Annotated in this window: 109 protein-coding genes (1 of these 109 only partly in view); 55 read left to right on the top strand and 54 right to left on the bottom strand. The window is 75.3% G+C overall.

What is annotated here, in order from left to right:
* Window positions 1-594, bottom strand: partial view of an ATP-binding protein gene (locus tag ACI797_RS07380; protein ID WP_456857953.1) — the beginning only. It extends 2,169 nt beyond the left edge of the window; only the first 594 of its 2,763 coding nucleotides appear in the window; its start codon is at window positions 592-594; its stop codon lies off the left edge, out of view.
* Window positions 595-890: 296 nt separating this feature from the next.
* On the opposite strand from ACI797_RS07380, the gene ACI797_RS07375 reads away from it, so the two are divergent.
* From ACI797_RS07375 to ACI797_RS07360, 4 genes are read left to right on the top strand one after another with little or no spacing between them, the layout of a single operon-like run.
* Window positions 891-1,361, top strand: a complete 471-nt coding sequence (locus ACI797_RS07375) for a DUF5709 domain-containing protein (RefSeq protein ID WP_456857952.1) — start codon at window positions 891-893, stop codon at window positions 1,359-1,361.
* Between the two features lie 19 nt (window positions 1,362-1,380).
* Complete coding sequence (locus tag ACI797_RS07370; protein WP_456857951.1) at window positions 1,381-1,986, top strand: molybdopterin-dependent oxidoreductase; 606 nt, start codon at window positions 1,381-1,383, stop codon at window positions 1,984-1,986.
* Entirely contained in the window at window positions 1,956-2,711 is a 756-nt protein-coding gene (locus ACI797_RS07365) for an FAD-binding oxidoreductase (protein ID WP_456857950.1), read from the top strand. The genes ACI797_RS07370 and ACI797_RS07365 overlap by 31 nt, the downstream gene beginning before the upstream one ends.
* A complete protein-coding gene (locus tag ACI797_RS07360; protein WP_456542422.1) occupies window positions 2,711-3,010 on the top strand; it encodes a DUF6510 family protein in 300 nt (99 codons plus the stop codon). Before ACI797_RS07365 ends, ACI797_RS07360 begins: the two co-directional genes overlap by 1 nt.
* On the opposite strand, the gene ACI797_RS07355 is transcribed toward ACI797_RS07360, so the two are convergent.
* Complete coding sequence (locus ACI797_RS07355) at window positions 2,979-5,804, bottom strand: AAA family ATPase (RefSeq protein WP_456857949.1); 2,826 nt, start codon at window positions 5,802-5,804, stop codon at window positions 2,979-2,981. The genes ACI797_RS07360 and ACI797_RS07355 overlap by 32 nt on opposite strands.
* Before the next feature lie 181 nt (window positions 5,805-5,985).
* On the opposite strand from ACI797_RS07355, the gene ACI797_RS07350 reads away from it, so the two are divergent.
* The 7 genes from ACI797_RS07350 to ACI797_RS07320 all read left to right on the top strand — a co-directional run bounded on the left by ACI797_RS07350 (window position 5,986) and on the right by ACI797_RS07320 (window position 11,142).
* Complete coding sequence (locus tag ACI797_RS07350) at window positions 5,986-6,930, top strand: alpha/beta fold hydrolase (protein WP_456857948.1); 945 nt, start codon at window positions 5,986-5,988, stop codon at window positions 6,928-6,930.
* Window positions 6,931-7,014: 84 nt separating this feature from the next.
* Complete coding sequence (locus ACI797_RS07345) at window positions 7,015-7,758, top strand: alpha/beta fold hydrolase (protein WP_456857947.1); 744 nt, start codon at window positions 7,015-7,017, stop codon at window positions 7,756-7,758.
* Window positions 7,759-7,861: 103 nt separating this feature from the next.
* The gene (locus ACI797_RS07340) at window positions 7,862-8,449 is read left to right on the top strand and encodes a TetR/AcrR family transcriptional regulator (RefSeq protein WP_456857946.1); all 588 of its coding nucleotides are present in this window, start codon (window positions 7,862-7,864) and stop codon (window positions 8,447-8,449) included.
* Window positions 8,450-8,516: 67 nt separating this feature from the next.
* Entirely contained in the window at window positions 8,517-8,996 is a 480-nt protein-coding gene (locus ACI797_RS07335; RefSeq protein WP_456857945.1) for a DUF2975 domain-containing protein, read from the top strand.
* Entirely contained in the window at window positions 8,996-9,250 is a 255-nt protein-coding gene (locus tag ACI797_RS07330) for a helix-turn-helix domain-containing protein (protein WP_456857944.1), read from the top strand. Before ACI797_RS07335 ends, ACI797_RS07330 begins: the two co-directional genes overlap by 1 nt.
* Entirely contained in the window at window positions 9,247-10,485 is a 1,239-nt protein-coding gene (locus ACI797_RS07325; RefSeq protein WP_456857943.1) for an FAD-dependent oxidoreductase, read from the top strand. Before ACI797_RS07330 ends, ACI797_RS07325 begins: the two co-directional genes overlap by 4 nt.
* Window positions 10,486-10,965: 480 nt before the next feature.
* On the top strand, window positions 10,966-11,142 hold the full coding sequence (locus tag ACI797_RS07320) for a hypothetical protein (protein WP_456857942.1): 177 nt from the start codon (window positions 10,966-10,968) through the stop codon (window positions 11,140-11,142).
* Between the two features lie 464 nt (window positions 11,143-11,606).
* Here the strand turns inward: ACI797_RS07320 and ACI797_RS07315 are convergent, their stop codons facing one another.
* Entirely contained in the window at window positions 11,607-12,926 is a 1,320-nt protein-coding gene (locus ACI797_RS07315; protein WP_456857941.1) for a hypothetical protein, read from the bottom strand.
* 152 nt (window positions 12,927-13,078) lie between these two features.
* Between ACI797_RS07315 and ACI797_RS07310 the strand changes: the two genes are divergently transcribed.
* Window positions 13,079-13,615, top strand: a complete 537-nt coding sequence (locus ACI797_RS07310; RefSeq protein WP_456857940.1) for an amphi-Trp domain-containing protein — start codon at window positions 13,079-13,081, stop codon at window positions 13,613-13,615.
* A 15-nt stretch (window positions 13,616-13,630) separates the two neighbouring features.
* Here ACI797_RS07310 and ACI797_RS07305 read toward each other — a convergent pair whose 3' ends face one another.
* Window positions 13,631-14,053, bottom strand: a complete 423-nt coding sequence (locus ACI797_RS07305) for a hypothetical protein (RefSeq protein WP_456857939.1) — start codon at window positions 14,051-14,053, stop codon at window positions 13,631-13,633.
* Window positions 14,025-14,813, bottom strand: a complete 789-nt coding sequence (locus tag ACI797_RS07300; protein WP_456857938.1) for a hypothetical protein — start codon at window positions 14,811-14,813, stop codon at window positions 14,025-14,027. The genes ACI797_RS07305 and ACI797_RS07300 overlap by 29 nt, the downstream gene beginning before the upstream one ends.
* 27 nt (window positions 14,814-14,840) lie before the next feature.
* On the opposite strand from ACI797_RS07300, the gene ACI797_RS07295 reads away from it, so the two are divergent.
* The 3 genes from ACI797_RS07295 (at window position 14,841) to ACI797_RS07285 (ending at window position 17,403) form a co-directional block, all read left to right on the top strand.
* The gene (locus tag ACI797_RS07295; protein WP_456857937.1) at window positions 14,841-15,464 is read left to right on the top strand and encodes a DedA family protein; all 624 of its coding nucleotides are present in this window, start codon (window positions 14,841-14,843) and stop codon (window positions 15,462-15,464) included.
* A 92-nt stretch (window positions 15,465-15,556) separates the two neighbouring features.
* Window positions 15,557-16,723 carry a sensor histidine kinase gene (locus tag ACI797_RS07290; RefSeq protein ID WP_456857936.1) on the top strand — a complete coding sequence of 389 codons (1,167 nt, stop codon included), beginning with the start codon at window positions 15,557-15,559 and terminating at the stop codon, window positions 16,721-16,723.
* Window positions 16,720-17,403: a response regulator gene (locus ACI797_RS07285; RefSeq protein WP_456857935.1), complete on the top strand. Its 684-nt coding sequence runs from the start codon at window positions 16,720-16,722 to the stop codon at window positions 17,401-17,403. The genes ACI797_RS07290 and ACI797_RS07285 overlap by 4 nt, the downstream gene beginning before the upstream one ends.
* A 694-nt stretch (window positions 17,404-18,097) precedes the next feature.
* Here ACI797_RS07285 and ACI797_RS07280 read toward each other — a convergent pair.
* The 4 genes from ACI797_RS07280 to ACI797_RS07265 form a co-directional block, all read right to left on the bottom strand.
* Window positions 18,098-18,451: a phage holin family protein gene (locus tag ACI797_RS07280; protein ID WP_456857934.1), complete on the bottom strand. Its 354-nt coding sequence runs from the start codon at window positions 18,449-18,451 to the stop codon at window positions 18,098-18,100.
* A gap of 87 nt (window positions 18,452-18,538) precedes the next feature.
* Window positions 18,539-19,558, bottom strand: coding sequence for a LacI family DNA-binding transcriptional regulator (locus ACI797_RS07275; RefSeq protein ID WP_456857933.1), 1,020 nt, complete (start codon window positions 19,556-19,558; stop codon window positions 18,539-18,541).
* A 68-nt stretch (window positions 19,559-19,626) separates the two neighbouring features.
* Window positions 19,627-20,751 (bottom strand): MFS transporter, encoded by a 1,125-nt coding sequence (locus ACI797_RS07270; protein WP_456858024.1) that lies wholly within the window; start codon window positions 20,749-20,751, stop codon window positions 19,627-19,629.
* Between the two features lie 29 nt (window positions 20,752-20,780).
* Complete coding sequence (locus ACI797_RS07265; RefSeq protein WP_456857932.1) at window positions 20,781-22,337, bottom strand: phytoene desaturase family protein; 1,557 nt, start codon at window positions 22,335-22,337, stop codon at window positions 20,781-20,783.
* A gap of 261 nt (window positions 22,338-22,598) precedes the next feature.
* Between ACI797_RS07265 and ACI797_RS07260 the strand changes: the two genes are divergently transcribed.
* From ACI797_RS07260 to gcvP, 17 genes are all read left to right on the top strand, one after another.
* Window positions 22,599-23,837, top strand: coding sequence for an amino acid ABC transporter substrate-binding protein (locus ACI797_RS07260; protein WP_456857931.1), 1,239 nt, complete (start codon window positions 22,599-22,601; stop codon window positions 23,835-23,837).
* A gap of 67 nt (window positions 23,838-23,904) precedes the next feature.
* Window positions 23,905-24,789: a branched-chain amino acid ABC transporter permease gene (locus ACI797_RS07255; RefSeq protein ID WP_456857930.1), complete on the top strand. Its 885-nt coding sequence runs from the start codon at window positions 23,905-23,907 to the stop codon at window positions 24,787-24,789.
* On the top strand, window positions 24,786-26,621 hold the full coding sequence (locus ACI797_RS07250; RefSeq protein ID WP_456857929.1) for a branched-chain amino acid ABC transporter ATP-binding protein/permease: 1,836 nt from the start codon (window positions 24,786-24,788) through the stop codon (window positions 26,619-26,621). Before ACI797_RS07255 ends, ACI797_RS07250 begins: the two co-directional genes overlap by 4 nt.
* Window positions 26,621-27,472, top strand: a complete 852-nt coding sequence (locus tag ACI797_RS07245) for an ABC transporter ATP-binding protein (protein WP_456857928.1) — start codon at window positions 26,621-26,623, stop codon at window positions 27,470-27,472. The genes ACI797_RS07250 and ACI797_RS07245 overlap by 1 nt, the downstream gene beginning before the upstream one ends.
* Window positions 27,473-27,568: 96 nt before the next feature.
* Entirely contained in the window at window positions 27,569-28,066 is a 498-nt protein-coding gene (locus tag ACI797_RS07240; protein WP_456857927.1) for a DUF2243 domain-containing protein, read from the top strand.
* A 65-nt stretch (window positions 28,067-28,131) separates the two neighbouring features.
* Complete coding sequence (locus ACI797_RS07235; RefSeq protein ID WP_456542598.1) at window positions 28,132-28,329, top strand: DUF1918 domain-containing protein; 198 nt, start codon at window positions 28,132-28,134, stop codon at window positions 28,327-28,329.
* A 15-nt stretch (window positions 28,330-28,344) separates the two neighbouring features.
* Window positions 28,345-30,420, top strand: a complete 2,076-nt coding sequence (locus ACI797_RS07230) for an elongation factor G-like protein EF-G2 (RefSeq protein WP_456857925.1) — start codon at window positions 28,345-28,347, stop codon at window positions 30,418-30,420.
* Window positions 30,421-30,548: 128 nt separating this feature from the next.
* Complete coding sequence (locus ACI797_RS07225) at window positions 30,549-31,205, top strand: CDP-alcohol phosphatidyltransferase family protein (protein ID WP_456857924.1); 657 nt, start codon at window positions 30,549-30,551, stop codon at window positions 31,203-31,205.
* Window positions 31,202-32,119 carry a DUF881 domain-containing protein gene (locus tag ACI797_RS07220; protein ID WP_456857923.1) on the top strand — a complete coding sequence of 306 codons (918 nt, stop codon included), beginning with the start codon at window positions 31,202-31,204 and terminating at the stop codon, window positions 32,117-32,119. Before ACI797_RS07225 ends, ACI797_RS07220 begins: the two co-directional genes overlap by 4 nt.
* Window positions 32,120-32,122: 3 nt before the next feature.
* Window positions 32,123-32,455: a small basic family protein gene (locus tag ACI797_RS07215; RefSeq protein WP_456542594.1), complete on the top strand. Its 333-nt coding sequence runs from the start codon at window positions 32,123-32,125 to the stop codon at window positions 32,453-32,455.
* Entirely contained in the window at window positions 32,452-33,378 is a 927-nt protein-coding gene (locus ACI797_RS07210) for a DUF881 domain-containing protein (protein WP_456857921.1), read from the top strand. Before ACI797_RS07215 ends, ACI797_RS07210 begins: the two co-directional genes overlap by 4 nt.
* A 41-nt stretch (window positions 33,379-33,419) precedes the next feature.
* Window positions 33,420-33,821, top strand: a complete 402-nt coding sequence (gene gcvH / locus ACI797_RS07205) for a glycine cleavage system protein GcvH (protein ID WP_456857920.1) — start codon at window positions 33,420-33,422, stop codon at window positions 33,819-33,821.
* Between the two features lie 266 nt (window positions 33,822-34,087).
* Window positions 34,088-34,606 carry an oxoglutarate dehydrogenase inhibitor Odhl gene (gene odhI, locus ACI797_RS07200; RefSeq protein ID WP_456542591.1) on the top strand — a complete coding sequence of 173 codons (519 nt, stop codon included), beginning with the start codon at window positions 34,088-34,090 and terminating at the stop codon, window positions 34,604-34,606.
* A 3-nt stretch (window positions 34,607-34,609) separates the two neighbouring features.
* A complete protein-coding gene (ftsR, locus tag ACI797_RS07195) occupies window positions 34,610-35,353 on the top strand; it encodes a transcriptional regulator FtsR (RefSeq protein WP_456857917.1) in 744 nt (247 codons plus the stop codon).
* Window positions 35,354-35,456: 103 nt separating this feature from the next.
* The gene (locus ACI797_RS07190; protein ID WP_448623444.1) at window positions 35,457-35,939 is read left to right on the top strand and encodes a bifunctional nuclease family protein; all 483 of its coding nucleotides are present in this window, start codon (window positions 35,457-35,459) and stop codon (window positions 35,937-35,939) included.
* 294 nt (window positions 35,940-36,233) lie between these two features.
* On the top strand, window positions 36,234-36,806 hold the full coding sequence (locus ACI797_RS07185) for a MerR family transcriptional regulator (RefSeq protein WP_456857916.1): 573 nt from the start codon (window positions 36,234-36,236) through the stop codon (window positions 36,804-36,806).
* 116 nt (window positions 36,807-36,922) lie between these two features.
* The gene (gene gcvP, locus ACI797_RS07180) at window positions 36,923-39,910 is read left to right on the top strand and encodes an aminomethyl-transferring glycine dehydrogenase (protein ID WP_456857915.1); all 2,988 of its coding nucleotides are present in this window, start codon (window positions 36,923-36,925) and stop codon (window positions 39,908-39,910) included.
* A 12-nt stretch (window positions 39,911-39,922) separates the two neighbouring features.
* On the opposite strand, the gene ACI797_RS07175 is transcribed toward gcvP, so the two are convergent.
* Complete coding sequence (locus ACI797_RS07175) at window positions 39,923-40,120, bottom strand: DUF5999 family protein (protein WP_456542587.1); 198 nt, start codon at window positions 40,118-40,120, stop codon at window positions 39,923-39,925.
* A gap of 280 nt (window positions 40,121-40,400) precedes the next feature.
* On the opposite strand from ACI797_RS07175, the gene ACI797_RS07170 reads away from it, so the two are divergent.
* Window positions 40,401-40,910 (top strand): pyridoxamine 5'-phosphate oxidase family protein, encoded by a 510-nt coding sequence (locus ACI797_RS07170; protein ID WP_456857913.1) that lies wholly within the window; start codon window positions 40,401-40,403, stop codon window positions 40,908-40,910.
* A 4-nt stretch (window positions 40,911-40,914) separates the two neighbouring features.
* On the opposite strand, the gene coaA is transcribed toward ACI797_RS07170, so the two are convergent.
* Window positions 40,915-41,877: a type I pantothenate kinase gene (gene coaA / locus ACI797_RS07165; protein ID WP_456857912.1), complete on the bottom strand. Its 963-nt coding sequence runs from the start codon at window positions 41,875-41,877 to the stop codon at window positions 40,915-40,917.
* A 100-nt stretch (window positions 41,878-41,977) separates the two neighbouring features.
* Between coaA and ACI797_RS07160 the strand changes: the two genes are divergently transcribed.
* Window positions 41,978-42,793, top strand: coding sequence for a GNAT family N-acetyltransferase (locus tag ACI797_RS07160; RefSeq protein ID WP_456857911.1), 816 nt, complete (start codon window positions 41,978-41,980; stop codon window positions 42,791-42,793).
* Between the two features lie 55 nt (window positions 42,794-42,848).
* Here ACI797_RS07160 and ACI797_RS07155 read toward each other — a convergent pair whose 3' ends face one another.
* The 3 genes from ACI797_RS07155 to ACI797_RS07145 are packed head-to-tail and all read right to left on the bottom strand — an operon-like array spanning window position 42,849 to window position 45,081.
* Complete coding sequence (locus tag ACI797_RS07155; RefSeq protein ID WP_456857910.1) at window positions 42,849-43,394, bottom strand: YbhB/YbcL family Raf kinase inhibitor-like protein; 546 nt, start codon at window positions 43,392-43,394, stop codon at window positions 42,849-42,851.
* Window positions 43,395-43,447: 53 nt separating this feature from the next.
* Window positions 43,448-44,722 carry an RNA polymerase sigma factor gene (locus ACI797_RS07150; protein ID WP_456857909.1) on the bottom strand — a complete coding sequence of 425 codons (1,275 nt, stop codon included), beginning with the start codon at window positions 44,720-44,722 and terminating at the stop codon, window positions 43,448-43,450.
* On the bottom strand, window positions 44,719-45,081 hold the full coding sequence (locus ACI797_RS07145) for a YciI family protein (RefSeq protein WP_456857908.1): 363 nt from the start codon (window positions 45,079-45,081) through the stop codon (window positions 44,719-44,721). Before ACI797_RS07145 ends, ACI797_RS07150 begins: the two co-directional genes overlap by 4 nt.
* Window positions 45,082-45,196: 115 nt before the next feature.
* On the opposite strand from ACI797_RS07145, the gene ACI797_RS07140 reads away from it, so the two are divergent.
* Both ACI797_RS07140 and ACI797_RS07135 read left to right on the top strand, forming a co-directional pair.
* Window positions 45,197-45,928 (top strand): HAD family hydrolase, encoded by a 732-nt coding sequence (locus ACI797_RS07140; protein WP_456857907.1) that lies wholly within the window; start codon window positions 45,197-45,199, stop codon window positions 45,926-45,928.
* Window positions 45,925-48,294: a glycoside hydrolase family 65 protein gene (locus ACI797_RS07135; protein ID WP_456857905.1), complete on the top strand. Its 2,370-nt coding sequence runs from the start codon at window positions 45,925-45,927 to the stop codon at window positions 48,292-48,294. The genes ACI797_RS07140 and ACI797_RS07135 overlap by 4 nt, the downstream gene beginning before the upstream one ends.
* A gap of 104 nt (window positions 48,295-48,398) precedes the next feature.
* On the opposite strand, the gene ACI797_RS07130 is transcribed toward ACI797_RS07135, so the two are convergent.
* Window positions 48,399-49,142 (bottom strand): M50 family metallopeptidase, encoded by a 744-nt coding sequence (locus tag ACI797_RS07130; RefSeq protein ID WP_456857904.1) that lies wholly within the window; start codon window positions 49,140-49,142, stop codon window positions 48,399-48,401.
* A gap of 64 nt (window positions 49,143-49,206) precedes the next feature.
* Complete coding sequence (locus tag ACI797_RS07125; RefSeq protein WP_456857903.1) at window positions 49,207-54,324, bottom strand: SpoIIE family protein phosphatase; 5,118 nt, start codon at window positions 54,322-54,324, stop codon at window positions 49,207-49,209.
* A gap of 149 nt (window positions 54,325-54,473) precedes the next feature.
* On the opposite strand from ACI797_RS07125, the gene ACI797_RS07120 reads away from it, so the two are divergent.
* Entirely contained in the window at window positions 54,474-55,121 is a 648-nt protein-coding gene (locus ACI797_RS07120; RefSeq protein ID WP_456857902.1) for a LysE family translocator, read from the top strand.
* Here the strand turns inward: ACI797_RS07120 and ACI797_RS07115 are convergent, their stop codons facing one another.
* Window positions 55,122-55,538, bottom strand: a complete 417-nt coding sequence (locus tag ACI797_RS07115) for a VOC family protein (RefSeq protein ID WP_456857901.1) — start codon at window positions 55,536-55,538, stop codon at window positions 55,122-55,124.
* 450 nt (window positions 55,539-55,988) lie between these two features.
* Between ACI797_RS07115 and ACI797_RS07110 the strand changes: the two genes are divergently transcribed.
* From ACI797_RS07110 to ACI797_RS07095, 4 genes are all read left to right on the top strand, one after another.
* On the top strand, window positions 55,989-56,450 hold the full coding sequence (locus tag ACI797_RS07110; RefSeq protein ID WP_456857900.1) for an SRPBCC family protein: 462 nt from the start codon (window positions 55,989-55,991) through the stop codon (window positions 56,448-56,450).
* Complete coding sequence (locus ACI797_RS07105; protein ID WP_456857899.1) at window positions 56,447-56,797, top strand: ArsR/SmtB family transcription factor; 351 nt, start codon at window positions 56,447-56,449, stop codon at window positions 56,795-56,797. Before ACI797_RS07110 ends, ACI797_RS07105 begins: the two co-directional genes overlap by 4 nt.
* Before the next feature lie 21 nt (window positions 56,798-56,818).
* A complete protein-coding gene (locus tag ACI797_RS07100; protein WP_456857898.1) occupies window positions 56,819-57,268 on the top strand; it encodes an SRPBCC family protein in 450 nt (149 codons plus the stop codon).
* An 841-nt stretch (window positions 57,269-58,109) separates the two neighbouring features.
* On the top strand, window positions 58,110-58,364 hold the full coding sequence (locus ACI797_RS07095) for a hypothetical protein (protein ID WP_456542846.1): 255 nt from the start codon (window positions 58,110-58,112) through the stop codon (window positions 58,362-58,364).
* 8 nt (window positions 58,365-58,372) lie between these two features.
* On the opposite strand, the gene ACI797_RS07090 is transcribed toward ACI797_RS07095, so the two are convergent.
* Window positions 58,373-58,780 (bottom strand): hypothetical protein, encoded by a 408-nt coding sequence (locus ACI797_RS07090; RefSeq protein ID WP_456857897.1) that lies wholly within the window; start codon window positions 58,778-58,780, stop codon window positions 58,373-58,375.
* 90 nt (window positions 58,781-58,870) lie between these two features.
* On the opposite strand from ACI797_RS07090, the gene ACI797_RS07085 reads away from it, so the two are divergent.
* Genes ACI797_RS07085 through ACI797_RS07075 form a run of 3 tightly spaced genes read left to right on the top strand, consistent with a single transcriptional unit; the run spans window position 58,871 to window position 61,755 of the window.
* A complete protein-coding gene (locus tag ACI797_RS07085) occupies window positions 58,871-60,043 on the top strand; it encodes a MalY/PatB family protein (RefSeq protein WP_456857896.1) in 1,173 nt (390 codons plus the stop codon).
* Between the two features lie 48 nt (window positions 60,044-60,091).
* Entirely contained in the window at window positions 60,092-60,865 is a 774-nt protein-coding gene (locus ACI797_RS07080; RefSeq protein ID WP_456857895.1) for a glycerophosphodiester phosphodiesterase, read from the top strand.
* Window positions 60,862-61,755 (top strand): lysophospholipid acyltransferase family protein, encoded by an 894-nt coding sequence (locus ACI797_RS07075; RefSeq protein ID WP_456857894.1) that lies wholly within the window; start codon window positions 60,862-60,864, stop codon window positions 61,753-61,755. Before ACI797_RS07080 ends, ACI797_RS07075 begins: the two co-directional genes overlap by 4 nt.
* Window positions 61,756-61,763: 8 nt before the next feature.
* On the opposite strand, the gene ACI797_RS07070 is transcribed toward ACI797_RS07075, so the two are convergent.
* Window positions 61,764-61,973, bottom strand: coding sequence for a DUF4177 domain-containing protein (locus tag ACI797_RS07070; RefSeq protein ID WP_456542818.1), 210 nt, complete (start codon window positions 61,971-61,973; stop codon window positions 61,764-61,766).
* Window positions 61,974-62,086: 113 nt separating this feature from the next.
* Between ACI797_RS07070 and ACI797_RS07065 the strand changes: the two genes are divergently transcribed.
* The 3 genes from ACI797_RS07065 (at window position 62,087) to ACI797_RS07055 (ending at window position 64,710) form a co-directional block, all read left to right on the top strand.
* Window positions 62,087-63,445 carry an MFS transporter gene (locus ACI797_RS07065; RefSeq protein WP_456857893.1) on the top strand — a complete coding sequence of 453 codons (1,359 nt, stop codon included), beginning with the start codon at window positions 62,087-62,089 and terminating at the stop codon, window positions 63,443-63,445.
* Window positions 63,442-64,167, top strand: coding sequence for a thymidine kinase (locus ACI797_RS07060; RefSeq protein WP_456857892.1), 726 nt, complete (start codon window positions 63,442-63,444; stop codon window positions 64,165-64,167). Before ACI797_RS07065 ends, ACI797_RS07060 begins: the two co-directional genes overlap by 4 nt.
* Before the next feature lie 198 nt (window positions 64,168-64,365).
* Entirely contained in the window at window positions 64,366-64,710 is a 345-nt protein-coding gene (locus ACI797_RS07055; RefSeq protein ID WP_456542821.1) for an RNA polymerase-binding protein RbpA, read from the top strand.
* Window positions 64,711-64,790: 80 nt separating this feature from the next.
* Here ACI797_RS07055 and ACI797_RS07050 read toward each other — a convergent pair whose 3' ends face one another.
* The 8 genes from ACI797_RS07050 to kdd form a co-directional block, all read right to left on the bottom strand.
* Window positions 64,791-65,303: an FxsA family protein gene (locus tag ACI797_RS07050; RefSeq protein ID WP_456857891.1), complete on the bottom strand. Its 513-nt coding sequence runs from the start codon at window positions 65,301-65,303 to the stop codon at window positions 64,791-64,793.
* 49 nt (window positions 65,304-65,352) lie between these two features.
* Window positions 65,353-66,141: a polyprenol monophosphomannose synthase gene (locus tag ACI797_RS07045; RefSeq protein ID WP_456542823.1), complete on the bottom strand. Its 789-nt coding sequence runs from the start codon at window positions 66,139-66,141 to the stop codon at window positions 65,353-65,355.
* Entirely contained in the window at window positions 66,138-67,775 is a 1,638-nt protein-coding gene (gene lnt / locus ACI797_RS07040) for an apolipoprotein N-acyltransferase (RefSeq protein WP_456857890.1), read from the bottom strand. Before lnt ends, ACI797_RS07045 begins: the two co-directional genes overlap by 4 nt.
* Before the next feature lie 492 nt (window positions 67,776-68,267).
* Window positions 68,268-68,657, bottom strand: a complete 390-nt coding sequence (gene kal, locus ACI797_RS07035; RefSeq protein ID WP_456857889.1) for a 3-aminobutyryl-CoA ammonia lyase — start codon at window positions 68,655-68,657, stop codon at window positions 68,268-68,270.
* A complete protein-coding gene (gene kamE, locus ACI797_RS07030) occupies window positions 68,654-69,397 on the bottom strand; it encodes a lysine 5,6-aminomutase subunit beta (protein ID WP_456857888.1) in 744 nt (247 codons plus the stop codon). The genes kal and kamE overlap by 4 nt, the downstream gene beginning before the upstream one ends.
* Window positions 69,390-70,967, bottom strand: coding sequence for a lysine 5,6-aminomutase subunit alpha (kamD, locus tag ACI797_RS07025; RefSeq protein ID WP_456857887.1), 1,578 nt, complete (start codon window positions 70,965-70,967; stop codon window positions 69,390-69,392). Before kamD ends, kamE begins: the two co-directional genes overlap by 8 nt.
* Window positions 70,964-72,466 carry an amidohydrolase gene (locus ACI797_RS07020; RefSeq protein ID WP_456857886.1) on the bottom strand — a complete coding sequence of 501 codons (1,503 nt, stop codon included), beginning with the start codon at window positions 72,464-72,466 and terminating at the stop codon, window positions 70,964-70,966. Before ACI797_RS07020 ends, kamD begins: the two co-directional genes overlap by 4 nt.
* Window positions 72,463-73,491 (bottom strand): L-erythro-3,5-diaminohexanoate dehydrogenase, encoded by a 1,029-nt coding sequence (kdd, locus tag ACI797_RS07015; protein ID WP_456857885.1) that lies wholly within the window; start codon window positions 73,489-73,491, stop codon window positions 72,463-72,465. The genes ACI797_RS07020 and kdd overlap by 4 nt, the downstream gene beginning before the upstream one ends.
* A gap of 123 nt (window positions 73,492-73,614) precedes the next feature.
* On the opposite strand from kdd, the gene ACI797_RS07010 reads away from it, so the two are divergent.
* The 3 genes from ACI797_RS07010 (at window position 73,615) to ACI797_RS07000 (ending at window position 75,925) form a co-directional block, all read left to right on the top strand.
* Window positions 73,615-75,024: a KamA family radical SAM protein gene (locus ACI797_RS07010; RefSeq protein ID WP_456857884.1), complete on the top strand. Its 1,410-nt coding sequence runs from the start codon at window positions 73,615-73,617 to the stop codon at window positions 75,022-75,024.
* A 41-nt stretch (window positions 75,025-75,065) separates the two neighbouring features.
* Window positions 75,066-75,596, top strand: coding sequence for a GNAT family N-acetyltransferase (locus ACI797_RS07005; RefSeq protein ID WP_456857883.1), 531 nt, complete (start codon window positions 75,066-75,068; stop codon window positions 75,594-75,596).
* A 107-nt stretch (window positions 75,597-75,703) separates the two neighbouring features.
* Window positions 75,704-75,925, top strand: coding sequence for a hypothetical protein (locus tag ACI797_RS07000; protein ID WP_456857881.1), 222 nt, complete (start codon window positions 75,704-75,706; stop codon window positions 75,923-75,925).
* A 110-nt stretch (window positions 75,926-76,035) separates the two neighbouring features.
* Here ACI797_RS07000 and ACI797_RS06995 read toward each other — a convergent pair whose 3' ends face one another.
* Together ACI797_RS06995 and ACI797_RS06990 are read right to left on the bottom strand one after the other, a co-directional pair.
* Window positions 76,036-76,896 carry a lysophospholipid acyltransferase family protein gene (locus ACI797_RS06995; RefSeq protein ID WP_456857879.1) on the bottom strand — a complete coding sequence of 287 codons (861 nt, stop codon included), beginning with the start codon at window positions 76,894-76,896 and terminating at the stop codon, window positions 76,036-76,038.
* Between the two features lie 9 nt (window positions 76,897-76,905).
* Entirely contained in the window at window positions 76,906-78,081 is a 1,176-nt protein-coding gene (locus ACI797_RS06990; RefSeq protein ID WP_456857878.1) for a carboxylate-amine ligase, read from the bottom strand.
* 260 nt (window positions 78,082-78,341) lie between these two features.
* Here ACI797_RS06990 and ACI797_RS06985 point away from each other — a divergent pair, with 260 nt between their 5' ends.
* A complete protein-coding gene (locus tag ACI797_RS06985; RefSeq protein ID WP_456857877.1) occupies window positions 78,342-79,184 on the top strand; it encodes a hypothetical protein in 843 nt (280 codons plus the stop codon).
* Between the two features lie 7 nt (window positions 79,185-79,191).
* Here ACI797_RS06985 and ACI797_RS06980 read toward each other — a convergent pair whose 3' ends face one another.
* The 4 genes from ACI797_RS06980 to ACI797_RS06965 are packed head-to-tail and all read right to left on the bottom strand — an operon-like array spanning window position 79,192 to window position 83,411.
* Window positions 79,192-81,321, bottom strand: coding sequence for an intein-containing Rv2578c family radical SAM protein (locus ACI797_RS06980; protein WP_456857876.1), 2,130 nt, complete (start codon window positions 81,319-81,321; stop codon window positions 79,192-79,194).
* A gap of 36 nt (window positions 81,322-81,357) precedes the next feature.
* On the bottom strand, window positions 81,358-81,813 hold the full coding sequence (locus tag ACI797_RS06975) for a nitroreductase/quinone reductase family protein (RefSeq protein ID WP_456857875.1): 456 nt from the start codon (window positions 81,811-81,813) through the stop codon (window positions 81,358-81,360).
* A 1-nt stretch (window position 81,814) separates the two neighbouring features.
* The gene (locus ACI797_RS06970; RefSeq protein WP_456857874.1) at window positions 81,815-82,291 is read right to left on the bottom strand and encodes an Lrp/AsnC family transcriptional regulator; all 477 of its coding nucleotides are present in this window, start codon (window positions 82,289-82,291) and stop codon (window positions 81,815-81,817) included.
* Window positions 82,266-83,411, bottom strand: coding sequence for a M24 family metallopeptidase (locus ACI797_RS06965; protein WP_456857873.1), 1,146 nt, complete (start codon window positions 83,409-83,411; stop codon window positions 82,266-82,268). Before ACI797_RS06965 ends, ACI797_RS06970 begins: the two co-directional genes overlap by 26 nt.
* A 77-nt stretch (window positions 83,412-83,488) precedes the next feature.
* Between ACI797_RS06965 and ACI797_RS06960 the strand changes: the two genes are divergently transcribed.
* Complete coding sequence (locus tag ACI797_RS06960) at window positions 83,489-84,409, top strand: 5'-3' exonuclease (protein ID WP_456858023.1); 921 nt, start codon at window positions 83,489-83,491, stop codon at window positions 84,407-84,409.
* Between the two features lie 21 nt (window positions 84,410-84,430).
* Here the strand turns inward: ACI797_RS06960 and ACI797_RS06955 are convergent, their stop codons facing one another.
* The 8 genes from ACI797_RS06955 to ACI797_RS06920 all read right to left on the bottom strand — a co-directional run bounded on the left by ACI797_RS06955 (window position 84,431) and on the right by ACI797_RS06920 (window position 92,558).
* A complete protein-coding gene (locus ACI797_RS06955; RefSeq protein ID WP_456857872.1) occupies window positions 84,431-85,057 on the bottom strand; it encodes a DUF4333 domain-containing protein in 627 nt (208 codons plus the stop codon).
* A 97-nt stretch (window positions 85,058-85,154) separates the two neighbouring features.
* A complete protein-coding gene (locus ACI797_RS06950; protein WP_456857871.1) occupies window positions 85,155-88,001 on the bottom strand; it encodes a DEAD/DEAH box helicase in 2,847 nt (948 codons plus the stop codon).
* Window positions 88,002-88,091: 90 nt separating this feature from the next.
* The gene (locus ACI797_RS06945) at window positions 88,092-88,994 is read right to left on the bottom strand and encodes a diacylglycerol/lipid kinase family protein (RefSeq protein ID WP_456857870.1); all 903 of its coding nucleotides are present in this window, start codon (window positions 88,992-88,994) and stop codon (window positions 88,092-88,094) included.
* Between the two features lie 17 nt (window positions 88,995-89,011).
* Window positions 89,012-89,947 carry a twin-arginine translocase subunit TatC gene (gene tatC, locus ACI797_RS06940; protein WP_456857868.1) on the bottom strand — a complete coding sequence of 312 codons (936 nt, stop codon included), beginning with the start codon at window positions 89,945-89,947 and terminating at the stop codon, window positions 89,012-89,014.
* A gap of 25 nt (window positions 89,948-89,972) precedes the next feature.
* Window positions 89,973-90,299: a Sec-independent protein translocase subunit TatA gene (gene tatA, locus ACI797_RS06935; RefSeq protein WP_456857866.1), complete on the bottom strand. Its 327-nt coding sequence runs from the start codon at window positions 90,297-90,299 to the stop codon at window positions 89,973-89,975.
* A gap of 75 nt (window positions 90,300-90,374) precedes the next feature.
* On the bottom strand, window positions 90,375-90,575 hold the full coding sequence (locus tag ACI797_RS06930; RefSeq protein WP_456542304.1) for a hypothetical protein: 201 nt from the start codon (window positions 90,573-90,575) through the stop codon (window positions 90,375-90,377).
* 10 nt (window positions 90,576-90,585) lie between these two features.
* Complete coding sequence (locus tag ACI797_RS06925; RefSeq protein WP_456857865.1) at window positions 90,586-91,581, bottom strand: helix-turn-helix transcriptional regulator; 996 nt, start codon at window positions 91,579-91,581, stop codon at window positions 90,586-90,588.
* The gene (locus tag ACI797_RS06920; protein ID WP_456542306.1) at window positions 91,578-92,558 is read right to left on the bottom strand and encodes a helix-turn-helix transcriptional regulator; all 981 of its coding nucleotides are present in this window, start codon (window positions 92,556-92,558) and stop codon (window positions 91,578-91,580) included. The genes ACI797_RS06925 and ACI797_RS06920 overlap by 4 nt, the downstream gene beginning before the upstream one ends.
* Before the next feature lie 55 nt (window positions 92,559-92,613).
* On the opposite strand from ACI797_RS06920, the gene ACI797_RS06915 reads away from it, so the two are divergent.
* Window positions 92,614-93,723, top strand: coding sequence for a DUF3866 family protein (locus tag ACI797_RS06915; protein ID WP_456857863.1), 1,110 nt, complete (start codon window positions 92,614-92,616; stop codon window positions 93,721-93,723).
* Here the strand turns inward: ACI797_RS06915 and ACI797_RS06910 are convergent.
* The 10 genes from ACI797_RS06910 to ACI797_RS06865 all read right to left on the bottom strand — a co-directional run bounded on the left by ACI797_RS06910 (window position 93,678) and on the right by ACI797_RS06865 (window position 104,513).
* Complete coding sequence (locus ACI797_RS06910) at window positions 93,678-94,775, bottom strand: NAD(P)-binding domain-containing protein (RefSeq protein WP_456857862.1); 1,098 nt, start codon at window positions 94,773-94,775, stop codon at window positions 93,678-93,680. The genes ACI797_RS06915 and ACI797_RS06910 overlap by 46 nt on opposite strands.
* Window positions 94,776-94,812: 37 nt before the next feature.
* Window positions 94,813-96,171, bottom strand: a complete 1,359-nt coding sequence (pafA, locus tag ACI797_RS06905) for a Pup--protein ligase (protein ID WP_456542309.1) — start codon at window positions 96,169-96,171, stop codon at window positions 94,813-94,815.
* Window positions 96,172-96,232: 61 nt separating this feature from the next.
* Window positions 96,233-97,159 carry a proteasome subunit alpha gene (gene prcA / locus ACI797_RS06900; protein WP_456857860.1) on the bottom strand — a complete coding sequence of 309 codons (927 nt, stop codon included), beginning with the start codon at window positions 97,157-97,159 and terminating at the stop codon, window positions 96,233-96,235.
* 4 nt (window positions 97,160-97,163) lie between these two features.
* Window positions 97,164-98,006: a proteasome subunit beta gene (gene prcB / locus ACI797_RS06895; protein ID WP_456857859.1), complete on the bottom strand. Its 843-nt coding sequence runs from the start codon at window positions 98,004-98,006 to the stop codon at window positions 97,164-97,166.
* 114 nt (window positions 98,007-98,120) lie between these two features.
* Window positions 98,121-98,576 carry an endonuclease domain-containing protein gene (locus ACI797_RS06890; RefSeq protein ID WP_456857857.1) on the bottom strand — a complete coding sequence of 152 codons (456 nt, stop codon included), beginning with the start codon at window positions 98,574-98,576 and terminating at the stop codon, window positions 98,121-98,123.
* Window positions 98,577-98,820: 244 nt separating this feature from the next.
* Window positions 98,821-99,030, bottom strand: a complete 210-nt coding sequence (locus ACI797_RS06885) for a ubiquitin-like protein Pup (protein WP_456857856.1) — start codon at window positions 99,028-99,030, stop codon at window positions 98,821-98,823.
* Between the two features lie 98 nt (window positions 99,031-99,128).
* Complete coding sequence (dop, locus tag ACI797_RS06880; RefSeq protein WP_456857855.1) at window positions 99,129-100,634, bottom strand: depupylase/deamidase Dop; 1,506 nt, start codon at window positions 100,632-100,634, stop codon at window positions 99,129-99,131.
* 38 nt (window positions 100,635-100,672) lie between these two features.
* Window positions 100,673-101,554, bottom strand: coding sequence for a septum formation family protein (locus ACI797_RS06875; protein ID WP_456857854.1), 882 nt, complete (start codon window positions 101,552-101,554; stop codon window positions 100,673-100,675).
* A 206-nt stretch (window positions 101,555-101,760) separates the two neighbouring features.
* Window positions 101,761-103,539: a proteasome ATPase gene (arc, locus tag ACI797_RS06870; protein ID WP_456857853.1), complete on the bottom strand. Its 1,779-nt coding sequence runs from the start codon at window positions 103,537-103,539 to the stop codon at window positions 101,761-101,763.
* Between the two features lie 128 nt (window positions 103,540-103,667).
* Complete coding sequence (locus ACI797_RS06865) at window positions 103,668-104,513, bottom strand: tRNA (adenine-N1)-methyltransferase (RefSeq protein WP_456857852.1); 846 nt, start codon at window positions 104,511-104,513, stop codon at window positions 103,668-103,670.
* 96 nt (window positions 104,514-104,609) lie between these two features.
* On the opposite strand from ACI797_RS06865, the gene ACI797_RS06860 reads away from it, so the two are divergent.
* Window positions 104,610-105,557: a RecB family exonuclease gene (locus ACI797_RS06860; RefSeq protein WP_456857851.1), complete on the top strand. Its 948-nt coding sequence runs from the start codon at window positions 104,610-104,612 to the stop codon at window positions 105,555-105,557.
* A 1-nt stretch (window position 105,558) separates the two neighbouring features.
* On the opposite strand, the gene ACI797_RS06855 is transcribed toward ACI797_RS06860, so the two are convergent.
* The 3 genes from ACI797_RS06855 to metH form a co-directional block, all read right to left on the bottom strand.
* Window positions 105,559-106,791, bottom strand: a complete 1,233-nt coding sequence (locus ACI797_RS06855; RefSeq protein ID WP_456857850.1) for a glycoside hydrolase family 32 protein — start codon at window positions 106,789-106,791, stop codon at window positions 105,559-105,561.
* Window positions 106,791-107,486, bottom strand: coding sequence for an HAD family hydrolase (locus tag ACI797_RS06850; protein WP_456857849.1), 696 nt, complete (start codon window positions 107,484-107,486; stop codon window positions 106,791-106,793). The genes ACI797_RS06855 and ACI797_RS06850 overlap by 1 nt, the downstream gene beginning before the upstream one ends.
* A gap of 158 nt (window positions 107,487-107,644) precedes the next feature.
* On the bottom strand, window positions 107,645-111,448 hold the full coding sequence (metH, locus tag ACI797_RS06845; RefSeq protein WP_456857848.1) for a methionine synthase: 3,804 nt from the start codon (window positions 111,446-111,448) through the stop codon (window positions 107,645-107,647).
* Between the two features lie 213 nt (window positions 111,449-111,661).
* On the opposite strand from metH, the gene ACI797_RS06840 reads away from it, so the two are divergent.
* Window positions 111,662-112,522 (top strand): PAC2 family protein, encoded by an 861-nt coding sequence (locus ACI797_RS06840; protein WP_456542326.1) that lies wholly within the window; start codon window positions 111,662-111,664, stop codon window positions 112,520-112,522.
* Window positions 112,523-112,638 lie beyond the last annotated feature (116 nt).

Here is a 112,638-nt window from a genome sequence, read left to right as displayed (position 1 = left end):
CAGCGCCGCGGCGTCGCTGCTGCCCAGGCCGCGCACCACGAGCTCGGGCAGCCCGGCCAGTCGGGGGTCGTCGTCGGTCCCCCGGACGGCGAACACCACGGCCACGGGTTCCGCGTGCAGCCGCCGGGCGACGAACTCCAGGGTCTGTGCCGACGCCTGGTCCAGCCACTGGGCGTCGTCGACGACGCAGACCAGCGGTCGTTCCTCGGCCACCTCGGAGAGCAGGGTGAGCACCGCCAGCCCGACGAGGAAGCGGTCCGGGGGCGCACCCGGCTGCAGTCCGAACGCCGTGCACAGCGCCGCTCGCTGCGGAACGGGCAGCGCCTCCAGCCGGTGCAGGTACGGGCTGCACAGCTGGTGGAGGCCGGCGAAGGCCAGTTCCATCTCCGACTCGACGCCGGAAGCGCGCGCGACGCGGCACCCGGCGGCGCGTTCCAGCAGGAAGTCGAGCAGGGCGGTCTTGCCGATCCCGGCCTCGCCCCGGAGCACGAGGACCTGGCTGCGCCCCGCCTTCGCCGCGGCCACCAGGCCGCTGAGCAGGTCGCACTCGGTGCGCCGCCCCAGCAGCCGGGGCCGCGTGCCGGGAGCGGACATGTCCTCCACCGCCTCAGGTCGTCGGGGGAAGTGCTCGGCGGTCCTGGTCGAGCGCTGCAGGGGCCGGCAACGCGGCGTCCCCATCCGACCCCGGGAGCCGGCCGGGCGACAGGGCCCGACGGCAATGGTGCGTCGAGGGGGAGGACGCTAGGGGACGCCGGGCCGCCGCCGCCAGGCCTCCCGGGGCGCCGGGGATGGGTCATCCGACTCGTCTCCGCCGTCGGGGCCCGGACCAGGGCGGTGCCAGGGAGTTCCCCTGGTGCGAGGCGGCGGGCCCGGTCGTGAGGTTCGTCGGCATGACGATCCCGGGCTCGGGTGGAGCCGATCCCGAACAGGCCTCCGGCCTGCTGCAGCCGACGGAGACCCTGGACGCGGTCGCGGGCGTGGCCGACGTCCTCGACACCGGCTGGTCGCCGCCGGAGCGCCCGTGGGCGGCGCTGGACTGGGGGACGACCTGGCGGGAGGAGACCGCCGGGGAGGGCCTCGCCGGCCGGCTGGCCCGCGAGCTGCCCGACCTGCGGGACGGCGATCCCGCCGGCGACGGCCTCGGCGACACGGCCGACACCGACGGCGAGCTCCTCGACGACGAGGTGGGCAGTTCACGGACCGGTCGGCTGTGCTGGGCCTGGGCGCTCGCGGGCGCGGCCGAGGGGCAGCTCCACGGCCGCGACGTGGGCATCGACGGCGCGGGGGCGAGCGCGGAGGAGGCCGCCGTCCACCTGGTCCTCGACCCGGAACCGGACGACCCCCGCTGGGGACCCCGCTGACGACCCGAGAGGAGCCCGCATGCCCGTCCTGTCCCGTGGTTTCGGCCGGGGGAGGACCCGGTCGGACGACGACCGCCTCCCCCCTGGTCAGTACGACGTCGGCACCGCGTTCCCCGTGCTGTCGGCCGGGCCCACCCCGCGCACGCACCTGTCGCGGTGGGACCTGAGCGTCGACGACGAGTCCGGCACCGTGCGCCGCTGGAACTGGGAGGAGTTCCGGGCACTGCCCCGGGAGGCGCTCACCGTCGACATCCACTGCGTGACGAAGTGGTCGAAGTTCGACACCCGCTGGGAGGGCGTCGCCGTCGACACCCTGCTGCGCGACCTGCCCACGACGGCCACCCACGTGCTCGCGGAGAGCGACAACGGCTACACCACGAACCTGCCGCTGGAGGACCTCACCGGCGGCCGGGCCTGGGTCGTCGACACCTTCGACGGCCAGCCGCTGGCCCCCGACCACGGCGGTCCGGCCCGGCTGCTCGTGCCGCACCTCTACTTCTGGAAGAGCGCCAAGTGGGTGCGGCGGCTGACCCTGCGCCACCACGACGGCCCCGGTTTCTGGGAGACCTTCGGCTACCACCTCTACGGCGACCCATGGCGCGAGCAGCGGTACAGCGGCGACTGACCTGGCTGGAGGCCAGGGTCCTGGAGAACCGGGCGGAATCGGCCCGGGTGCACCGGCTGGTGTTCGACGTGCCCGGCTGGTCCGGCCACCTGCCGGGGCAGCACGTCGACGTCCGGCTCACCGCCGAGGACGGCTACTCCGCCCAGCGCAGCTACTCCATCGCCTCGCCGCCCGACGTCGACGAGCTGCACCTGCTGGTCGAGCGGCTGCCGGAGGGAGAGGTCTCCGGGTACCTGACGGCGGAGCTGCGGCCCGACGACGTGATCGAGCTGCGCGGGCCCATCGGGGGCTACTTCGTGTGGTCGGCCGCCGCCGACCGGGCCGACCCCGGCGAGGGGCGGCGTCCGGTGCAGCTGGTCGCCGGCGGCACCGGCATCTCCCCGTTCACGGCGATGCTCGACCACCGCCGCCGGCAGGGGAGCTCCACGGCGATGCAGCTGCTCCTGTCCGCCCGCACCGCCGCCGACGTCCTGGCCCGCGAGGTGCTCGGACCGGAGACGACGGTGACCCTGACGCGGGAGTCGCCTCCCGGCTGGACGGGGGAGACCGGGCGGATCGACGCCGCGATGCTGCGCCGCCGCGCCCTGGCGCCGGCCGACCGCCCGCGGGTCTTCGTCTGCGGGCCGACGACGTTCGCCGAGGCCGTGGCCACGACGCTGGTCGACCTCGGGCACGAACCCCGCTCGATCCGGATCGAACGCTTCGGAAACGCTGGAGACGCGTGATGACCGACATGGCTGCCGACACCACCAGCGCCCGCCGTCTCGACGGCAACGCCGCCGGCGGCGCGCTGGCCGAGCTCTTCGCGGTCGACATGACCACCGCCCGGTCCCGCTGCGCCGGCTGCGGGACGACGTCGGTGCTCGGCTCGCACCTCCTCTACGCCGACGCCCCCGGCATGGTGCTGCGCTGCCCCGGCTGCTCCGGGGTCGTGATGCGGTTCGCGTCCCGGGACGGGCAGCTGCTGGTGGACCTGCGCGGTGCCGAGCTGCTCACCGTCCCGGCGCCGGTGTCGTCGGCCTGACCGGCTCGGTCGGAGGCCGCGGTGCACCGGCGAGTGCGTCGCGGAGGGCCGCGCGGGTCGAGACCCCGAGCTTGGGGAACACCCGGTAGAGGTGCCCGGAGACCGTCCGCGGGGACAGGTAGAGACGGCTGCCGATCTCCTTGTTCGACAGGCCGGAGGCGGCGAGCGAGGCGATCTCGTGCTCCTGGGGCGTCAGCGTCGCGGGACCGCCCCGCTCGTGCGGCGGCCGCGGCGCCGCCCGGCCGCCGGCGCGGAGCTCGTGCGCGGCGTGACCGGCCCAGGGCCGGGCGCCGAGCCGCTGGAAGACCTCCAGGGCCGACGCCAGTTCCCGCCGGGCGGCCGAGGTCGCGCGGGTGCGGCGGAGGTGCTCGCCGTAGGCCAGCTGCACCCGGGCGCGCTCGAAGGGGTACCGCTCCGCTCCCGGGACGGCGAGGGCCTCCCGGTAGCGGGCGGCGGCGTCGTCGCCCGTGGCGACCAGCGCGGCGGCGCCGGCCGCCAGCAGGGCGAGCCGGGGCCGCAGCCGGAAGATCTCCGCGCGCTGCATCGCGGCGGCGTGCGCCGCGGCCTCGGCGTGCCGGCCGGTGCGGACCGCGGCCTCGACCAGGTCCTTGGCCACCCACATGGCGGCCGGGACGTGCGGCGCCAGCCGCCCCGGCGGGCTGATGGCCGTGGTGTGGCGGTAGGCCTCCTCGTGGTCGCCCCGGCCGAGCGCGGCGAGGGCGCGCGCCCGGTGCGCGAAGTGCTCGATCATCACCGCACCGCGCGGCGCGGCCCAGCTGAGCAGGTCGTCGGTCGACGACCGGGTGGCCGCCTCCTCGCCACGGGCCGCGGCGAGCATGGCCTGGCAGTAGACCCCCGGCATGGAGATGAGCCGGTAGCCGAGCCGCTCGCCCCACTCGATCCCCTCCTGGGCCGCCCGGGCGGCCTCCTCCCAGCGTCCGGCGCGGAAGTCGTCGTGGCACAGCATCATCAGCGCCTGGACGGCGGAGGTGGCCGCCCCGCCGGCGCGCCCGTCGTGGACGACGCGCCAGAGCGCCGGACGGCAGGCGTGCAGCCGGTCGACGTAGAAGGCGGCGATGGCCACGCGGACGATGCGGGTCGGGTCCACCTCGCCGTCCAGCGTGGCGATGAGCCGGTCCAGGGCCTCGAGCTCCACCGCGGACACCCGTCCCGCCGGGTCGGCGTAGACGCTGTCCGAGACGGTCAGCAGGGGAGGGACGGCGGGCAGCCGGCGCATCGCCGCCTCGAGGGGACGCCACGCCTCTTCCCGGGCGCTGAAGTGGCAGACCAGCATCAGCCCGTGCAGGGCCTCCTCCACGGCCGGCCCGGCCTGTCCCTGCCGGAGGGCGTCCTCGATCGCCCGCACGAGCACCAGGTGCGCGGTGTCGACGTCCCCCTCGCCGTTGAGCAGGTGGTAGGCGGCGGCCACGGTGACCGGGAGCGATCCGGCCGTGCCGGGATCGGCGCGACGGGCCTGCGCCAGCAGCTCGGGGACGCTCCGGAGCTGTCCGGCGGCGTCGGCGCCGATGTAGGCGGCCGCCGCGAGCCTCCGGGCCCGGTCGACGCCGTTCGGGCTCAGCTCCGCGGCCCGGAGCAGGGAGTGGACGGCCTGGACGGGGTCCCCCTTGTGCAGGGCCCGGTCCGCCGCCACCTCCAGCTCCGCCGCCGCGGTCTCGTCGCGGCCGGTGACGGCGTGGGCCAGGTGCCAGGCGCGCCGCTCCGGGTCGTCGGCCAGCACGTCGGCCAGGACGGCGTGCGCCCTCCGGAGCTCGGCGCTCGTGGCGAGGTCGACGACCGCGGCGCCGATCAGCGGGTGACGGAAGGCCAGCCGGCCGGTGCGCACGTCGACGGTGAGCAGCCGCTCCTGCTCGGCGGGCGCGAGGGCGTCCAGCCAGCTGTCGTCGGGCACCCCCGCGCGCAGCGGCCGCAGATCTCCCGTGCCGTCGAGCGACGCGAGGAGGAGCACCCGACGGGTGGCGGCGGGAAGTGCGCGCAGGCGGGCGGAGAAGAGCGAGTGCAGCTGGTCGCTGAACGGCAGCACCGCCGGGAGGGGCACGACGCCCCGGCGCTGGTCCTCGGTCATCGACCGCGGGAGCTCCAGGAGGGCCAGCGGGTTGCCCCGTGCCACGTCGACGACCCGCCGGCGCACGGCGGCCACCAGGGCCGGGAACCGGAGGCCGAGCAACCGGTCGGCCGCCTGCTCGTCGAGCGGCGCCACCGGCAGCTGGGGCAGCCCGGCGTGCACGAGGAAGCTGTCGGTCCCGTCCCGCACCGCGGCGAGCACCCCGGTGCGGCTGCCGTCGACCCGCCGGGCGACGAAGCCCAGGACCCGGGCGCTCGCGCTGTCGAGCCACTGCGCGTCGTCGACCACGACGAGCACCGGTGTGCCGCCGGCGGTGTGCCGGAGCAGGGCGAGCGCCGCGGCGGCCACCGACAGGCGCCCGTCGGCCGCCTCGCGCTCCAGCCCCAGTGCGCTCGCCAGCGCCTCCTCGTGCGCCCGCGGCAGGTCGGCCAGCCGGTCCTGGAGCGGGAGCAGGAGCTGGTGGAGACCGGCGAAGCTCACCTCGGCCTCGAACTGCACACCCGCGGCGCGCAGGACGCGCACGCCGCCGGCGGCGGCCAGCCGGCACGCGGCGTCGAGCAGCGCGCTCTTGCCCACCCCCGGCCCGCCCGTCGCGAGGAGCGCGGCCCCCTGGTGGCGCGCCCGCCCGACGAAGTCCTCGAGGACCGCCAGCTCGTCCGCCCGGCCGACGAGGTCCGGTCGGCCGGGCCCCGGCGACAGGCTTCGATCCACGCGACGTCCCCCTCGGCTGGGCGTGCTCCGCTGACCGGACCGTCGGTGGTGAGAGTGTCTCTCGCCGACGGGGACGGCGACCAGTCCTCGGACGTCATCGAGTCGGGTCGGCCGACTCACGCCGCGGGTGCGCTCCGGCGCGGACACTCCGCCCCTGGCCGACACGGAGGGGTGAGCAGCGGTGTCCGATCCCACCGGAGGGGGCAGCCGTCCCCTGCCGCCGGAGTTCGCCGACCTGCGGCTGACGCACGAGACGGTGGGGGAGGTGACGCTGCGCGTGCGGACCGGGGGTTCCGGCCCGCCGCTGCTCCTGCTGCACGGCTATCCCGAGACCCATCTCGCCTGGGCACTGGTGGCCGGTGCGCTGGCCCGGGAGTTCACCGTCGTGGCCCCCGACCTGCGCGGGTACGGGGGTAGCTCGCGACCGGCTCCCGTCCGCGGCCACGAGAGCTACGGCAAGCGCGCCATGGCCGGGGACTGCGTCGGCCTCATGCGCCTGCTGGGCTTCGACCGCTTCGACGTCGTGGGGCACGACCGCGGCGGGCGGGTGGCCTACCGGATGGCCCTCGACGCGCCCGGGGTGGTCCGGCGGATGACGGTGCTGGACATCATCCCGACCGGGGAGGTGTGGGACCGCGCCGACGACCGCTTCGCCCTCGGGTACTGGCACTGGGGGTTCCTCGCCCAGCCGCACCCGGTCCCGGAGCGGCTCATCGGGCGCGACCCGGAGTTCTTCTTCTTCGACGCCGAGTTCGGCGGGGCGATCCGGCGGTTCCCGGCCGAGGCGGTGGCGGACTACGCCCGCTGGGCGCGCGAGCCGGCCGTGATCCGGGCCATGTGCGAGGACTACCGCGCCGGTGCGACGTGCGACCGGGTGCGGGACGACCTCGACCACGCCGCGGGGCGGCGGATCACCTGCCCCACCCAGGTGCTGTGGGCCGGCCGCGGCCCGCTCGCGACCTGGTACGACACGCTGGCCGTCTGGCGCGACTGGGCCGACGACGTGACCGGCCACGCGCTCGACTGCGGCCACTTCCTGGCCGAGGAGCGCCCGCTCGAGGTGCTGGTCGCGGTCCGCGACTTCCACGGACGGCAGGACGGCGGCGGGCAGCGGACGGTCAGTTGACCGATGCCCGGGCCGCGGTCGTGCGGGCAGCCTGCTCGGCACGCGGCCCCCGGCCGGGGCCGGGAGACCGAGCAGGAGGACCCCATGACCCAGGCACCGTCCGCCGGCGGCTCGCGCCCCACCGTCGCCCTCGTCCACGGCGCGTTCGCCGACAGCGCCGGCTGGAACGACGTCGTCGCCCAGCTGCTGGACGACGGCATCCCGGTGACGTCGGTGTCGAACCCGCTGCGCGGCATCTCCCACGACGCGGCGTACGTCGCGAGCGCCCTGTCCCAGGTGCCCGGCCCCGTGCTCGCGGTCGGCCACTCCTACGGTGGCGCGGTCATCACCAACGCCGCGCTGCCCGCCGGCAACGTCGTCGGCCTGGTCTACGTGGCCGCCTTCGCGCCCGACGAGGGCGAAGCGCTGCAGGACATCGAGGCCGGCTCCAAGGACAGCGTCCTGACCTCCGCGCTCCTGCAGTGGCGGTACCCGACGGGTGGGGACGGCGGCACCGGGATCGAGTTCTCCATCGACCCCGAGAAGTTCCACGACGCCTTCGCGGCGGACGTCTCCGAGCGGCAGGCGCGCATCATGGCGGCGACCCAGCGGCCGATCTCCGCCCTCGGGTTCAGCGAGCCGACCGGGACGCCGGCGTGGCGGAGCCTGCCCTCCTGGGCGGTGGTGGCGACGGGGGACAGGGCCGCCGGCAGCGACGTGGTGCGCCGGATGGCGGAGCGCGCAGGGGCGACGACCACGGAGGCCGACGGCTCGCACGTGATCATGGTCTCCCAGCCCAAGGTGGTCGCCGACGTGATCCGGCAGGCGGTGACCGCGGTGTCGGCGTAGGAGCCCGGGCCGCCGCGACCGCCCCCGTCGCGGCGGCCCGCCCGCGTGCCCGGGCGGCGGTGGCACGCTGTCGCCCGACCGGCTTCCCGGGCGGGGAGGGGCGATGACCGCGACGACGGCGAGGGCCCGGGCGCGCGAGCGGCGGCGGGCCCGCATCGAGCAGACGGCGCTCGAGCTCTTCCGCAGCCGGGGCTTCGACCGGGTCACCGTGGAGGAGGTGTGCGCCGCGGCCGCCGTCGGGCCGGCCACGTTCTACCGCCACTTCGGCTCCAAGGAGGGTGTCGTCCTCGCCTACCGGGAGGAGTTCGCCGAGGCGCTGCTGGACGCGGTCGACGCGGTGGGCGCCCTCCCGGAGCCGGCCCGGTTGCCGGCCGTGCTCGTGCGGTTCGCGGAATTCCTCGAGTCGCAGGACTCGTCGCTGGCCCTGCGGGACCAGATCGTGGTCGGCCACCCCGGGCTCATGCGCTCGACGCTGGCCGTCCAGCGCGACATGGAGGGCCTGCTCGCCGCGGGGCTGGCCCGCCTGCGGGGGCTCGCCGCGCCGGACACCGGGGCACTGCTCGAGGCCGGGGTGGGGATCCTCGTCCTCCGGACCGCCGTCCGGTGCTGGCGGACCGGCGGTGGGTCCCTGATCGGCGCGACGACCCGCTCGCTCGAGGAGCTCCGGGGTCTCCTCTGCCGGCCGTCCTGACGTCCACGACGACGACTCGGCGCCTCGATCGATTGACTTTCGATAGGTGTCCATCGAGACTCGATGGATGGGTACGACGCGCCGGGTGGTCGGCATGCTCCGGGTCCTGCTCGCGCTGGCGTTCGCCGCCCTGGGGGCGGCGCAGGTCGTCGTCCTGCCGTCGCTGTGGGGTGAGCTCGCCGCGGACTCGCCGGAGCTGGCGGACGTGCGCTGGCCGTCGCTCGGCGTCGCGGTGCTGGGACTGCTCTGCGTCCAGGTGGTGATCGTCTGCACCTGGCGGCTGCTCGCCCTGGTCGAGGCCGACCGCATCTTCTCCGAGGCCTCCGTGGCGTGGGTGGACGCGATCGTGTGGGCCATCGTCGCCGAGTGCGCCCTGCTGGCCGGGGCGCTGCTGTACTGCGTCGCCGTCTGGGGTGTCGCCGGGCCGTCGACCGCCCTGCTGCTCACTCTGGTCGCCGCGGCGGTGCTCGGCCTGCTCGTCGTGGTGCTGCGGGCACTGCTGCTGCAGGCGACGACGCTGCGGACCGACATGGAGGCGGTCATCTGATGCCGATCGTCGTGCGCATCGACGTGGAGCTGGCCCGGCGCAAGATGAGCGTCGGCGAGTTCGCCGAGCGGGTCGGCCTCACGCCGGCGAACGTGGCGGTGCTGAAGAACGGCCGGGCCAAGGCGGTCCGCTTCAGCACCCTCGAGGCGATGTGCCGGGTGCTGCAGTGCCAGCCGGGCGACCTGCTCGAGTGGGTCGACGACGAGGGCGCCGTGCCGACCGCCGAGCCGGTCGCGCACGAGGGCCGCCGGTGACCGCCGAGGTCGACGTGCTCGTCGTCGGCGCCGGGCTGGCCGGCCTGCGCACCGCGGAGCAGCTGGCCCGGCGCGGGCACGAGGTGCTGCTGGTGGACCGGCGCACCGGCCTGACCGGCGCCATCCGGACCACCGGCATCTTCGTCCGCAAGACCCTCGACGACTTCGCCCTGCCCCCGGAGTGCCTCGGCCCGCCCATCCGGCGGGTCGTGCTGCACCCGCCCGGGCTGCGCCGGCCGGTCGCGCTGGAGTCCGGTCGCGACGAGTTCCGGGTCGGCGACATGGGCGCGCTGTACGAGGCGGCGGCCCGCGACGCGGCCCCCGCCGGCGTGCGGATCGCCCTGGGCACCCGCTACGCGGGCCGGCGCGACGGGACGTACCTCCTGGCCGGGGCCGGTCCGGACCGGGTGCGGGCCCGCTTCGTCGTCGGTGCCGACGGCGCCCGCTCGGCGGTCGCCCGCGACCTCGGCCTGGACCGCAACCGGCACCTGCTGGTGGGCGCGGAGGAGGTCTTCCCGGTCCCGCCCGGCGAGCGGCCGCCGACGTTCCACTGCGTGCTCGACCCCACGCTCGCGCCGGGCTACCTGGCGTGGGTGGTGGACGACGGCGAGCACGCCCACGTCGGGGTGGCCGGCTACGCCGACCGCTTCCCCGACGGGCTGCGCCGGACGCTCGACCGGTTCGCCGCCTCGGCGCCGGGACTGGCCGGCATCGCGCGGCCGGACGACGTGGAGCGGCGCGGCGGCCCCATCCCGGTGGGCGGCCTGCTGCGCCGGATCGGCTGCGCCGAGGGGCTGCTCGTGGGGGACGCCGCCGGGGCGGTGTCGCCGCTGACCGCCGGCGGGCTCGACCCGTGCCTGCGGCTGTCCGACCACGCCGTCGACGTGCTCGACGACGCGCTGCGGACCGGGCGGCCGGACCGGCTGGCCGCCTACGACGGCGCCGCGCTGCGGGCGAGCTTCCGCGGGCGGCTCGCGCTGCGCCGGGGGCTGGCCCAGGTGCGCACGCCGGCCGTGGCCGCCGCGGCCTTCGCGCTGCTGCGCACGCCGCCGGGGCGGGCGGCGGCCCGCCTGATCCTGTTCGGCGACCGGTCGTTCCCCGACGTGGTCCCCGCTCAGCCGGCGTCGAACCAGGTGATCCGCTCGGGTGCGGCCGTGAACGGGTTGGCCCACTCCGACGCCGCACCGGTGATCGGCGCGGCGTCGGTGACCACGACGAACGGGCTGCCGGGGTAGATCGCCAGCACCCGAGAGGGCGACGACAGGTGCTCGGTGCGCTCGACGAGCTCGCCGCGGCGCAGCTGCGACGTCGTCCGCCGTCCGCGGAGCTCCTCGCCGACCCGCGCCTCCCACTCGGCCCCCTCGGCGGTGAAGGCGATCGCGTGCACCCGCCGGCCGACCGGGGCCGGCTCGCAGCCGGCGAACTCGGCGAGCGCGTCGTAGAGCCGCTCGGCCTGCTCGTCGTCGCTCGCCCGCGGGAGGAAGAAGGCCGCCATGCCGTGATCCTCGCCGCCGGCACCGACAGGACGCCGGTCCTGGGGCGGGTGGGGCTGCAGGGGCAGGAGGGGCGGCAGGGGTGCCGAGGGCACCCCTGCCCGGCCGCCCGGCGATGACAGGGGTGAGGGGCCGCGCCGCCGTCCTGCCCTCGTCTTCCCCCGTGGGCGAGGGAACCGGCGGCGCGGTCCCTCCCTCGGACCACTGGTGGAGGGACCCGCGGTGACCGGAGCGACCGCCGACGACGAGGTGACGACGGCCCTCGAGATCGACGTCCAGCAGATCTACGACCGGGCCCTGCTGCGGCTCGAGGTCCTCGCCGAGCGCTGGCGCCGGGCCCTGGCGGACCTCGCCGCGCCGCCGGCGGCGGAACCGCGGGGCCGCGACGCGGCGGCCTGACGACGCCGCGCCGGGAGCCCTTGCCCGCAGGCCCCGGGCGCGGGATCGTTCGGGTGCCGCCGGGACGCTCCGGAGCCGGAACGCCTCCGGCCGCTCCGAGAGGTGGAGCGCCATGCTCTGGGCGATCGTCGACGTCCTCGCGTTCTTCCTGGTCATCGCCGGGGTCGTGGTCCTGGCGAGACGGGACACGGCACGCTGGGAGCGCGGGGGACGGGTGGTCCCCGGTCGGGCCGGACCGCCGGGCGGGCCGGACCGGCGGCTGCGGGGCGCCGAGCGGCTGCGGGCGCGGCTGCGCGGGACGGCCGCCGGCGCCGGACGCGCGGCGAGGCGGGTCCGCTCCCTGCCCGGCGCCGGACGCGCGGCGAGGCGGGTCCGCTCCCTGCCCGGCGCCGCGCGGGTGCGGCTGACCGCCGTCCGCGACCGGCCCCGCCGGCGCCGTCTCGTGCGGCGCGGGCGCGAGCGGGTCAGCCGGTGGCTGCGGCGTCCCCGAGGGCCCAGAACAGCCGGTGGTCCACCCACGAGCGCAGGTAGCTGACGCCGGAGGTGCCGCCGCTGCCGCCGGCGTCGCCGAGCATGCGAGCGGCCACGCCGAGGTGGGTGCCCTTCCACCGGCGGTGCGCGGCCTCCAGCGCGGCCATGCTCGCCGTCACCCCTGCGAGGTCGGCGGGCGACCGGTCGCGGGCCGCCAGCCAGGCGCCGGCCAGCGAGGAGGTGTCCCGCGCCAGCTCGGCGGCGACCGCCGGGACGCTCTCGAACGCGGGGCAGCCCAGCCGGTGGGCCGGCGGGGTGCCGCAGCGCGCCTCGAACCGCTTGTACTGCTCGGACTGGATCGCGCTGGCGCCGTCGGTGAACTCGCGGAAGGTGTGGAACGCCTCGTACCGCAGCGTGGCGACCATCCGGAACAGCGACTGCCCGCGCTCGACCAGCGCGGTGGCCCGGTCCACCAGCGCGGCGGCGTCGGCCGGCCGGTCGTCGTCCAGGGCCGCCGCCGCGGCCGCGACCCGCCGGGCGGCGACGCCGTAGACGGTCTCGTGCGCCTGCAGCGCGCGGATGAAGAAGTACTCGTCGTGCACCGTCGACACGGGCAGCACGGTGAGCTCCAGCCAGTCCGCCGCCCAGCACTCCGGGGCCACGGGCAGCCGGGCCAGGATCTCCGGCAGCCCGGCCTCCGGGTCGTGCGCGATGCCGGCCAGCAGCTCGGCCGCCGTCGGCGCACCGAGGTTGGCGGTGAGGAACCGCACGGCCTGGCGCACGCGGGTGCGCAGGGTGCGCTCGTCGGGTCGGTCGAGCGGGCCGACCGCCTTGTCCCGCCGGGACGCGCACAGCTCGTGCCGGACGACGTCGGCGGCCAGCAGCGCCGCCAGCGCCACCGGGTCCAGCGGCTCGCCGGGGCCGTCCACGAGCCGCTCCAGGACCGGCAGGCACAGGTAGGTGCGGTTCCAGTAGCGGTCGTCGTGCTTGGCCAGGGCGCAGTCGAGGAAGGCGTCGAGAGCGGCGTCGCGGCCGCGGTGCCGGGCGCGGACGTCGGCCAGGTCGGCCAGCAGCGAGGGGTCCAGCGCGTGGGTGCCGGTCCAGCGCACCTCCCGGGTCACGGCGCGGGCCAGGGCGAGGCCGTCGAGCTCCTCCTCGCGCACCCCGGGTGTGCGCCAGCGGGCGATCTCCGCGCGCACCTGGGCACCGGCGTCCCGGCGGTCGAGCTCCGCGGGGCAGCGCGCCCCGGCGCCGGCGACCGGCAGCGCGCCGCCGGTGACGTCCACCCCGACGACCGACCCGTCCGCGCGCATCGGGTCCTCCCGGTACGAGGCCCCCGTCGCGTGCGACATCGTCCGCCGCCGGTCCCCGCACGGCAACGCCCCGCGCCGCCCGGTTGTGCGGACCGGCGGGGACGGGTAGACGGGCACGAGCAGCGGTCGTCGTCGGAGGAAGGAGCCGAGCCATGGCGGAACTGAAGGTCGAGCAGGAGCTGGAGCTGGACCGCCAGGAGGTGGCGGCCCTGCTCTCCGAGCTCGCGCGGGGGCTGGGGGGTGCGGGGGAGGTCTCCGTCCGGTTCGGTGCGAGCACGCTGGAGCTGTCGGTGGCGGATCGGGTCCGCTGCGAGCTCGAGGTGGAGGTCGACGGCGACGAGATCGAGCTGGAGCTCGAGCTGAAGTGGTCGAGGTCGAGCGGGTCCGCCGGCGCGCCCGAGGCGCCGGGCGAGGCCGGGGACGACGGCCCCGCCGGGGAGGGGACGCCGTCCGAGGACGAGCCCCCGTCCGAGGAGGAGGGGCCGGCGGAGGAAGGGTCGTCGGAGGCGGAGGCGCCGTCCGAGGACGGCTCCGCCGGCGAGGGCTCCGCCGCGGAGGCGTCCGACGACGAGGACGAGGGAGCCGGGCAGCCCCGGGCGGAGGAGGGCGGCACGACGTCCGGCTCCGGGAGGCGCCGGGCGCCGACGAGCCGCGGCCGGCCGGCGGGCCGCCGGCCGGCGCAGGGCTGATCGCCCCGGCCGGGGTCAGGCGGCGGGGAGCACGAGGAAGCGCCGCAGGTCCAAGTGCCAGTCGACCTGCACCCGCCGGCCGACGGAGCCGGAGGGCCGCACGAGGTCGAAGCGGGTGAGGTCGCCGCCGGCGTCGGCCCACAGCAGCGCGAGGTGGTCCACCCGCGTGCGCGGCGCCGGCGGGCCGGCCACGTCGAGCTGCAGCTGGCGGTCGGGCTCCTGCCGGTAGAAGGCGCGCAGGCCGTCGGTGGCGGCCGCGGGCAGCTCGCCGTCCTCCGACCGCCAGACCCGGACGACATCGGTCGGGGTGCGCAGGATCAGCCCGCTCATCGCCAGGCCGAGGTTGTCGGTGCTGGTGTCGAGGAGCGCCAGCTGCCGGGCGAGCAGCGGATCGGACAGGTCGTCGGCGTCAGCGCCCCACGGCCGCAGCTGCTCCATCGCCTCGCGCCGGACGAGCTGGTGGTCGAGGTGCCGGTCGGCGGCCGGGTTCCAGCCGTGCTCGGCGTGGATCGCCGCGCTCACCGCGACGCCGCGGGACAGCGCCTCGTGGACGGCGAGGAGCAGGGGCCGCAACCGGGCGACGACTGCGCCGGGGGAGTGGTCCACGGCCGTCCAGTCTGCCGGTCCGGCGCGCGGGGAGGCGGCCGCGACGCACCGGTCGGACCGCCCGGCCGCCCAGGGCCCAGCGCAGCGCGGCGAAGTTGGCCAGCCCGACCAGGCCGTTGACCCCGTACACGACGGCCAGCGTCGCCGGCTCGCCCGCGTCGGGCGCCAGCACGGCCCACCCGGCCAGCGCCACGCTGCTGGCCGCCAGACCGACCAGCGCCATGCCGCTGCCCACCCCCTGCCCGCGCGCCGCCGAGGCCCCGCCCGCCGCGAAGGTGACCCGGCGGTGCAGCTCGTTGCCGAGCACGGTGGACGCGCCCGTGGCCACCAGGTTGCGCAGCAGGTCGGGTCCGCCGGTGGCCGCGCCGAGCAGGAGGAAGAGCAGCCCGTAGGCGGCGCTCGACGTCGCGCCCATGGCGACGAAGCGGAGGAACGGGGCGACGAGCACGACGACCAGCGTCGCCGTCCGCGCGCCGGGGCGCGTCGTCCCGGCGCAGGCTCCTCGCCTACTGCAGCCGCGGTACGCCCGCCCGCCCGGTGCCTGCGCGCGGACGACGACGCCGGCCCGCGGGCGCGCCAGGCTCGTCGCCATGACCCCGCAGCGCCCGGGCAGGACCCGGTGAGCATCGTCGACGGGCTGGTCTCGGCCACCGAGCAGGTCGTGGACGCCCTCGGGTACGTCGGCCTCGCCGCGGTCATGCTGGTGGAGAACGTGCTGCCGATCCCGTCGGAGGTCGTCCTGCCGCTGGTCGGCGTGCGGACCGCCGACGGATCGCTGCTGTTCTGGGCGGCGGCGCTGGCCGCCACCGTGGGCTCGGTGCTCGGCTCCTGGGGCCTGTACCTGCTGGGCCGGGCCGGCGGCCGGCCGCTCGTCCTGCGGCTGCCGCGTGTCCTCGGCATCACCGGGCCGCGGCTGGCGCGCGCGGAGGCGTGGTTCGCCCGCCGGGGCGACCTCGTCGTGCTGTTCGGTCGCCTGGTCCCGGGCGTGCGCGTCCTCGTGTCGGTACCGGCGGGCACGCTGCGCATGCCGGTCGGCCGCTTCCTCCTGCTCACCACCCTCGGCGCGGCGGCGTGGAACACCGCCTTCCTGTGGCTCGGGGTGGCCCTGGCCGACCGCTGGGAGTCGGTGGTGGGCGTCCTCGAGACGGCGACCCCCGCCGCGCTGGCCGCGGCCGCCGGCGCCGTCGTCCTCGTCCTCGTCCTCGTGGTCCGCCGGCTGCGCGCCCTGCGGGTCCGGCCCTGATGCCGGCCCGCCGGCCGCTGCCCACCGACGAGGGGCGCCCCTCCGGCGCGCCGGGCGGATCGGCCGCTCCCCATGGGGTAGGCCGGGTCCCCGTGACCCTCGAAGGCGCCGGGCGCTGGGCCGCCGCGCACCCGCGGCTGGTCGACGCGGGCCTGGCCGTGCTCGTCGTCCTGCTCGCCCTCCCGGGGCTGAACGGGCACGGGCCCGACGCCCGGCCGCCCGGGCTGCCGGCGGTGGGGCTGTTCCTCCTGGGCGCGGCCACCCTCGTCGTGCGCCGCGAGCACCCGCTGCCGGTGTGGGCGGCCACCACGACGGCCGGGGTGCTGGCCGTGCTCGTCGGCGGCCTCAGCACGGTCGCCGGGGCGGCGGCCTGCCTGGCCCTCTACAGCGTCGGCCGGCAGCTGTCCCTGCGGACCACCGCGCTGGCGGTCCTCGTCTCCGCCGCGGCGTTCGTCCTGGCGTCGGTGGTCGTCGAGGGCGCCTGGCTCGACGACCGCATGGACGTACCCGGCCTGGAGGCCCTGGCGTGGGGCGGCGGCGCGGCCGCGGTGGGCGTCGCCGTCCGCAGCCAGCGGGCCGCGCTGGAGGCGGCCGAGGCCCGGGCCCGGCAGGCCGAGCTGACCCGCGAGGAGGAGGCCGAGCGCCGGGTGACCGACGAGCGGCTGCGCATCGCCCGCGAGCTGCACGACGTCGTCGCCCACTCCATCTCGGTGATCAACGTGCAGGCCGGGGTGGCCCGGCACCTGATGGGGACGCGACCCGAGCAGGCCTCGGCCGCGCTCGGCCTCGTGCGGGAGGCGAGCCGCACGGTGCTCTCGGAGCTGTCGGCGATCGTCGGCCTGCTGCGCACCCCGGAGGAGGACGCGCCCACCGAGCCCGCCCCGGGCCTGGCGCGGGTCGACGGCCTCGTCGACTCCGCCCGCCGGGCCGGGCTGCAGCTGCGCTGTACGGTCACCGGCGAGCCGGGCGGGCTGCCGCCGATCCACGACCTGACCGCCTACCGGGTCGTCCAGGAGGCGCTCACCAACGCGGCCAAGCACGGCGACGGCACCGCCGAGCTGGCGATCCACCACGGGCCGGAGGGGGTCTCGATCGAGGTGCGCAACCCCGTGGGCGCCGCGGACCGGGCCGCGCCGGGCGGCGGGCACGGCCTGATCGGCATGCGCGAGCGGGTCGAGGCGGTGCGCGGCCGGCTGGTCACCGGGGCGGCCGACGGCGTCTTCACCGTCTCGGCCCTCGTCCCGCGGGCGTCGGCATGACGGTGCGCGTGCTCCTCGCCGACGACCAGGTGCTCATCCGGTCCGGCTTCGCCGCCCTCATCGGCAGCGCCGAGGACCTCGAGGTGGTCGGCGAGGCCGGCGACGGCGCCGCGGCGGTCCGGCAGGCGCGGGCGCTGCGCCCCGACGTCGTCCTCATGGACATCCGCATGCCCGGCACCGACGGGCTGACCGCGACCCGGGAGATCACCGGGTCGCCGGACCTGCCCGGCGTCCGGGTGGTCGTGCTGACCACCTTCGAGGCCGACGAGTACGTGCTGGAGGCGCTGCGGTCAGGGGCGAGCGGGTTCCTCGGCAAGAGCGTGGAGCCCGACGAGCTGCTCGACGCCGTGCGCGTGGTCGCCCGCGGCGACGCGCTGCTGTCCCCGCGGGCCACCCGCAGCCTCATCGCCCGCTTCCTCGCCGAGCCGCACGGTGCCGCCCACGGTCCGGCCGACCCGGCGCTCGACGTGCTCACCGACCGCGAGCGCGAGGTGGTGGCCCTCGTCGCGCACGGGCTGAGCAACGACGACATCGCCGCCCGTCTGTTCCTCTCGCCGCTGACCGTGAAGACGCACGTCAACCGGGCGATGAGCAAGCTGCACGTGCGCGACCGCGCGCAGCTGGTGGTGCTGGCCTACCAGACCGGCCTGGTCCGGGCGGGCGATCCCGAGCCGCGCTGAGGCGCCCGGATCGCCCACCGTCCCCGGCGCGGGGCGGGTGGGGCAGGAGCGGTTCCCGGGGCCGGTGGGGTGCACGGGGCGGCGGCGCGCCCCTGGGGAGGGCGTCGGCGATGACGCAGACGAGGGGCCGCGCCGTCGTGGTCCCCACCCGCCTCCCCCCGTGGGCGGGTGGTCCCGGCGGCGCGGTCACCTCGCCACCCCGCGCGGGTACGCCGAGCCGCTGGTGCGGACGCTGCGGGACCCGCGGCGCGGCGACCGCACGCGCATCGCCGGGTTCGTCGACCGCGAACCGGCCGGCCAGGTCGAGGAGCGCGCCGTGCCGCTTCTCGACCCGGCGGTGACGCGGGTCGGAGGAGCGGGACGTAGCTGCCGGCCACGCTGTGCGGTCGCCCCGCCGGACGGCATCCCCGCGGCGCCGTCCGGCGGGAGCGCACCGGTCCCGACGTGCGACGCTGCTCGCCTCTTCCCCCGGGCACGGAACGGATGGTGGCCGTCATGCCACGCTCGGCCCGCTCTGCACAGCCTGCGCGTCGCTCCGGCGTACGCGGTCGCCAGCCCCCTCCGCGCCGTCGACCGCGACGGCGGCAGGAGGTGCAGCCCGCGCCGGTGACGGTGCGCAGCGTCGGCAAGGACCTCCTCCGCGCGTTCCTCGAGGGGATGCGCAGCGGACGCCGGACCTCCACCTGAGGCGTCGTCAGGCGCTGCCGGCCGGCCCGGACGGCGCCGGGGACCACGCCGCGCGCAGCCGCCGGCGGCCGGCTGCCGCCAGCGCCGTGGCGGCGGCGCCGAGCGCTGCCGCCACGACCCCCGGTGCGGCCGCCGGGCGCCGCTCCAGGAGCCGGATCAGCAGCGCCGTCGCGCTCCCGGCCGACATCGAGCCGAGGACGGCGGCGCCGGCGAGCATGCGTGTGCCCGTGCGGCCCTCCCGCGCCTTGCCCAGGTAGCCGTCCAGCGCACGCCCGACCTCCTCGCGCACGAGGTCACCGAGCTCGGCGCGCAGGGGCCGCAGCAGGTCGTCGGTCGGGATGCCGGGGATGCGGGAGGTCATGGCGCGTCCTCCTCGGAGACGTCGGCCCCCCGCGTGCGCCATGGTCCGCGCGGGGGCAGCGCCTGGCAACGGGCGGTCAGCCCGCCGTCAGCGGGCGGGCGCGGCGGTGGAGGCGCGCTCGACCAGGGAGACCGGCAGCAGCACCGAGCGCGCCGGGCGGTCGGGCTCGTCGAGCGACTCGAGCAGCATCCGCGCGGCCTCGACGCCGATCGCGTGGTGCGGGACGGCGATGGTGGTCAGCGGCGGCTGCAGCTTGTCGAGGAACGGCATGTCGTTGAAGCCGACGACGCTGACGTCGCCGGGGCAGGAGAGGCCCCGCTCGCGGAACACGTCGTAGCAGCCGAGGGCGATGAGGTCGTTGCCGGCGACGACGGCGGTGAAGTCGGTGCCGGCGTCGAGGACCTCACGCAGCCCGCGGGCGCCCTCGGCCTCCGACCAGTAGCCGCCGGCGACGGTCAGCGCCGGGTCGTCGTCCAGGCCGTGGTCGCGGACCGCGGCCCGGAAGGCCTTGGCCCGCACCACGCCGGTCGACGTCGTCTGCGGGCCGGCCAGGTGCAGGATGCGGCGGTGCCCCAGCCGGGCCAGGTGCTCGACGGCGAGGGAGACGCCGGCCGCGTCGTCCGGGGTGACGCACGGGATGTCGAGGTGCTCGGCGCGCCGGTTCACCAGCACCACCCGCACGCCCTGCGCGTGCAGCTGCTCCAGCAGCGGGTGGTCCAGCCGCGCGGTGGCGATGATCATGCCCTCGACCTGGCGCGAGCGCAGCGAGTCGACCAGCGCCTGCTCCCGGGCGGCGTCGTTGTCGGTGTTGACGATCAGCGCGCTGTAGCCCGCCGGGCCGAGGACGTCCTCGATGCCGCGGACGATCGGCGGGAAGAGCGGGTTGGTCAGGTCGGGCAGGACCAGGCCGATCGTCCGCGACTTCGCCGTCTTCAGGCTGCGGGCGATCGGGTTGGGGGAGTAGCTCAGCGACTGGGCGGCCTTGAGCACCCGGCGCGCGGTCTCGGCGTTCACCAGCGCCCGGGTCTCCGGGTTCAGCGCCCGGGAGGCGGTGGCGGGGTGGACGCCCGCCGCGGCCGCGACATCCCGCAGGGTCGGCGCTGGCACGGCGCCGATCCTAGGGCCGGGGGAGGCCCCGGGCCGGGAGGACCGCCCCCGCGGGGCACCCGTCAGGGTCATGCCGGCCTCCTCCACCGGGCGCGCCCCCAGACCGCCAGCACCCCCAGCGGCACGGCCGCGGCGGCGGCCAGGGCGAAGATCGCCCGGTACCGGCCGGCGTCGGCCAGGCCCGCGACGGCCACCGCCGCCAGCGCGCTGCCGACGAAGAGGCTGCCCGCGAACAGCGACACCACCGCGGCCCGCGCCGCGGGCAGCACCTCGGTCGCCCAGGTCTGCAGCGACGAGTGCATCGCCGCCCAGGCCAGCCCGAGCAGCAGCGTCACCAGGACGGCGACCACCGCCGCCCGCGACAGCGCCAGCACGACGCAGGCGGCCAAGGCCGACGCCGCGCCGAGCGCGATCAGCCGCGCCGGCTGCTGGCGGCGGGACAGCCGGGCCACCGCCGACGCCCCGGCGAACACCGCCACCCCGTAGACCGCCGTCACCCCGCCGGCCAGCGCCGCCGACGCCCCGCCCGCCTCCACCGCGGCCGGCAGGAGCGTCAGCACGCCGAGCAGCACCGCGCCCTCGAGGAACGCCAGGCCGAGCACGAACACCGCCGGGCGGGAGCGGAGCACCTGGCCCAGCGGCGCCAGCGGCCCCGCCGCCGGGCGCTCGCGCGCCGGCTCGGCCAGCACCCGCAGGCCCGCGGCGAGCGCCACCGCGGAGACGCCCGTGACGACGAACGCCGCGCGCCACGAGGCGAGCGAGGCCAGCAGCCCCGCGCCCACCGACGCCAGCCCGGTGCCGAGCGCCACCCCGACCATCAGCCGGGCGATGTCGCGCTGCCGCAGGTGCGGCGGCACCGTGTCGCCCAGGTAGATCAGGCTGGCCGGGTAGGCCGCGCCGAAGAACGCCCCGCCCAGCCCGCGGGCCAGCCCCAGCACCAGCGGCGTCCAGGCGAAGGCGGCGGCGACCGACGCCACCCCGGCGCAGAGCAGGGTCAGCCGCATGGTGCGCACCCGGCCGAGCGAGTCCGACGCCAGCCCCCAGACCGGCTGGGAGAGGCCGTAGGCGAGGAAGTAGGCGCCCGCGGCCTGCACCACCGAGGACAGCGGCGCGTCCAGGTCGGCGGCGATCGCCAGCAGCACCGGCGGCATGGCGAACCGGTCCAGCGTGCTGACGAAGGCGGTGAGCTGCAGCAGGCGGATGGGGGAGGGGCGGCCCGCTCTCAGCTGGGCCCCATCACGTGCGCCGGGTCCAGACCCAGGTCGGTGAGGACGGCGCGCGCGGCGTTGCGGCCCGGTCGCCCCGACACCGACCCGCCGGGGTGCGTGGTCGCCCCGGTCAGGTAGAGCCCCGGCAGCCCGGTGCGGTAGGTCGGCCAGCCGGGGACGACGCCGCCGTCGGGCAGCTCGAACTCCCCGCCGTGGCACGAGCCGCCCAGGTTGTGCACGTTGTGCGCGGCGACGTCGACCGGCGACTCGGCGCGCAGCGCCAGCACGTCGTCGGGGCCCAGACCGTCGGCGCGCTCGGCCACCAGCGCCACCAGCGCGGCCGCGTGGGCGTCCTTAGTGTCGGCCCAGCTCCGCCCGTCGCGCCGCGCGTACGGCGCGACCGTGAGGATCTTGAACGTGCCGCCGTCGCCGGCGACGCGGCTGCGGTCGACGACGCTCTGGTTGACCACCAGCAGCCACGGGTCGCTCGCGTCGGCCTCGCCGCGGGCGAAGGCGTCCAGCTGGCGCACCACGCCGTCGGCGGAGCCGAGGCCGGCGGCGACGCCGGGCACCGGGCCGGCGGGGGAGCGGAAGGCGAGGTCGCCGCGCAGCGCGGCGTGGACGGCGAACACCGACAGCCCCGGCCGCCAGGTCTTGCGGGCCTCCAGCAGGTCGTCGGGCACCTGCGCGCCGACGAGCATGTCGGCCAGCCGGGCCAGGTGCGCGCTGGACACCACGGCCCGGCGGGCGGCCACCCGCGTGCCGTCGGCCAGCCGCACCCCGGTCACCCGGTCGCCGGCGGCCTCGACCTGCGCCACCGGCGCCGAGCACACCACCCGCCCCCCGTGCGCCTCGATCTGGCGGACCAGCGCACCCGGCAGCGCGCCGGAGCCGCCGACCGGCGTCGACCAGCCGAAGGCCAGCCGCCCGGCGGTCAGCGACGACGGCAGGAAACCGGTGCCCGGCCGCCGCGGGTCCTGGATGGTCGCCATGGCCAGCCACAGCACGAACGAGCGGACGACGGGGTGCGCGAACCGCTCGTGGACGACGTCCCACGCGCTGCGCCGGCGCAGCGCCCGGTAGGCGTCGGCGGCGGGACCGTCGCCGAGGTCGAGGCCGGAGCTCCACCGGCCGTGGACGGCGGCCAGCCCGCCGGTCCACTCGCCGATCAGCTGCCGGAAGGCGCGCGCGTCGGCGGCCGACCACCGGGCCAGCTCCTCGGCCGTCGCCTCGAGGTCGCGGTGCATGACCAGCAGGTCGCCGTCGGGCTGGGGGAGGACCACCGCGGGGTCGGTGGCCAGGTACCGCAGGCCGTGACGGGCCTGCAGGCCGAGCTCGTCGTCGCGGATCAGCGGGTTGGACTGGATGAGCACGTGCGCGCTGGAGCACGAGTCGTGGGCGAAGCCGGGGAGGGTGAGCTCCTCGGTGATCGTGTCCCCGCCGGGCGCGGGCCCGGCCTCGAGCACCACGACCTCGAGCCCGGCCGCGGCCAGGTAGCCGGCCGCCACCAGCCCGTTGTGGCCCGCGCCCACCACGACGACGTCCGCACCCTCCGGCACCCCAGCCGCCATCCCGCCTCCCTCGTCCGGTCGGAACGGTGGCACTCCATGCACTCGATTGCAAGACTCGACCGGTCGTCGCCGGCATCCCGCGCGGCCTCCGCGGCCCGTGTCCGGGAGCCGGGGAGCGATGGCCGGCGGCTCCTGACGCGGGGGGATGAGCGTGTCGGCAACGTTCCCGCCACCGATTCCGCCAGAGTCCTTGACAGGCTGTGGTTGCCGTCACACCATTCGGCGAACCCGCAATCGATTGCGGCTCGGTCAGGAGGAAGCATGTCGCACGTTCGGCTCGGCCGGCGCCTCAGCACGCTGGCGGTCACGGGTCTGCTGGTGGCGGGCGTCGCCGCCTGCGGGGGCGACGACGGCGGTGGCGGCTCGGACGGCGACACGATCACCATCGGCACGTCGCTGCCCCTCACCGGCGAGTTCTCGCAGCCCGGCACCGCCGCCCAGGAGGGCTACCAGGTGTGGGAGCGGCTGGTGAACGAGAACGGCGGCCTGCTCGGCCGTGACGTCGAGCTGATCATCAAGGACGACGCCTCGAACCAGAACACGATCGTCGCCGACTACAACGCGCTGATCAGCCAGGACGAGGTGGACCTGCTGCTCGGCACGTTCTCCTCCCTGCTCAACCTGCCGGCGTCGGCGGTCGCCGAGCGCAACCAGATGCTCTTCGTCGAGCCGGCCGGTGGCTCGCCGGACATGTTCAACCGCGGCTTCGAGTACCTGTTCTTCGCCCAGCAGGCCACCGCCGACAAGCAGGGCCTGGTCTTCGCCGAGTGGATCGCGGGCCTGCCGGAGGACCAGCGGCCGCGGACGGCGGCGTACCCGACCATCGACGACCCGTTCGCGGCGCCGAACGTCGAGGGCATCCGCGAGGTCCTCGAGGCGGCCGGGATCGAGACGGTCTACCAGGAGACCTACGCGATCGACACCCGCAACTTCGACACGATCGTCAACGCGATGAAGAGCGCCAACCCCGACCTCGTCGTCAGCGGCGCGGTGTTCGAGGACGGCGTCGGCCTCATCCGCTCGATGCGCAAGCTCGGCTTCCAGCCCCGGTACCTGTACCAGACCAGCGCCCCCTCGCAGGCCGACCAGTTCGCCGAGGCGGTGGGCGTGGAGAACACCGAGGGGATCATGTACGCGGTCAGCCACACGCCGGAGGCCTCGACCCCCGGCAACGAGGACTTCGTGGCGACCTACGAGGAGATGTTCGGCGGGGCGCCGCCGGAGGACGCCGCCGACGCGTACGCCGCCGGCCAGGTGCTCCAGGCCGCCGTCGAGGCGGTCGGCAGCATCGACGACCAGAAGGCGCTGGCCGACTGGCTGCGCGAGAACCCGGTCGAGACCATCCTCGGCGAGCTGAGCTGGAACGAGGACGGCAGCCCGATCGGCGAGTTCCTCATCGGCCAGTGGCAGAACGGCACCTCGGAGATCATCCTGCCGACCGACGCCGCCACGACCGACGCGATCGTCCAGGGCTGGCTGCCCACGGGCGACGGCGCGTGACCGGTCCGACGAGCCCGCCGGGCGCGCACCCGCGCCCGGCGGGCCCGGGCTCGAGGAGGGGGACGGCATGACCGAGTTCGCGCAGAACCTGCTGCTCGGGCTGCTGCTGGGCGGGGTCTACGCGCTCGTCGCGGGTGGGCTGACCCTGATCTTCGGCGTCATGCGGGTGATCAACCTCGCCCACGGCGCCTTCCTGATCCTGGCGGCCTTCCTCACCTACAGCCTCTGGGACGCCGCCGGCATCGACCCGCTGCTGGCGATCGTGATCACCACGCCGGTGGTGTTCGCCCTGGGCTGGGTCACCTACAAGCTGTTCGTCGCCCGGATCCGCACCGCGCCCATGGTCTCGACCGTGCTGCTGACCTTCGGCCTGGCGCTGGTGCTCGAGGCGGCGATGGGCTCGATCTGGGGCAACAACTCCACGGCGATCCGCCCGAGCTACGCCGACGAGTCCTTCCACGTCTTCGGCCTGTTCCTGCCCAAGACGCAGGTGTTCGGCGGGCTGGTCGCCATCGCCGTCCTCGTGGTGCTCGGCCTGGTGCTGTCGCGCACCTGGCTGGGCCGGGCCATCCGGGCGGCCGCGGTCAACCCGGCCGGCGCCGAGCTGGTCGGCATCCGGGTGGCCTCGGTCGCCGCCCTGGTGTTCGGGCTCGGCATCGCCGCCGCCGGCGCCGGCGGCGCGATCGTCGGCGTCATGTACCCGTTCGTCCCCGGCGCCCACTACCAGTGGATCGCCCGCCTGCTGGCCATCGTCGTCCTGGGCGGGATGGGCAGCCTCAACGGGGCGATCCTCGGCGCGATGCTCTTCGGAGTCGCCGAGACCATGACCGCGGCCTACGTCTCGCCGGCCTGGGCCACCGCGGTGCCCTACCTGATCGTCTTCGCCGTGCTGCTGTTCCGGCCGCAGGGCCTGCTCGGTTCCCGTCTGCGAGAGGATGCGGTGGCGGCATGAGCCCCTCGGCCCGCGACCTGACCAGCCCGCTGTGGATCGGGCGGCTGCTGGTCGCCGTGGCGGCGGTCTTCCTCGTCGTCTTCCCGGTGGCGGTGGACGACGCCTACTACCAGAACATGATCATCCTCTCCCTGGTGTTCGCCATCGGCGCCAGCGGGCTGAACATCATCACCGGGTTCGCCGGCTACGTCTCGCTCGGCCAGGGCGCGTTCGTCGGGCTGGGCGGCTACACGATCGGCGTGCTGGCGACCCGCTTCGAGGGCGTGAACCCGTGGCTGTGGGTGCCGGTCGCCGGGCTGGTCGCCGCGGTCGTCGCCGTCGGCCTGGGCCTGGTGTCGCTGCGCTCCCGCGGCCCGGCGTTCGTGATCATCACCGTGGCGTTCCTGTTCCTCGTGCAGGTGCTCGCCGTCAACTGGGTGAGCGTCACCAACGGGACGGCGGGGCTGACCCTGCCGCTGCCCTCGTGGGACCGCGACGTCCTCAACTGGCCCTTCTACTACGCGCTGCTGGCGATCCTGGCCCTGCAGGTGCTCATGACCTGGTGGATCCGCCGGACCAAGCTGGGCATGGGCCTGATCGCCATCCGCGAGGACGAGACCAAGGCCGCGACCATCGGCATCAACCTGCCGATCGAGAAGATCATCGGGTTCGTCGCCAGCACCGTGTTCGTCGGCATGGCCGGTGCGGTCTACGGCTACTACCTGACCTTCATCGACCCGCGCGGCATGTTCAGCATCCTGATCAGCGTCCAGATCATCCTGTCGCTGCTGATCGGCGGCCGCGGCACGCTGTGGGGCCCGGTGCTCGGCGCGTTCCTCATCGAGCCGCTCAACGAGGTCGCGAACAACGACTTCGGCGGCGGCAACGCCCGGCTGTTCCTCTTCGGCGGGCTGCTCGTCGCCGTCGTCATCCTGCTGCCCAAGGGGGTGCTGCCGGCGGTCGAGTCGCTGCTCGACCGGCGGCGGACGAAGGGCAAGGCCGGCCTGGTCGGCGCGCGGATCGGCACCGGCGGCAGCCTCGAGTCGCTTAAGGAGCGGCTGCAGCCCGACACCACCACCCCGGCCGGCCGGCCGCTGCTGGAGGTCTCCGGCCTGCGCAAGAGCTTCGGCGGCCTGCGCGCGGTCGACGGCTGCTCGTTCACCGTGCCGGCCGGGTCGATCACCGGGCTGATCGGCCCGAACGGCTCGGGCAAGACGACGGTGTTCAACCTGATCGACAACACCATCGCCGCCGACGCCGGGGAGATCACCTTCGCGGGGAAGCGGATCGAGCGGCTGCCCTCGTGGGACCGGGCGCACCTCGGCCTCGGGCGCACGTTCCAGATCACCCGCCTGTTCGGCGAGATGACCGTGCTGGAGAACGTCGTCGCCGCGCAGCGCTCCTTCTCCCTCGGCCACCTCGGGAAGATCGCCGTCAGCGGCCCGGAGGCCCGGGCCGCGGAGGAGCTGCTGGAGTTCGTCGGCATGCGCGCCTTCCGCGACCAGAAGGCGCGGGCGCTGTCCTACGGCCAGCAGAAGCTGGTGGAGCTCGCCCAGATCCTCATGCTCGACCCGAAGCTGATCCTGCTCGACGAGCCCGCCGGCGGCATCAACCCGGTGCTGATCGAGCGGATGGCCGAGATGATCCGCGAGCTCAACTCCTACGGGAAGACGTTCCTCATCGTCGAGCACAACATGCCCTTCGTGCTGGGGCTGTGCGACCCGGTCCACGTCCTGTCCCGCGGGGCGACGATGGCGTCGGGCTCGCCGCAGCAGATCCAGGCCGACCCCGCCGTCATCGACGCCTACCTCGGCGACGACTTCCAGCTCGAGCCGGAAAGGGTGAGCTCCTGATGCTCAAGCTCCGCGGGGTGGTCGCCGGCTACGGCGGCGGCGACGTGCTGCAGGGCGTCGACATCGACGTCGAGCGCGGCGCGGTCGCCTGCATCGTCGGGCCCAACGGGGCGGGCAAGTCCACCGTGCTGCGCACGGTCAGCGGCCTGCTCAACCCCCGGCTCGGCGAGATCACGCTCGACGGGACGCCGATCCACCGGTCCACCCCGGCCGACATCCTCAAGGCCGGCGTCTCGCAGGTGCCGCAGGCCAACGCGCTCTTCCCGAACCTGACCGTGCGGGAGAACGTGCTGCTCGGCGGCTACATGATCCGCCGCGACCGGGGGCTGGTCCGCCGTCGGTACGACTCGGTGGCCGAGCTGTTCCCGATCGTCGCCGAGCGGGCGGCGGACAAGGCGGGCAACCTCTCCGGCGGCCAGCGCCGCATGGTCGAGTTCGCCCGCTCGCTGATGCTCGACCCGGTCCTGCTGCTGCTCGACGAGCCCTCGCTCGGCCTGGACCCCAAGGCCCTGCAGACGGTCTACCGGTCGGTGATGCTCATGCGGGAGAGCGGCAAGACGATCCTGGTGGTCGAGCAGAACGTGCGCTTCGGCATGCGCATGGCCACCGACGGCATCGTCATGGAGAGCGGCCGCGTGGTGACCCAGCGGACCGCGGAGGCGGTGCTCGCCGACCCCGACCTCGCGCAGATGTACTTCGGCGGCAGCACCGGCCACGCCCCGCCGCCGCCCGCGGCGGAGGCGGTGCCGGCCGACTCGGCCACGCCCGGGGCCGAGCCGCCCCCGCCGGGCCCGCAGCCGCCGGCCGCCGGCGGGGGGACGACGCCGCTGGCGGCCACCAGCACCCGCTGAGCCGGTCGCGCCGAGATGCGCACGGGGGGAGGTGTTCCGGGGTCGGGTCACCTCCCCCGTGCGCATCTCGGCGCGCCGGGCGGGTAGGCCCTCCCGGTGGCGAGCGCACCGGACCGCCGGTTCCCCTCCCGCGCGGCCGGGCTGCTCTACGGGCTCGGTCTCGGCGGGTTCGTCGACGGGATCGTGCTGCACCAGGTGCTGCAGTGGCACCACATGGTCAGCGACGTGCCCGGCCGGTCGCCGACGACGCTGGCCGGGCTGGAGCACAACACGGTGGCCGACGGCTTCTTCCACCTGGCCACCTGGGTGCTCGTGCTCGCCGCGTCCCTGGTCACGCTGCACGCCTGGCGGCAGGGCCGGCTCGCGCCGAGCTGGAGCTTCCACGTCGGCCTGGTGCTCGCCGGGTGGGGCGTCTTCAACCTCGTCGAGGGGCTGATCGACCACCAGCTGCTGGGCGTGCACCACGTCCGCGACGACCTCGGCGGCCCGCTGTCGTGGGACCTCGGCTTCCTCGCCTCCGGCGTCCTGCTGGTCGTCGGGGGCTGGGCGCTGCACCGCCGCGGCGTGCGGGCGATGGTGGTCGCAGGGGCTTGATCCGGCCCGGCGCCGAGGGGAGGCTGTGACCCACAACACAGCCCGTCGCGCCAATGGAGGCCGCCGTGGAAGCCAGGGTCGGTGACCGGATCGTCGTCCATTCCACCCACCAGGGGGAGCCGGAGCGCACCGGAGAGGTGCTCGAGGTGCGGGGTGAGTCGGGCGGGCCCCCGTACCTGGTGAAGTGGTCGCCCGACGGGCACACGGGGCTGTTCTACCCGTCCGGCACCGCGGCCGTGGTCCGCGAGACCGCAGCCGGCTGAGCGGGACGGGCAGCCATGGCGAAGGACACCGGGACGGCGCCGGCGCCGCGTCCCGCACAGCAGGTGCGCAACGTGGCGCTGGTGGGCCACGCCGGCGCGGGGAAGACGACGCTCGCCGAGGCGCTGCTGGTCGCCACGGGCGCGCTGCCCCGGGCCGGCCGGGTCGAGGAGGGCACGACCTGCCTCGACAACGAGGAGGTCGAGGTCCGCCAGCAGCGCTCGGTGTCCCTCGGCGTGGCGGCCGTGGAGCACGCCGGGCACAAGCTGAACCTCCTGGACACCCCCGGCTCGCCCGACTTCGTCGGCGAGCTGCGGGCGGGGCTGCGCGCCGCCGACGCGGCCCTGTTCGTGGTGTCCGCCGTCAACGGTGTCGACGCCGCGACCGTCCAGCTGTGGGAGGAGTGCGCCGCCGTCGGCATGCCGCGCGCGGTGGTCATCACCCAGCTGGACCGGCCGCGGGCCGACGTCGACGAGGCCGTCCGCATGTGCCAGCTGATGCTGGGGGAGGGCGTCTTCCCCCTGCACCTGGTCGAGCGCGGCGCCGACGGCTCGCCCACCGGGCTGGTCTCGCTGCTGGAGCCGCACGTCGAGGTCAGCGACGCCGACCGGCTCCGCGGCGAGCTCATCGAGGGGATCATCGGCGAGTCCGAGGACGAGTCCCTCATGGACCGCTACCTCGGCGGCGAGGAACTGGCCGTCGCCGACCTGATCGCCGACCTGGAGACCGCGGTCGCGCGCGGGCACTTCCACCCGATCCTGGCCGTCGCCCCGCTGACCGGCGTCGGCGTGGCGGAGCTGCTGGACCTGCTCGTCTCGGCGTTCCCCTGCCCCATGGAGCACGGCTGCCCGCCGGTCACCCGGCCCGACGGCGGCCCGGCCCCGTCGCTGTCGTGCGACCCCGACGGCCCGCTGGTGGCCGAGGTCGTCAAGACGACGACCGACCCCTACGTCGGCCGGGTGTCGCTGGTCCGCGTCTTCTCGGGCACCCTGCGGCCGGACACGCCGGTGCACGTCTCCGGCCACGGCATGGCCGACCGCGGGCACCCCGACCACGACGTCGACGAGCGGATCGGCGCGCTCTCCTCACCGCTGGGCGCGACCCTGCGCACGGTCTCCTCCTGCCCGGCCGGCGACGTCTGCGCCGTCGCGCGCCTGACCTCGGCCGAGACCGGCGACACCCTCTCCTCCCCGGAGGACCCCCGGCTGGTGCCGCCGTGGGACCTGCCCGTCCCGCAGGTGCCGGTCGCGGTCGAGGCCGCCTCGCGCGCCGACGAGGACCGGCTGGCCACCGCCCTCGCCCGGCTGGTGGCGGAGGACCCCACCGTGCGGCTCGAGCGCCGCGCCGACACCAACCAGCTGCTGCTGTGGTGCGTCGGGGAGGCGCACGCCGAGGTGCTGCTCGACCGGCTGCGCACGCGGCACGGGGTCGCCGTCAACACGGTGCCGGTCCGGGTGCCCATGGTGGAGACCCTCGCCGGGCCGGCGCGGGTGACCGGCCGGCACGTCAAGCAGTCCGGCGGCCACGGGCAGTACGCGATCGTGGTGCTCGAGGTCGAGCCCGGTCCCCCCGGTTCGGGCATCGTCTTCGAGCAGCGGATCGTCGGCGGCACCGTGCCCAGCCAGTTCCACGGCAGCGTGGAGAAGGGCGTCCGCGCGCAGGCCGAGCGGGGTGTCTCCGGTGACCGGCCGATCGTCGACGTCCACCTGACCCTGGTCGACGGCAAGGCGCACTCGGTCGACTCCTCCGACGCCGCGTTCCAGGCGGCCGGCGCCCTGGCGCTGCGCGAGGCGGTGGCCGCGTCGGGCACGAAGGTGCTCGAGCCGTGGTGCGAGGTGGAGGTGTCGGTGCCCGCGGAGTACGTGGGCGCGGTGATGAGCGACCTCTCCTCGCGGCGGGCCCGGGTCACCGGCAGCGACGCCGACCCCGATCCCGACCGCGACCGGACCGTCGTCCGGGCCGAGGTGCCGGAGGTCGAGCTGCTCACCTACGGCAGCGCGCTGCGCTCGGTCTCCCACGGCACCGGCAGCTTCAGCCGGCGGCCGCTGGGCTACGAGCCGGCCCCGGCGTCGGTGGTGGCCGTCCCGGTGTGAGGGTGGCGCGGTAGCAGGGGCGCTGGAGCGGCCCTCGTGCATTGACCCGCCGCGGGCTCGCGAGTGGTGGGGGGCGCGAGGGTCCTTCGACTAGCCTCGGGCACGGTGTGCACGAGGCTGGAGGAGCAGTGACGACGTCGAACGGGCCGTCGGCCGCTGCCCACGTCCCCCCGGGCACCTCCGCCGTCCCCCTGCCCGACCGCAACCTGCTGGCCGACCGCGTGTGGACGGTGCCCAACGCGCTGTCGGTGCTGCGGCTGCTCGGCGTCCCGCTGTTCCTCTGGCTGCTGCTGGGCCCCGAGGCCGACGGCTGGGCGATCGTCGTGCTGGCCCTGTCCGGCCTCAGCGACTGGGCCGACGGCAAGCTCGCCCGGCTGCTCGACCAGGGCAGCCGGCTGGGCGCGCTGCTCGACCCGGCGGCCGACCGCCTCTACATCGTCGCCGCGCTGGTCGCGCTGACGCTGCGCGGGGTCGTGCCCCTGTGGCTGGTGCTCGTGCTGCTCGGCCGCGAGGTGGTGCTGGCGGTGACGCTGCTGGTGCTGCGCCGCTACGGCTACATGCCGCTGCAGGTGCACTACCTGGGCAAGGCCGCGACGTTCCTCATGCTCTACGCCTTCCCGATCCTGCTGCTGGCCCAGGGCGACGGGCCCGTGGCGCGGGTGGCCGAGCCGGTGGCGTGGGCCTTCACCATCTGGGGCACCGCCTTCTACCTGCTCGCCGGCCTGCTCTACGTGGTGCAGGCGGCCGGCCTGGTGCGCGCGGCGCGTACCGGGGCGGGGCCGTGAGCTCCACCGTGCAACGCGGCGGCGGGCTGCGCTCGATGGGCGCCTCGCTGCTCGACCAGGTGATGGCCGAGACCCTCGACCCCGCCTACGCGCAGGCCGCGGCCCGCAAGGCCGCGGCGGCGGGGGAGGAGCCGCCGGGCACCGGTCCGCGGCGGCGCCGGGGGCAGCTCGTGGTGGCGCTGGTCATGGTGGTCGCCGGGCTGCTCGCCGCGGTCACCTACGACCAGGCCGCCGCCGGGGCGGGTGGCCGCGAGGAGGTCCGCTCGGCGCTGCTGGGCGACATCCGCGACGAGACCGCCACCGCCGACGGGCTCGCCGACCAGCTGGCCGCGCTGCGCACCGAGGTGAACCGGACCCGTGAGCAGGCGCTGCGGACCACCGCCGTGGGCCAGCGCGCGCTCGAGCAGCTCGCCGCCGCCGAGGCAGGCGCGGCGGCGGTGGCGGTGACCGGTCCGGGCCTGCTGGTGACGCTGGCCGACGCCGAGCCCGACGCCGACTCCGACCCGGTCGGCGGGGAGGCCGAGACCGACCCCAACGGCCTCGTGCGCGACGGCGACCTGCAGCTGGTGGTCAACGCGCTGTGGGCCGCCGGGGCGGAGGCGGTCAGCATCAACGGGCAGCGGCTCGGGCCGACGAGCGCGATCCGCTTCGCCGGCGAGGCGGTGCTGGTGGACTTCAACCCGGTGACCAACCCGTACGAGGTGAGCGCGATCGGCGACCCGGACGCGCTGCGCGACGAGTTCCTCGCCAGCCCCGAGGTCGGCGCCCTGGCCGTGATCTCCGAGTCCTACGGGCTGCGTTTCGACTTCGCCAAGGAGAACGAGCTGTCCCTGCCCGCCGCCGCCCCGCCCGAGCTGCGCTCGGCCGTGCCCCTCCCGGACGAGCCGGCACCGGACCAGGCCCCGGGGGGCTGACCCGTGATCCCGATCCTCGGCCTGGCCCTCGGCGTCGTCCTCGGGCTGGTCTTCGACCCCACCGTGCCGCTGTGGCTGCAGCCCTACCTGCCGATCGCGGTGGTCGCCGCGCTGGACGCCGTCTTCGGCGGGTTCCGCGCCCGCCTCGACGGCATCTTCGACGCGAAGGTGTTCGTCATCTCGTTCGTGTCCAACGTGGTCGTGGCGGCGCTGATCGTCTTCCTCGGCGACCAGCTGGGGGTCGGCGCGCAGCTGTCCACCGCCGTCGTCGTCGTGCTGGGCATCCGCATCTTCGGCAACGCGGCGGCGATCCGCCGGCACGTCTTCCGGGCATGAGCGGCGAGCCGCGGCCCGGCGCCGCGCCGGAGGAGGACCCGCCCGGCGGGCCGGGAGCCGAGGTCCCGGCCGAGGCGTGCGTCGACCCCGCCGAGCCGGGGCCGGACGAGGGGGCGCAGCCGGACGACGAAGCGCAGCCGGACGACGCGAGCGAAGGTGCCGAGCCCGACGACGGGGCGGAGCCGGCGGTCGCCGAGCAGGCCGACGAGGGAGCCACCCCGGCGCCCCGCCGCCGCCGGCGCGATCCGCTGGCCGCGGTGCTGATCGGCGTCCTCACGCTGCTGCTCGGCTTCGCCTTCGCGGTGCAGGTGCGCAGCAACGACGCAGAAGGGCTGCTGGCCGGTGCGCGCGAGGAGGACCTGGTCCGCATCCTCGACGAGCTCAACGCGCAGGAGGACCGGCTGCGCCAGCAGATCGCCGAGCAGCGCGCGGCGCTCGAGCAGCTGAACAACTCCGACAGCCAGTCCGCGGCCGCGCTGGAGGAGGCCCGCCAGCGGGCCGAGGCCATCGGCATCCTCAACGGCACGATCCCCGCCCAGGGCCCGGGCCTGCGCATGGTGATCCGCGACCCCGACGGCGAGGTGCGGGTCGCCGACCTGCTCGACGCCATCCAGGAGCTGCGCGGCGCCGGGGCCGAGACCATGCAGATCGACGGCGTGCGCATCGGGGTCTCCAGCGCGGTCACCGGCGAGCCCGGGGAGCTGCTCGTCGACGGCCAGGAGATCACCGCGCCCTACGAGGTGCTGGCCATCGGCTCGCCACCCGACCTGGAGACGGCGATGAACATCCCCGGCGGCGTGGTCCAGCGGATCGGCGGCCGCGGCGGGTCGGTCGAGATCGCCCAGGCCGACCTGGTCGTGGTGGACGCGTTGCGACCCCTCGACACGCCTGAATACGCTTCGCCGGAGTCCGACGGCGACTGACGCCGTCGCCACCCCACCCCCTGCACGAGGAGCCGCACCGCATGGCCACACCCGGCGACCGCCGTTACACCGACCAGCACGAGTGGGCCCTGGTCCAGGGCTCCGAGGACGGTGCGACGGTCGTGCGGGTCGGGATCACCGACCACGCGCAGGACGCGCTGGGCGACATCGTGTACGTCCAGCTGCCCGAGGTGGGGGAGGAGGTGGCCCCCGGCGCCGCCATCGGCGAGGTCGAGTCGACCAAGTCGGTGTCCGACGTGTACGCGCCGCTCGCCGGCGTCGTCAGCGCCGTCAACGACCGCCTCGCCGACGCACCGGAGACGGTCAACGCCGATCCGTACGGCGAGGGCTGGCTGGTGGAGATCCGCGTCGAGGGCGGCGACGACCCGACCGCCGGCCTGCTCGACGCCGACGCCTACCAGGCGCTGGTCGACGCGTCCTAGAGTGCGCCGACCACGGGCGTTACGGGCGCGTTGCGCTCACTATGCTCTCGGTCGGACCGGGTCTTCCGACGGCCAGTCGGCGAGGCCCGACCCTCGCTCTGTTCGTCCGGTTGACCCTCGGGCCGACCGGCTGGTTCCATGACCCACGGCGCGCCGTGACCCCACGGTGGCCGACCCGCGACGGGCTGTCCGGCCCGTCGTACGCCGGCCGCCGCCGGCCAGCCACCTGGCCCGCGGCGGTGCCACCTGCACCGGAGGAGACAGACGTGCACTGCACTCGTTGTGGCCACAACAACCCCGAGGGCAGTCGCTTCTGCGCGCAGTGCGGTGCCGCCCTGTCGCAGGAGCGGGTGGGGGAGTCGACCAGCGTCATCCCCAAGGTCGGCGGCGAGGACTCCGGCGAGCAGGTCGAGGTCACCCCGGACACCGCCGACGCGCACGCCGGCGCCGTCGACTCGCTGCCGCCCGGCTCGGCCCTGCTGGTGGTCAAGCGCGGCCCGAACGCCGGCAGCCGGTTCCTCCTCGACCAGGACGTGACCACCGCCGGCCGGCACCCCGACAGCGACATCTTCCTCGACGACGTGACCGTCAGCCGCCGGCACGTCGAGTTCCACCGCGAGGGCGGTGGCTTCTCGGTGCACGACGTCGGCAGCCTCAACGGCACCTACGTCAACCGCGAGCCGGTCGACGTCGCCACCCTCGCCGGGGGCGACGAGGTGCAGATCGGCAAGTTCCGGCTGGTCTACCTCACCGGTCCGCGCACCGGCGAGCCCGCCGCCCGCTGACCGGTGCCCGACCCGCGCGAGAGCGCGATCGGGACCGCCGCCGACCAGCACACCCCCCGCCTGACCATCGGCGAGGTGCTGGCTGTTCTTCGCGACGACTTCCCCGACGTGACGATCAGCAAGATCCGGTACCTGGAGTCCGAGGACCTCGTCCACCCGCAGCGCACGCCGTCGGGCTACCGGAAGTTCTCCTCGGCGGACGTGGCGCGGCTGCGCTACGTCCTGGCCGCGCAGCGCGACCACTACCTGCCGCTGCGCGTCATCAAGGAGCACCTCGAGGCGCTCGACCGGGGTGAGCCGCTGCCCGCGTCGGCCACCGGCCCGGTGGCCGTGCCGCCGCCGGTGGCCGGCGGGCCGGGCGGGGACGACGACCGCGGCGGGCCGATGCCGGCCGACCAGTTCGCCCGGGCCGCCGGCCTGGAGCCCGAGCAGCTGGCCGACTGCGTGCAGTTCGGGCTGCTCGTGCCCGACGGGAAGGGCCGCCACCCCGCCGCCGACCTGCCGGTCGCCCGGGCCGCCGCGGGGCTGGCCCGGCACGGCATCGAGCCGCGGCACCTGCGCGGCTACAGCAACGGCGCCGACCGCGAGGCGGGGCTGATCGAGCAGCTGGTGGCGCCGCTGCTGCGGGCCCGCTCGGAGGAGGCGCGGGCCCGCGCGACGGAGAAGCTGCGGGAGCTCGCGGCGCTCTCCGCGCAGCTGCACACCGCCCTGCTGGAGGCGCGACTCCGGGATCTCCTCCGCCCCTAGGTCGGGCGTACCGTGAGGGCGTCGGGTGCCGGGCCGCGCACCGGGTGCCCGACGTGACCGCCCGCGCCCGCTACCCCCGGGCCGCTGTTGAGGGAGCCGCACCGTGCAGGAGCTTCGAGTCGTCGGCGTGCGTGTGGAGCTGCCGGGCAACCAGCCGATCCTGCTGCTCAAGGAGACGCAGGGCGAGCGGTACCTCCCGATCTGGATCGGCGCGGTCGAGGCCGCCGCGATCGCGTTCGAGCAGCAGGGCGTGCGCCCGGCCCGGCCGATGACCCACGACCTGCTCAAGGACGTCGTCCGTGCGCTCGGCGCCACCCTGGAGGCGGTCAACATCACCGAGATGCGCGACGGCATCTACATCGCCGAGCTGGTCTTCGGCGACGACCGGGTGGTCAGCGCCCGGCCCTCCGACGCCGTCGCCCTCGCCGTGCGCACCGGCGCGCCGATCTTCGGCGCCGAGGACCTGCTCGACGAGGTGGGGATCGAGATCCCCGACGAGCAGGAGGACGAGGTCGAGAAGTTCCGGGAGTTCCTCGACCAGATCTCGCCGGAGGACTTCGGCGCGGGCTCGGGGTCCGGCGGCTGAACTCCGGCGGCCGTGCTCCGGTGACCGGACCCCCGGGGCCGGGACGGACGGTTCCGGATCGCGGTCCGGTCACGAGTCGTACCGCGACCGGAGCGAGGGCCGGTCGCGGCGGTAGGGTCGCTGCACCCACCTCGTTCGGGTAGAGCACAGCGACACGCCGCCTTCCTCAGTTGACCCACCCCAGGGCCCGGCTTACGGTCGGCGAACAACACCGGTGTGACGCCTGAGGTTGGTGGGTGCAGCGCCGGGTCCACCGCCGCAGCTGCGGGCCGGGACACGAGGAGGACGCTGGACGTGAGCGACCAGAGCAACGGCTCCCAGGGTCAGCTCTTCAGCGACGCCGCGGTCGGCGCGCCCTCCTACGACGACGTGGACACCGATCTCGTCGGTTACCGGGGCCCCACCGCCTGCGCCGCCGCGGGCATCACCTACCGGCAGCTGGACTACTGGGCGCGCACCGGCCTCGTCGCCCCGTCGGTGCGCACCGCCACCGGCTCGGGCACGCAGCGGCTGTACTCCTTCCGCGACATTCTGGTGCTCAAGGTCGTCAAGCGGCTGCTCGACACCGGCGTCTCGCTGCAGAACATCCGCAAGGCCGTCGACCACCTGCGCAACCGCGGCATCAAGGACCTCGCCAACGTCACGCTGTTCTCCGACGGCGCCACGGTCTACGAGTGCACCTCCGCCGAGGAGGTCGTCGACCTGCTCGCCGGCGGTCAGGGGGTCTTCGGCATCGCGGTCTCCGGTGCACTGCGCGAGCTGTCCGGCGAGCTGGCCGAGCTGCCGGCCGAGCGCATCGACGGCAGCACCGTGCACCTCTCCGACGACGAGCTGTCCCAGCGCCGCCGCCGCCGCGCCGCCGTCTGAGCCGCCTCACCCGCTCTCCTCCGGCTCCGCCCGCGCCGCAGCGCGGGTTCCGCACGTGATCGGCGGGCGGTGCGGGGCGCCGTGGGCCGGTCCTTTCCGCTGGTAACCTCCAGCCAGTGACAGACCGCGCGCTGCCGTCGCTCGCCGACCTCGATCCGTCCGGTTCCTTCCCCGCCCGCCACATCGGCCCACGGCCGGACGAGACGGCCCAGATGCTCGCCGCCGTCGGCTACGACTCCCTCGACGCGCTGGTCGACGCCACCGTGCCCGAGGCCGTCCGCGACCGCGCGCCGCTGGCCCTGGCGCCCGCCGCCGACGAGGCCGCCGTCCTGGCCCAGCTGCGCGAACGCGCGGCCGACAACGACGTCTACACCTCGATGATCGGGTTGGGGTACCACGGCACGGTCACGCCCGCGGTGATCCAGCGGAACATCCTCGAGAACCCCGCCTGGTACACCGCGTACACGCCCTACCAGCCCGAGATCAGCCAGGGCCGGCTCGAGGCGCTGCTGAACTTCCAGACGGTGGTCGCCGACCTGACCGGCCTGCCCGTCGCCGGCGCCTCCATGCTCGACGAGGCCACCGCCGCCGCCGAGGCGATGACGCTGGTCCGCCGCGCGGGGCGCGCCAAGCCCGACGCCGTCTTCGTGGTCGACGCCGACACGCTGCCGCAGACCCTCGCCGTGCTGGCGACCCGCGCCGAGCCGCTGGGCATCCGGTTGCACGTCACCGACCTGTCCGGCGGCTGGCCGGCCGACCTGCCCGAGGCCGGGGCGTTCGGCGTCCTGCTGTCCTACCCGGGTGCCAGCGGCGCCGTGCGCGACCACCGCGCGCTGGCCGCCGCCGCCCACGAGGCCGGCGCTTCCGTCGTCGTCGCCGCCGACCTGCTCGCCCTCACCCTGCTGGAGGCGCCGGGGGAGTGGGGCGCCGACGTCGCCTGCGGGACGACGCAGCGCTTCGGCGTCCCGCTGGGCTACGGCGGCCCGCACGCCGGCTACCTCTCGGTGCAGGAGAACCTCGCCCGGCAGCTGCCCGGCCGGCTGGTCGGCGTCTCGGTCGACGCCGACGGCGCCCCGGCCTACCGGCTGGCGCTGCAGACCCGCGAGCAGCACATCCGCCGCGAGAAGGCGACCAGCAACATCTGCACCGCGCAGGTGCTGCTCGCCGTCATGGCCGGCGCCTACGCCACCTACCACGGCGCCGAGGGCCTGGCGGCCATCGCCGCCCGGGTGCACCGCAGCGCCCAGGCGCTGGCCGGCTGGCTCACCGCCGGCGGGCTGGAGCTGGCCCACGACAGCTACTTCGACACCCTCGCCGTCCGGGTGCCCGGCCGGGCCGACGAGGTGCTCGCGGCGGCGGCGCAGCGGCGGATCAACCTGTGGCGGGTCGACGCCGACACCGTCCAGGTCGCGTGCGACGAGACCACCACGCCCGAGATCCTGCGCGCGGTGGCCGAGTCCTTCGCGGTGGCCGCGGGCGAGCTGCCCGAGGGGGGTCCGGACGCGCTCCCGGCCGGGCTGCGCCGGCGCACGCCGTACCTGACCCACCCGGTCTTCTCCGCGCACCGGTCGGAGACGGCGATGCTGCGCTACCTGCGGTCGCTGTCGGACAAGGACCTCGCGCTCGACCGCACGATGATCCCGCTGGGCTCGTGCACCATGAAGCTCAACTCCGCGGTCGAGATGGCCGCGGTCACCTGGCCGGAGTTCGCGGCCCTGCACCCGTTCGCCCCGGCCGAGCAGGCCCGCGGCTACCGGCGGCTGATCGACGAGCTGTGCGCCGACCTGGCCGAGATCACCGGCTACGCGGCGGTCAGCGTCCAGCCCAACGCCGGCTCGCAGGGGGAGTTCGCCGGCCTGATGGCCATCCGCGGCTACCACCGCTCCCGCGGTGACGAGCACCGCGACGTCTGCCTCATCCCGAGCTCCGCGCACGGCACCAACGCCGCCAGCGCGGTGATGGCCGGCATGCGCGTCGTCGTGGTGGCCTGCGACGACGCCGGCAACGTCGACCTCGGCGACCTGCGGGCCAAGGTCGGGCAGCACGCCGCGCGGCTGGCCGCGATCATGCTCACCTACCCCTCGACCCACGGGGTGTTCGAGACCGAGGTGCAGGAGATCTGCGCGGCGGTGCACGACGCCGGCGGCCAGGTCTACGTCGACGGGGCGAACCTCAACGCGATGGTGGGGCTGGCCCGGCCGGGCCGGTTCGGCTCCGACGTCAGCCACCTCAACCTGCACAAGACGTTCTGCATCCCGCACGGCGGCGGCGGTCCGGGTGTCGGGCCGATCGGGGTCGCCGAGCACCTGGTGCCGTTCCTCCCCGGTCACCCGCTGGCCGACACCGGCGGCGCGGGGCCGACGATCTCGGCCGCGCCGTGGGGCTCGGCCGGCATCCTGCCGATCTCGTGGGCCTACCTGCGGCTGATGGGCCCCGACGGGCTCCGGCGGGCCACCGAGCACGCCATCCTCGGCGCCAACTACCTCGCCGCCCGGCTGCGCGAGCACTTCCCGGTGCTCTACACCGGCGCCACCGGCCTCGTGGCGCACGAGTGCATCCTCGACATCCGGCCGCTGACCAAGGCGACCGGGGTGACCAACGACGACATCGCCAAGCGGCTCATCGACTTCGGCTTCCACGCGCCGACGATGAGCTTCCCGGTCGCCGGGACGCTGATGGTCGAGCCCACCGAGAGCGAGGACAAGGGCGAGCTCGACCGGTTCGTCGAGGCGATGGCGACGATCCGCGCGGAGATCGGCAAGGTCGCCGCCGGCGAGTACGACCGGACGGACAACCCGCTGCGCAACGCGCCGCACACGCTCGCCATGGTGGCGGGGGAGTGGGGCCGGCCCTATCCGCGGGAGACGGCGGTCTTCCCGGTGCGCGGGCTGGTGGGCCGGCAGTACCTCAGCCCGGTGCGGCGCATCGACCAGGCCTACGGCGACCGGAACCTGGTCTGCTCGTGCCCGTCGCCGGAGGCGTTCGCCGAGCCCGACCCGGCCGAGATCGCCACCGACCTGGACGGGGGGCGCACCCCGGCGCGGGCCGAGAGCGCACCCGACGACCTGGGGACGACGGAGGACGTGGTGGGCGCCCGGGCCTGAGGGCGCCCGGCGCTACACCAGCTGGGGCAGCTGCCAGGTGTGGTGGTCGGGGACCGCCCGGCCGTCGGGCAGCAGCTCGCCGTCGTCGTCGAACAGCACGACGCCGTTGCACAGCAGCCGCCAGCCCTGCTCGGGGTGGCTGGAGACGACGACGGCCAGGTCGCGGGCGTCGCTGTCGGCGTCGGGGCACGGGGTGGTGTGGGAGCACATGGTCTCTCCTGGGGAAGCTCCGGCCGGGCAGCCGGTGTCACTAGGCGTGTTCGTCCTGTTACGGGCGTGCCGGAAGTGTGCCCCCGCTCACACCTCCTTGTCAGCGGGTGCACGCGCCACCGTCACCCGCCGGGGTGGGCAGTTCCCGCCATGGCGCACCGCCCGGACCGCGGCGCAGCATGCCCACCGGCCACGCCCGCCACACGGCCGGGATCCGGACGGTCCGTGCCGGAACGGCACCGCCCCGATGAGTCGCCGTCCCGCCCGGGGTCCGACCAGCATGACCACCGGAGAGATCGACCCCAGGTACGGCGACGCGTCGGCCACCCCGCCGCCGTGGGCCGACATCGAGCGCCTGCTGAGCGAGGCGCAGCTGTACTGGATCGTCACCGTCCGCGCCGACGGCCGTCCCCACGCCGTCCCGCTCGTCGGCGTGTGGCACGAGGGCGCCTTCGCGTTCTGCACCGGCGCCGAGGAGCAGAAGTCGCGCAACCTCGACACCAACCCGCACGTCGCGGTGACGACCGGCAGCACCGGGGCGGGCGGCTGGGACAGCGGGACCGACGTGGTCGTCGAGGGCACCGCCGTCCGCGTGACCGACCCCGCCGAGCTGCGGCAGTTGGCCGGGGCATGGCTTGCCAAGTACGGCGACGACTGGCACTTCGAGGTGTCCGGCGAGGAGTTCGTCGAGGTGGTCGAGGGCGGTGGCCGCGCCCGGGTCTACTGGGTCCCGCCGGCCAAGGTCCTCGCGTTCGGCGGCGGGCACGGGCAGACGCGCTACCGCCGCTGAGCCCTCACAGCTTGCGCAGCAGCACCCGGCGCACCGAGTGGTCGGCCGACTTCTGCAGCACCAGCCGGGCCCGGGAGCGGGTGGGCGCGATGTTGTCGCGCAGGTTCGGGCCGTTGACCGCCGACCAGATGCCCAGTGCCGTCTCCCGGGCCTGCTCGTCGGAGAGGTCGGCGAACCGGTGGAAGTACGCCGAGGTGTCGGCGAACGCCGTCCGGCGCAGGGCGAGGAACCGGTCGACGTACCACTGCCGGATGTCGGCCTCGGCGGCGTCGACGTAGACGGAGAAGTCGAAGAAGTCGGAGAGGAAGACCTCCGGGACCGTGCCGTCGGCCCGGTGGCCGGCCTGCAGCACGTTGAGGCCCTCGATCACCACGATGTCGGGCCGGTGCACCGTCTGCCGGGCCTCGGGGACGATGTCGTAGGACTGGTGGGAGTACACCGGGGCGCTCACGTCCGGCAGCCCCGACTTCACGTCGGCCAGGAAGCGCAGCAGCGCCCGCCGGTCGTAGCTCTCCGGGAAGCCCTTGCGGCCGAGCAGCCCCCGCGCCTCCAGGACGGCGTTGGGCAGCAGGAACCCGTCGGTGGTGACCAGGTCGACCCGCGGGGCGCCGGGCGAGGCGGCGAGCAGCGTCTGCAGCAGGCGCGCCGTCGTGCTCTTGCCGACGGCGACGCTGCCGGCGACGGCGATGACGTAGGGCACCTTCTCCGTGCGGTCGCCGAGGAAGGCGTGCTGCGCCGCCCACAGCGCGCGGCTGGCGGCGACGTGCAGGTCGAGCAGCCGGGCCAGCGGCAGGTAGACCGTGGTCACCTCGTCGAGGTCGATCCGGTCGCCCAGGCTGGCCAGCGCCTCCAGCTGCGCCGCGTCGAGCGGCAGCGTCGAGCCCGCCGCGAGGGCTCGCCACGAGCCGCGGTCGAACACCGCGTAGGGCGAGATCTGGGGTCGGGTCCCGGCCGTCACGGCGACCATGGTGCCGTCCGGGCTTGCGGGGTCACCCGGCCGGGTGGGCGGGGACGGCCGATCGGCTGGAACCGGCAGACCCGGGCGGAGCTGCGTCTACTGTGCCGGTGTGCCGACTTCGCGCGGGCTGCTCGACTGCATCGAGCGCTACTTCGCCGCCGCGCCGCTGCTCGACGCGCGGATCGAGGCGGTCGGCGCGCTCGACGTGCCGATCGGTGACCCCGCCTGGCCCTACCCGGCCCGGCCGCGCGCCGGCGCCGGCAAGGTGACCCCCAACGACGTCGCCGCCGCCGTCGTCCTGCAGGAGGGCAGCGGCCTGCCGGTGGGCCTCGAGTGGACCGGCGAGCGCTCGCCGGAGCTGGCCGCGGTGGCCCGGCAGGCGGGCCTGGCCGTCGACGAGCTGCCGCTGCTGGTCGCCGACGAGCCGGTGGAGCTGCTGCTGCCGCACGGCGTCCGGCTCTACCTGGTGGGCGCCGAGGACCCCGAGCTGCCCCGCTACGAACGGGTCGCCCAGGTCGCCTTCGCCCACCCCGGCGGGCGCCGGGACGTCGACGAGGGGCCGCTGGACACCTCGCCGGAGGCCGAGGCCCGCACGGCGGTGCTGCGCGAGCGGATCGCCGCCGGCCGCACGGTGATGATGGTCGCCGTCGAGGACGACGAGCCGGTCGCCGTCGGCTCGCACCAGCCGGTCGACGTCGACGGCGCCGAGGTGTCGGAGATCGTCGGGGTGGCCACGCTGCCCCGGCTGCGCGCCCGGGGGCTGGGCGCCGCGCTCGCCTCGGCGCTCACGGCGCACGCCCGCGAGACCGCCGACCTGGTCTTCCTCACCGCCGGCGACGACGACGTCGCCCGGGTCTACGAGCGGGTCGGCTTCGCCCGCCTCGCCACGACGGGCGTCGCCGAACCCCCCGACACCGCCTCCTGACCCCGTGCTCCGTCGCGATCGCGCCCGCGGGCTCGATCGCGACGGAGCACGGTCCTCAGCCCTCCTCGTAGGTGGCGACCAGGGTGGCGCGGGCCAGCGTGTGGGAGAACAGGTTGAAGCCGAGCACGGCCGGGGTCGTGTCCGGGCCGACGTCCAGCCGGTCGGTGTCCACCGCGTGGACGACGACGAAGTACCGGTGCGGCCCGTGGCCCGACGGGGGAGCGGCGCCCACATAGCCGGCGAAGCCGCCGTCGTTGCGCAGCTGCACCGCCCCCTCGGGCAGCCGCGGCGAGTCCTTGTCGCCCGCGCCGCTGGGCAGCTCGGTCACCGACGCCGGGATGTTCGCCACCGCCCAGTGCCAGAAGCCGCTGCCCGTGGGGGCGTCCGGGTCGTAGACGGTGACCGCGAAGCTCCGCGTGCCCTCGGGGAAGCCCGACCAGGACAGCTGCGGCGAGCGGTCCGCACCGCCGGCGCCCATCACCCCGCTGACGTGCGGCTGCGCGAGCGGTGCGCCGTCGGAGCAGTCGGTGCTGGTCACCGTGAAGCTCGGCACCTGGGGCAGGAAGTCGTACGGGTTCGGCGGCACGGGACGGTCGGCCATGAGCAGCTCCCTCGGTCTCGGGCGGACGGCGGCGCCGTCCCTCGACCGCGACCCTAGGCACCGGCGTGGCCGCCTGCTCGACCAGCCAGTTCGAGCAGGCGGCCGTGCAGGAACGCGCGGTCGGCCGGATCGGCGGCCAGGAACAGCGCGTGCCGGTAGTCGGCCACCGCGCCCGCCTCGTCACCGGCGCGCCGGCGCAGGTCGGCCCGCGCGGCCGGCAGCCACGGGTAGCGGGCCAGCGCCGGGTCGTCGGCGACCGCCGCGACGGCCCGCAGCCCGGCCGCCGGCCCGTCCACCTCCGCCACCGCCACGGCCCGGTTGAGCGCCACCACGGGCGTCGGCCACTCGGCCAGCAGGGCGTCGTAGAGCCGCAGCACCTGCGGCCAGTCGGTGGTCGCGGCGTCGGCCGCGCGGGCGTGCTCGGCGGCGATCGCGGCCTGGAGGGTGAAGCGCCCGGCCGGGTGGGGCATGAGGGAGCGCACCAGGGCCAGCCCCTCGGCGATCGCCGCGCCGTCCCACCGCGACCGGTCCTGGTCGGCCAGCAGGACCACCGACCCGTCCGGCCCGCGGCGGGCGGCGCTGCGCGCCCCGGTGAGCAGGGCCAGCGCCAGCAGCCCGCGCGCCTCGGTCTCCTCGGGCGCGAGGTCGACCAGCGCCCGCGCGAGCAGCAGGGCCCGGGCGGTCAGCCCGTCGTCGGCCCCCGGGGACTCGTGCGCGCAGGTGAGCACCAGGTGGGCGACGTCGAGGGCCCCGGCGACCCGGCCGTGGCGCTCCGCGGTCGCCGGCAGCCGCAGCGGGATGCCGGCGGCGGCGATCTTCTTCTTCGCCCGGGTGAGGCGGGCCGCGGTGGTCGGCTCGGAGGTGAGCATCACGCGGGCGATCTGCGCGGTCGGCACGCCGCAGACCGCGCGCAGGGTGAGCGCCAGCCGTGCCTCGGGGGAGAGGGCGGGGTGGGCGCAGAGCAGCACCAGCCGCAGCAGGTCGGCGCCCTCGTCGGCGGCGTCGTCGGCCGGGGTCGCCGGCAGCCCGTCGCGGGTCAGCCGCTCCGCCTCGCCGACGAGCGCGGGCAGCGCCCGCCGCTCGGTGGCCAGCCGGCGCAGCCGGTCGGTCGCCCGGTTGCGGGTGGCGGTGGTCAGCCAGGCGGCGGGATTGGCGGGGACGCCGTCGGCGCGCCAGGTGCGCAGGGCGGAGGCGAAGGCGTCCTGGACGCACTCCTCGGCGGCGTCGAGGTCGCGCAGCAGGCGCACCGTCGTCGCCACCAGCACCGGCCACTGCGCCCGGTGCGCCTCCTCCAGCGCCGGCCCGACGGCGTCCCCGCCGGCGGTCACGACCCGAACTGCCAGATCGGGCGCACCTCGACCCCGCCGCGGCCGACCGGGCACACCCGCGCCAGCTCGAGCGCCTGGTCGAGGTCGCGCGCCTCCACCAGGTAGTAGCCGCCGAGGGCCTCCTTCGTCTCGGCGAAGGGGCCGTCGGTGAGCAGCGGCTCGGCGTCGACGGCGTCCCGGCGCAGGGTGGAGGCGGTCTGCGTCGACCGCAGCGCGCTGCCGCCCAGGATCTGCGCCCCGGCGGCGGCGACCGCCTCGGCGAAGGCCCCGTGCCGGGCCATCTCGGCGGCGATCTCCTCGTCGGTCGGCGCGGCCCAGCGCGACTCGTCGCCGTAGAGCAGGAAGAGGTACTGCGGCATGGCGGTCTCCTTCGCAGGGGCGATCGGCCGGTCCGTCCGGCCGAACACCTCCTCGACGTGCGAGATCGGCAGGATCGACAGTCCGGCCGAGACCTTTCCTCGGTAGCGTCGCAGCGTGCTCGGTCTCCCGGACTCGGTCCGCGCGTGCCTCTTCGACCTCGACGGCGTCCTGACCCGGACGGCGACGGTGCACTTCGCCGCCTGGAAGCGCACCTTCGACGCGTTCCTCCACGAGCGGGAACCCGGGGCGCCGGAGTTCACCCAGCTCGACTACAACCGCTACGTCGACGGCCGGCAGCGGGCCGACGGCGTCCGCCGCTTCCTGGAGAGCCGGGGCATCGTGCTGCCCGAGGGCAGCCCCGGCGACCCGTGGGAGGCCGGCACGGTGCAGTCCATCGCCACCCGGAAGAACGACGCCGTGCTCCAGGAGCTGGAAGAGCACGGCGTGGAGGTGTATCCCGGCTCGGTGCGCTACCTGCGGGCGGTCAAGGACGCCGGGCTGGCCACCGCCGTGGTGACCGCCTCGGCCAACGGCGCGCAGGTGATCGCCGCCGGCGGGTTCGCCGACCTCATCGACACCCGGGTGGACGGCGTGGTCGCCGCCCGCGACGGCCTGCGCGGCAAGCCGTACGCCGACACCTTCCTCGCCGGCGCGCGGGCGCTGGGCGTGGAGCCGGCGCAGGCGGTGGTGTTCGAGGACGCCCTCGCCGGTGTGGAGGCCGGCCGGGCGGGGGACTTCGGCTTCGTGGTGGGCGTCGACCGGGTGGGCCAGGCCGACCAGCTGGCCGAGCACGGTGCCGACGTCGTCGTGCAGGACCTCGAGGAGCTGCTGGAGGAGCGGGGATGACGGAGGGGCGGGCGAGCTTCCCGATCGAGCCGTGGGCGCTGACCGAGGTCGGTCTCGACCACGGGTCGCTGGGCGTGCACGAGTCGGTCTTCGCGCTGGCCAACGGGCACATCGGCATGCGGGGGTCGTTCGAGGAGGGCGAGCCGGTCGTCGTCCCCGGCACGTACCTCAACGGCTTCTACGAGGAGCGGCCGCTGCCGTACGCCGAGGCCGGCTATGGCTACCCCGAGCAGGGGCAGACCGTCGTCAACGTCACCGACGGCAAGCTGATCCGGCTGCTGGTCCGCGACTCGCCGCTCGACCTCAACTACGGCGAGATCATCGAGCACCGGCGGACCCTCGACCTGCGGGCCGGCGTGCTGCGCCGGCTCACCGAGTGGCGGGCGCCCAGCGGCCGCACCGTGCGGGTGACCAGCACCCGGCTGGTGTCGCTGGTCCGCCGCTCCATCGCCGCCATCGAGTACCAGGTGGAGGTCACCGACGAGCTCGGCGACCTCTACGTGGCGCTGCAGTCCGACCTGCTGGCCAACGAGGAGGTGGGCACCGCCGAGAGCGACGACCCCCGCGCGGCCGCGGCGCTGGCCAAGCCGCTGGTGTCCGAGCTGTCGGTGGGCCGGGGGCGCCGCGCCGTCCTGGTGCACCGGACGCACCGCAGCCGGCTGCGGCTGGCGGCCGGCATGGAGCACGTCGTCGAGGTGCCCGACACCAGCACCGAGGACATCGAGGCCAACGGCGACCTGGCCCGGTACACCCTCGCCGCACGGCTGCCGCAGGGCAGCTCGCTGCGGATCGTGAAGTACCTGGCCTACGGCTGGTCCTCGCGCCGGTCCGGCGCGGCCCTGCGCGACCAGGTGGAGGCCGCGCTGGCCACCGCCCGGCTGGCCGGCTGGGAACGGCTGCTGCGCGAGCAGCGCGAGCTGCTCGACCAGCACTGGGACGAGGCCGACGTGGAGATCGTCGGCGACGACGAGCTGCAGCAGGCCGTGCGCGTGGGCATGTTCCACGTCCTGCAGGCCGGTCTGCGCGCCGAGCGGCAGCCGATCCCGGCCAAGGGGCTCACCGGCCCGGGCTACGACGGGCACACCTTCTGGGACACCGAGACCTACGTGCTCCCGGTGCTCACCTACACCGCGCCGGGCGCGGCCCGCGACGCGCTGCGCTGGCGGCACTCGACCCTGGAGAAGGCCCGCGAGCGGGCCCGGGTCCTCGGCCTGCAGGGGGCGGCGTTCCCGTGGCGGACCATCCGCGGCGAGGAGACGTCGGGGTACTGGCCGGCCGGGACGGCGGCCTTCCACATCAACGCCGACATCGCCGACGCCGTCGTCCGGTACTGGCACGCGACGCTCGACGAGGACTTCGACCGCGACTTCGGCGCCGAGCTGCTGATCGAGACCGCCCGGCTGTGGGCGTCGCTGGGCCACTTCGACAAGGAGCACGGGTTCCGCATCGACGGCGTGACCGGCCCCGACGAGTACACCGCGGTCGTGGACAACAACGTCTACACGAACCTGATGGCGCAGCGGAACCTGCGCGAGGCGGTCAAGGCGGTCAAGCGCCAGCCCGACGTCGCCGGGCGGCTCGACGTCAGCGACGCGGAGCTGCAGACCTGGACGCGGGCCGCCGACCTCATGGCGGTGCCGTACGACACCCAGCGCGGCGTGCACATGCAGTCCGACGCCTTCACCCACCACGAGGAGTGGGACTTCGACGGGACGCCGCCGGAGAAGTACCCGCTGCTGCTGCACTTCCCGTACTACGACATCTACCGCAAGCAGGTGATCAAGCAGGCCGACCTGGTGATGGCGCTGCACCTGCGCGGGGACGCCTTCACGCTGGACGAGAAGATCGCCGACTTCGCCTACTACGAGGCGCGGACCGTCCGCGACTCGTCGCTGTCGGCGGCGCAGCAGGCCGTCGTCGCCGCGGAGACGGGGCACCTGCAGCTGGCCCACGACTACTGGGGCGAGGCGGCGCTGACCGACCTGCAGAACCTGCACCACAACTCCGGGCACGGGCTGCACATCGCCTCGCTGGCCGGCGGGTGGACGGTGGCGGTGGCCGGCTTCGGCGGCATGCGCGACCACTCGGGAGAGCTGCAGTTCTCCCCGCGGCTGCCCGAGCGCATCGAGCGGCTGCGCTTCCGCGTCGTCTACCAGGGCCGCTGCCTGTCGGTGACCGTGGAGAAGCAGCGGGCCACCTACCGGCTGCGCGACGGCGAGCCGATGGACATCCGCCACCACGGCCGGCAGGTCACCGTCGACCACGAGGACCTGGTGCTGGAGATCCCGCCGCCGCCGCAGGTGGAGCCGGCCCGCCAGCCGAAGGGCGCCGAGCCGCGCCGGCGCAACCGCACCCGCGCCGACTGAAGGAGCCCCCTCGCACGCTCGGGGACCGGGACGGGGCCGTGGGAGTGCTCGGGGACGTCGCCCACGCTCCCGGTTCGACCGTTATCCCCAACACATGTGCGGCCTCAGCCGTGGACGAGCCACCACGCGGCAAGGACCAGGGCGCCGAGGTCGACGAGGAGGAACAGGCCGACCCACACGGCGGCCGGCAGGCGGGTCAGCCGGGCCAGCTGGTCGGCGTCGGAGTCCGGCGCGCGGCGGCGGCGCCGGGAGCGCTGCAGCTCGAGCACGGTCTTCGGGGCGGCCAGCAGCAGGAACCAGGTGCCGACGGCGGCGAAGGCGGCCTGGCCCTCCGGGGGGAGCCACCACGTGGCGGCGAAGACGACGACGCCGGTGACCAGCACCGACCACAGGCCGTACCAGTTGCGGATCTGCAGCAGCAGGAGGGCGAGCAGGAGCAGCAGCGCCCACAGCAGCCCGACGGCGTGCCCGGCGGCCAGCAGCGCGGCCGCGCCGAGCCCGAACAGCCCGGGCCCGGTGTAGCCGGCGGCGAGGGTGAGCACCATGCCGAGCCCGGTCGGCCGGCCGGAGGAGACGGTCAGGCCCGAGGTGTCGGAGTGCAGGCGGATCCCCGACAACCGGCGTCCCGCGGCCAGCGCCACCACGCCGTGCGCGCCCTCGTGGGCGATGGTCACGGCGTGCCGGGTGATCCGCCAGAGGGTGGGGGAGAGGACCAGCAGGGCGGCGGCCGCCGCGGTGCCGTACAGCACCTCCGGCGCCGGGTCGGGGACGACGGCGGTGACGCGGTCCCAGAACCGGCGCAGGAGGTCCACGGAGTGGAAGCCTCCCAGGAGATCCTGTGCGCCCACGGCAGGACGCTCGGGTCCGCGTGCGGCGGCGGAAGGCCCGCGGAGGACCGCGGCCCTCCGGGAGCTAGCGGGTCACGCCCGAGGCGTCCCCGGCGGGAGCCACGAGCTCCTCGAGGCCGGCCAGCTCGAGGATCCGGGCGGGTGCGCTGCCCGCGCGGACGACGACGCGCAACGACCCGCCGCCGCTCCGGGCGCGGCCGGCGGCCGCCAGCACGAGGCCGACGCCCGCGCTGGCCAGGTAGGTGACGTCCCGGAGGTCCAGGACCAGCTCGCCGGCCCGGCCGTCGACGGCGGCGAGCAGGTCGGCGGTGGCCGTCTCGGCGGTGGCCAGGTCGAGCTCGCCGGCCAGCGCGATCGTGCCGCCGTCGGCGGAGACGACGACCCGCAGCAGGTCGGAGCCGCCCGTGGGGACGGCGCGGGGCGCAGGGATCGCCGGACCCGCCGCCGTCCGCGAGCGGATCCGGAAGCGAACCGTCGTCCCGCCGCCGGGGGTGGGCTCGACGACGACGTCGTCGGCGAGCCGGCGGATCAGCAGCAGGCCGCGCCCCCGGAAGCCCGGGTCGTCGGGCACCGGCCGCCAGGTGCCGAAGTCCTGCACCCGGACGTCGACCGCGCCACCGGGCGCCCAGGCCACCCGGTACGCGCACTCCCCGGGGACGGCGTCGCGGTAGGCGTGCTCGACGGCGTTGGCCAGCGCCTCGCCCAGGGCGAGCTGCAGGTCCTCGGTGGTGTCCTCGGACAGCCCGGCCTCCCCGGCCCACACCTGGACGGCGCGGCGGACGCGGGCCAGCCGGGCGGGATCGGCCGGCAGCCGCGCCTCCAGCGGCGCCGGCACCAGCCGGGCGGCGACCAGCGCCACGTCGTCGGGCTGGTCGGTGTCGGCCAGGACGTCGTCGAGCAGCAGGGTGGCCAGCTGCTCGGGCGGCTCGGCGGCGTGCCGGAGCACCGCGGCGGCCAGGCGCGCCAGCCCGGCGTCGAGGGTCTCGTCCCGCCGCTCCACCAGCCCGTCGGTGAACAGCAGCAGCAGGTCGCCGGCCTCGACGCGCGCGACGCCCTCGGTGTAGCGCGGCCGGCCGGGGACGCCCAGCACGGTGCCGCCGCCGGCGTCGTCGAGGTAGCGGATCGCGCCCCCGGACACCAGCAGGGGAGGGGGGTGGCCCGCGCGGGCCCACCGGATGGTCTCGCCCGTCGGGTCGATGACGAGGCACAGCGCGCTGGAGGCGGTGGCGCCGGGCAGCCGGGTGGCGAAGCGGTCGAGCAGCTCCAGCGCCTCGGCGGGGCCGTTGCCGGCGAGCAGCGCCGAGGACAGCGCACTGCGCAGCTGCCCCATGACGGCGGCCGCGGCGGGGCCCTGGCCGACGACGTCGCCCACGGCGAAGGCGACGCAGTCGCCGTCGAGCTCCACGACGTCGTACCAGTCGCCGCCGGCCTGGGTGCCCTCGGCGCCGGGCAGGTAGCGCGCGGCCAGCGCCAGCCGCCGGAGATCTGGCAGGCCCTCGGGGAGCAGGTTGCGCTGCAGCGTCTCGGCGATGCGCTGCTGGCCGCGGTAGAGGCGGGCCCGGTCGAGCGCCTGGGCGCACTGCTCGGCCAGCGCGAGCAGCGTCGACCGTTCGGTGCCCGTGAGCCGGCGGGACCGGGGAAAGCCCGTCGCGAGCACTCCTACGACCGAGCCTCCGGCGACGAGGGGGAGGGCGACGCCACCCTCGAGGCCCAGCGCGCGCATGTTGGCGACCATGTCGGGGTGCTGGTCGGGGTGGCGGGCCGCCCACTTCTCGAAGTCCTCGAACCACTGCGCCCGCCGCTCGTGCACGGCGGTGGTGAGCGGGCGGGTCGTCGACAGCGGGACGGTGAGCCACGGCTGCGGGCCGTCGGGGCCTGACCCTTCGACGGTCAGGTTGACCAGCACCCGATGCGACTCGTCGACCTCGTAGACGCCGACGTCGCAACCGTCGCCCAGCAGTTCGGCCACGTGCGCGGACGCGGTGCGCGCGACGACGGTCGGGGTGGTGGCGGCCGACAGCGCCGCGGTCGCACGCTGCAGGAGGGCCAGCCGCTGGGCGCTGGCCCGCTCCTCGGCCAGCAGCAGGGCGTTGTCGATGGCCAGGGCCGCCCGGCCGGCGATCTCCTCCACGAGCTCCCGGTCGTCGGCGTTGAAGCCCGGCGACTCGGGTCGGCGGCCCAGACCCAGCACCGCCAGCACCCGGCCGCGGACCACCAGCGGGACGACGAGCGCCGAGTTGGCCTCCAGCCGGCGGCGGAGCTCTCCCGGGCCGGCGTCCCGGGAGGGGATCACGGGGACGTCGGGCTGCCCCGGGCGGGCCACCGTGCGGCCGGTCTCGACGGCCTGGCGGGTCATCACCGTCTCGGCGGGGTAGGCGGCCAGCGCCTCCTCGGTGGCGGGGTCCAGGGCGGCCGCGGTGACCCGCTGCAGCCGGCCGTCGTCGTCGACCCGGCGCACGTCGCACGCGTCGGCGAGCCGGGTGGTGACCACCAGCCGGGCGAGCGAGCCCAGCTGCTCCTCCATGCCGCCGGCGCGGTCGAGCGCGGCCCCGACCTCGGCGAGCAGGGTCTGCCGCTGGCTCTCGCGGTAGCGGGCGTTGATGTCGGTGCAGCTGCCGACGAAGCCGGCCCCGCCGCCGAGGGGCACGGCCCGCTCGAGCATCCAGTGGTAGGCGCCGTCGGCCCGCTGCAGCCGGTACTCGACCTCCCAGGGCCGGTGCCCGGTGACGGCGGCGTCGACCGCCGCCACGTACCGGTCGCGGTCCTCGGGGTGCAGCCGCTCCCGCCACCGGTCGGCGAGGTCCTCGCCGCCGGTGGCGCCGGTGAACTCGCGCCAGCCGGCGTTGAGGAAGACCCGCCGGCCCGCGGTGTCGGCGACCCAGATGAGCGCCGGGGCGAGGTCGGCCATGGCGTGGAACCGCTCCTCCGCGTCGCGCCGGACCCGGCCCAGCTCCAGGTGGGCGCCCACCCGGGCGATGAGCTCGCGCGCGGAGAAGGGCTTGACCAGGTAGTCGTCGGCGCCGGCCGCCAGCCCCTCGACCGCGGCCTCCTGGCCGGCACGCGCCGACAGCAGCACCACCGGCACCCGCGCGGTGCGCGCGTCGGCGCGCAGGGCGGCCAGCAGCCCGAGGCCGTCGAGCCGCGGCATCATGACGTCGCTGACCACCAGGTCCGGCGGGGAGGCGAGGGCCGCCTCGAGCGCGGCCTGCCCGTCGGAGACGACGTCGACGGCGTAGCGGGGCGCCAGCAGGCGGTGCACGTACTCGCGCATGTCGGCGTTGTCGTCGGCCACCAGCACGCGGCCGGCCGCGCGGGCCAGCGGGTCGGCGTCGGTGGGGTCGGCCACCGGGATCGCCGCCGGTCCGCCGTCCCCGGCGCCGGGCAGCCAGCGCAGGGCCTCGGTGACGAAGGGGACGGCGGCGGCCGAGACACCGGTGCCGGCCGCCTCGTGCGCCACCTGCTCGGCCGGCAGGTGCGCCGAACCGAGGGGGACGGTGACGGTGAACGTGGTGCCGACGTCGGGTTCGCTGTCGGCGGTGATCGTGCCCCCGTGCAGCCCGACCAGCTCGCGGACCATGGCCAGGCCGATGCCGCTGCCCTCGCCGGAGCGCGACCGGGCCCGCTCCACGCGGTGGAAGCGCTCGAAGAGCCGGGGCAGCTCGTCGGCCGGCACGCCGGTGCCGGTGTCGGCGACCGTGAGGACGGCGGTGCCGCTCTCCTGCCGCAGCCGGACGGTGATGCCGCCCTCGAAGGTGAACTTGACCGCGTTGGACAGCAGGTTGAGGACGACCTTCTCCCACATGTCCCGGTCGACGTGCACCGCCCGGTCCAGCGGCGGGCAGTCGACGGTGAACTCGAGCCCGGCGCGTTCCACCGCGGACCGGAAGACGCTGGCCAGCTCCGCGGTGGTGGCGGCGAGGTCGACCGGCTCGAAGCGGGCCTGGATGCGCCCGGCCTGCAGCCGGGAGAAGTCGAGCAGGGTGTTGACCAGCTTGCCCAGGCGCTGGGCGTTGCGCTCGACGACCTCGAGCTCGGCCCGCGCGCGGGCGTCGCCGGCCAGCGCGGGGGAGTCCTTGAGCTCGGCCAGCGGGCCGCTGATCAGCGTGAGCGGCGTGCGGAACTCGTGGCTGACGTTGGAGAAGAAGTCGGTCTTGGCGCGGTCGAGCTCGGCCAGCGCCTCCGCCCGGCGGCGCTCGGCCTCGTAGCTGCCGGCGTTGACCAGCGCCGAGGAGATCTGGCTGGCGACCAGCTCGACGAACCCGCGGCAGGTCTCGTCGAAGGCCCGGTGCGGGTTGAGGCCGACGACGAGGAACCCGGCGCCCGGCCCGTGGTCCTGGGCCGACGACGTCAGCGGGACGACGACCGCGGCCTGCGGTGCCTGCTGCCAGGCCCCGGTCGGCAGGTCGGCGAAGCGCTCGCCCAGCCCCTCGACCAGCACCTCCTCGCCGGCGAGCAGGCGCTCGAGCGGCCAGGCGGGGTCGGCCTCGCCGGGCTCCAGCACGAGCGGCGCGGCGGGGGAACCGGGCTCGATCCCCGAGGCGGTGCCCAGCCGTGCGGTCCCCGTGTCGTCGACGAGGTACACCAGGCCGAAGGGCAGGTCGGCGAGGTTGCGGCCGAGCTCGCGGCCGACCGCGGCGAGGACGTCCTGCTCGGTGCGGGCGCCGGCCACCGCGGTGCCGAGGTCGCGCAGGGTGCCCATGCGGCGCTCGCCGAGCACCCGCTCGGTGGTCTCGACGACCACGCAGAGCATGCCCTCGACCCGGCCGTCGTCGCCGTCGAGCGGGCTGTAGGAGAACGTGTGGTACGTCTCCTCGCGGTAGCCGCTGCGCTCGAGGAACAGCAGCAGGTCCTCGTCCCAGGTGGCGGTCCCGGTGTCGAGCACCGAGCGGATGCGCGGGCCGATGTCGGCCCAGATCTCGGCCCACATCTCGGCGGCCGGCCGGCCGAGCGCCCACGGGTGCTTGGCCTGCAGGGTGTCGCGCCAGTAGGCGTCGTTGTAGAAGGTGGTGAGCTGGTCGCCCCACGCGGCCCACATGGAGAAGCGCGAGGTCAGGACGATCCGGACCATGTTGCGCAGGCCGGCGGGCCAGGTGTCGGGGGCGCCGACGGCGGTCGCGCTCCAGTCCTTCTCGGCCATGGCACGGCCCAGCTCGCCGCCGTTGCGGAAGAGCGGGTCGTCCATGCGCCCTGCCACCTCTCTCCGCGGCCGCCGAGCGCCGGTCGCAGGGCCCGTTCCGGGCCGGTCACGTCCTGCAACCCGCCCCGCCGGGCATTCTGCCAGCAGGGAAACGCCGTAGCCCTCCGGGAGCGGGACTGCCACCATCCGGTGGCGTGGACGTGCTCGCCTCGCTGCCGGCCTTCGTGCTCGCGGTGCTCCTCATCTCCGCCTCGCCCGGCCCGGCGATGGCGCTGATCTTCCGGCGGGCCGCGCTGCGCGGGCTGCGCGGCGCGGTGCCCACCGTGCTCGGGCTGGAGGCCGGCCTCTACGTCTGGGCGCTGTTCGCCGGCGCCGGCTTCGCCACCCTCGTCGCCGCGTCGGAGGTGGCGTTCCTGGTGCTGCGCGTGGTCGGCGCGGCGGTGCTGCTCTACCTCGGGGTCAAGGCGCTGCGCACCGCCTGGCGGGAGCGCCGGGGCGACGGCGCCGCCGCGGCCGCGCCGGCCGAGCCCGTCTCGCGGGGGCGGTGGTGGGGCGCGTTCGCCGAGGGTGTCGTCGTCCAGCTGGCCAACCCGAAGGCCGCCGTCTTCATGATCGCGTTCTACCCGCAGTTCGTGCCGGCCGACGGGCCGGTGTTCACCACGACCGCGCTGCTCGGGCTGCTGCAGATCACCCTCGAGACCGGGCTGTACCTGGCGCTGGCCGCCGGCGTGGCACGGGCCGGCGCCTGGTTCCGGCGCCCCCGGATCCGCGCCCGGGTGGAGGCGGTCAGCGGCACGGTGCTCGTCGCGCTCGGGCTCCGGGTGGCGACGGCGGCCCGCTGATCAGATCGCCTGGGTGAGGTTCACGGCGTTGCCGTCCGGGTCCTGGAGGTGCAGCACCCGCTGACCCCACGGCATGTCGGTCGGGCTCCCGGTGACGCGGCCACCGAGCTCGGCCACGCGCGGGTGCAGCGCGTCGACGTCGGGGACGTCGACGCTGAGCAGGACCCGGCCGGGCTCGCCGACGGCGACGCCCCCGTCGGCGACCAGCCCGAGGGTGACGTCGTCGACCTGCAGGCCGAGGTAGAAGACCGGGCCCTCGTCGGGCACCCGCAGGCCGACCTCGGCGCCGAGCAGGCCGGCGTAGAACGCGCGCAGCCGCTCGACGTCGGGGGTGGCGAGGACGGGGTGGGCGGTGACGGTCATGGCAGCTCCCGGGTCGGCGTCGTCGTGCAGACCGGCGCCGTCCCGGGAACTCATCGCCGTCAGCGGGGGAGGGGGACGGCCAGCGGCTCGGGGACCGCGACCGGCTCGGCCGGGACCGGTGGGAGCGGGCCGAGCTGCGTGAGCCGGTCGAGCGCGTTCAAGTACAGGTGGTGCCGCGCGAGCCGCCCGCCGCGCACCTGGCCGAAGCCGGCGGCGGTGTGGCTCGCCGGCCCAGTTCCGCGACCAGGCGGCTCTTGCCGATGCCGGCCTCCCCGGTGACCAGCAGAACGCCGCCATCGTCCGGACCCGCGGTCAGGACGTCGAGTTCCGCGTCCCGCCCCAGGGGTCGGGGGCACGGCGTCGGCGCCATGTCGGGGAAGTGTGGCGCAGGACGCCTGTCCGGGGGGGACCGGCCGGAGCTTCCCAGAAATGTGCAACCAAACGTTGCGTCATGCGCGATCTGGCTCTAGCGTGATGCGCAACCGATAGTTGCAGGAGGGTGTCGTGGAGTTCGGGAGCATCGAGCGGGAGATCTACGTCGAGGCGTCGCCCGACGTCGTGTTCGAGGTGGTGAGCAGCCCCGACCACGTCAAGCGGTGGTGGCCGGACGACGCGCACTACGAGCCGGTCCCGGGGTCGACGGGCGAGATCGTCTTCGGCGACCCCGAGGCCGGGGGTGGAGCCGCCGCGTTCACGGTCGTCGACGTGCGGCCGCCGGACCTGTTCTCGTTCCGCTGGACCCATCCGGCCGGCGAGGCGGCCGGGGAGGGCAACTCCCTGCTGGTCACCTTCGCGCTCAGCCCGAAGGGCGACGGGACGCTGCTCCGGATGACCGAGACCGGCTTCCGCGAGATGGGCTGGGAGGCCGCGGTGCTCGAGCAGCAGTACCGCGAGCACGTGCACGGCTGGGATTTCTTCCTGCCGCGCCTGGTGCCCTACGCCGCCGCGGTCGGGGCGCGGCGATGAGCACCGCGGTGGCCGAGGACGTCGACGACGACCTCTGGTCGGCGATCGGGGACCCGACCCGGCGCCGGATGCTCGACCTGCTGCTCGCCGACGGCGAGGGCACGGCCACCACGCTGTGCCGGCGGCTGCCGGTCACCCGTCAGGCGGTCGCCAAGCACCTGGGCGTCCTCGACCGCGTCGGGCTCGTCCACGCGTCGGCCGTGGGCCGGGAGCGGCGCTACCGGGTCGACGACGCCCAGCTCGCCCGCGCGGTCGCGCAGTTGTCGTCGGTCGGGTCGGCCTGGGACGCCCGGCTGCAGCGGATCAAGCGGATCGCCGAGGCGATCCAGCGCACCCAGCAGGACTGAGGAGATCGGAGGACTTCGGAGATGGTGGACATCCTGCACCGGGTCGGCGTCGAGGCGTCGACGCCGGAGAGCGTGTACGGCGCCCTGACGACCGTCGAGGGCCTGGCCGGCTGGTGGACCGACGACACGAAGGGGACCGGCGACCAGGTCGGCGGAACGCTCGCCTTCCGCTTCCCGCCGGTCGGCGGCTTCGACATGGAGGTCGTCGAGCTGCAGCCGGCGCAGCGGGTGGTGTGGCGGGTGGTCGACGGTCCCGAGGAGTGGATCGGGACGACGATCGAGTGGACCCTCCGCCAGGACGGCGACTACACCATCGTCCTGTTCCGGCACGCGGGCTGGAAGGAACCGGTGGAGTTCATGCACCACTGCAGCACGAAGTGGGGCTCGTACCTGATGAGCCTCAAGTCGCTGCTCGAGACCGGTCGGGGTGCGCCGGCGCCGCGGGACGTGCAGATCAGCGACTGGCACTGACGGGCGTCCACCCGCGAAGCGTCACAGTGACGAAAGACGGCACCCGTCGTCGGCCCAGGGGATGGGAGCCGGGCCGACGACGGATGCCGCGCACGGGGTCCCGGTCGCGACCGTGGCCCTGGGGCTCGAGTCGCTCCGGCTGCCGCCGAGCCGCGGACGGTGGGGCGGCTCGACCCCGCGCCGGCGGCCGATTAGAGGCGGGTTGACCCGCGTTGGCGCCCGTGAAGCCGCGTCGAGACGCGGCTCGACGGACGGTGGGCCGGCTCGAGGCCCTGTTGACGGCGGGGAGAGTCTGCAGGACCGTCCTCTACAGTCAACCCGACATAATGTCCGCTATCGGCGTTAGATGTTGGAGCGCGGACGCGCCTTCGGTCGCCGGCGGCCACTCCGCACTCCGTCTCATGTCGGCGGCTCGTGGCCCTGCCGCGTTCGCCGGGCGCCTCCCGTGGCCGGCGGCGACCGTCCGTGTGCAACGGCGTGCGATGTCCGTCGTCCCTCCGGCGGACGGTGCGCCCGGGTCGGGCCCGCGCCTCGGCCTGGGCTCGGCGGGTCCCGGCTTCGGCATCAGCGGGCGTCGTCGGCTCCGGTGGCCACGACCCGTCGGTGCGGCTCCCCTGCATGATCAACTCGCCCGAGCCCCGTGATCGACTGCCGGGTGGATCCCCACCGTCCGCACGCTGCCGCCAGGGGCGGTCGCCTGAGCGCATGGGTCGTCTCCCCCCACCGCCCCGGCCGCACCTATTAACGTCACAGTGACGGAACGACGGGTGTGTGCGCGGATGGACGACAGCCACCCGGTCGATGTCGTTTCGCCGGGGTGGCCGGTGGAAACGGTCGGGACATGGAGATCCGACGCCCGCTCGCCGCTCTGCTGACCGCTCTGGCGCTGTTCGGTGGCGGCGCGACGCTCACCTCGTGCGGTGACCCGGCCGGGCAGGACCGCAACGACGGCACGACCGACGACAGCGGCGACCAGACCGGCGGGGCGACCGAGTCCTCCGGCCCGTCGGAGACGGCCGACTCGAACCTGCCCGACAACAGCAACCAGGAGGAGAACGAGGACGACGGCAGCGGCGCCGACGTCGGCAACGACTGACGGTCCGACTAGCCGGCGCGCTCGGAGACCCAGAGCCTATCGAGCCGGCCGGTGGACCGCACGAGGTCGGCCAGCGACCGCTCGAGCTCGGCCTTGGTCGGCTGGTCCTCGAGCAGCGTCTGCACGTCCTCCAAGGCGCAGCGCAGCTGGTAGAGGCGGTCCTGCAGCCCGTCCAGCTCGGCGCGGGTCACCAGGACGACGTCGCCGGACAGGCCGGCCTTGGTGGTGGCCGAGCGCTGCTCGTAGGCGCGCTGCCGGCAGGCCTGACCGCAGTACATCCGCGGCCGCCCGACGGAGCCCTGCTGCGGCAGGACGCGGCGGCACCAGCCGCACCGCCGCTGCTCCGCGCTCCCCCGGTGCCGTTCGGTCGTGAGCGTGACGCCCTCCGTCGTCGCTGCCGGTTGCTCCTTCGCCACGTCTGGGCACGCTAGACGCCGACGACGACAAACCCCGGCGGGCGCGCCCGACGCGCCGCGAGTCCGTCGGCCGACCAGCCCGGAGGGCCCGTGACGACCGACGCACGACCGCCGCTCCACCTGCCCGGCGTGGCGGACCTGCTCGCCGGCGGCAGCCTCAAGTGGTCGCGCTACCGGCCGGCGCTGGGCGCCTTCGTCGCCGAGGCGGACTTCGGCACCGCACCGGTGGTCGCCCGGGCGCTGCACGAGGCGGTCGACCGCGGCCGGCTCGGCTACCTGACCGAGGACGACGTCGCGGCCCTGGCGGCGGCCTGCGCCGACTGGCAGCGAGAGCGGTACGGCTGGGCGGTGTCGCCGGGGTGGATCGTGCCCGTCGCCGACGTCGTGGCGGCGCTGCAGGCGACCGTGGAGCTGTTCACGCCGCCCGGCAGCGCCGTCGTCCTGCCGACCCCGGCGTACATGCCGTTCCGGTCGCTGCCCGCCCGGCTGGGCCGGCCGCTGATCGAGGTGCCGATGGTCGAGCGCGACGGCCGGGCCACCTACGACCTCGACGGCATCGCCCGCGCCCTGGGCTCCGGAGGCCGGCTGCTCGTGCACGTCAACCCGCACAACCCGCTGGGCCGGGTGTTCACCGCCGAGGAGCAGCACGCGCTCGCCGACGTCGTGGGCCGGGCCGGCGCCCGGGTGTTCGCCGACGAGATCCACGCCCCGCTGGTGCTCCCCGGTGCCGTGCACCGCCCGTACGCGTCGCTGTCGGCGGTGGCCGCCGGGCATTGCGTCACGGCCACCTCGGCGTCGAAGGCCTGGAACCTCGCCGGCCTCAAGGCGGCGCAGCTGATCTTCTCGAACGAGGCCGACGTCGCCCGCTGGTCCGGTCCGGGCGAGCTGTACGCGCACGGCGCCGCCACCCCCGGCGTGCTGGCGGCGACCGTCGCCTTCGCCGACGGCGGCCCGTGGCTCGACGCGGTGCTGGACCACCTGGACGGCAACCGGCGGCTGCTCGGCGAGCTGCTCGCCGCGCACCTGCCCCAGGTCCGCTGGACGCCGCCGGAGGGCACCTACCTGGCCTGGCTCGACTGCCGCGGCCTGGGCGTCGAGGGCTCCGTCGGCGCCTTCTTCCTGCAGCACGCCGGCGTCGCCCTGGTCGACGGGCCCGAGTGCGGCGTGCCCGGCGCGGGGCACGTCCGGCTCAACTTCGGCACCCCCGCGCCCGTGCTGACCGAGATCGTCCAGCGGATGGGCCGGGCCGTCCGCCCGCGCTGACCAGGGGGTTGTCGCTCGCCTGCCGGAGCGGCGAACTAGCGTGGACGCGTGCCCGCGCGTTTCGCCTTCCTGGACGCGCCGACCCCGCTGGCGTTCGCCCACCGCGGCGGGGCCATCGAGCACCTCGAGAACAGCATGTCCGCCTTCGAGGCGTGCGTCGCGCTGGGCTACCGGTACCTCGAGACCGACGTCCGGGCGACGGCCGACGGCGTCCTCGTCGCCTTCCACGACGCCACCCTGGAGCGCACCACCGACCGCACCGGCTCGATCGAGCGGCTGCCGTGGTCGGAGGTGTCCCGGGCGCGCATCGGCGGCCGCGAGCCGATCGTGCGCCTGGACGACCTGCTCGGCGCCTGGCCCGACGTGCGGTTCAACCTCGACATCAAGGCGGCGGGCGTGCTCGCCCCGCTGGTGCGCACCGTGCGCCGGCTGCAGGCCACCGACCGGCTGTGCCTGGCCTCGTTCTCCGACGCCCGCGTCGCCGCCGCGGGCCGGCTGTTCGGGCCGTCGATGTGCACCTCGCTGGGCCCGCGGGGCGTCGCGGCGCTGCGGCTGTCGTCGTACTCCCCGCGCGCCGCCGGCCTGGTCCGCATCAACGCCGGCTGCGCGCAGGTGCCGGTCCACCTGGGCGGGCGGGCGCTGATCGACGAGCGGTTCGTCGCCGCCGCGCACGCCCGGGGGCTGCAGGTGCACGCCTGGACCGTCGACACCGAGGACGAGGTGGACACGCTGCTCGACCTGGGGGTGGACGGCATCATGACCGACCGGCCGGCGATGCTGCGCGAGACGCTGGAGAAGCGCGACCAGTGGGTGGGCCCGTGAGCGGCCTCGGGGCCCGGCTGACGGCGTGGCGCCCGGCGACGCCACCGCTGCCCGACCACCTGGAGGCGCTGGTCAAGCCGGACGACCCGGAGTGGTTCGCCCGCGAGCTGGCCATCGCCGCGGCGCCGCCGTGGTGGTTCTGGCGGTTCGTGCTGCGCCGGTTCTCCTGGCTGGTCGGCCTCTTCGGCCGGGTCGAGGTCACCGGCGGCATCCCCGAGGAGCTGCGCGGCGGCCCGCTGCTGCTGGCCGCCAACCACATCGGCGACTTCGACCCGTTCGTCATCGCCGTCGCGCTGCACAAGGTGGGCGTCCTGCCGCGGATCATGGCCACCGGCGGCATCCTGGCCGCGCCGGTCGCCGGCCCGCTGCTGGAGCGCACCGGCGCGATCCGGGTGGAGCGCGGCACGGAGCTGGCCCGGCACGCCGTCCGCGTCACCGAGGTCGCGCTCGTGCACGGGGGGCACGTCGTGGCCTACCCCGAGGGCCGCATCGGGCTGGCGCCGGACCTCTGGCCCGAGCGCGGCCGCACCGGCATGGCCCGGATGGCGCTGGGCATGGGCGTGCCGGTGATCCCGGTCAGCCAGTGGGGCGCCCACGAGGTGCTCCAGTACGCCAACGACTGGGGCAAGCTGCGCACCGCGCTGCGGGCGGTCGTGCGCCGGCCGCGGCTGCGCGTGCACGTCGGTTCCCCGGTGCGGCTGGACGACCTGCGCATGGGCCGCGTCGGCGACGCGAACCGGGCGCGCTACCGCATCGCCGCGGCGATCACCCGCGGCCTGGTGCCGCTGCGGGCCGACGAGCCCGGGCAGCCGCGCTTCGCCGACCCCACCCGCCCGACGACGGCGGTGGCGGCCTACCCGGGCGGCGTCGTCCCGGACGACGTGCCGTGAGCCGGCGGTCAGCCGGCCGGGCGCTCGAACGTGATCAACAGCCCCTCGACGCCACCGGGGCCGACCCGGCCCTTCACCTCGACCGAGGTGATCGCCTTGAGCTGCCACCCGTCGCGGGCGTGCTCGTTGAGGACCTTCTCGAGCTTGTCCCCCGACATCTTGCCGCCGATGAGCCCCTCCCGGAGCTCGACCACCTGGTACTGGTAGCGCGCTGCCACGATCCCTCGCCTCCCCTGCTCGGATGCGTCCGCAGGCCGAGCGTGGCACGGCACGGCCGTGACCGGGACCCCCGGTGCTGGACCGGACGGGCACCGGCTGCGACCCTGCGCCCGTGACGACCGCCGTGCCCGCCGCCGGACCCGGGCAGAGCGCCCCCGACCGCGCGCTGCGCCGCGAACGCTTCGGCTGGTACTCCTACGACTGGGCGATGTCGGTCTTCAACACCTCGGTGACGACCGTCTTCCTCGGCCCGTACCTCACGGCGATCGCCGAGGACGCCGTCGGCGAGGACGGCCGGCTGTCCTTCCTGGGCCTGTCGATCGCCCCCGGCAGCTGGTTCTCCTACGTGCTGTCGTTCTCCGTCATCGTGCAGGTGCTGGTCCTTCCCCTCACCGGCGCGGTGGCCGACCGCACCGGCCGCAAGCGGGAGATGCTCGCCGGGTTCGCGTTCCTCGGCGCGCTGGCCACCACCGGCCTGTTCTTCGCCGGCGACGGCCGGTGGCTGCTCGGCGCGATGCTGTTCGTCCTGGCCAACGTGAGCTTCGGCGCCGCCACCGTCGTCTACTACTCCTGGCTGCCCGACCTCGCCGGGCCCGACGAGCGCGACGCCGTCTCCAGCCGCGGCTGGGCGTTCGGCTACGTCGGCGGCGCCCTGCTGCTCGCCATCCACCTCGGCCTGGTGCTCAGCGCCGAGTCCCTCGGCCTGACGACGGGCGAGGCGGTGCGCATCTGCCTGGCCACCGCCGGGCTGTGGTGGGGCGGGTTCACCGTCTTCACGGTGTCGCGGCTGCGCAACCGGCCGGTCCGCGACCCCGACGCCGTCCGCTCCCGCAGCGGCTTCCGGCAGCTGGCCGCGACGCTGCGCGAGATGCGCGCCTTCCCGCTGACGCTGTGGTTCCTCGGCGCGTACCTGCTGTTCAACGACGGCGTCCAGACGGTCATCTCGCTGTCGGCGACCTACGCCGTCGAGGAGCTGGACCTGGAGCAGGACGTGCTCACCGGCGCCATCCTCATGGTGCAGGTGGTCGCCATCTTCGGCGCCCTGGGCCTGGGGCGGCTGGCCGGCCGCTACGGCGCCAAGCGGGTGGTGCTCGGCGCGCTGGTCGCCTGGATCGGCGTGCTGCTGGCCGCCTTCTTCCTGCAGGCCGGGGCGGTCGGGCAGTTCTACGCGCTGGCCGCCGTCATCGGCCTGGTCCAGGGCGGCACGCAGGCGCTGTCCCGGTCGCTGTTCAGCCAGCTGATCCCGGCCGGCAAGGAGGCCGAGTACTACGGCTTCTACGAGATCAGCGACCGCGGGACGAGCTGGCTCGGGCCGCTGGCCTTCGGCCTGACCTACCAGCTGACCGGCTCCTACCGGCTGGCGATCGTCAGCCTGGTGATCTTCTTCGTCGCCGGGTTCATCGCGCTGGCCGCGCTGCCGATGCGCCGGGCGGTCGAGCAGGCCGGCAACGTCGTCCCAGAGCGCCTGTGACGACCGCCGACGCCACCGCCGCCGTCCCCGCCTCGGTGCCGGCCGCCGGGGACCGGCGGCGCCACCCCCCGACCGCGCACCTGGTCTTCTTCCACGGCCCCATGGACTGCGGCAAGTCCACCCTGGCGCTGCAGGTGGACCACAACCACAGCCGGCAGGGCCGGCACGGGCTGCTGCTGACCCAGGGCGACCGTTCCGGGACGGCGCAGATCAGCTCCCGGGTCGGCATGGCCCGGCCGGCGCTGGAGATCGACGCCACCACCGACCTGCGGCTGCTGGTGCGCGGGCGGTGGGCCGACGGCGAGCGCGTGGACTACCTCATCGTCGACGAGGCGCAGTTCCTCGAGCCGGCGCAGGTCGACCAGCTCGCCGAGCTGGTCGACGAGTCGCACGTCGACGTCTACGCGTTCGGGCTGACCACCGACTTCCGCGCCCGGATGTTCCCGGGCACCCGGCGGCTGCTCGAGCTCGCCGACACCGTCGAGCGCGTCCAGGTGCAGGTGCTGTGCTGGTGCGGTGCGCCCGGCAAGCTCAACGCCCGCGTGGTCGACGACGTGATGGTGCGCGAGGGCGCCACCGTCGTCGTGGCCGACACCGCTCCCCCACCGCAGCCCGGCGCCCCGTCGGCCGAGGTGCGCTACCAGGTGCTCTGCCGCCGCCACCACGTCCGCGGGGAGCTCGGGCCGGCGCCGACCGGTCCCGGGCAGCTCGCGCTGCGCTGATCCCCCCTCCGGGTCACCCGTCCGGGGGGCGCCGCCGCGCCGGATACCACCCCATGCGATGATGTGACACCAACTTCGGCGGAATCTCTCCGCCACTTCTGTCGTTGGTCCCCTTGAATCACGCGTCCGGTGGGTAGCCCCCGCCTGGCGGGTAGACGAGACCGGACCGACACCAGCACCACGAGAGGACGGTGGGCCATGGCGGAGCGTTCCCTTCGCGGCAGCCGCTTGGGCAGCGTCAGCTACGAGACCGAGCGCAACACGGCGCCGATCGAGCGGCAGTACGCCGAGTACCGCTGCCCCACGGGTCACCAGTTCACGGTGCCCTTCGCTGACGACGCCGAGGTCCCCGAGACCTGGGAGTGCAAGTTCGACGGCTCCTCGGCCAAGCTGGTCGGCGGCGCCGAGCCGACCCCCAAGAAGGTCAAGCCGCCGCGCACCCACTGGGACATGCTCCTGGAGCGCCGTTCCGTCGAGGACCTCGAGGAGGTCCTGGCCGAGCGCCTCGAGGTGCTCCGCGGCCGGCGCAGCCAGGCCAGCTGAACCCAGCGCACGCAGACCGGAACGGCCCCGGCGGGATCTCCCGCCGGGGCCGTTCCGCGTTCCGGGGTGTTCGTCGCCCGTCAGGCGGACGGTGGCCCGCCCGGCGCGACCTCGCCCTCGATGACCCGGGTCTCCTTGGCCGCCGGCCGCGGTCCGGGGCGCCAGACCTCCTCAACCTCGACCTCGCCCACGCGGGCGCTGCGCACCCGGACCGGCCCGCGCACGGCCACCGGCAGGCGGGAGCCGATCAGCCGGCCCAGCACCCCGCGGACGACGTCGCGCGTGCCGGGCAGCACGCACAGCAGCCCGATCAGGTCGCTGACGAAGCCGGGCAGCAGCAGGAGCAGGCCGCCGAGCGCGGCGAGCCCGGCGTTGCCCAGCTCCCGGCCGTCCGGCCGGCGGGCGCGCGACCGGGTGCGCAGGTCCTCCAGGGCCTTCGTCCCCTGCCGGCCCAGCAGCAGGGCCCCGAGCGCGCCGGTGGCCAGCATGGCCAGGATGGTCCAGCCCACGCCGATCCAGGCGGCGACCAGGACGAACACCACCAGCTCCGCGAGGGCCAGCAGCGCCAGCGCGGTCCGCAGCCGTCGTCCCACGGCGTCCTCCGTCTCTCCTGCCCGACCGGCGCGGGCGGTGGCGGCCCGCCTACCGGGCGACGCTCGACCGCCCGTCGAGCCGGGCGTTCCCGGGCACGGGCCGGCGGACGCGGCCCGGCAGCCGATCGGCGAGCCGGTCCCGCAGGCCCCACACGGTGACCCGTACCAACGCCTCCACAACGATCGAGGTGCTCATCTTGCTCCTGCCCAGCGTCCGCTCGACGAAGCTGATCGGCACCTCGACCACGCGGGCGCCCGACCGCCAGGCGCGCCAGGCCCAGTCGACCTGGAAGCAGTAGCCCTGGCTGGCGACGTCGTCGAACGGCAGCCGGTCGACCAGCTCGCCGCGCACGACCCGGTAGCCGCCGGTGGCGTCGCGCAGCGGCAGCCGCAGCGCCCAGCGGGTGTAGGCGTTGCCGGCGCGGGACAGCAGCAGCCGGTGCACCGGCCAGTCCACCACCTCCCCCCCGCGCACCCAGCGCGAGCCGAGGACGAGGTCGGCGCCGGTGCCGAGCGCGGCCAGCAGGTCGGGCAGCTGCTCGGGGGCGTGCGAGCCGTCGGCATCCATCTCGACCAGGACGTCGTAGCCGCGGCCGCGCCCCCAGCGGAACCCGGCGACGTACGCCGGGCCCAGCCCGGCCTTGCCGGGCCGCCGCAGGACGTGCACGCGCGGCTCGGCCGCGGCCAGCTTCTCGGCCAGCTCGCCGGTGCCGTCCGGTGAGCCGTCGTCGACCACGAGGGCGTGCGCGTCCGGGACGGCGTCGAGCAGCCGCTCCACCACCCGCTCGACGTTCTCGGCCTCGTTGTAGGTCGGGATGACCACCAGGACGCCGCTCACCGGGCGGCCCCGGGCAGCCGGCGGCGCACCGGCGCCAGGCCGGCCAGCAGGGCGGCCACGCCGACGGCGGTGAGCGTCCACTCCGGCGCGGCGCCGAGCCGCAGCGCCGGCGTGGCGGAGGTCCGCTGCGCGACGTCCTCGACGAGGACGTCCGGGGTGAACAGCGCCGAGGAGCGGGCGACCGAGCCGTCGGGCGCCACGATCGCCGAGATGCCGCTGGTCGCGGCGATGACCACGGTGCGGCCGAACTCCACGGCGCGCAGCCGGCTCATCGCCAGCTGCTGCTCGCTCTCGTCGGTGAACCCGAACGTCGCGTTGTTGGTCTGCACGACGACCATGCCGGCGCCCTCGTCGACGACGTCGTGCACCAGCGAGTCGTAGACCACCTCGAAGCAGATGAGGTCGCCGACCCGGGTGCCGCCGATGTCGAGCACCCCCACCTCCTCGCCGGCCAGCTGGTCGCGGCGGACGAGGTCGACCTGGTCGGTCAGGAGGCGGAAGAAGCTGCGCGCCGGCACGTACTCGCCGAAGGGCACCGGGTGGCGCTTGAGGTAGGTCTCCCCCGGGCCGGTGGCCGGGTCCCACACGATGCCCATGTTGCGGATCCGGTCGCCCGGGCCCTCGACGATCGCGCCGACCAGGATCGGGGCGCCGATGGCCTCCGCGGCCCGGCTGATCTGCCGGTTGGCGTCCTCGTTGAGGTAGGGGTCGATGTCGGAGGCGTTCTCCGGCCAGATGACCACGTCCGGCTGCGCGCGTCGGCCCTGCTCGACGTCCTCGGCCAGGTCGAGGGTCTGCTGCACGTGGTTGTCCAGCACCGCCCGGCGCTGGGCGTTGAAGTCCAGGCCCAGGCGCGGCACGTTGCCCTGGATGACCGCGACCGTGGCGGTCTCCCCGCCGGCGGTCAGCGACGAGCCGGGCAGCGGCAGCCAGGCCAGCCCGCCGACCAGCGGGACGGCCAGGACGGCGGCCACCCGGGTGGCCGCCGTGCGCAGGGCCGGTGCGCGCGCCCCGGCCGACGACGACGCCCGCCACGCGGCCAGGCAGGCCAGCAGCGCGGCGGCCAGCAGCGCGCCGGTGAGCGCGACCGCGAAGCTCACCAGCGGCACCCCGCCGTACGCGGCGAGGGAGAGCAGCGGCCCCTCGGTCTGCGAGAAGCCGAGCCGCCCCCACGGGAAGCCGCCGAGGACGAACCGCCCGCGCACGGCCTCGTCGGCGACCCACAGCGCCGCCGTCCACAGCGGCCACAGCGGCAGCCGCGAGGTGACCGCGGTGGCGGCGCCGAGCAGGGCGACGTGCAGGGCCTCCCAGACGGCGAGCGCCAGCCACGGGAACGGCCCCACGTAGACGCCGGTCCACGACAGCAGGGGCACGAAGAACGCCAGGCCGAGGACCAGGCCCAGCCACAGCCCCGAGCGGGCGCGCTGCCCGCGCACGGCGAGGGCGAGCGCGGCCGGGCCGAGCGGGGCGAGGGCGGACAGGTCGTAGCCCGGGAAGGAGAGCAGGAGCGCCAGGCCGCCGAGGAGCGCGAGCGCGGTGCGCCACGGCCACCGCCGCGCGGTCCGCGCCGCGGCCGGACGGGTGCGGGGCGGGGTGCCGGTCGTCGCCGGCGGCGCGCTCTCCGCGGCCGGCACGCTGGCTCTTGCCGGCACCCGTGGCCTCCGTGGGACTTCCCCGCCCCTGCCGGGGGCGGGCACCTCTCCTCCGCACCGGGCGGGCGGGGGCGGGCCGCCGCGTCGGCGGCGGCCCGGCCCCAGCATCCCATCCGGACCTGTGCCGCAGGCCGGGGTGCCTCCCGGCGCGGGCGGTCTGCGGATGTGCCTCTCGGTCGCGCCGGCGGTCGACCGGGCAGCTGCCGCACCTTCGGGCCGGAGGACCGGTCGCGGGCTGCGGCCGGAGCGCTCCGTTGTCTGGTGGTGCGGGGCGTGCGCGGCTCCGCCGGGGTGCCGGCCGCGGCACCCCGGGCCGGCCGTGCCGGCGGGTCCCGGCGGGCCGCTCCCGGAGGGCGCACGGACGTGCTCCCGGAAGGAACTGCAGCGACTGTAGGAAGTGCAGCGACACGTTTCGCCGCCTGCGGGAGGCCCGTGCCGGACTGTGACCCGATCGTTACCCGCCGGTCCCCGCGGTCAGGGGACGACGACGGTGGCGACCGCCTCCACCACGGTCTCCGGCGGGTCGACGACCCGCGCCGCCGACGGGCCGCGCTCGGGTTCGGCGCGGGCGACGACCCGGGCGGTGCAGCGCAGCTCGCGGCTGCGCCGGCCGACGCAGACCACCTCGGCGCTGGCCTCCAGCACGTCGCCGGCGCGGACCGGCCCGAGGAAGCGGATCTCGGAGTAGCCGGCCAGCAGCCCCTCGTCGCCGTCGGTGCGGATCGCGACCTCGGTGGCGACGTCGCCGAACAGGCCGAGCGCGTACGCGCCGTCGACGAGGTTCCCGCCGTAGTGCGCGTGGCCGTACGGGACGTAGCGGCGGTGGGTGACGGTCAACCCGAGCCTCGGGTCGGGGTCGGTCATGCTGCCTCCTCGGGGGGCACCAGGGCGTGCACCAGGTAGCTGGCCACCTCGCCGGGCGTCGTGCCCCGGCCGAAGACCTTGTCGACGCCGAGCTCGGCGGCCATCGCCGGGTCGAACCGCGGGCCGCCGACCACCAGCAGGGGGCGGTCCTCCCCCATCGCCTCGCGGAACGCCGCGGCCAGCTCGCGGGTGTTGCGCAGGTGCGCGTCCTTCTGCGTGACGACCTGTGAGACGAGGACGGCGTCGGCGCGGGCGGCGCGCGCCCGGCGCACCAGGTCGGGCACGGTCACCTGGGCGCCGAGGTTGGCGACGTCCATCTCCCGGTAGTACTCCAGGCCCTTCTCCCCCGCGAACCCCTTGAGGTTGAGGATCGCGTCGATGCCGACGGTGTGCGCGTCGGTGCCGATGCACGCCCCGAGGACGACGAGCTTGCGGTGCAGCCGGGCCTTGATCGCCCCGTTGACCTCCGCCGGCGACAGCAGCGGGTAGGCCCGCTCCTCCACCCGGACGGCGTCGAGGTCGACCAGGTGCTTCACCGACCCGTAGACGACGAAGAACGTGTATCCCTCGCCGATGCCGTGGCTGTGCACCACCATGGCCGGCTCGATGCCCATCTTGCCCGCCAGCTGCAGCGCGGCGCCGTCGGCCTTCGGCCCGGGCGGGACGGGGAGGGTGAACGACGTCTGCACCATGCCGTCGCCGGTGGTGTCGCCGTAGGGCCGGACGATCCCCTCAGGCATCGACGCGCTCCAGCAGCTCCAGGGCCGGGTTGTACGCGCCGGGGGCGAGCGCGACGACGCCGTCGAGGCCCTTGCCGCCGTCCGGCGGCCGCCGGGTGATGCCGAAGGTGCCGTCGGCGATCGCCTGGATCAGCCCCTCGGGGTGGTCGGCGATGCGCTGGAGCAGCTCGACGGCCTCGCGCAGCACGGTGTCGGCGCGGCGGTCGATGAAGCCGCCTTTCGGCGGGTGGAAGTCCTCGACCAGGCCGCCGGCGGCGTCGAGCACGTAGCGCACGTTGCGCAGCGCCAGGTCGCGGTCGGACAGCCACGGGGTGACCACGGCCTCGGTCATCATCCCGACCAGCAGGATCCCCTGGCCGGTCAGCGCCCCGGCGAGGTTGAAGAACCCGTCGAGCAGGTAGCCGCGGAAGACGTCGCCGGTCATGTGCTTGGTGGGCGGCATCCACTTCAGCGGCGCGTCGGGGAACAGCGAGCGGGCGAGCATCGCGTGGGCGAGCTCCAGCCGGAAGGAGTCCTGCCGGTCGGGGTCGATCTCGAAGGCGTGCCCGAGGCCGAGCTGCCAGTCCTCCAGCCCCGCCTCGTGCGCGAGGGTCTCGTTGAGCAGCTGGCTGACGGTGACGGTGTGCGCCTCGTCGACGGCGTCGGCGGTGGTGAGGTAGTTGTCCTCGCCGGTGTTGATGACGATCCCGGCCCGGGCGTGCACCATCCGGGAGAACCGCTGGTCGACGAAGGTGCGCCGCGGGTTGATGTCGCGGAAGAGGATCCCGTACATCGCGTCGTTGAGCATCATGTCCAGCCGCTCCAGCCCGGCCAGGACGGCGATCTCGGGCATGCACAGCCCGGACGCGTAGTTGGTCAGCCGCACGTAGCGGCCCACCTCGGCGCTGACGTCGTCCAGGGCGGCCCGCATGAGCCGGAAGTTCTCCTGGGTGGCGTAGGTGCCGGCGTAGCCGGTGCGGGTGGCGCCCTCGGGCACGTAGTCCAGCAGCGACTGGCCGGTGGACCGGATGACGGCGATGACGTCGGCCCCGGCGCGGGCGGCGGCCTGGGCCTGCGGGATGTCCTCGTGGATGTCGCCGGTGGCCACGATCAGGTAGATCCACGGCCGCCGCGGCGGGTCCCCGTGGACGGCGACGAGCTCCTCGCGGCGGCGGCGGTTGGCGTCGATGCGGGCCAGCCCGGCGGCCACGGCGTCCCGGGCGGCCGCGCGCGCGGGCTCGGGGTCGGCGGGGAGCTCGAACCGGGCGGTCCCCGCGCCCACCCGCTCGGCCAGGGACTGCAGGTCTCCGCCGTCCCGCAGGGCGTGCCACACCGGCAGCGCGACACCCGCCTCCAGCCCGACCTGGTCGCGGACGGCGTCGACGACCCGGTTGACCCACGGCACGCGGTCCTCGGCCCGGCCCTCCCCCGTCACCGGGTCGGTGCCGGTCAGCCCGGCCAGCCGCAGCACCGCCCGCTCGACCGACATCGTGGTGTGCCGGTGCGCCAGGTCGACCACCGGCTGCGCGGCGCGGGCGGCCAGCGCGCGGGCCCGCGCGACGAGGGCCGGGTCGAGGTCGAGGGTGGTCACAGCGGTTCTCCGTCCACGAGCAGGAGCCGGCAGGTCGGGCGCAGCCGCCCGGCGAGCACGCCCGACAGCGTCTCCGCCGTCTCCCACAGCGCCAGCGCGGCCGGCGCGCCCACCGCGAGGGGGCCGGCGGCGTGCTCGGCGCGGGCGGCGTAGCGGCCGCCGAACGTGGCCGCGTCGAAGGCGTCGAACGGCCGCAGGCCCGAGCCGGGCGTGCGGTGGTCGACGGCGGCGTGCACCCCGCCCCACGGGTCCAGGGGCGTCACCGGGGCGTCGCTGCCCAGCGCGAGCGGCACCCCGCCGTCGGAGAAGCCGGCGAACGGGTTGGTCCGCAGCGCCCGGGCCACGCCGAGCCGCTCGGCGTACATGCCGGCGTCGCCGCCCCAGGCGGCGTCGAAGGCCGGCTGCACGCTGGCGACCATGCCCAGGTCGCGCAGCCGCTCGACGTCGACCGGGTCGGTCATCTCGACGTGCTCGAGGCGGTGCCGGCAGGCGCGGACGGCGGGCCGGCCCAGCTCGGCGGCCACGGTCTCCACCGCGAACACCACCTGCGCGACCGCGGCGTCGCCGATCACGTGGAAGCCCGCCTGGACGCCGGCCAGCGTGCAGGCGCGCACGTGGTGCACCAGCTGCCCGGTGGCGAACCGCAGGCTGCCGGCGGTGTCCGGGCGGTCGGCGTAGGGGCCGCTGCCCAGCGCCGCGGTGTGCGAGCCGAGGGCGCCGTCGCAGAACAGGTCTCCCCCGGCGCCGGCCAGGCCCAGCTGGCGGACGACGTCCAGGCCGCCGCGCTCGGCGAGCTCGCCCCAGTAGCCGACCACCTCCGGCCCGGGCTCGGCGGCGGCGAGCTCCAGCAGCCCGGCGAGGTCCTCGGCGCTCGACACCTCCGGACCGGCCATCTCGTGCAGGCTGCCGATGCCCAGCGCGGCCGCGGCGTCGCGGGTGGCGCGCTGGGCCGCCCGCCGCTGGTCGGCGCCCACGGTCGCGTGGGCGGCCTGCCGGGCGGCGTGGTGGGCGTCGAGCCGCAGCCGCCCGTCGGGTGAGAAGCCGGGCAGGTCGGCGATCCCGGGGATCCGGTCGAGCAGCGCGGTCGACACCGTCGCCGAGTGGACGTCGACGCGGGCGACGTACGCCGGCCGGTAGCCGATCACGGCGTCGAGGTCGGCGCGGGTGAGGCCGCGGCGCTCGGGCCAGCCGGTCTCGTCCCAGCCGGTGCCGAGCACGGTCCCCGGCGCGCCCTGGGCGTGCCGGGCGATGCGGGCGCCGGCCTCGGCGAGGCTCGAGGTCGACGAGAGGTCGAGACCGGTCAGCGCCAGGCCGGTCGCGGTGGCGTGCACGTGGGCATCGACGAACGCCGGCGTCAGCAGCGCCCCCTCCCCCGCCACCACCCGGTCGGCGGTCGGGGCGTCGGCGGCGTCCCCGAGCCAGGCGATCCGGCCGTCGGCGACGTGCACGGCGCGGCCCGGCCGGTCGCCGACCGTGACGTCGCCGATCAGGAGGGTCACGCGCCGACCCGCGGGTCGATCAGGGACCGGACGCCGGCGTTCGACCGGTACAGGTCGAGGGCCAGCGCCGCGTGGCCCGGGGTGTAGCCGTTGCCGACCAGCATCGTCACGTCCGCCGCCATCCCCTCCGCGCCGAGCGCCGCCCGGGCGAACGACGTCGCCATGGAGAAGAAGACCACGGTGCCGCCGTCGGCGGTCGCCAGGACCGCGCCGTGCTCGGCGCCGGGCACGTCGACGCACACGATCGTCGCGTCGGCCGGCTCCCCCACCGCGGCGGCGACGGCGAGCGGGTCGGTGGCGTCGGCGACGACGACCCGGTCGGCCAGCCCGGCGGCGGTGAGCGCGGCGGCCTCGCGGTCGTCGCGGACCAGCCCGGTGAGCCGGGTCGCCCCGGCGTCGCGGGCGGCGGCCAGGCTCAGGCAGCCCGACTTGCCCGCCGCGCCGAGCACGACGACCGACCGGGCGCCGGTGCGCTCGACCACCCGCGCGGTGGCCGCCGGCGCCCCGCACACGTCGAGGACGGCGAGGGACACGGCGTCGGGCAGGTCGGCGGGCAGCACCGCGGCGATCGAGCGGGCGAACAGGACCGCCGTCCCCTCGGCCGGCACCTGCTCGCCGCGCCCGTCCCAGCGGGCCAGCCCGTCGGTGATCCGCAGCGGGGTGAGCGTGAGCGAGACGAGGGTGGCCACCCGGTCGCCGACGGCCAGGTCCAGCGGGGAGTCCGCCCCCACCGCGTCGACCACGCCGATCAGCATGCCCCCCGAGCCGGTGACCGGGTTCTGCATCTTGCCGCGGGCGGCGACGATGTCGAGGACGGCGGCGCGCACCGCGTCGCCGTCGCCACCGCACGCCTCGGACAGCTGGCGGAACGACGCGGCGTCGAGGTTGAGCCGCTGGACGGCGACGCGCACCTCGTCGACGCCGATCCGGGGATCGGCGTCGAGGCGCAGGGCCGCCTGCGGCAGCACGCCGCGCGGCTCCAGCACCCGGTGCGCGCCCAGCGCCCGCTCCAGCTCGCTCGCCACAGACGTCGCTCCCTTCACCCCATCCGGCAGGAGAACCTATCGCGTCCGGCCGTGATCACCGAAGATCCTCCCGTAGAGTCGCACCCGAAGGGGACAGCGGGCCGACCCGAGGAGGCACCCATCGTGCTGGAGCAGCCCTACGAGTACGCCGCCCGGCCGCTCGCCGAGCCGGACTGGCGGCGGCTGCCGGGGTTCGCCGGCGTGACCGCGGCCGAGTGGCGCAGCGCCCAGTGGCAGCGCGCGCACTGCGTGAAGAACGTCCGCCAGCTGCGCGGGGTCTACGGCGACCTGCTCGACGAGTCCTTCTACGCCGACGTCGAGGCCGACCAGGCCGGGCGGGCCACGATGTCGCTGCTGCTGCCCCCGCAGATGCTCAACACGATGGTCCCCGACCAGGTGCCGACCACCGGGCGGCTGCTCGCCGACCCGGTGCGCCGCTACATGCTCCCGGTCGCCTCCGACCGGCTGCCCGGCGCCGCCGCCAGCCACCCCTACGCCGCCCGCGACTCGCTGCACGAGCACGAGATGTGGGCCGTCGAGGGCCTCACCCACCGCTACCCCACCAAGGTGCTCGCCGAGCTGCTGCCCACCTGCCCGCAGTACTGCGGCCACTGCACCCGCATGGACCTGGTCGGCAACTCCACGCCGGCCGTCGACAAGCTCCGGTTCGAGCTCAAGCCGGTCGACCGGCAGGCGGCGATGCTGGAGTACCTGCGCGCCACGCCCGGGGTGCGCGACGTCGTCGTCTCCGGCGGCGACGTCGCCAACCTGCCGTTCAAGAACCTCGAGGCGTTCGTCGCCGGGCTGCTGGAGATCGAGTCGGTGCGCGACATCCGGCTGGCGTCCAAGGCGCTCATGGGCCTGCCCCAGCACTGGCTGCAGGGCGACGTCGTCGCCGGCATGACCCGGCTGGCCACCACCGCGCGCGAGCGCGGCGTCTCCCTCGCCGTGCACACCCACGTCAACGCCGCGCAGCAGGTCACCCCGCTGGTGGCCGAGGCGGCGCGGGCGATGCTCGCCGCCGGCGTGCGCGACGTGCGCAACCAGGGCGTGCTGCTGCGCGGGGTCAACGCGAGCGCGCCCCAGCTGCTGGACCTGTCGTTCGCGCTGCTCGACGGCGCCTCGATCACGCCCTACTACTTCTACATGTGCGACATGATCCCCAGCGCCGAGCACTGGCGGGTGTCGCTGGCCGAGGCCCAGACGCTGCAGCACGACATCATGGGCTACCTGCCCGGCTTCGCCACGCCGCGGATCGTCTGCGACGTCCCCTACGTCGGCAAGCGCTGGGTGCACCAGGTCGCCGAGTACGACCGCGAGCGCGGCATCTCGTACTGGACGAAGAACTACCGGACCGGGATCGAGCGCACCGACGAGGACGCCCTCGACCGCCGCTACACCTACTACGACCCGATCGCCACGCTGCCGGAGAGCGGGCGGGCCTGGTGGGCGCAGCGCGATGTCGATCCGGTGGCCGCCGAGCTGCGCGCGGCCTCCTCCCGCGCCGCCTCCGCGGCCGATCTCGTCCCCTGAGTCGGCGTTTCCCCGCCCTGCGGCGGCGGTAGCGACAACGGATGGCGTGTCCGGGCGGCGAGCTGCTGCGCACCGAGCGGCTGCGGCTGCGCGCGTGGACGACGTCGCCGGCGGACGTCGCCCGGCTGACCGACCTCTACGGCCGCGCGGAGGTCACCCGCTGGATCGGCGGTACCCCGAGCGTCCCGCCGGCCGAACTGCCGGCCCGCTGGGCGGCGGTGCACGCCGCGGACGAGCGGTTCGGCTGCTGGGCGGTCGAGCGCGCCGACGGCGTCGTCGCCGGCACGGTGCTGCTCAAGCCGCTGCCGAACGGGGTCGGCGAGGTCGAGGTCGGCTGGCACCTGCACCCCGACAGCTGGGGCTGCGGCTACGCCACCGAGGCGGCGCGCGCGGTCGTCGACCGGGCCTTCGAGGCCGGGCTGCCCGAGGTCTACGCCGTGGTCCGGCCGGGCAACGAGCGCTCCGTCGCCGTCTGCCGGCGGCTGGGCATGACCCACCTCGGGCGCATGCGCCGCTGGTACGACGTCGAGCTGGACGCCTTCCGGCTGATGGCCCCGCCGGTCGTGGAGTGAGTAGCGGCCGGGGCGACCGGTTCGGGTGTGACGGCCGGGGCGGACCGTTCGGTCCGCCCCGGCGGTGGTCCCCCTCACCCCCGGGCGGTGCTGCCTACCGTCGGCGCATGCACCAACAGCCGGCCTCCGGGCTCCCCTCCTCCCGCTCCGCCTGCGACCCCGACCGGGTGCGCTACCTCCACCTCGTGGCCTCGGCCCGCGCCACCGCCGTCCGGCCGGTCGACGTGCAGCAGGTCGCCGACATCGTCCGTGTCACCGTGGACGACGAGGTGGACACCACCACCTTCCGGGCGATCGTCACCGACGTCGCCGGCGACGTCCTGCGCTGACCCGGTGCCGGTGCCGTGGCCGTGCGTCGACCCCGACCGGCTCGGCGAGCACCGGGCCGCGGTCGGGATCGAGGGCTTCGCGGCGAACGCGGCCCGGTGCGGCGCGCCGGTCAGCGGCGGGCGATCAGCTTCCTGAGCCGCGCGACGGGGTGCGGCCGGGGCAGCTTCGCGCGGCGGCCGGCGGCGTCGACGGCGTCCTCCTCGGCGGCCTCCTCCGGCGTCGGCGCCGTCCCGCCCAGGTGGGCCGGCTGCCACCACCGGTCGTCGGGCCCGGACGGCGCGTCGGGGTAGCTGCGCTGCGCCTCGTCCAGCAGCGCCTCCATGGCCGCCTTGGTGCGGCGGAGCAGGGCCTGGGGCCGCTCCCCCGGCCCGGCGACGATCGGCTCGCCGAGGACGACGGTCACCGGGACGCCGCGGCGCAGCACCACCTTGTGCCCCTTGGTGGCGATCCGCTGCCCGCCCCAGACCGCGGCGGGGATGACCGGCACGCCGGCGTCGACGGCCATCCGCGCCACGCCGGCCTTGAGCTCCTTGACGGTGAAGCTGCGGCTGATCGTGGCCTCGGGGAAGACGCCGACCACCTCGCCGTCCTTGAGGGCCCGCACGGCGGACTCGAAGGCCGCCGCCCCGGCCTTGCGGTCGACCGGGATGTGCCGCATGGCGCGCATGAACGGCCCGGCGAACCAGTGCGAGAAGACCGCGGCCTTGGCCATGAAGCGCACCAGCCGGTGCCGCGGCAGCGCCGCGAGGCCGAGGAAGGTGAAGTCGAAGAAGCTGACGTGGTTGCTGCAGATGATGGCGCCGCCGGTCGTCGGCACGTGCTCCGAGCCGCGGACGTCGAACCGGAAGCCGAACAGCCGGAAGACGACCAGGGCCAGGCGGACGACGAACCGGTAGGGCCGGTCGCGGGGATCGGGCGCGGCACCGAAGAGGTCCCGGCGGACGACGTCGCGCGTGCTGGCCGTGTACATGGCCGGACCCTAGCTGCCTTCGGTGAGAGCGGCCTGTGCGGTCCGGGCGGGCTCCCCGGCCGTGACGGCGACGGCGGCCCGGACGACCTCGGCGAGGTCGCCGGAGGACGCGTGGACCCGCCGCTGGAGGTCGGCGCCGGTGCCGTGGGCGAGCAGCCGGGCCACCCCGTCGGCCACCCGTTGCTCGTCGCCGGCGGCGGCCAGCGCCGGCCGCAGGTGCTCCAGCAGCGCCCCGACCACCTCGGCCGCGGGCGCCGGCCGGCCGGTGCGGGGGTGCACCAGCTCGCCGGTCAGCCCGGAGCGGCCGGCCCGCCAGGTGGCCAGCCGGAGCAGCTCGGGGCGGACCTCGGGCACCGGCCGGCCGGCCCGCCACTCCGCGGCGGCGGTGTCGACCAGCGCCCGGACGAGGCCGGTGTGGGTGACCGCGTCCTCCACGCGCAGCGCGACGTCGGCGACGCGCACCTCCAGGGTGGGCCACCGGGCCGACAGGCGGGCGTCGAAGTAGACCATCCCGGTGTCCACGGCCGTGCCGGTGGCGAGGACGTCGTCGACGAGGCGGTGGTACTCGGCGGCGTCGGCGAAGACGCCGTTCGGCCCGGCCGACGGCCACCGGCTCCAGGACTGCGAGCGGTAGCTGGCGTAGCCGGTGTCGGTGCCGTGCCAGAACGGCGAGTTGGCGGTGAGCGCGGTGAGCACCGGCAGCCAGACGCGGATCCGGTTGAGGACGGCGACGCCCTCCTCGTCGTCGGCCACCGAGACGTGCACGTGGCAGCCGCAGGTGAGCTGCTCGGCGGCGATCCGGCCGAAGACGTCGTGGATGCGCGAGTACCGCTCCCCCTCGCTCGGCACCGGCTCGACGGTCACCGGGGAGGTGGCCAGGGCCGCCACCCGGGCGCCGACGGCGCGGGCCGCGGAGTCGGCGCGCGCCCGCCAGGTGCGGAGCTCGGCGGTGACCTGGTCGAGGGTGCGGCAGACCCGGGTGCCCAGCTCGACCTGCTGCGCCTTGAGCTCGGGGACGAGGTGCGCCCCCTCCGCGGCGCCGTCGTCGTCGGCCCGGTCGTGCTGCTCGACGGTCTCGCCCTCCCCCCGCCGCGCAGCCACCTCGAGCGCCTCGGGGCCGAGCGGCACGGGCCGGCCGTCGGGATCGACGACCAGCAGCTCTTCCTCGACCCCGACCGTCCGCACGCGCCCATGATCACCAGAGCGGGCCGACGGCGCAGGACGAGCTCCCCCGATCGCGCACCGACGCACCGTTATGCCCAAGTGGGATTCTCCCTTTGAGGGAGACCGGCTGCGCCTGCTCCCTCCACTCCCCCTCCCGCCGCGCCGCGGGCTCCCGCGATCGCCGCCATGGCGCCCGGAGGGCGCCGGACCTGCCGATGTCTATGGCAGAAGCCGACGACCGGGGATCGCAGAATTGTTGGGGATAACGGTATGATTGCGGCGTGGCGACGTGGCAGCAGGCCCTGCCGGACATGCCGGCCCCTCCCCCCGAGCGGGCCTGGCGCCGCATCGCGCCGCCCGAGGGCTACGAGGCCCAGTGGCGGCGCCTGGTCGACGCGGCGCTCGAGCTCGGCCTCGGGCCCGACGACCTGGCCGCCACCGGCCTCGACCCGGTCGTCGCGGCCCGCGGCTGGAAGCCGGCCACCGTCGCGCTCTACGGCAAGGTCGCCCGCTACGGCGGGCTGGCCCTGCCCACGATCCCGACGCCGGAGCCCACACCGCAGACCCTCGACCTGCGCCCGCTCACCCAGATCCGCCGGGAGGACGCCGAGCACCTGCGCACGGTGGCGTGGTGCGCGCTAGCCCTGGGCTGGCCGGGCACCGTGGGCCAGTTCCGCGAGCTGCGCCGCGACCAGGTGCACGCCACCGCCCGGCGGCTGCTCGTGCGCACCGACGACGGCGACTGGTCGGTCTCCGGCGCGCTGACCGCCTGGCACGCCTGGGAGGAGGTCCGCACCCGCTACCCCGTGCTGGCCGCCAGCCCGTGGGTGCTGCCGGCCCTGCGCCGCGGGCCGGGCTTCGGGTCCCGGGTGGGCGGGCAGCTGTCCACGCAGGCCCTGCAGGTCACCTTCGCCAAGCACGCCGTGCGCACCGGTCAGCACCTGCGCGCCACCGCCGCCCCCTCGCGGCGCGCGTGGGCCGAGGCGCTGGCCGCCGAGTACGCCGTGCTGTCCTACGACTCCTACCGCCGGCTGGCGCTGGCGGCGGGTGCGCCGCCGGTCTCCGCCCGCGGCGCGGTGCGGGCCGCCCGCGCGGTCAACCGGCTGCACCGGATGGCCGGCTGAGGCCGGCTCAGCACAGCGCCAGCTGCTCGGGCGGGTCGGGGCGGCGCACCGCCGGGAGGCTGCCGGCGGGGAACGCGCCCTGCCCGTCGCCGGGCAGCCCGCGCACCGGTTCGCCGTCGACCCCGCGGGCCGAGCCGCCGCGCTGCCGGTCCAGGCCGTGCCTGGCCAGCAGCGGTGCCACCCGGCGGGTCAGCTCGTCGCGGTACTCGGCCGGCACGTAGGCGCCCCGGCGGTAGAGCTGCCGGTACCGCGGGACGAGCTCGGGGTGGGCGCGGGCGAGCCAGGCCAGGAACCACTCGCGCGCCCCGGACCGCAGATGCAGCGCCAGCACGGTCACCCCGGTGGCGCCCGACGCGGCCACGGCGGCCAGCGCGGCGTCGAGCGACTCCTCGTCGTCGGTGAGGCCGGGCAGCACCGGCGCGAGGAAGACGCCGCACGGCAGCCCGGCCTCGGTGAGCGTGCGGACCAGCTCCAGCCGCGCCCGCGGGCTGGGCACCCCCGGCTCGAGGGCGGCGTGCAGGTCGTCGTCCCAGATCGCCATCGAGACGCCGAACCCGATCGGCACGTCGCGGGACGCCGCGGCCAGCAGCGGGACGTCCCGGCGGGCCAGCGTGCCCTTCGTCAGGATCGAGAACGGCGTGCCCGAGCGGGCCAGCGCCCGGATGACGCCCGGCATCAGCCGGTAGCGGCCCTCGGCCCGCTGGTACGGGTCGGTGTTGGTGCCCATCGCCACGTGCTCGCGCCGCCACGACGGCCGGGCCAGCTCCCGCTCCAGCACCTCGACCAGGTTCGTCTTCACCACGATCTGCGTGTCGAAGTCCTTGCCGCTGTCCAGCTCCAGCCACTCGTGCGTCTTGCGGGCGAAGCAGTTGTGGCTGATCACCCCGCTGGCGATGAAGTCACCGGTGCCGGTCGTGATGTCGTACATGGGCATCTCGATTCCGAGCGGCTCTATCGCCACGACGTCGAGCGCAGCATCGCTCGTCACAGCGACGCCCTCGACCGAGCACTTGCGTCTGATGGCGGGATCCACGAGGTGGATGAACCGCATGTGCTCCCTGAGCCCACCGCGCATTCGGACCGTGGCGAGGCCGTTCGCGAGACCGCGCTGCTCGACGCAGGAGTCGAACCCGAAGTCCGCAAGCGCCGACTGCGTCCGAGCCAGGATCTCCGCGTCGGTGTTGCTCACCCGCAGCACGCCCTGGCTACGACTGCCCTCGGCATCGAAGATGCCGGCGAGGAAGCCTCGTTGCCAGGCAGACGAGGCCTGAGTCGGATACTCGATGAGGTCCGCCACGTGCGCGACCGCGGCTGCCGCCGAGGTCCTGATGGCGGCAATGGCCCGACGCTCGGTCGTGGCTGCTGCGCAGTCGAAGCGGTCCGTGTGCACACCTGCCTGTGCGAGGTAGTCCTGCGCACGGTGCAGGGCCTCGTCATCAGCGAGGGCCAGGCGGAAACGGTGGACGTCGCCGTGGGTTCGCCCCGCCCGCTCGTACCGGTATGTCTTCAGGTGGCCGTCGCCCCTGACCATTCCGCACAGGTAACCGCGTCGGTAGTCCTCGCAGACTTCGGCGGGCGGCACCGTCCGACCGAAGCCCATCAACTTGTCGTTCGTCGTCAGGTACGGCCGCTGACCGGGACCCGCCATGGCGCCGACCACGTGTTTCCAGCCTCGCGGCGTGAGGAACCGGTGGTCTCCGCTGGCTATGAGTTCGGTCCCGTCCTCGAGCGTGACCCTGTAGGCCGGTTTCACCGTCGACCAGTGCGCCTCCACGACGGTCGTCACGTAGTGCCGGTAGGTCCCGCGCCGCTCGGTGCCAATGATGTGCTCACCCACCGTCAGGTCAGCGATCGCGCGCTGCCTCCCGTCGGCCAGCAGAACCTGCGTGTCCCCGCCCAGGCAGTACACGCACGAATGTGCGCAGCCGCGGTAGGGGTTGATGGTCCACTGGAACGGCATCGGCGAGCCGGGTGGGACGGCGTTGAGGGCGCTGCGGCTGCGCACCTCGTGCAGCGTCACCCCGGGGAACTCCGGCACCTGGACGCTGCGCAGCAGGCCGCGGATCGAGGGCATGCCGGGCAGCGACCCGTCGTCCACCAGGTCCAGCCGCTGCGCGTCCCACCGCATGCGAGTCATCCGAACACACGTTCGAGCGGGTGTCCAGCGCGGCGGTCAGCTACGCGGCTCGGCCCGGACCAGCACCATCCCGCGCAGCGCCTGGTCCGGCAGCTCGGCGGGCTCGCCGCGCAGGCGCATCGCCCGGGCCCCGCCGGGGATGCCGGCGGTGTAGGCCACCACGCCCGCCCGGCACCGCTCCGGCTCCTGCGCGCCCTCCACGGCGACCGCGCGGGCGGCCACGTGCTCGCCGGCCAGCCACAGCTCCACCTCGCGCGGGCTGCGGAAGTTGCGCCACCAGCGCTTGACCTCCGCGCCGCCGACCCAGATCCACACGACGTCCCCCGCCCGGGCGTAGCCGGCCACCAGCTCGTGCGGCTCCCCGGTGCGGGCGCCGGTGTAGCGGATCACCGCCAGGTGCCGGCCCAGCCGCCGGCCGGCCACCCGCGAGCGCAGCAGCGGGCGGAGCACCGGGTTGGCGACCCGGTTGGTCAGCGCGTTGCGGAGGGCCATCTCAGATCGGCGGCCGGTGCTCGTAGAAGGACGACAGCACCACGGTCGTGCGGGTGGTGACGTTGGCCGCCGCCCGGATCTCCTGCAGCAGCGCCTCGAGCGCGTCCGGCGAGGCCACCCGCACCTTGAGGATGTAGCTCTCCACCCCGGCCACCGAGTGGCACTCCTCGATCGCCGCCAGGTGCGCCAGCCGGGCGGGGGCGTCGTCGGGCTGCGCCGCCTCGATCGGCGTGATCGACACGAACGCGGTCAGCGGCAGCCCGAGCTGCTTGGCGTCCAGCGTCGCCCGGTAGCCGGTGATCAGCCCGCGCTGCTCCAGCCGCCGCACCCGCTGGTGCACCGCCGAGACCGACAGGCCGACCCGCTCGGCCAGCTCGGTGTAGCTGGCCCGGCCGTCGCGCGCCAGCGCCGCGAGCAGCGCCCGGTCGACGTCGGCCGAGGCGCTGCCCGGCTCACCCGGGGAGGACGACGAGCTCACGAGGTCCGCCGTTCAGTGTCCGGACGCCGTCCTCGGTGCAGACGACGATGTCCTCGATGCGGGCGCCGCAGCGGCCCGGCAGGTAGATCCCCGGCTCCACGGAGAACGCCATCCCGGGCACGAGCGCGAGGTCGTTGCCCTCGACGATGTAGGGCGCCTCGTGGGTGTCCAGCCCGATGCCGTGGCCGGTGCGGTGGATGAAGTACTCGCCCCAGCCGGCGTCGGTGATCACCCGGCGGGCGGTGGCGTCGATCTCCTGCGCGCTGACGCCCGGGCGGACGGCGGCGGTCGCGGCCGCCTGCGCCTGCTGCAGCACGCCGTACCACTCGTCCACCTCGGCGCCGGGCGCCCCGCCCACCGCGTAGGTGCGGGTGCAGTCGGAGCGGTAGCCGGTCGCCGTCTCCCCGCCGATGTCCACCACGACGACGTCCCCGGCCGCCACGACCCGCCCGGAGACGTCGTGGTGCGGGCTGGCGCCGTTCGGGCCCGAGCCGACGATCGTGAAGTCGACCCCCACGTGGCCCTCGGCGAGGATCGCCGCGGCGATGCCGGCGCCCACCTCGGCCTCGGTGCGGCCGACCGTCAGGAACTCGCCCATCCGGGCGTGCACCCGGTCGATCGCCGCGCCGGCGGCGGCCAGCTCCTCGACCTCGGCCGGGTTCTTGACCATCCGCAGCCGGTCGACGACCGGGTTCGCCAGCTCCAGCGCCGACCCGGACAGCGCCCGTTGGACGCCGAGCGCGTGCTCGGCCCACGTCCGGGAGCCGACGGCGACGCGGGCGGGTGCCCGGCCGAGGCGGGCGGTCACCTCGGCGGCCAGCAGGGCGAACGCGTCGTCGGTCTCGTCCCAGGCGAGCACGTCCAGCCCGAGCCCGCCGGCCGGGCTCGCGCCGACCATCGGCGCCTCCAGCCGGGGCACGACCAGGAACGGCTCGCCGTGCGCCGGCACGGCCAGCGCGGTCAGCCGCTCCATGGCGTGCGCGGAGTACCCGCAGAGGTAGCGCAGGTCGGAGCCCGGCGTCACGACGACGACGTCCAGACCGAGCTCGCCGGCGATGTCGCGCGCGGCGTGCAGCCGGTCGGTGCTCACCAGGCCGGGCGGAACGACGACGGATCCCACGTCCGGCAGCCAACCACACGGAGGAGGAGATCTCCGCAGCCGTTACCAGCCCGCTACCGTCCGCTGGCGTGACCACCATGCTGCTGGACGCGGCCAGCCTCTACTTCCGGGCCTTCTACGGCGTCCCCACCAGCGTCACCGCGCCCGACGGGCGGCCGGTGAACGCCGTGCGCGGGTTCCTCGACATGACCGCCCGGCTGGTGACCGCGCACCGGCCCAGCCGGCTGGTGGCCTGCTGGGACGACGACTGGCGGCCGCAGTTCCGGGTGGACGCGCTGCCGTCGTACAAGGCGCACCGGCTGGCGCCCGACGGCGCCGAGGAGGTCGTGCCCGACGAGCTGTCGCCGCAGGTCCCGGTGCTGGTCGACGTGCTCGCCGCGGCCGGGATCGCCCGCGTCGGCGCCCCGGGCTTCGAGGCCGACGACGTCATCGGCACGCTGGCCACCCGCGCCCGCGGGCCGGTCGACGTCGTCACCGGCGACCGCGACCTGTTCCAGCTGGTCGACGACTCCCGCGGCGTGCGGGTGCTCTACACCGCCCGCGGCATCAACGACATCGAGGTGGTCGACGAGGCGGCCGTGCAGAGCAAGTACGGCATCCCGGGACGGGCGTACGCCGACTTCGCGGTGCTCCGCGGCGACCCGAGCGACGGCCTGCCCGGCGTGGCGGGGGTGGGCGCGAAGACGGCGGCGGCGCTGGTGACGGCGTTCGGGGACCTGGCCGGCATCCGGCGGGCGGTGGCGAGCACCGTCGTCCCCAAGCCGCCGCTGACCGGCGCCGTCCTCAAGAAGCTGCTCGCCGCGTCAGACTACCTCGACGCCGCGCCGGTGGTCGTGGCCGTGGAGCGGCACATCGACCTGCCGCCGGTCGAGGGCGAGCTGCCGGCGGCGCCGGTCGACCCGGGGACGCTGGCGGCGCTGGCCGAGCGGCACAACCTCGAGTCGCCGCTGCGCCGGCTCGGTGCCGCCCTGGGCTGGCCGGCGGACGCGCTCGACTGAGCGGGCCCGCCGGCCGGCGGGTCAGGACTCCGACCAGGTGTACGCCGGCGGGTCGGCGTCCTCGTCGGTGATCGTGATGGTCAGCGTGACGTCCTCGCCGTCGGCGGTGGTGCCGCTGCACGAGTAGGTGGCGCCGTTCTCCACCTTCATGTCGTCGTCGCAGGTCAGGTCGACGGCGACGCCCTCGCGCTGCTCGAACTGGCTCTGCACGTCGCTCGCGGTGGCCTGCGGGTCGAGCACGGTGGAGCCGAGCGTCAGCGGCAGGATCACCGCGGCGGCGACGATCACCAGGGCCAGGACGACGAGGCCGACGATCAGCCCGGTCTTCGACTGCTTCTGCTGGCCGTAGGGCGAGCCGTACTGCTGCCCGGGCTGGCCGTACTGGGGCTGCCCGAACTGCTGGCCGGGCTGGCCGGGCTGGCCGTACCCGCCCGGCTGGGGCTGGCCGTACTGCGGCCCGGGCTGCCCGTACCCGCCCGGCTGCGGCTGGCCGTACTGCGGCTGCCCGTACTGGCCGGGCTGCCCCGGCTGGCCCGGCTGGCCATAGCCCTGCCCGTACCCGCCCGGCTGCGGCTGGCCGTACTGCCCCGGCTGTCCGTACTGCCCGGGCTGTCCCGGCTGGCTGCCACCCTGCGGTGGGTAGGTCATCGTCGCTCCTGGTCGCGCTCTCTCCGGTGCCTGCGTGCGCGCAGGCGTGGGGATTGTGCCCTACGGACGCGTTCCGGAAGGGCAAGCGCGTCGCAGGTCAGCCGCCGACCGCGACCGCGACCACCCCGCGGCGCACCCGCTCGACCGCCTTGCGCGCCACGGCGGCCACCGGCTCCTCGGCCACCTTGCCCAGCTGGTCGAGCAGGTCGACGAGCTGGCGGGCCCAGCGCACGAAGTCGCCGCCGGAGAGCTCGGTGCCGGCCATCTCGGCGCCGGCGAGCACCCGGTCGAGGCTCTGCCCGTCGGCCCACCGGTACGCCGCCCAGGCGAAGCCGAGGTCGAGGTCGCGGGTCAGCGGCACGCCGTGGTCGGACTCGACCTCCTCCAGGCGCAGCCGGATGCGGCGCATCTCGGCGATGGCGCCGGCCACCTTGCCGGCGGGGACGGCCGGCTGGCCGGGGGTGTCGCGGCGGGCCTCGAACACCAGCGCGGAGACGGCGGCGGCGAGCTCGGCGGCGCCCAGGCCGCGCCAGGCACCGGCGCGCAGGCACTCGGCGACGAGCAGGTCGGCCTCCGACCAGATGCGCGCCAGCCGGCGTCCCTCGGCGGTGACGACCGGGACGTCGTCGACCGCGGGGACGACCTCGGTGTCGGCCTTGACCAGGGGTGCGGTCTCGGGCACCAGGTAGCCGAGCTCCTCGAGGACGTCGCAGGTGCGGTCGAACTGCCGGGTCAGCGAGCCGGTGCGCTCGGCCATCCGGTGCTGCAGGGCGTCGGCCTCCTTGACCGCGCGGTACCAGCGCTCGGCGAGCCGGACCTTCTCCTCGCGGTCGGGCAGGGAGTGCACCGGGTGGGCGCGCAGCGCGCGGCGCAGGTCGGCCAGCACCGGGTCGTCGGCGGCGGCCGAGCGGCCCTTCACCCGGCGGGCGCCCAGGTCGTTCTCCAGCCGGGCGTTGCGCAGCGTCGAGGCGAGGTCGCGGCGGGCGTGCGGGCTGCGGTGGTTGAAGTTCTTCGGCACCCGCACCCGGGCCAGCGCCGTCACCGGGGTCGGGAAGTCGACCGCCGAGAGCCGGCCGGACCAGCGGTCCTCGGTGAGCACCAGCGGCCGGGGCTCGGCGAGGTCGGTGACCCCGGGCTCGAGGACGACGGCGAGCCCCTGCCGGCGGCCCGAGGGCACGCGGATGACGTCGCCGATCCGCAGCGCGGCGAGGGCCTCGGCGGCCTCCTGCCGGCGCTTGGCCTGCGAGTCGCGGGACAGCGCCTTCTCGCGGTCGGCGATCTCCCGGCGGATCTGCGCGTACCCGGCCACGTCGCCGGCCTCCGACGCCATCTCCTCGGCCCACCGCTCGGCGTCCTTCTCGTGCCGGGCGGCGGAGCGGGCCAGGCCGACCACCGACCGGTCGGCCTGGAACTGGGCGAAGGAGGAGCCCAGCAGCTCGCGGGCCCGGGCGCGGCCGAACGAGCCGACCAGGTTGACCGCCATGTTGTAGCTGGGCCGGAACGACGAGCGCAGCGGGTAGGTGCGGGTGCTGGCCAGCCCGGCGACCAGCTCGGGGTCCATGCCCGGCGCCCAGACGACGACGGCGTGCCCCTCGACGTCGATGCCGCGCCGCCCGGCCCGGCCGGTCAGCTGGGTGTACTCCCCCGGCGTCACGTCGACGTGCGCCTCGCCGTTCCACTTGACCAGCCGCTCCAGGACGACGGTGCGGGCCGGCATGTTGATGCCCAGGGCGAGGGTCTCGGTGGCGAAGACCGCCTTGACCAGGCCGCGGACGAAGCACTCCTCGACGGTCTCCTTGAACGCGGGCACCAGCCCGGCGTGGTGCGCGGCGAGCCCGGCGAGCAGGCCCTCGCGCCACTCCCAGAAGCCGAGGACGTGCAGGTCCTCCTCGGGCAGCGAGCCGGTGCGCTCGTCGACGATCTGCGCGATCTCGGCGCGCTCGGCCTCGTCGGTCAGCCGCAACCCCGACCGCAGGCACTCGCTCACCGCCTGGTCGCACCCGTTGCGGGAGAAGACGAAGGTGATCGCCGGCAGCAGCCCGGCCCGGTCCAGCCGCTCCACCACGCTGGACCGCGACGGTGGGCGGTAGCGGGGGCGGTGGCTGAACCCGCCGCCGCGGCGGCCGTTGCCGCCGCCGTCCCACCCCTCGACCCGCCGCTCGTGCTCGCGGACGAAGCGGACCAGCTCGGGGTCGACGACGGACGCGCCGCGCTCGCGGGTGGAGCGGGCGCGGGGCTCCAGCCCCTGCTCCCCCGCGTGCGCGGCCGGGCGGAGGCTGAACAGGTCGAACACCCGGCCGCCGACCAGCATGTGCTGCCACAGCGGGATCGGCCGGACCTCGCTGACCACCACCTTGGTGTGGCCGCGGACGGTCACCAGCCAGTCGGCGAACTCCTCGGCGTTGCTCACCGTCGCCGACAGCGACACCAGCGTGACCGACTGGGGCAGGTGGATGATCACCTCCTCCCAGACCGCGCCGCGGAACCGGTCGGCGAGGTAGTGCACCTCGTCCATGACCACGTAGCCGAGGCCGTCGATCGCCGGGGAGTCGGCGTAGAGCATGTTGCGCAGCACCTCGGTGGTCATCACGACCACGGGGGCGTCGCCGTTGATGGCGTTGTCGCCGGTGAGCAGGCCGACCTGCTTCTCGCCGTAGCGGTCGACGAGGTCGTTGTACTTCTGGTTCGACAGCGCCTTGATCGGCGTCGTGTAGAACGCCTTGCGCCCCTCGGCCAGGGCCTTGTGGACGGCGAACTCCCCGACGACGGTCTTGCCGGCGCCGGTCGGCGCGCAGACGAGCACGCCGGCGCCCTCGTCGAGGGCCTCGCAGGCCTCGACCTGGAAGGGGTCCAGCGAGAAGCCGAGCTCGGCGGTGAAGTCGGCGAGCGTGGGGTGGGCGGTGCGCCGCCGTGCGGCCGCGTACCGCTCCGCAGGGCTGGACATGTCCTCCACGTTAGGCGTCCGCGGCCGAACCGCGCCGAGTGGTCGTCCCCCGCGCCGCGCACCGCGCGGCCAGCGGCGCCGCGGGACGGGTCAGAGCGGGCGGGCCGCGGTGCGGCCGGCGCCGACGACGTGGACGGCGCCGGCGACGCACTCCGCGGTCACCGGCAGCGGCGCCACCGGCTCGCCGTCGGCGTAGGTGGTGACCCCGGGCGCGGCCAGCTCCACCCGGCGGGCGCGGTGCACCGTGACGGCGGGGTGCGCGACGTGCGTGCCCGCGGTGAGCAGCGGACGGGAGCGCACCAGCTCGCGGCGGGACACCGGGCCGAGGACGGTGACGTCGAACAGGCCGTCGGCCGGGTCGGCGCCCGGGCACACCCGCATGCCGCCGCCGTACCAGGGGGTGTTGCCGACGGCGACCAGCGTGGCCGGCACCGTGGTCCGCTCGCCGTCGAGGGTCAGCGTGAGAGCGTGCGGCCGCAGCCGGGCCAGCTCGGCGAGGATCGCCACGTCGTAGCGGCGGCGCCCGCGCGGCCAGCGCAGCCGGTTGGCCCGGTCGGTGACCGCCGAGTCGAAGCCGCAGCAGAGCACGGTGGCCCACCAGCGGTCCCCGGTGCGCCCGGCGTCCACGGTCGTCGTCCGCCCCTCGACGAGGTCGGTCGCCGCCGCGTGCGCCGCGGCGACCGGTTCCACCGGGACGCCGAGGGCCAGCGCCAGGTCGTTGCCGGTGCCGGCGGGCACGACCGCCAGCGGGGTGGTCGTGCCGGCGACCGCCTGCAGGGCGGCGTGCGCGGCGCCGTCCCCGCCGACCGCCACCACGGCGCCGGTGCCGGCGGCGACGGCCTGCGCCGCCTGCTGCTCCGCCGCGGCGCGGGTGGTGGCCGGGAGCACCCGCGGCTCCAGGCCGGCGGCGCGCAGCGCGCCGAGGACGCCGTGCGCGGCCGCGCGCGCCCGGCCCCGGCCGGCGGCAGGGGGGACCAGGACGGCGACGTCCACCGGCGGGTCGGCGGCGCTCAGCCGCGCGTCGACGTCGGCTGGTCGACGCCGGCCGGCTCGTCGAGCCGGGAGGGGCCCGCGTCCACCGACGAGGGGCGCGCGTCGAGCGGCGAGGCCTCGTCGTCGGACAGGTCGTGGAAGTGCTCGGCGGCGTCGCGGCGGGCGCGGCGCCGGTCGACGAAGCGGGCGATCTGGATGGCCACCTCGAACAGCACGCACATCGGCAGCGCCATCAGCAGCATCGTGAACGGGTCCTGCGTGGGCGTGATGAACGCGGCGAACACGATGGTGAGGAAGAAGATCCAGCGCCGGCTCTTCTTCAGCACCGCGTAGGACAGGACGCCGACAAGGTTCAGCGCCACGGCGAGCAGCGGCACCTCGAAGCTGACGCCGAAGGCGACCAGCAGGGAGATGACGAAGCCGATGTAGTCCTGCGCGGTCAGCGCGACCACCACGCCGTCCCCGGCCAGGCCCAGCAGCAGCCGCAGGCCCGCCGACAGGGAGACGTAGGCGAGCACCGCGCCCAGGGCGAACAGCAGGCTGGAGACGGCGACGAAGACGATGCCGTAGCGCTTCTCGTTGCTCTTCAGGCCCGGGGTGACGAACGCCCACAGCTGGTAGAGCCAGAACGGGGCGGAGACGACCACGCCGGCGATGAAGGCGATCTTCAGGCGGATCAGCGCGCCGCCGAAGACGTCGGTGACCAGCAGCCCGCAGTCCCCGCCGGCGTCGCCGTAGCGCAGGTCGTCGGGCAGCCCGCAGTAGGGCGCCCGGATGAACCCGCCGAGGCCGTGGTCGTACCACCAGAAGCAGATGGCGGTGCCGACGAGGATGAACAGCAGCGCGACGGCGATGCGGTTGCGCAGCTCCTTGAGGTGCGCGATCAGCGACATCGTCGCCGCCGGATCCCGCGGCGGACGGCGCCGTCGGCGCGGCCGGGCCCCCTCGCTCACGTCGGTCGTCGTCCCTCCGGGACGGTCAGGGGCGGCCGTCGCTCACGCGGGCCTGCTCGGCCCGCGCGCGCAGCTCCGCGGCTCGCGCCTCGGCGGCCCTCGCCTCGGCGTCGGCGGCCTCGGCGGCCAGCCGGCTGGAGAGGTCGCCGGACGACGGGGTGGCCGGCGGCACGACCTCGCCGGTGACCGGCGTGGTGGTTGCGGCGTCCCTGGTGCGGACGTCGTCCTCCTTCATGCCCTTCATCTCGCCCTTGAAGATGCGCAGCGAGCGGCCGAGCGAGCGGCTGGCGTCGGGCAGCTTCTTGTACCCGAAGAGCAGCAGGACGGCCAGGACGATCAGTCCGATCTCCACGGGGCCGAGGTTCATCGGGTCCTCCAGGGGTGGGCGGGCAGGGGCGATGCTACGCCGCGACGAGGCGCGGACCGGTCAGTCGGACGCCCCGCCGCGCGCCTCGGCGGCGCGGGCGGAGGTCTGCTGGACCTGTTCGAGCACGGGCCGCAGTTCCCGGTCGAGCGCCTCGGCCTCCCGGCCCAGCCGGCGCAGCGCCCCCAGGGTCAGGTACGCCAGTGAACCCAGGACGACCAGCGCGAGAACGCCGACGGCGATCCAGACGACCAGGAGCAGCACGGGACCGACCCTAGCCAGCCGGGCGGGGTGCCGGCTGGGCGTCGTCGGTGTACCGGCGCAGCGCCGCCCGGGCGTCGGCGGCGACCTGCGCAGCCAGCTCGGCCGGCTCGTCGACCGTGGCCGCGCCGCCCAGGAAGGACACCAGCCGCCGGGCCCAGGCCAGGTCGGCGGTGCGGACGGTGACCGCCAGGCCGCCCGGCGGGTCGTCGACCTCGCGCACGTCCTCCACCGGGTAGTACTCGGCCACCCAGCGCGCGCCGTGCGCCAGGCGCAGCCGGACGACCGGCGAGTCAGGGGCGGGCTGGTAGACGCCGCCCTCGACGTCACGCTCGTGGGCCTGCGGGGGCGGCGCGGCCGGCTCGTCGAGCACCTCGACGTCGTCGACGCGGTCGAGCCGGAACAGCCGCACGCCCTCGGCGCGGCGGCACCACGCCTCCAGGTACCACTTGCCGTCGACCAGCAGCAGCCGCATCGGGTCGACGGTGCGCTGGGTGCGCTCGTCGCGGGTGGGCACGTAGTAGGTCAGGTGCAGGGCCCGCTTGCGCTCCAGGCCCTCCCGGACGACGGCGAGCGCCTGCTCGCGGGCGTCGACGCTGACCGCCACCGGGGTGACCCGCTCGGCGGCGTGCCCGGCGGCGCTGGACACCTTGGCCAGCGCGCGGCTGACCGCGTCCCGCTCGGCCAGGCCGGGCAGCTCCAGCAGCGTGCGCAGCGCGACGATGAGCGCGACCGCCTCGTCGGTGGTCAGCCGCAGCGGGCGGACCATGCCGGCGGCGAAGACCACCTTGACGCGGTCGCCCTCGAAGGAGAGGTCGATGAGGTCGCCGGGGCCGTAGCCGGGCAGCCCGCACATCCACAGCAGCTCGAGGTCGCGGCGCAGCTGCCGCTCGGGCACGCCGAAGTCGCGGGCCGCCTCGGCCAGCGGCACCCCGTCGGGCCGGGCGCGCAGGTACGGCACCAGGGTGAGCAGCCGGGTCATCCGGTCGGCGGTCGACGGGGTGCTCATGCCGCTCCCCCGTCCATCGCCGCCAGCCGGGTGAGCCGCTCGACCACGGCCCGGCGGACCTCCGCGGGGTGCTCGACCACGACGTCGGCGCCGAAGGAGGCCAGCTGGTCGGCCAGCCCCTGCGGGTCGGCGGTGCGCAGCTCGAGGCGGTCGTCGCCGTCGTCGGCCGGGCCCAGGGAGGTGGCCCAGCGGCGCAGGCCGATCGCCGTCCCCGGCCGGGCCCGGACCACGACGAGGTGCTCCTCGCCGGACACCTGGCCGGCGACGATCTCGGCGAGGTCGACGTCGGGCGGCGGCTCGAAGGCGTCGGGCGGGCCGACGACCGACGGGGTGCCCACCACGCGGGAGAGCCGGAACTGCCGCGGCGCCTGCCGGTCGAGGTCGAAGCCCACCAGGTACCAGCGGCCGTGCCAGGCGACGACGCCCCACGGCTGGACCCGGCGGCGGGCCGGGGTGGTGTCCTCGGGACGGCGGTAGTCGAACTCCAGCACCCGCCGGTCGCGGGCGGCGGCGTAGGCCGGCTCGAAGGCGGGCTCCCCGGCGTCGAGCCGCGGCTGCAGCGGGATCGCCCGGCCGGTGTCGACGTCCAGGCCCGCCGCCTTGAGCTTGACCAGCGCGCTGTGCGCCGCGCCGGCCAGCTGCGCGGACTCCCACAGCCGCAGCGCCAGCCCGACGGCGGCGGCCTCCTCGCCGGTCAGGGTGATCTCGGGCAGCTCGTAGTCGGCGCGGGCGATGCGGTAGCCGTCCTCGGTGTCGAAGACGCTGGTGCGGCCGGTCTCCAGCGGCACGCCCATCTCGCGCAGCTCGGCCTTGTCCCGCTCGAACATGCGCTTGAACGCCTCGTCGGCGCGCTCGGTGCCGTCGTCGGGCTCGTAGCCGGGCACCGTGGCCCGGATCCGAGCGGCGGTCACGTACTGGCGCGTGCCGAGCAGGGCGATGACCAGGTTCACCAGTCGCTCCGCGCGCTTCGCCGCCACGCGCCCAGGCTAGTCAGAGACGGCGCGCGGCGAGCGGCCTGGCTAGCCTGCCTGCGTGAGCACACCGGGGGGATCGCGGATCCGATGGCGCCGGGGCCGGGTGGCGGCCACCGGCAAGGCTTGGCGCGACGCGCTCGAGCTCACCGTCGAGGTGCCCGACGACGGCGAGATGAGGGCGCTGGCCTACCCGTCGCTGGTGGGCACGCCCGAGGTCGGCGACGACGTCCTGCTCAACACCACCGCCTGGGCGCAGAAGCTCGGCACCGGCGGCTACGCGCTCGTCGTCGCCGTCCCCGACCGGCTGCCGCCCGACCCCGACGGGCCGGGGCACCTGGTCAAGGCGCGCTACACGCCGCTGCAGGTGACCGTGCAGGGCGTCGACGAGCAGGACACCGAGCACCACACGGCGATCGCCGACGCCGACGACCTGGGCGGCATGCCGGTGGTCGTGGCCGACCTGCACTCCGCGCTGCCGGCGGTGCTGATCGGCGTGCTGGCCACCGACCCCGACCTCAAGGTCGCCTACGTCATGACCGACGGCGGCGCGCTGGTCGCCGGCTTCTCCCGCACGCTGCACGCCCTGGCGCCCTCGCTGGTCGGCACGGTGACCGTCGGCCAGGCGTTCGGCGGTGACCTGGAGGCGGTCACGCTGCACACCGGGCTGCTGGCCGCGCGGCACGTGCTGGGCGCCGACGTCGCGATCGTCGCGCAGGGGCCGGGCAACCTGGGCACCGGGACGCCGTGGGGCTTCTCCGGCGTCGCGGCCGGCGAGGCGTGCAACGCGGTGACCGTGCTGGGCGGCGAGGCGATCGGCGCGCTGCGGATCTCCGAGGCCGACCCGCGGCCGCGGCACCGCGGCGTCTCGCACCACTCGCTGACCGCGTTCGGGCGGGTGGCCCTGGGCGGGGTGACCCTGGTGGCGCCGCGCGGGCTGTCCTCGGAGCTGGGCGGGCAGATCGGCGAGGACCTCGCGGGCCAGCCCGAGCGCAACGAGGTCGTCTGGGTCGACACCGACGGCCTCGACGCCGCGCTGAAGCTCTCGCCGGTCCCGCTGTCGACGATGGGCCGCGGGCTGGAGGAGGACCGCGCCTACTTCCTGGCCGCGGCCGCGGCCGGCCGCTATGCCGCGCTGCGCGTGCCGGTGCCCGAGGAGGAGCCCTCCTGACCTGACGGCCGAAGCAGCCGGCGCAGGTCGCGGGCGGCCGCCTGCCCGGCCCGGTTCGCGCCGATCGTGCTGGCCGAGGGGCCGTAGCCGACCAGGTGGATCCGCGGCTCGCCGGCCACGTGCGTCCCCTCGAGCCGGATGCCGCCACCGGCCGAGCGCAGCCGCAGCGGCGCCAGGTGCCGGACGGCGGCGCGGAACCCGGTGGCCCACAGGACGACGTCGGCCCGGATCTCCCGGCCGTCGTCCCACGCGACGCCGTCGCGGGTCAGCCGGTCGAACACCGGCAGCCGCTCGAGCGCCCCGCGGTCGAGCGCGTCGCGGACCCACGGGGTGAGGACCAGGCCGGTGACGCCGACGACGCTGCCCGGTGACCGGCCCTCGCGCACGGCCGCCTCGACGAGCGCGACCGCGGCGCGGCCGTCCTCCTCGCCGAACGGTCCCTCGCGCCAGACCGGCGGCCGCCGGGTCACCCAGGTGGTGCTGGTGACCTGCGAGATCTCGCCCAGCAGCTGGACGGCCGAGGCCCCGCCGCCGACCACCACCACGTGCTGGCCGGCGAACTCGGCGGCGTCGCGGTAGTCGACGGTGTGCAGCTGGCGGCCGGCGAAGAGCTCCTGGCCCGGGTAGCGGGGCACGAACGGCGCGGTCCACGTGCCGGTGGCGTTGACCAGCGCGCGGGTGCGCCACTCCCCCGCGTCGGCGACGACCCGGAAGCGGTCGTCGGGCGCCCGGCGGACCGCCTGGACGCGGACCGGGCGCAGCACCGGCAGGTCGAAGCGGCGCTCGTAGGCGGCGAAGTAGGCGGGGACGGCGTCGCGGGCGGGCGTGCTGTCGTCGGCCGGCGCGAACGCCAGCCCGGGCAGGTCGTGCACGCGGTGGGTGCCGGAGAGCGTCATGGCGGCCCAGCGGTGCTGCCACGCGCCGCCGGGGCGGTTCCCGGCGTCGAGGACGACGTAGTCCTCGTGCGGGACGAAGCCCTGCCGCTGCAGCGCCCAGGCGGTGCTCAGCGCGGCCTGCCCGGCGCCGATCACGACGACGTCGACGTCCCTCATGGCAGGTTGAACGCTCAACCGGCTGCCGGGCTTCCGGCTACATCGAGGCGATCAGCTTGTCCACGCGCTCGTCGACGGCCTTGAACGGGTCCTTGCACAGCACGGTGCGCTGGGCCTGGTCGTTCAGCTTGAGGTGCACCCAGTCGACGGTGAAGTCGCGCCGCTTCTCCTGGGCGCGGCGGATGAACTCCCCGCGCAGCCGGGCCCGCGTGGTCTGCGGCGGCACGTTCTTGGCCTCGAAGATGCGCGGCTCGTGGGCGACGCGGTCGACCTGGCCGTTGCGCTCGAGCAGGTAGTACAGCCCGCGGGTGCGGCTGATGTCGTGGTAGGCCAGGTCCATCTGCGCGATCCGCGGGTGCGACAGCGGCAGGTCGCGCTTGGCCCGGTAGCGCTCGATGAGCGAGTACTTGGTGGCCCAGTCGATCTCGCGGTCGATGAGCGAGAGGTCCTCGCTGTCGACGGCCTTGAGCACCCGGCCCCAGAGCTCGAGCATCTGCCGGTGCACCGGGCCGAAGCCCTCGCGGTCGGCGTACTCGACGGCGCGGCTGTGGTACTCGGTCTGGATCTCCAGCGCCGACATCTCCCGGCCGTTGGCCAGGCGGACCTTGCGCCGGCCGGTCATGTCGTGGCTGATCTCGCGGATGGCGCGGATGGGGTTCTCCAGCGTCATGTCCTTGACCGGCACGCCGGCCTCGATCATCCGCAGCACCAGGTCGGTCATGGTGACCTTGAGCAGCGTCGTCGTCTCGTTCATGTTCGAGTCGCCGACGATCACGTGCAGCCGCCGGTAGCGCTCGGCGTCGGCGTGCGGCTCGTCGCGGGTGTTGATGATCGGGCGGCTGCGGGTGGTGGCGCTGGAGACGCCCTCCCAGATGTGCTCGGCGCGCTGGCTGACGCAGTAGATGGCCCCGCGCGGCGTCTGCAGCACCTTGCCGGCCCCGACGACGATCTGCCGGCTGACCAGGAACGGGATGAGGACGTCGGCCAGCCGGCTGAACTCGCCGTGCCGGCCGACCAGGTAGTTCTCGTGGCAGCCGTAGCTGTTGCCGGCCGAGTCGGTGTTGTTCTTGAACAGGTAGATGTCGCCGACCACGCCCTCCTCGGACAGGCGCTGCTCGGCGTCGACGAGCAGCCCCTCGAGGATCCGCTCCCCCGCCTTGTCGTGGACGACGAGCTCGGTGAGGTCGTCGCACTCGGCGGTGGCGTACTCGGGGTGGCTGCCGACGTCGAGGTAGAGCCGGGAGCCGTTGCGGAGGAACACGTTGGAGCTGCGGCCCCACGAGACCACCCGCCGGAACAGGTAGCGGGCGACCTCGTCCGGCGACAGCCGGCGCTGGCCGCGGAAGGTGCACGTGACGCCGTACTCGGTCTCGATGCCGAAGATCCGTCGGTCCACGGTCCGAGACTAGGCGCCCCCGGCGACGGAAGTCGGGACGAAGCGCGCGGAAGAGGACGGCTCAGTCCGTGGCGCCGCCCGACCCGCCGTCGGTCCCGCCGCCCGCGCCGTCCTCCGGGACCTGCTGGGGGCCGCTGCCCTCGCCGCCGCCCTCCGTGCCGCCGGCGGTGTCGGCCGCGGCGGGGTCGCCGAGACCGGCGGGGGTGCCCGGCATCGGGACGCTGGGCCGCTGGGCGGCGGTGGCGCCCTCGGGCGCCTCGGGAGCCGTCGCGGGCTCCTCGCCGAGGAGCCGGCGCAGCGCGGCGCCGACGACGCGGCGGAAGGCCCGCTTGGGACGACGGCGGTCGAGGACGGCCACCTCGAGCTGCTCGGCCGAGAGCTGGCTCGGGCCGCCGTTGCCGGCGCCGGCGGTGACCGGGCTGACCGCCGACAGCGCCCGGACGCCGACCTTGAGCGCGTCGGCCAGGCCCATGCCGGGGAGGAAGTGCTCGCGCAGGTGGCCGGTGACCGCCTCGGCCTGGCCGCCCATGACCACGAAGTCGGGCTCGTCGACGATGGAGCCGTCGAAGGTCAGCCGGAACAGCTGGTCGTCCTCGGGGGTGCCGCCGACCTCGGCCACGCAGAGCTCGACCTCGTAGGGCTTGGTCTGCTGCGTGAAGATCTCGCCGAGGGTCTGCGCGTAGGCGTTGGCGATCACCCGGCCGGTGACGTCGCGGCGGTTGTACGAGTAGCCGCGGACGTCGGCCAGCCGGACGCCGGCCACCCGGAGGCTCTCGAACTCGCTGTAGCGGCCGACCGCGGCGAAGCCGATGCGGTCGTAGAGCTCGCCCACCTTGTGGAGGGTGGAGCTGGGGTTCTCGGCGATGAACAGCACGCCGTCGGCGTAGGTGACGACGGCGACGCTGCGTCCGCGGGAGATGCCCTTGCGGGCGTACTCCGAGCGGTCGCGCATGAGCTGCTCGGGCGAGGCGTAGTACGGCATGGTCATGGCGTCAGCCCCGTCCCTCGTTGTCGGTCCGCTCGGCGACCAGCGCGTCGGCGACCGCGGCCACCTCGGCGTCGGTCAAGCGGACGGCGCCCTCGGCGTCGACCCGGTAGACGATCGGGTAGAGCCGCCGGACCGGGTCGGGGCCGCCGGTGGCCGTGTCGTCGTCGGCGGCGTCGTAGAGCGCGGTGACCAGGCCGCGCAGGGCGGCGTCGCCGTCGAGGGTGGGCCGCCAGGTCTTCTTCAGCGAGTTCTTGGCGAACAGCGAGCCGGAGCCGACGGCGGCGTAGCCGCGCTCCTCGTAGTTCCCGCCGGTGACGTCGTAGCCGAAGATCCGGCCGGGGGTGGTGCCCTCGGCGGCGTCGAGGTCGAAGCCGGCGAACAGCGGGATGACGGCGAGGCCCTGCAGGGCGGCGCCGAGGTTGCCGCGGATCATCTGGGCCAGGCGGTTGGCCTTGCCGTCGAGGCTGAGCGTGAGGCCCTCGATCTTCTCGTAGTGCTCGAGCTCGACCTGGTAGAGCTTGACCATCTCGATGGCGATGCCGGCCGCGCCGGCGATGCCGATGACGCTGTAGGAGTCGGCCGGGTAGACCTTCTCGATGTCGCGCTGGGCGATCAGGTTGCCCATCGTGGCCCGGCGGTCGCCGCCCATGAGGACGCCGCCGTCGTAGGTGACCGCGACGATCGTGGTGCCGTGCGGGGTGAGGTCACCGACCGGCATGGTGGGCAGCGGACGGCGGCCGGGCAGCAGGTCGGGCGCGGCGGCCGCGAGGAAGTCGGTGAACGACGAGCCCACCCGGTCCAGGTAGACCGACGAGAACCCGGCTCTTCCCCCTGCGAACTCGCTCACCCATCCGCCTCTCCCGCCGCTGGTCGCCGGCGTCCTCGTGGTGTCGCCAGCGACCCTACCGGCGGCCCGACGACGCGGCTGTCCGCCTCGGGCGAACGCGCGGTGGAGGCCCGCTCACCCCTCCTGCTCGAACTCCCACAGGTCCGACAGGCCGTGGCGGCACATCCCGAACTGCCGCCACGTGGCCCGCCGCCGCGGCACCCGGGCACGGCGGGCCGACTGCTCCTCGGCCCCGGACGCCGGGTCGCGGTGCCGCTCGACGTAGTGGGCCGCGGCGCGCAGGGTTACGGGGTCATCACGGAGGAGCCCGAGCCCCTGGTTGCATCGCTGGCACAGCAGTTGGCGCGTCAGGCCCGTTGAGTGGTCGTGGTCCAGATGCTCCGGCTGAGCCGCCCCACAGATTGCGCATCGGTCGTGCTGCGCCAACCTCAGCTCGGCGATCTGCCCTGGTGTCAATCCATGCGCTCGGTAGAAGTAGGCGGCACTGCTGGCAGACCTGTGGCATGCCTTGCACTGACTTCCGAAGCCGGACGTGGTGCGGCTGTTGCGCGTGTAGTCCTCGTGCGCCACGGCCTGCTTGCACGTGGGGCACCACCGGAAACCGTCCGGGATCCAGGAGTGGTCTCGAACCTCGCGACCTTGGGCGCGCCGTCGATCGCGATAGTGCCGGCGACTTCGCTCGCGATTGCAGGTGAGGCAGTAGAAGGAGAGCCCGTCACCGAGCGATTGGTTTCGCCCGAACTCGGTGGTCGGCTTTGTCTCGCCACACTCGAGACACTTCTTACTCTGCGTCATTCTCAGCTACGCAGAGTGATCACTGGCCGCCCTTCTGCACGTACGAGCGAACAAACTCCTCGCTGTTCTCCTCGAGGACCTCGTCGATCTCGTCCAGGATCGAGTCGATGTCTTCCGTCATCTCCTTGTGCCGCTCGGCGACCTCCGTGTCGACCGAGGCCTCGACTTCCTCGGTCTCCTCGCGAGTCTTGGTCGCCCGCTGCTGCCCGCCGGTGTCCCTGGTGGCCATCGGTGCCTCCGTAGCTCGTGGCTGGTGCTAGAGCAGCAACGTACCCGCCCGAGGTGACATCCATGGTCACCCCGACGTGGTGGTGGAGCGGGCCGGCGTCAGCCGCCGGTGATGGTGTCGACCAGCTCCTGGGCCGACGACGTCGCCTCGAACAGCGCGCCGACGTGCTCCCGGGTGCCCCGCAGCGGCTCCATCGTCGGGATCCGCACCAGGTTCTCCCGGCCGAGGTCGAACACCACCGAGTCCCAGGAGGCGGCGGCCACCTGGGCCGGGTACCGCCGCAGGCACTCACCCCGGAAGAAGGCGCGGGTGTCGGTCGGCGGCGCCGTCATCGCCCGGGCGACCTCGTCGTCGGACAGCAGCCGCTGCATCGACCCCCGGGCCACCAGCCGGTGGTACAGCCCCTTCTCCGGCCGGACGTCGGAGTACTGCAGGTCGACCGCCTGCAGCCGCGCGTCACCCCACGCCAGCCCGTCGCGGCTGCGGAAGCCCTCCAGCAGCCGCAGCTTGGCCGGCCAGTCCAGCCGGTCGGCGCAGCGCAGCGGGTCGGCGCCGAGGTCGTCGAGCACCTCGGCCCAGCGGCGCAGCACGTCCCCGGTCTGCTCGTCGGCGTCGCCGCGCTCCTCGACGAACTTCTGCGCCTGCTCCAGGTAGAGCCACTGCAGCTCCAGGCCGGTCATCCGCCGGCCGTCGCGCAGCCGCACCCGGTGGGTCAGCGACGGGTCGTGGCTGATCGCCTGCAGCTCGGCCACCGGCTCCTCGAGCGCCAGCGTCTCGGTCAGCGCCCGCGCCTCGATCATCGCCAGCACCAGCGACGTCGTCCCGACCTTGAGGTACGTCGACAGCTCCGACAGGTTGGCGTCGCCGATGATCACGTGCAGGCGGCGGTACTTGTCGGCGTCGGCGTGCGGCTCGTCGCGGGTGTTGATGATCGGCCGCTTGAGCGTCGTCTCCAGGCCCACCTCGACCTCGAAGAAGTCGGCCCGCTGCGAGATCTGGAAGCCCTGCGTGCGGCTCTCGGTGCCGATCCCCACCCGCCCGGCGCCGGCGAACACCTGCCGGGTCACGAAGAAGGGCACCAGCCCGCGGATGATGTCGATGAACGGCGTCCGCCGGTCCATCAGGTAGTTCTCGTGGGCGCCGTAGGAGGCGCCCTTGCCGTCGGTGTTGTTCTTGTACAGCTGGATCGGCTGGGTGCCGGGCACGCGCGCGGCCCGGCGGGCCGCCTCGGCCATCACCTGCTCCCCCGCCTTGTCCCAGAGGACGACGTCGCGCGGGTTGGTCACCTCGGGGGTCGAGTACTCCGGGTGGGCGTGGTCGACGTAGAGCCGGGCGCCGTTGGTGAGGATGACGTTGGCCATCCCCGAGTCCTCGTCGAGGTCGGTGTGGTCGAGCGCCTGCGCCGGGGAGAGGTCGAACCCGCGGGCGTCGCGCAGCGGCGACTCCTCCTCGAAGTCCCAGCGCGGGCGGCGCGGCGTCGGCGCCTCGGCGACCGCCCACGCGTTCACGACCTGGCTGGACAGCGTCGTCGGGTTCGCGGTCGGCTGACCGGGCACCGAGATGCCGTACTCCACCTCGGTGCCCATGACCCGCCGCACGCTCATGCCCCAACCCTAGGCCGCCGCACCGCCCGGGCTCCTCCTCAGCCCCGGACGCTGGTCGAGGTCCGCCCGCCGCCCGCCGGCACCAGCACGCACTGCGCCAGCGGGCCGCTCTCCTGCCAGTCCGCCTGGCTGCCCACGTAGACGTCGACGGCGTAGCCGATCGGCATCGTCCCGCCGATGTAGGCCTGCGCGTCGGCGGTGCACTGCTGGGCCAGCGCCTGCCGGGCGGTGACGTCGGCCGGGTAGGGCGCGTCGTCGTCGACGTCGGCGTAGGCCCCGATCGGCTCGGCGTCGTGCGGCTGCGAGCACGGGACGACGTCCCACGTCTCCGGTGTGCCGACGAAGCAGGCCCGGTAGGCGGCCGCGTCGTCGCCCTCCAGCGCCCCGGCGATGACGCCGGGCGCCGGCTCGGGCTCGGTGTAGCCGTAGAAGACGTCGCAGCGCACCCAGCGGGCGCCGGCGTCCCACTGCTCCTGGTTGGGCAGGTAGGGGGCGAAGAAGGCGTACGGGTCGTCGAGGTCGTCGCCGCCGAGGTACTCGGTGAGGACGTCGAAGGTGCAGACGTCCTCCAGCGCCGTGGCGATCGCGCCGTCGGGGTCCTCGACCTCGGCCGCGGAGGGGTAGGGGTCCCCCTCCTGGAACGGGCCGTCGTCGACCGCCGCCGTCTCGGCGTTGTGCTCCCCCGCGCACTCCACCGGGGGCGGCGGGTCGAGCGGGTCGTCCTGCTGGCCGGGCGCGATCGTGTGGCAGGTGCCGACCACCGGGTCGGCGCCGGGGTCGGGGCCGCCGAGCCCGGCGGGCGGCACCTCGGGCTTGGCGGGGTCCTGCCCGCCGAAGGCGGCCTGCCCGGTGACGGTGCTCGTGCAGCCGCCCAGCAGCAGCACGGCCGCCGCCGCCAGCGTCCAGCCCGACCGCCTCATGCCGTCCCCCGAGTCGCCGTCCCGTCGTCCGGCAAGCAACCACGGACGGCGTCGGTGCGCAATGCGGCCACGCACGACGTGACCGGCTCGCGACGCCGGCGGCCCGGTACCCCCGCGAGGGGGCCGGGCCGCCGGCGGGGTCCGGAGCGGCCCTGCTGCAGGGTCCCGCGCCGAGCGTGCGAGGCGTGGGGGGCAGCAGGGTCCTTCTAGAGGTACTGACCGGTGTTGGTGGCGGTGTCGATCGCGCGACCGGACTCGGTGCCCTTGCCGCTGATGAGCGTGCGGATGTAGACGATCCGCTCGCCCTTCTTGCCCGAGATCCGCGCCCAGTCGTCGGGGTTGGTGGTGTTGGGCAGGTCCTCGTTCTCCTTGAACTCGTCGACGCAGGCCTGCATGAGGTGGCCGACCCGCAGCCCCGCCGTGGCGGTCTCCAGGTGCTCCTTGATGGCCATCTTCTTGGCGCGGTCGACGATGTTCTGCAGCATCGCCCCGGAGTTGAAGTCCTTGAAGTACAGGACCTCCTTGTCACCGTTGGCGTAGGTCACCTCGAGGAAGCGGTTCTCCTCGCTCTCGGTGTACATGCGCTCGACGGTGCGCTGGATCATCTCCGTGATCGTGGAGTCGCGGTTGCCGCCGTGCTCGGCCAGGTCGTCGGGGTGCAGCGGCAGGTCGGCCTTGAGGTACTTGCTGAAGATGTCGCGGGCGGCCTCGGCGTCGGGGCGCTCGATCTTGATCTTCACGTCCAGCCGGCCCGGCCGCAGGATCGCCGGGTCGATCATGTCCTCGCGGTTGGAGGCGCCGATGACGATGACGTTCTCGAGGCCCTCGACGCCGTCGATCTCGCTGAGCAGCTGCGGCACGATCGTCGACTCGACGTCGGAGGAGACGCCCGACCCGCGGGTGCGGAAGATCGAGTCCATCTCGTCGAAGAACACGATGACCGGCGTGCCCTCGCTGGCCTTCTCCCGCGCCCGCTGGAACACCAGCCGGATGTGCCGCTCGGTCTCGCCGACGTACTTGTTGAGCAGCTCCGGGCCCTTGATGTTCAGGAAGTAGGAGCGACCGGAGTTGGGGCTCTCCTCCCCGCGGACGGCGGCGACCTTCTTGGCCAGCGAGTTGGCGACCGCCTTGGCGATCAGCGTCTTGCCGCAGCCGGGCGGGCCGTAGAGCAGGATGCCCTTCGGCGGGCGCAGCTGGTACTCGCGGAACAGGTCGGCGTGCAGGAACGGCAGCTCGACGGCGTCGCGGATCTGCTCGATCTGCCGGGACAGCCCGCCGATGTCGCCGTAGTCGATGTCGGGGACCTCCTCGAGGACGAGCTCCTCGACCTCGCTCTTGGGGATCCGCTCGTAGGCGTAGCCCGAGCGCGACTCCAGCAGCAGGGAGTCGCCGACCCGCAGCGGCTGGTCGGTGAGCGAGTCGGCCAGGTAGACGACCCGCTCCTCGTCGGTGTGCCCGATCACCAGCGCCCGCGGGGTGACCCCGTCGACCGGCTCGAGCAGCTCCTTGAGCATGACGACGTCGCCGGCCTTCTCGAAGCCGAGCGCCTCGACGACGTTCATGGCCTCGTTGAGCATGACCTCCTGGCCGGGGCGCAGGGTGTCGAGCTCGACGTTCGGCGAGACCGAGACGCGCAGCTTGCGGCCGCCGGTGAAGACGTCGACGGTGCCGTCCTCGAAGCGCCCCAGGAAGACGCCGTAGCCCGACGGCGGCTGGCCGAGCCGGTCGACCTCCTCCTTGAGCGTCACCAGCTGCTCGCGGGCGTCGCGGAGCGTGCCGGCGAGCTTGTCGTTGCGCTCGGACAGGAACGCCGCCCGTCCCTCGGCCTCGGCGACCCGCTCCTCGAGCGCGCGGACCTGACGGGGGCTGTCGGCGACCTTGCGGCGCAGGAGGGCGATCTCCTCCTCCAGGTAGGAGATCTGACTCAGCAGGCTGGCGACGTCACGCTCACGCCGCGCCCGCGGTTCCTCGGGACCCAGGCCCATCGCGCACCTCCGCACACATTCGGGGGAGCCAGGAGGCAAATCTATACACGCCGACCGACAGCGTGCCCGGGGCTCGCGCAGGGTTGGGACGCCTGCGCCGAACCGTTACGCCGCGTTCCGCGGACCGTTCAGTTCCTCTGAGGGCGGCGCTGCCGCAGTGGAGCCACGGTGCCCTCGGCCAGCCGCCGCGCGGTCACCAGGAACGCGGTGTGCGCCACCATCCGGTGCTCGGGGCGGACGGCGAGCCCGACGGCGTGCCACGGCCGCAGCAGGCTCTCCCAGGCGTGCGGCTCGGTCCACACGCCCTGCTCGCGCAGCGCCTCGACGTAGGTGGACAGCTGGGTCGTCGTCGCCACGTAGCCGATCAGGACGCCGCCGGGCCGCAGCGCCGCGGCGACCGTGGGCAGCACCGCCCAGGGCTCGAGCATGTCGAGCACGACGCGGTCGACGACCTCCTCGGCCGGGTGCTCGACCAGGTCGCCCAGGCGCAGCGACCAGTTGCCGGGCACCTCGCCGAAGAAGGCGCCGACGTTGGCACGGGCGACGTCGGCGAAGTCCTCGCGCCGCTCGTAGCTGGTGACCGACCCCCGCTCCCCCACCGCGCGCAGCAGCGAGCAGGTGAGCGCGCCGGAGCCGGCGCCGGCCTCGAGCACCCGCATGCCGGGGCCGATGTCGCCGAAGCCGACGATCTGGGCGGCGTCCTTGGGGTAGATCACCTGGGCGCCGCGCGGCATGGAGAGCACGAAGTCGGCCAGCAGCGGCCGGAACGCCAGGTAGCCGGTGTTCGCCGTCGAGAAGACGACCGAGCCCTCCGGGGCGCCGATGAGGTCGTCGTGCTCGATCGCCCCGCGGTGGGTGTGGAACTGCTTGCCCGGCTGCAGGACGACGGTGTGCAGCCGTCCCTTCGGGTCGGTCAGCTGCACCCGGTCGCCGGCGGCGAACGCGCCGGGGACGGTCTCCTGCTCCGTGGTCACGGGAGGCCAGCGTACGGCGGGGGCGGGTGTGACCCCTGTCCCCTGCTGCGGCCCGGGGGCTCGGAACTGTCGGCGCCGCGACCTAGCCTCGGAGGCATGACGGCGATGGTGCAGACCGGGCAGCCCGAGAACGGCGCTGCCTCTTCCCCGGACGCGCCCGTCGACCCGACAGTCGACACGACGGCGACCCCGCGCCGGCCCTCCCTCTCCCCGAGCCGGGCGGCCGACTTCAAGACCTGTCCCCTCCTCTACCGCTTCCGCACGATCGACCGGCTGCCCGAGCGCAAGAGCCGGGCGGCGGTCCGCGGCACGCTGGTGCACGCGGTGCTCGAGAAGCTCTACGACCTGCCCGCGGCGCAGCGCACGCCCGCCGCTGCCCAGGAGCTGATCGCGCCCGCGTGGGAGGAGCTGCGCGCCGATCCCGAGATCGCCGACCTCTTCACCGAGGCCGGCGACGACGACGCGCCGGCCGAGCCGCTCGAGGCGTGGCTGGCCTCGGCCGGCCGGCTGGTCGAGACCTACTTCCGGCTGGAGGACCCGACCCGCATCCAGCCCGACGGCCGCGAGCAGCTGGTCGAGGTGACGCTGCCCGACGGGCTGCTGCTGCGCGGCTACGTCGACCGGCTCGACGTCGCGCCCAACGGCGCGCTGCGGGTGGTCGACTACAAGACCGGCGCGATGCCCCGCGAGGCCTTCGAGGCCAAGGCGCTGTTCCAGATGAAGTTCTACGCGCTGGTGCTCTGGCGGGTCCGCGGCGTCGTCGCCAGCCAGCTCAAGCTGATCTACCTCGGCGACGGCGACGCGCTGACCTACTCCCCCGACGAGGGCGAGCTGGTCCGCTTCGAGCGCACCCTGCAGGCGATCTGGACGGCGATCGAGCGCGCGGTCGCCACCGGTGACTTCCGCCCGAGCCCGAGCCGGCTGTGCGGCTGGTGCGACCACCAGGCGCTGTGCCCGTCGTTCGGGGGCACGCCCCCGCCGTTCCCGGCCGACGCCGCCGCGCGGGCCGGCTGGGCCACCCTGCCGATCGTCGAGCGCGACTGAGCTACCGCAGGGTCCACCAGGTGAGGTCCCCGGCGCCCACCGGCCGCGCGGCGCCGGAGCCGCCGGCCACCGGCACGGCCAGCACGCCGGCCGGTCCGCAGACCTCCAGCACCGGACCGTCGAGCACCAGCCGCAGCTCGCCGCCGGCGTGGGGCAGCGCGGCGCCGGCCACCACCACCCGGTCGCCGTCCCACCGCAGCCGGGCGAGCGGTGGACCGCCGTCGGCGTCGGCGAGGTGCAGCTCCTCCCCGCCGGCCCCGGGGCGCCAGACCGCCTCGAGGGCGGCCGCGGGCTGCGGTGCCGTCCGGCGCGCGGCCACCGCGTCGTGCGGGGTGAGCACCGGCCGGTCGCCGTCGAGGCCGAGCAGGTAGGGCAGGCTGGTCGCGCCGGTCCAGCCGCCGGCCGGGTCGGCGATGCCGCGCAGCCAGAACACCAGCCCGGGGCGGCCGTCGCGGTCGCGGAACGCCGAGGCCGCGTAGTGGGCGCTCCCCCAGCCGATCCGGTGCCAGGAGGCGGCGGTGAACCGGCCCTCGGCGAAGCGGCCCACGGCGCAGGCCACCGAGTGCAGCTCGCCGTCGTCCCAGACCGAGACGACCAGCAGGTGGCGGTCGCCGACGCGCAGCAGCTGCGGGCACTCCCACATGGCGCCGGTCCACACCGGGTCGGTCTCGTCCCGGTGCCGGGCGGCGAGCGGGCCGACGTACCGCCAGGACACCAGGTCGTCGGAGGCGTAGGTCAGCGCGGTCGCGGTGCCGTCGTCCAGCCCGGCCCCGACGAGCATCCACCAGCGCCCGTCCTCGGCGAACACGGACGGGTCGCGGAACTGGCGGGCCCGCACGCCCGGCGGCAGCTCCACCGCGGTGCCGGGGTCCTTGCGCCAGGCGGTGAGCGCGGCGTCGGCCGGCCGGGCGGTGCGCACCCGGCCGACGCCGAGGTCGGGTTCGGCGACCGACGTGTAGAAGAGGCGGAGCCCGCCGTCGGCGCCGGTCACCACGCTGCCCGACCAGCAGCCGCCGTCCCCCTCCCCCGGCGCCAGCGCGATCGCGCCCTCCGACCAGGTGAGCAGGTCGGGGCTGGTGGCGTACCCCCAGGAGCAGGCCGGGCCCCACTCCGCCGAGCCGGGCACGTGCTGGAACCACAGGTGGTAGGTGCCGTCCCGGTGGGTCAGGCCGAGCGGGTCGTTGATCCACCCCGAGGCGGCGGTGAAGTGCAGGCGCGGCCGGGCGGCGGGCATCAGGCGGCCAGCTCGCGCGCGGCGAGGACGTCGGCCAGCTCGGCGAGGCCGACGCCGACCAGCGAGGGGCGCAGGACCAGCCCGGGCGCCGGGCGCAGCGGCTGCAGCGACGGCACCCCGAGCACCGCGGCGCCGGCCGCGAGGCCCGCGCTCGCCCCGGCGTGCGAGTCCTCGACCACCACGCAGCCCTCCGGCGCGACGGCGAGCGCGGCCATCGCCTGGCGGTACGGCGCGGGATCGGGCTTGGTGGCCGGCACCTCGTCCCCGCAGACGGTGACGGCGAAGTCGGTGCCGAGGTCGTCGGACATGCGGCCGAGCACGGCGGTGGCCAGCCGGCGCGGCGTCGTCGTCACCAGGGCGGTGGGGACGCCGGCCGCGCGGACCTCGGTGAGCAGCTCGCGGGCGCCGGGCTGCCAGCGCAGGTCGCGGTCGAGCAGCTCGACCATGAGGTCCTCCACCCACACGGTGTCGGCGAGCAGCTGCTCCTCGTCGGCCGCCAGGCCCAGGTCGTCGTAGAGGATGCCGAGGGCGACCGGCATGCTCGTGCCCACGGTGCGCGCCCGGGCCGGCGCCGAGACCTCTCCCCCGTGCCGGCGGGCCAGCGCGGCCAGCGCGTCGCCCCAGAGCTCCTCGCTCTCGACCAGCGTGCCGTCCATGTCGAACAGGACCGCCCGGAGCGGCTGCGCGGTGCTCATCGGCGTCCAGGGTACGAAAGCGCCGGCCGGGCCCGAGCCCGCCGACGGGACGGCGCCGTGCCTCGCGACCTGCGCGGTGTCGCGAGCCTCGCGGCGCGCGGCGTGGGTGGCGGCCGCACCGCGCGGGTCGCCGTCTCACCGGCGGGCGGCCCGCCGGGTCACTCGTCCTCGGTGCGGTAGCCCAGGTTGGGCGAGAGCCACTTCTCCGCCTCGGCCACCGTCCAGCCCTTGCGGCGGGCGTAGTCCTCCACCTGGTCGCGGCCCACGCGGCCCAGCACGAAGTAGCGCGAGTCGGGGTGGGAGAAGTACAGGCCGCTCACCGCCGCGCCGGGCCACATGGCCATGCTCTCGGTGAGCTCGATGCCGGTGTTCGCCTCGACGTCGAGCAGCTCCCAGATGGTCTGCTTCTCGGTGTGCTCCGGGCAGGCCGGGTAGCCGGGCGCCGGGCGGATGCCGGTGTACTTCTCGGCGATCAGCTCGTCGTTGACCAGGTGCTCGTCGGCGGCGTAGCCCCAGAACTCGCGGCGCACCCGCTCGTGCAGCCGCTCGGCGAACGCCTCGGCCAGCCGGTCGGCCAGCGCCTCGAGCAGGATCGCGCTGTAGTCGTCGTTGGCCTTCTTGAACTCGGCGACCCGCTCGGCCGAGCCGAGCCCGGCGGTGACCGCGAACGCCCCGACGTGGTCGCGCAGGCCCGTCTCCTTCGGCGCGACGAAGTCGGCCAGCGACTTGCGCGGCGACCCGTCGCGGCCCTCGGTCTGCTGCCGCAGCTGGTGCAGCGTCGCCCGGACGGCGGTGCGCGACTCGTCGGTGTAGACCTCGATGTCGTCGCCGTCCACGGCGTTGGCCGGGAACAGGCCGACGACGCCGTTGGCCGTCAGCCACTTCTCGGCGACGATCCGGTCGAGCATCGCCTGCGCGTCGTCGTAGAGCCGCCGCGCCGCCTCGCCGCTGGCCGGGTTGTGCAGGATGTCGGGGAACCGGCCGCGCAGCTCCCACGCGTGGAAGAACGGCTGCCAGTCGATGTAGGCGCGCAGCTCCTCCAGCGGGTAGTCGCGGAAGACCCGCACGTGCTGGGTCGCGGCGTCGCCGTGCCGGTGGTCGCAGCCGGGGCCCGAGCAGACGTCCCTGGTCTGCTGCAGCAGCATGCGCGGCCGCGGCGGTGTGTAGCCGCTCCAGTCGATCGGCGGGGCGGCCGCGCGGGCGGCGGCGATCGGCAGCAGCGCCCGGGTGTCCTCCCGCGCGGCGTGCCGCTCGCGCAGCGCCTCGTAGTCGGCCTCCACCTGCGCCAGCAGCGACGGCCGCTGCTCGTCGGAGAGCAGCGAGGCGACCACCGGCACCGAGCGGGAGGCGTCCTTCACCCAGATCACCGGGCCGTGGTAGCGCGGGGCGACCTTGACCGCGGTGTGCGCGCGCGACGTCGTCGCCCCGCCGACCAGCAGCGGGATGTCGAAGCCCTGCCGCTCCATCTCGGTGGCCAGGTTGACCATCTCGTCCAGCGACGGGGTGATCAGCCCCGACAGCCCGACGATGTCGGCGCCCTCCTCCTTGGCCGTGTCGAGGATCTTCTGCGCCGGCACCATGACGCCGAGGTCGACGACGTCGTAGTTGTTGCACTGCAGGACGACGCCGACGATGTTCTTGCCGATGTCGTGGACGTCGCCCTTGACGGTGGCCATGACGACCTTGCCGTTGCTGCGCTCGACGTCGCCCGGCTGCTTCTCCGCCTCGATGAACGGGATGAGGTAGGCGACCGCCTTCTTCATGACCCGCGCCGACTTCACCACCTGCGGCAGGAACATCTTGCCGGCGCCGAACAGGTCGCCGACGACGTTCATGCCGGCCATGAGCGGCCCCTCGATCACCTCGATCGGCCGGCCGCCGCGGGCGCTGATCTCGGCGCGCAGCTCCTCGGTGTCGGCCTCGACGAACTCGTCGATGCCCTTGACCAGGGCGTGGGTGATCCGCTCGGCCACCGGCAGCGACCGCCACTCCTCGGCGGCGGCCTCCTTGACCTCGCCGTTCCCGGCGAAGTCGCCGGCGATCTCCAGCAGCCGCTCGGTCGCGTCCGGCCGGCGGGCCAGCACGACGTCCTCGATCCGCTCCCGCAGCTCGGGGTGGACCTCGTCGTAGACCTCCAGCGCCCCGGCGTTGACGATGCCCATGTCCAGGCCGGCCGCGATCGCGTGGTACAGGAAGACGGCGTGGATCGCCTCGCGGACTGGGTTGTTGCCGCGGAACGAGAACGAGACGTTGGAGATGCCGCCGGAGACCAGCGCGCCGGGCAGGTTCTCCTTGATCCAGCGGGTGGCCTCGATGAAGTCCAGGCCGTAGCGGGCGTGCTCCTCGATGCCCGTGGCGACGGCGAAGACGTTCGGGTCGAAGATGATGTCCTCGGCCGGGAAGCCGACCTGCCGGGTGAGGATGTCGTAGGCCCGTCGGCAGATCCGGGTGCGGCGCTCGAGGTTGTCGGCCTGGCCGTCCTCGTCGAAGGCCATGACGACGACCGCCGCCCCGTACTTGCGGCACAGCCGGGCCTCGCGGACGAACTTCTCCTCGCCCTCCTTGAGGGAGATCGAGTTGACGATCGGCTTGCCCTGGGTCGTCTTGAGCCCGGCCTCGATGACCTCCCACTTCGAGGAGTCGACCATCAGCGGCACCCGGCAGATGTCGGGCTCGGTGGCGACGAGCCTGGTGAAGCGGTCCATGGCCGCGACGCCGTCGATCATCCCCTCGTCCATGTTGACGTCGATGACCTGGGCGCCGGCCTCCACCTGCTGCCGGGCGACGGTGAGCGCGGTGGCGTAGTCGCCGGCCTTGATCAGGTTCCGGAAGCGGGCCGAGCCGGTGATGTTGGTCCGCTCGCCGACGTTGACGAACAGGCTCTCCTCGGTGATCGACAGCGGCTCCAGGCCCGACAGCCGCAGCGCGGGCCGCGCCTCGGCCGGGGTGCGCGGCGCCTTGCCGGCCACCGCGGCGGCGAGCGCGGCGACGTGCGCCGGCGTGGTGCCGCAGCAGCCGCCGACGAGGTTGACGAAGCCGCTCTCGACGAACTCGCCCACGACGGCGGCGGTCTGCTCGGGCGTCTCGTCGTACTCGCCGAAGGCGTTGGGCAGCCCGGCGTTCGGGTAGCAGGAGACGAAGGTGTCGGCGACCCGGGACAGCTCGGCGAGGTAGGGCCGCATCTCCGCGGCGCCCAGCGCGCAGTTGAGGCCCACGAGCAGCGGCCGCGCGTGCCGCACCGAGTGCCAGAACGCCTCGGTGACCTGCCCGGACAGGGTGCGCCCGGACGCGTCGGTGATCGTGCCGGAGACGACGACCGGCCAGCGGCGGCCGCGCTCCTCGAACAGCGTCTCCAGGGCGAAGACCGCCGCCTTGGCGTTGAGGGTGTCGAAGACCGTCTCGACCAGCAGCAGGTCGGCGCCGCCGTCGACCAGGGCGTTCGCCTGCTCCAGGTAGGTCTCGACGAGCTCGTCGTAGGTGACGTTGCGGGCGCCCGGGTCGTTGACGTCGGGCGAGATGGACGCCGTCCGGTTGGTCGGGCCGAGGGCGCCGGCGACGTAGCGCGGCCGGTCCGGGGTGCGGGCGGTCATCGCGTCGGCCTCGGCGCGGGCCAGCCGGGCCGCGGCCAGGTTCAGCTCGGCGGCGAGGTCGGACATGCCGTAGTCGGCCAGCGAGATGCGGTTGGCGTTGAAGGTGTTGGTCTCGACCACGTCGGCGCCGGCCTCGAGGTACTGCCGGTGGATGCCGGCCACCAGCTGCGGCGCGGTCAGGCTGAGCAGGTCGTTGTTGCCGGCCAGCGGGGTGGGCCAGTCGGCGAACCGCTCCCCGCGGTAGGTGGCCTCGTCGGGGCGCTCGGCCTGGATCGCCGTGCCCATCGCGCCGTCCAGCACGAGGATCCGCCGCTGGAGCAGGGCGGTCAGCTCCGCCGTGGCATCCGGTCGGAGGGCTGGGGAGGGGGGCATCGTGGTCCTCGGTCGTCGTGCGGGCAGCGTCCACTGCGGCATCGGGCGCCAGGGCTCCGGCACTTCGACGGGCGGTCGGCGCCTCGTCGTCCCCGAACAACGCACCCATGATCGCACTTCCCGTCCACCTGTCGGGCGAACCTTCCCGGGCATCTGCCCCACGCACCGCACGGGACCCGGTGGGGCGGGTCCGGCCGACGTAGGCTCGGAGAGGTGATCGACCCCAAGTCCACCCCTGAGGACCTCCCCCGGCTGACCGACGCGGTGGCGGTGGTCGCGTTCGAGGGCTGGAACGACGCGGGTGACGCCGCCACCGGAGCCGTCGAGCACCTCGAGCTGATCTGGGACGCCACGCCCCTCGCCGCGCTCGACCCCGAGGACTACTACGACTTCCAGGTCAACCGGCCGACGGTGTCGCTGGTCGGCGGCGTCTCGCGCCGCATCGAGTGGCCGACGACCCGCATCTCCGTCGCCCGCCCCGAGGGCAGCCAGCGCGACATCGTGCTGATCCGCGGCATCGAGCCGAACATGCGCTGGCGGGGCTTCTGCGAGGAGCTCATCGAGATCTGCCGCGAGCTCGACGTCCACACCGTCGTCGGCCTGGGGGCGCTGCTCGCCGACACGCCGCACACCCGCCCGACGCCGGTCACCGGCTCTGCCTACGACGCCGAGGCGGCGCAGCGCTGGGGCCTGGAGACCTCGCGCTACGAGGGGCCCACCGGCATCCTCGGCGTCTTCCAGGACGCCTGCGTGCAGGCCGGCCTGCCGGCGATCAGCTTCTGGGCCGCCGTCCCCCACTACGTCTCGCAGCCGCCGTCGCCGCGGGCCACCGTGGCGCTGCTGCAGCGGGTCGAGGAGGTCCTCGAGCTCACCGTGCCCATGGGCGTGCTCCCCCAGCAGGCGGAGGACTGGGTGCGCACCGTCGACGAGATGGCCCAGGAGGACGCCGAGGTCGTCGAGTACGTCCGCTCCCTGGAGGAGCGGGCCACCGAGGACGACCTGTCCCGGGCCAGCGGCGACTCGATCGCCCGCGAGTTCGAGCGCTACCTCCGCCGCCGCGGCTCCGCGAACTGAGCTGATCGCCGGGGCTGGGCCCCCCCGGGGGGGGGGGGGGGGGGGGGGGGGGGGGGGGGGGGGGGGGGGGGGCGGGGGGGGGGGGGGGGGGGGGGGGGGGGGGGGGGGGGGGGGGG

This window comes from Geodermatophilus sp. SYSU D00691 (genome assembly GCF_054050275.1).
This window is presented reverse-complemented; position numbering and strand designations above follow the sequence as displayed.

Excerpts from the sequence above, each read along its gene's own strand:
- ACI797_RS07155 (WP_456857910.1), bottom strand. The coding sequence starts at position 43,394 with ATGGCCGACCGTCCCGTGCCGCCGAACCCGTACGACTTCCTGCCCCAG.
- ACI797_RS07345 (WP_456857947.1), top strand. The coding sequence starts at position 7,015 with ATGACCCAGGCACCGTCCGCCGGCGGCTCGCGCCCCACCGTCGCCCTC.
- ACI797_RS06850 (WP_456857849.1), bottom strand. The coding sequence starts at position 107,486 with ATGAGCACCGCGCAGCCGCTCCGGGCGGTCCTGTTCGACATGGACGGC.
- ACI797_RS07250 (WP_456857929.1), top strand. The coding sequence starts at position 24,786 with ATGAGCCCCTCGGCCCGCGACCTGACCAGCCCGCTGTGGATCGGGCGG.
- ACI797_RS06955 (WP_456857872.1), bottom strand. The coding sequence starts at position 85,057 with ATGACCTACCCACCGCAGGGTGGCAGCCAGCCGGGACAGCCCGGGCAG.
- ACI797_RS06980 (WP_456857876.1), bottom strand. The coding sequence starts at position 81,321 with ATGACTCGCATGCGGTGGGACGCGCAGCGGCTGGACCTGGTGGACGAC.
- ACI797_RS07370 (WP_456857951.1), top strand. The coding sequence starts at position 1,381 with ATGCCCGTCCTGTCCCGTGGTTTCGGCCGGGGGAGGACCCGGTCGGAC.
- ACI797_RS07105 (WP_456857899.1), top strand. The coding sequence starts at position 56,447 with ATGAGCACCGCGGTGGCCGAGGACGTCGACGACGACCTCTGGTCGGCG.
- prcA (WP_456857860.1), bottom strand. The coding sequence starts at position 97,159 with ATGACCATGCCGTACTACGCCTCGCCCGAGCAGCTCATGCGCGACCGC.
- ACI797_RS07360 (WP_456542422.1), top strand. The coding sequence starts at position 2,711 with ATGACCGACATGGCTGCCGACACCACCAGCGCCCGCCGTCTCGACGGC.
- metH (WP_456857848.1), bottom strand. The coding sequence starts at position 111,448 with ATGCCCCCCTCCCCAGCCCTCCGACCGGATGCCACGGCGGAGCTGACC.
- ACI797_RS07145 (WP_456857908.1), bottom strand. The coding sequence starts at position 45,081 with ATGCCGCAGTACCTCTTCCTGCTCTACGGCGACGAGTCGCGCTGGGCC.
- kamE (WP_456857888.1), bottom strand. The coding sequence starts at position 69,397 with ATGCCTGAGGGGATCGTCCGGCCCTACGGCGACACCACCGGCGACGGC.
- arc (WP_456857853.1), bottom strand. The coding sequence starts at position 103,539 with ATGGGCCTGGGTCCCGAGGAACCGCGGGCGCGGCGTGAGCGTGACGTC.
- ACI797_RS07310 (WP_456857940.1), top strand. The coding sequence starts at position 13,079 with ATGGCGGAACTGAAGGTCGAGCAGGAGCTGGAGCTGGACCGCCAGGAG.
- ACI797_RS06960 (WP_456858023.1), top strand. The coding sequence starts at position 83,489 with ATGCTGCTGGACGCGGCCAGCCTCTACTTCCGGGCCTTCTACGGCGTC.
- ACI797_RS07255 (WP_456857930.1), top strand. The coding sequence starts at position 23,905 with ATGACCGAGTTCGCGCAGAACCTGCTGCTCGGGCTGCTGCTGGGCGGG.
- ACI797_RS07265 (WP_456857932.1), bottom strand. The coding sequence starts at position 22,337 with ATGGCGGCTGGGGTGCCGGAGGGTGCGGACGTCGTCGTGGTGGGCGCG.
- ACI797_RS06975 (WP_456857875.1), bottom strand. The coding sequence starts at position 81,813 with ATGGCCCTCCGCAACGCGCTGACCAACCGGGTCGCCAACCCGGTGCTC.
- ACI797_RS07335 (WP_456857945.1), top strand. The coding sequence starts at position 8,517 with ATGGGTACGACGCGCCGGGTGGTCGGCATGCTCCGGGTCCTGCTCGCG.
- ACI797_RS07210 (WP_456857921.1), top strand. The coding sequence starts at position 32,452 with ATGAGCGGCGAGCCGCGGCCCGGCGCCGCGCCGGAGGAGGACCCGCCC.
- ACI797_RS06950 (WP_456857871.1), bottom strand. The coding sequence starts at position 88,001 with ATGTCCAGCCCTGCGGAGCGGTACGCGGCCGCACGGCGGCGCACCGCC.
- ACI797_RS06875 (WP_456857854.1), bottom strand. The coding sequence starts at position 101,554 with ATGAGGCGGTCGGGCTGGACGCTGGCGGCGGCGGCCGTGCTGCTGCTG.
- ACI797_RS07340 (WP_456857946.1), top strand. The coding sequence starts at position 7,862 with ATGACCGCGACGACGGCGAGGGCCCGGGCGCGCGAGCGGCGGCGGGCC.
- ACI797_RS07245 (WP_456857928.1), top strand. The coding sequence starts at position 26,621 with ATGCTCAAGCTCCGCGGGGTGGTCGCCGGCTACGGCGGCGGCGACGTG.
- gcvH (WP_456857920.1), top strand. The coding sequence starts at position 33,420 with ATGGCCACACCCGGCGACCGCCGTTACACCGACCAGCACGAGTGGGCC.
- kal (WP_456857889.1), bottom strand. The coding sequence starts at position 68,657 with ATGACCGACCCCGACCCGAGGCTCGGGTTGACCGTCACCCACCGCCGC.
- ACI797_RS07280 (WP_456857934.1), bottom strand. The coding sequence starts at position 18,451 with ATGACCTCCCGCATCCCCGGCATCCCGACCGACGACCTGCTGCGGCCC.
- ACI797_RS07175 (WP_456542587.1), bottom strand. The coding sequence starts at position 40,120 with ATGTGCTCCCACACCACCCCGTGCCCCGACGCCGACAGCGACGCCCGC.
- ACI797_RS07375 (WP_456857952.1), top strand. The coding sequence starts at position 891 with ATGACGATCCCGGGCTCGGGTGGAGCCGATCCCGAACAGGCCTCCGGC.
- ACI797_RS07170 (WP_456857913.1), top strand. The coding sequence starts at position 40,401 with ATGACCACCGGAGAGATCGACCCCAGGTACGGCGACGCGTCGGCCACC.
- ACI797_RS07000 (WP_456857881.1), top strand. The coding sequence starts at position 75,704 with ATGCACCAACAGCCGGCCTCCGGGCTCCCCTCCTCCCGCTCCGCCTGC.
- ACI797_RS07365 (WP_456857950.1), top strand. The coding sequence starts at position 1,956 with ATGGCGCGAGCAGCGGTACAGCGGCGACTGACCTGGCTGGAGGCCAGG.
- ACI797_RS07285 (WP_456857935.1), top strand. The coding sequence starts at position 16,720 with ATGACGGTGCGCGTGCTCCTCGCCGACGACCAGGTGCTCATCCGGTCC.
- ACI797_RS07125 (WP_456857903.1), bottom strand. The coding sequence starts at position 54,324 with ATGGACGACCCGCTCTTCCGCAACGGCGGCGAGCTGGGCCGTGCCATG.
- ACI797_RS07135 (WP_456857905.1), top strand. The coding sequence starts at position 45,925 with ATGACGGAGGGGCGGGCGAGCTTCCCGATCGAGCCGTGGGCGCTGACC.
- ACI797_RS06885 (WP_456857856.1), bottom strand. The coding sequence starts at position 99,030 with ATGGCCACCAGGGACACCGGCGGGCAGCAGCGGGCGACCAAGACTCGC.
- dop (WP_456857855.1), bottom strand. The coding sequence starts at position 100,634 with ATGAGCGTGCGGCGGGTCATGGGCACCGAGGTGGAGTACGGCATCTCG.
- ACI797_RS07095 (WP_456542846.1), top strand. The coding sequence starts at position 58,110 with ATGGAGATCCGACGCCCGCTCGCCGCTCTGCTGACCGCTCTGGCGCTG.
- coaA (WP_456857912.1), bottom strand. The coding sequence starts at position 41,877 with ATGGTCGCCGTGACGGCCGGGACCCGACCCCAGATCTCGCCCTACGCG.
- ACI797_RS07315 (WP_456857941.1), bottom strand. The coding sequence starts at position 12,926 with ATGCGCGCGGACGGGTCGGTCGTCGGGGTGGACGTCACCGGCGGCGCG.
- ACI797_RS07055 (WP_456542821.1), top strand. The coding sequence starts at position 64,366 with ATGGCGGAGCGTTCCCTTCGCGGCAGCCGCTTGGGCAGCGTCAGCTAC.
- ACI797_RS07260 (WP_456857931.1), top strand. The coding sequence starts at position 22,599 with ATGTCGCACGTTCGGCTCGGCCGGCGCCTCAGCACGCTGGCGGTCACG.
- ACI797_RS07115 (WP_456857901.1), bottom strand. The coding sequence starts at position 55,538 with ATGAGTTCCCGGGACGGCGCCGGTCTGCACGACGACGCCGACCCGGGA.
- ACI797_RS06855 (WP_456857850.1), bottom strand. The coding sequence starts at position 106,791 with ATGCCCGCCGCCCGGCCGCGCCTGCACTTCACCGCCGCCTCGGGGTGG.
- ACI797_RS07230 (WP_456857925.1), top strand. The coding sequence starts at position 28,345 with ATGGCGAAGGACACCGGGACGGCGCCGGCGCCGCGTCCCGCACAGCAG.
- ACI797_RS07300 (WP_456857938.1), bottom strand. The coding sequence starts at position 14,813 with ATGGCGACGAGCCTGGCGCGCCCGCGGGCCGGCGTCGTCGTCCGCGCG.
- ACI797_RS06910 (WP_456857862.1), bottom strand. The coding sequence starts at position 94,775 with ATGAGGGACGTCGACGTCGTCGTGATCGGCGCCGGGCAGGCCGCGCTG.
- ACI797_RS06995 (WP_456857879.1), bottom strand. The coding sequence starts at position 76,896 with ATGTACACGGCCAGCACGCGCGACGTCGTCCGCCGGGACCTCTTCGGT.
- ACI797_RS07330 (WP_456857944.1), top strand. The coding sequence starts at position 8,996 with ATGCCGATCGTCGTGCGCATCGACGTGGAGCTGGCCCGGCGCAAGATG.
- ACI797_RS07100 (WP_456857898.1), top strand. The coding sequence starts at position 56,819 with ATGGTGGACATCCTGCACCGGGTCGGCGTCGAGGCGTCGACGCCGGAG.
- ACI797_RS07005 (WP_456857883.1), top strand. The coding sequence starts at position 75,066 with ATGGCGTGTCCGGGCGGCGAGCTGCTGCGCACCGAGCGGCTGCGGCTG.
- ACI797_RS06860 (WP_456857851.1), top strand. The coding sequence starts at position 104,610 with ATGACGGCGATGGTGCAGACCGGGCAGCCCGAGAACGGCGCTGCCTCT.
- ACI797_RS07305 (WP_456857939.1), bottom strand. The coding sequence starts at position 14,053 with ATGGAGCAGCTGCGGCCGTGGGGCGCTGACGCCGACGACCTGTCCGAT.
- ACI797_RS06925 (WP_456857865.1), bottom strand. The coding sequence starts at position 91,581 with ATGAGCACCCCGTCGACCGCCGACCGGATGACCCGGCTGCTCACCCTG.